The following is a 105268-nucleotide window of genomic DNA, read 5'->3' as shown; positions in this document are numbered from 1 at the left end:
ACGGCGATCCCATCGGCGAAACCACCGCCGATGGCAGCGGCAACTGGGGCTTCACTCCTGGAGCGCCGCTGCCCGACGGCACCGTGATCAACGCGGTGGCGCAGGATCTCGCAGGCAATAGCAGCGGCCCGGCCACCACCACGGTGGACGCGGTGGCGCCGCCGGCACCGGTGATCGATCCGAGCAACGGCAGCGTCATCACTGGCACGGCCGAAGCGGGTGCCACGGTGATCCTCACCGATGGCAACGGCGATCCGATCGGGCAGGCTATCGCCGATGGCAGCGGCAACTGGAGCTTCACCCCTGGAGCGCCGCTGCCCGACGGCACCGTGATCAACGCGGTGGCACAGGATCCCGCAGGCAATACCAGCGGCCCGGCCACCACCACGGTGGATGCGGTGGCGCCGCCGGCACCGGTGATCGATCCGAGCAACGGCAGCGTCATCACTGGCACCGCTGAAGCCGGTGCAACAGTGATCCTGACCGATGGCAACGGCGATCCCATCGGCGAAACCACCGCCGATGGCAGCGGCAACTGGAGCTTCACCCCTGGAGCGCCGCTGCCCGATGGCACCGTGATCAACGCGGTGGCACAAGATCCCGCAGGCAATACCAGCGGCCCTGCCACCACCACGGTGGACGCGGTGGCGCCGCCGGCACCGGTGATCGACCCGAGCAACGGCAGTGTCATCACTGGCACGGCCGAAGCGGGTGCCACGGTGATCCTCACCGATGGCAACGGCGATCCGATCGGCGAAACCACCGCCGATGGCAGCGGCAACTGGAGCTTCACCCCTGGAGCGCCGCTGCCCGATGGCACCGTGATCAACGCGGTGGCCCAGGATGCGGCGGGCAACAACAGCGGCCCGGCCACCACCACGGTGGACGCCGTGGCGCCGCCGGCGCCGCTGCTCAGCGTGAGTGCTGACGGTACGCTGCTGAGCGGCACGGCCGAGCCCAACAGCCAGGTCCGGATTGTGGTCAATGGAGACACCGCGAATCCGATCACCGTCAATGTGGATGGCAGCGGCAACTTCAGCCTGCCGTTCGCACCACCGTTGATTGCCGGCGAGCTGATCTCTGCGGTCGCGATCGATCTGGCGGGCAATACCAGCGGTCCGGCGACGATCAATGCCCCCGATCTTGCGCCACCGGACATCAGCGTGCCGGAGGCCGCCGACACGTGGATCAATGCTGCGGAAATCGGCGACGGCATCCAGGTCGACGTGACCGTTCGCCCGACGATGCAGGTCGGGCAGGTCATCACCGTCAGGTTCGCGGGCCAGAACGGCTACGAGGCCGATGCCAGCCACACCCTGACCGCTGCGGACATCGCGGCCGGTTCGGTGACCGTGACCTTGACGCCGCCCGCTGGCATGGGGCCGTTCCCGGAAGGCGCATCGACCATCACCGCCGAAGTCGCCGGTGGCACCGCATCGGCGCCGGAAGCCTTCACCATCGATACGGTTCCACCCGCAACCCCGGTGCTGTCGCTGGTCGGCAATCTGCTGACCATTTCCGCCGAACCCGGCACCGAGTTGACGGTCACGCTGACGGTAGGAGGTGTGACGGCCACGGCGACGGTCACCGCCGACAACAGTGGCCTGGCGTCGCTGAACCTGCTCACCGATCTGGATATCGACTTCACCTGGGACCAGCTGCTCAACGCACAGGTGTCGGTCGTGGGCAGTGATCCGGCTGGCAATCCGAGCAACGTGGCCAGCATCGGCATCGGCACCAGCATCGAACAGCCGGTCACCATCGGCAACTTCGGGGTGGACGTCAGCCTCAATCCTCTCAGTCCGCGCTTTGGCTTCAGTGGCACCACCGAGCCGGATTCGAGCGTTGTGATCCGGGTGATCACGCCCGCGCTGAACGTCGAGCTGCTGCCGATCCAGGCCGATTCCTCCGGCAACTTCTCGCTGAACCTGCTCAGTCCGACCATCCTCAGCCAGCTCGGGTTGAACATCACCGATATCCTCAACCTTGGGTCGCAGATATCCTTCAATCTGGTATCTACCGATTCCAACGGCAACGACAGCGCTGCTTACGGCGTCACGCTGAGTCCGAACGGCCTGTCGTTGAACATCGGTCAGATCGATGTCAACGGTACATCCGGGAATGACGTACTTTCCGGCGCCAACGGCAGTTCCGAGCACATCAACGGCGGCGATGGCAGCGATCTGATCTTCAACGTCGGCAGCGGCGATCACGTGGTCGCCGGCAACGGCGACGACGCGATCCAGATCACCGCCACCAACTTCGTCAGCATCAATGGGGGGGCTGGATTCGACACCCTGATCCTGGCCAATGGCATCGACCTGGACTACAACTCGGCCGGTGTGGGCACGCTCAGCAACATCGAGCGCATCGATCTGGGCACGGGAGATTCGGGCAGCGTGCTCACCCTCACTGCGGCGGAGGTGGCGGCGATCACCGATGGCAACGACACGCTGCAGATCACCGGCGAGAGCAACGATGTGCTGAACGTCATCGGTGCGGTCAACACCGGAACCACCCAGTTGATCAATGGTGTGACCTACGACGTGTACACCTTTGGCAGCACCACGCTGCTGGTGGAGGACAACTCGGTGCAGGTGGTGGCCTGATGCCGCAACGGCGGAGCCGAAGGCGGTGGGCAGGAGGAGCGTTCGCGCTCCTCCTGCTGTGCGGCCTGCCGGCGGGGGCCAGTGCGATGAGTGTGGAGCAGGCTGTGCAGACCGGACTGGCGATCCATCCCCGGGTGCGTGCGGCGCTGAGCGAAGCGGAACGGGCAGGCACCGACGTGAAAATCGCACGGGGGGGCTACTTTCCCGCACTGCAGGTCTCCGGCGGACCGCAGGCCGGACACATGTCCGAGATGGTGTACGACGTCACGCTGTCGCAGATGCTGTTCGACTGGGGCCGGACGCGCAGCCAGGTCGAGGCCGCCAGTGCGACCCAGCGCCGCTATCTGGCAGCGCTGGAGGTCGCCCGGGACGACGCAGCGCTGGATATCATCGAGACCTACCTGGACGTGCTGGTCGCCCGCGAAAGAGTGGTAGCCGTGCGTGACTTCCTGCAGCGGATCGAGGGCGTCCGCGGCATGGCCCGCGACCGCAGCGGCAGCGGCTACGCCGACCGCACCGAGTTGGATCGCGCGCAGCTGGAGTTCGCGCGCGGCCAGGACCAGCTGGCGTTCGAGGAAGGCGCGTTGCGCGATGCCAACAACCAGCTGGCCCTGCTGCTGGGCCGGGATCCTGGCCCGCTGCAGGCGCCGGACCTGCCTGCCGGACAGCGGGCGTGGCAGCGTGACGGCCTGGATGCAGCAATCGAGGCCGCGCCGCTGCTGCGGGAATCGCGCGAGGATGCCGCGGCAGCCGAGGCGGAGCTGGCTGAATCGCGCGCGGCATTGAAGCCACAGCTCAACGTGGAGGCATCGGCGCTGCGCCGCGAGATCGGCGGGCAGATGGAGAACGATTCGGTGGTTTCGCTGCGCCTGCGCATGGATGTCCTGCGCGGCTTCAGCAATTTCCAGCGGCCGGCGGCGGCCCGGCAGCGACTGGAGGCGGCGCAGTGGAGTGCCGACGCCACCCGCCGTGATCTGCGGCGCAAGATGCGCACCTTGTTCGACAACGCCGATGCGCTGGTACTGCGTGAGCAGGCGCTGCAGCAACAGGTGGAGGAGTCCACGCACGTCGGCGGCCTGTATCACGACCAGTTCCAGGTCGGACGCCGCGACATCATCGATCTGCTCAGCGTGCAGCGCGAGCGGATGGAGGCCGAACGCCAGCTGGCAACTCTGCGCATGGAGCGGGTCCGTATCGATTATCGCGCTGCCGCCCAGATCGGGCAGCTGGGTGAGTTGCTTGGAGGGAGGACGCATGCAGACGCCGCGCATTGAATCGACTACCACCGGCAGCGGCAACACGCCGCGCGACCCGCTGCAGGATGGCCTGCTGCTGCTGTGCGAGCGGCTGGGCCGGCCACTGGGTGCTGCCGAGCTGGTTGACGGCATTGCTCTGGAGCAGGGGCGGCTGCCATTGCAGCGGGTGCCACGCGCGCTGCGGCGGGCGGACCTGAACGCGCGCGTGGAGGCCTTCGAGCTGACCGACATCGACGCCTATCTGCTGCCGGTCCTGCTGCTGCTGAACAATGGGAACACGCTGTTGTTGACGGCGATCAGCGATGACCAGGCGCAGGTGGAGGTGCCACAGGCCGAGGGTGGCACACAGGCCATGCCGCTGCAGGCACTGCAGGCGCTGTACAGTGGTACGGCAGTGTTCGCCAAACCGCGCTTCCGCTCGGATGGCCGGGTCGGCGATTTCGCCGCGGGCCGGGGCGAGCACTGGTTCTACGGGCCACTGCGTCAGCTGTGGCGCTCCTATGTCGAGGTCGGGGCCGCCGCATTCGTGGCCAACCTGCTGGCCATCGCGACGGCGATCTTCGCCATGCAGGTCTATGACCGGGTGGTGCCGGTGGCAGCGTTCGACACGCTGTGGGTGCTGGCCAGTGGCGTTGCCCTGGCGGTCATCATCGAAGGGGTGCTGCGCGTCCTGCGCGGGCAGCTGCTGCATGTGCTCGGCAAGCGCATGGACCTGCAGCTGGGAACGCTGCTGTTCGCCCGCGTGCTCGGTACCCGGATCAACGCCAAGCCGGCGTCGATGGGGGCATTCAGTACGCAGGTGCGCGAGTTTGAGGGCGTGCGTGATTTCTTCACCTCGTCCACCGCTGCGCTGCTCAGCGACCTGCCGTTCGTGTTCGTGTTCCTGCTGCTGATCGCGCTGATCGGTGGGCATGTGGTCTGGGTGCCGGTGGTGGCCTGTGTCCTGATGGTGCTGCCGGGCGTGCTCGCGCAGCGCCGGCTGGGTGAGCTGTCGCGGCAGAATCTGCGCGAAGGGGCGATGAAGAACAGCGTGCTGCTGGAGGCCTTTGAACACCTGGAATCAGTGAAGGCCACCCGTGCCGAAGGCCGCAGCCTGAAGCACTGGGAAAGCCTGACGGCGCAGCTGGCGGGAACGGCGTTGAAGACGAGTACGCTCACCGCCAGCCTCAGCCATGGCGCGGCCGTGGTGCAGCAGCTTGCGTATGTGGGTGTGGTCGCCTTCGGTGTCTACCGCATCAATGACGGTGCGATGACCGTGGGCGCACTGGTGGCGTGCTCGATCCTGTCATCGCGGGCGATCGCGCCGCTGGCGCAGGTTGCAGCGGTGCTGGGGCGCTGGCAGCACACCCGCGTCGCCATGGAGGGGCTGGACCAGTTGATGGGCGCCGAGCAGGAGCGCCCACAGGGCGCCCGCTTCGTGCACCGGCCGCGCCTGCAGGGTGCCTACCAGCTGCACGATGTCCGCCTGGCGCTGGGCGAAGGGCCGTGGGTGGTCGACGTGCATGCGCTGTCCATCGCACCTGGGCAGCGGGTGGCGCTGCTGGGCGGCAACGGTGCGGGCAAGTCCAGCCTGCTGCGCGTGCTGTCCGGACTGGTGACGCCGCAGCAGGGACGCCTGTTGCTGGACGACGTGGCGCTGGCACAGATCGATCCCGGTGACCGCGCACGGAACATTGGTTATCTGCCGCAGGACGTGGCGCTGTTCCATGGCAGCCTGCGCGACAACCTCAATCTGGAAGGTGCCGCCTGGCGGGATGAGGAGCTGCTGGAGGCGCTGGACGCGGTGGGCATGGGGCCTTTCGTGCGCGGCAATCCGTTGGGGCTGGACCAGCTGGTGATGGGCAACGGCAGCCTGTCCGGTGGCCAGCGCCAGGCCATCGGCCTGGCCCGGGTGATCCTGCAGGATCCGCCTGTCGTGCTGCTGGATGAGCCCACCGCCGCCTTCGACCAGCAGAGCGAGACCCATGTCATCCAGTTCCTGCAGCGTTGGCTCGGCCAGCGCACGCTGGTACTGACCACCCACAAGCGCAGCATGCTGGCCCTCGTCGAGCGTGCCGTGGTGATGCGCAACGGCAGGATCATCATGGACGGCCCATTGGAGCAGGTGGTGCAGGGCAACCAGGTGCAGCCGATCGCCGCGGTCGCAGGAGGACATCATGGTTGAGCGGCAGAAGCGTTCGCAGCGACTGCGGCGCGAGCTTGCGGATCCACTGCTGGCGTCCACGCATCCCGTGTACCGACCGCTGTTGTGGGTGCTGCTGGCGACGGTGGCCATCGCCGTGGGCTGGGCCGCGCTTGCGCAGCTGGACCAGGTGACCCGTGGCGAGGGCAGGGTGGTGCCGTACAGCCGCATGCAGAAGATCCAGAGCCTGGAAGGCGGCATCCTCGATCGCCTGCTGGTGAAGGAGGGAGACCTGGTCGAAGTGGGCCAGCCGCTGGTGCGGCTGGAGGAAACCCACTTCCGCACCAACTACGAGGAATCGGCCAACCAGTCGCAGGTGCTGCGGGCCGCAATCGCGCGACTGGATGCGGAGGTGCTGGGCAAAGGTGCCATCGAGTTCCCGGACGACATTCCAGCCGGGAGCGCGCTGGCACGTTCGGAGAGGGAGCTGTACCAGTCCCGCCGTGCGACATTGCAGCAGAGTTCGGCAGCCATCGGCCAGCAGCTGTCGATCGCGCGCGACCAGCTGCGGATCGTGCGGCCGCTGGTCGCGCGCAACGCCGTCAGCCAGATGGAAGAGTTGAAGCTGACCCAGGAAATCGCCACGTTGACCGGCAAGCTCAGCGAGTTGCGCAACACCTATTTCCAGGAAGCCTATACCGAACGCTCCAAGCTGAAGGCGGAGTTGTCCGCACTGGAGCCGATCGTGCACCAGCGGCAGGACCAGCTGCGGCGCACCGAGATCCTGTCGCCCGTGCGTGGGCGGGTCAACACGGTGCTGATCAATACCCGCGGTGGCGTGATTCCTCCCGGCGAGCCGATCATGGAGGTGATTCCGGTGGAGGAACGGCTGCTGGTGGAAGCCCGCGTCAAGCCGCGCGACGTCGCGTTCCTGGTGCCGGGCATGCCGGCCAAGGTCAAGATCACCGCCTATGACTACACCATCTACGGCGAACTCAGCGGCACCGTCGAGCAGATCAGTGCCGATACCATCGAGGAGGATACGCCGCGGGGCAAGGAATCGTTCTACCAGGTGCTGATCCGCACCGATGGCAGCCAACTGCGGCGGCACGGCGAGGCCCTGCCGATCATTCCCGGCATGGTGGCGGATGTGGACATCCTGACCGGCAAGCGCAGCGTCCTGAACTACCTGCTGCGACCGTTGATCAAGGCGCGGTTGAACTGAGACCGGGAGTCGGCCGCATGCCATGCAGCTGCGGCAGGGCGGCCTTCATCGCATCGATGAAGGCGCGCAGCCGCGCCGGCTGCTGGCGCGCGGCAGGAAACACCACATGCACCGGCAGGGGCGGCGCTTCCCAGCCCGGCAACAACTGGACCAGACGGCCGTGCGCCAGATCCTCGGCGACCAGCCAGGCCGATACCACCGCCGCACCCAGGCCCGCACGCGCCGCCTGCTGGACCACGAACAGGTTGTCACTGAGCAGGCGCGGCGTGATCGACAGTGTGTGCGGACGCCCGCGTGCGTCGTACAGCAGCAGGCGTTCGCGGTAGTAGGTGACGAGGGAGATCCAGGGCAATGCCTGCGCCTGTGCAGCGGTGGTCACCGCATCGGGATCGACCAGCGAAGGCGCGGCGACCACGATGCGTGGGACTTCGGCCAGCGGCAGCGCGACCATGCGTGGCTCGTCCACCGGGCCGACCCGCACCGCACAGTCGACGCCCTCGGCAATGAAGTCCGGGCGCCGGTCTTCGAGGATCCACTCCAGGCTCAACTGTGGATGCCGGGCGAGGAAGGCGAGCATGGTCGGCAGCAGCTGTGCCTGTCCAAACGCATGCGGCACCATCACACGCAGGCGCCCACGCAGCACGTCGGGTTGTCCCTGCAGTTCGGCCTGGAGCGTTTCCCATTCTTCCACCACCCGCTGCGCGTGCCGCTGGCAGCGCATGCCCTCCTCGGTCAGCTGCAGACCATGCGTGGACCGGTGCAGCAGTCGCAGGCCCAGTTGCCGTTCCAGTGCCTGCAGGCGGCGGCTCACGGTGGGCTGGGTGGTACCCAGCTGCACGGCGGCGGCAGACAGGCTGCCGGCGTCGACGATGCGCAGGAAGGTGCGCAGCAGGTCGAGCCGGTCGGCGCCCGGGGCCATGTCCATCATACGCACCCTGTATGAAAAGTATTCATTTGATCCTACTACAGACGTGAGGCGAATAGGCGCAGGCTACCTCCCGTTCCCTGACTGGAGTTGCTGATGTCCACCCCCATGCTTTCCGTGACCGCCCCGCCGGTCGTGGCTCCTTCCACCTCCCTGGTACTGGCGATGGCGGCCGGTGCCGGGTTTTCGGTGGCATCGCTCTATTACAGCCAGCCGATGCTGGGACTGATCGCCCAGGACCTGTCCGCGGGCGAGCGCGCGGCAGGTCTGGTGCCGACCCTGACCCAGCTCGGCTATGCGCTGGGCATCCTGCTGCTGGCGCCCTTGGGGGATCGTTTCGACCGCCGGTCGCTGATCCTGCTGAAGTCCGCGCTGCTGTCGGTTGCACTTGCCGCAGCGGCCGGGGCGGGGCACCTGCCGGGCCTGCTGATGGCCAGCCTGCTGGTCGGGTTGATGGCAACGCTGGCCCAGGACATCGTGCCTGCCGCTGCGGCGCTGGCACCGGATGCGCAACGCGGGCAGGTGGTCGGACGGGTGATGACCGGTCTGCTGCTGGGCATCCTGCTGTCGCGCGTGGTCAGCGGGATGGTGGCCGAGGCCTGGGGCTGGCGCACCCAGTTCGTGCTGGCGGCCGTGTCCGTGGCGGCGATGGGGGTGGTGATGGCGCGTGCACTGCCCCGCTTCGCACCCACCAGCACCCTGCGCTATCCGGCGCTGCTGGGCTCGTTGCTGTCGCTGTGGCGGGAGCAGCCGCAGCTGCGCCGGGCGGTGGCGAGCCAGTCGTTGCTGGCGGTGGGTTTCAGCGCGTTCTGGTCAACCCTGGCGCTGATGCTGCATGCGCGTCTGGGACTGGGCAGTGCTGCCGCCGGCGCCTTCGGTATTGCCGGTGCGGCGGGCGCGCTGGCGGCGCCGTTCGCCGGTCGCTTCGCCGACAGGCTGGGCAGCCCCGCAGTGGCACGCCTGGCGATCATGGTGGCATTGCTTGGCTTTGCACTGCTGCTCGCCGAATCGTGGCTGCCCGCAGCGGCACTGCTGCCGCTGCTGGTGGCCAGCGCACTGCTGTTCGATTTCGGCTTCCAGTCGGCTTTGGTGGCCCACCAGACACTGGTGTATGGCCTGGCGCCCGCCGCACGCAGCCGTCTCAATGCAGTGCTGTTCACCGGCATGTTCATCGGCATGGCGGCCGGAGGGGCACTTGGCAGCCTGGCATTGGCGCAGTGGGGGTGGCATGGGGTGGCATGGCTGGCGACGCTCTGTGCCGGTGGCAGCCTGCTGATCCGCCTGCGCTGAGCGCTGCGCGCGCAGCCGCGCGTCAATCGTGGCCGCTGTCGTCCAGGCTGATGATGCCGCGGCGCAGGGCCTGGGTGACCGCATGGGTGCGGTCGCCGACGCCCAGCTTGTCCATCAGGCTCTTCATGTGCGCTTTTACCGTCTGCTCCGAGATCTGCATGCGTTCGCCGATGCGCTTGTTCGAGAGTCCGCCGGCAACATGCCGCAGCACCTCGGTTTCGCGCGGCGACAGCCGGTCCTCCACCACGTGCGCGGCGATGCTGGCGGCCACCGCGGGTGGAATAGGCGCACGGCGACCACCGGCCACCATGCGGATGGTATCGATCAGTTCATGGCGCAGCATGTCCTTGAGCAGGTAGGCGCTGGCACCGGCCTGCAGGGCGCGCACCGCGCGCACGTCGCCGCGGTAGGTGGTCAGCACGATGATGCGGGCACGCGGGTCGAGCGCGCGGATCCGCATGATGGCCTCGACACCGTCCAGCCGGGGCATCTGCAGGTCCATCAGCACCACGTCCGGTTGCAGATGCTGGTACTGCGCGATGGCTTCTTCACCGTCGGCAGCTTCGCCCAGCAGCCTCAGGTCCGGCTGGGCGCCGAGCAGGGCCGCCAGGCCGTCGCGCAGCAGCGGGTGGTCATCGACCACCAGCACGCCGATGGGAGGGGAGAGCTCAGTCATGGTCAGGTCTGCTCCAGGGCCAGCGCCAGCGCGACGGCCTTCGGTGATAGAGGCGGCGCGCGGGGACCGACAGCGCCACTTCAGTGCCCAGGCCGGGCCGCGTCCACAGCTTCAGCGCCGCGCCCAGCCGCTGCGCGCGCTCGCGCATGCCCTGCAGCCCCCAGTGGCCGGCACCGGCATGGTCGTCGGCAATGCCAACGCCGTCATCGCGGACATGCAGCAGGAAGCAGCGGGCACCGTAGGACAGCTCGACCTCGATGGCGCTGGCCTGCGCATGCCGCAATGCATTGCGGATCGCCTCGCGGCCGATCAGGAACACCTCCTCGGCAGCATCCGGCTGCAGGCGGGGCGGGGTGCCTTCCACGGTCAGGCGCAGTGGGTTGGTGCCCTGGCCGGCGTACTCAGCGTGCACATCGGCCAGGGCCGAGGCCAGATCACGACCCGCGAAGGGACCGTCGCGCAGGGCGTTGACCCGTTCGCGGCCCTCGGCCAGATTGCGTTCGGCCAGCTGCATCGCCGATTCCAGCTGGCTGCGCACGGTTTCCGGTGTCTGTGGTGACTGGCTGATCGCGTGCAGGCGCAGGATCAGGCCCTGGCTGCCCTGCAGCAGCGTGTCATGCAGGTCACGTGCGATGCGCTCGCGTTCGCCGTTGCGCTCCTGCAGCCGGGCCCGGAACAGCGCGGCCAGCTGTCCGCTGCGGATCCGTACGGCCATCACCAGCACCGCCAGCACCAGCAGCGCGCACAGCAGCTTGAACCAGACCGTCTGCATGAAGGTCGGTGCGATGCGGAAGCTGCGATGCGCCGGCACCCGGCTCCAGATGCCGTCTTCGTTGGCGGCCTCCACCTCGAAGCGGTAGCTGCCGGGGGCCAGGTTGGTGTAGTAGGCGCGGGTGCTGCTGCCGGCGTCCTGCCAGTCCTCGTCGACACCCGACAGTCGATAGCGGTAGCGGTTGCGTTCGGGCCGGGCCAGTGAAAGGGCCACATATTCGATCTGCAGCTGGGTGGTACCAGCGGGCAGGCGCATATTGTCACGCAGTGGTTCGTGCACGTTGCCGTACAGCACATCGCCGATGCGGACGCTCGGCGCCATGCTGTTGACGTGCGCGTGGGTCGTGTCCAGCCATGCCAGGCCCTGGTTGGTGGCCAGCCAGAGCAGCCCGTCACCGGCCAGCACCGCCGTGGAGATCGGACCGCTCTGCAGGGCGACGCCCGGCATGCCGTCCACGGCATCGAACAGGCGCGGCGTCACCGGCAGGCCGGCGCGCAGCGCGTGCCGCAGATGCGCGCTGTCCAGACGCACCAGGCCGCGGCTGCCGTTGAGCCAGAGCCGGCCCTGTGCATCGGCCACCATGCCGGTGATGCCTTCGAGCACGCCCGCAAGGTCGGTGCGTACCGGCATGAAACGTCCGCCGCCCAGGCGTGCGGCCAGGCCCGATTCGCCGGCGACCAGCAACAGATCGCGCTGCCGCAGCAGGGCAGTCACCGGCCCCACTGACAGCCCCTGCGCGGCACCGAAGGTCTCGATCGTGCTATCACCCAGATGACGCAGGCGTCCATCGGCATACCCCAGCAGCAGCTGGCCGTTGTCGTCCATTGCCAGGGAGGAACAGGCCTGCTGGGGCAGGCGCGTTTCGCGCTGCCAACGGCCTTGCGCGTAATGCAGCACGCCGCGCTCGCCGGCACAGACCCAGGCCTGCTCGTCATCGGGAAACAGCAGCGCGTGCAGTGGCTGGCCGGTGAACGGCGCCGGCAGTGCGATCCGTGCGGTCCGGCCGTTACGCGTGCGCGCGAGATTGACCCAGTCGAATTGCCAGATCGGCGTCGGCGCGCCGCGCGCAGCGGCTTTCAGTTGCGCGCCACTGCCGTCGAGCAGCTCCCGGCGCAGGTCATAAGGTGCCAGATCCTCGCCGTAGCCATACACGCGGCCATCGCTGGCACGGACCAGCGAGCGATACGGATCGGCAGGACCGGCCGACAGCGTTTTCACGCTGCGCGCGCGGAAGCGGTTGAGGCCGAGATTGGTGCCGACCCAGATATTGCCTTCGCGGTCGGCCATGATCGGCACGGCCGACGTTGCGGTCAGGCCATCCGGTGAATCGAAACGTTCCATGCGCACGGCGCGCCTGCCATCGAACGTGACCCTGGCGACCCCACCGTGCGGGCTCATCGTCGCCCACAGCGCGCCATCAGCGGTGAACTGCAGCCGCGCAGCGACCAGCTCCGGCAGGCGGCGTGCTTCGCGCTCGTGCTGTGGCAGCACACCCTCCGCGTTGGCCAGCGGCGAGGTGCCGCGCACGCGGTCGGCCAGCCACACCTCGCCCAGCGGGCTCTCCACCAACGTGGCCATCTGCGAGACAGCGATGCCGGTGTCCTCGAAGCGGACGGCACCCGGCGCGCGTTTCCAGATCTTCAGGTCGGCCAGCACCCAGAAGGTATTGCGGCTGTCCTGCAGGACCCACTGCACGCGCCGCTCGGGCAGGCCTGCGCTGGCCGGTGGCGGCCGCCAGCGCTTGCCGTCGAACCAGCGCAGCCCGCCGTTGATGGCGGCCCAGCGGCGCCCCTGCTGGTCGCGGCTGAAGCGCGGCACCACGCCGACCGGAACCCCCTCCGCGCGCCCGAAGTTGCGCAGCTGGCCATTGGCGAACTGGCTGATGCCCGCCTGGAAATAGCCGATCCACAGCGCATCGCCATCGCCGGGCACCAGGGTGACCATGTTGGTGGAGGGAAATCGGCTGCCGGGCGGTGCGGGCTGCCGCTCGAAGCGACGCCCGTCGAAGCGGTACAGCCCGGAGCCGGTGGCCAGCCAGAGCAGGCCGTCGCGATCCTGGGCGATGTCCCAGATATCGCCGGGTGCGCCCTGTCCCACCCGCCAGGCGGTGTGCTCGTAGCCGGGCAGCCCGCTGCTCACTGCCGGGCGCTGCACGGCGTGGGCGGGCAGGGCGATGCACAGCAGCAGGCACATCAGCAACGCCGTCAGGCGACGCAGGGAAGGGAAGGGGCAGCCATGCATGCAGCGCATTCTCGCAGGTGCGGGGCAGGGCGGGGTGACCCGAACGGGGTAGGCGCCTGCCGCGGCACTCGGCTATCACGCCGGCATGGACCACAGAGACTCTCCATGCAGCGCCTGTTCGTGATGTTTCCTGACCGCGGTCCCGGCGCCGGCCTGTTGTGGCTGCGGCTGTGCATGGTCGCAGCGCTGTGCGTGCGCCCGTCCGACGCGGGCTGGCTGACGGCTGCCTGCCTGCTGGTCGCCCTGTCGCTGCTGCTGGGGGTGCTGACGCCGCTGTCGGCGCTGTTGGCCGTGCCGTGCCTGTTCTGGCAGTCCGTGCCGTGGGCCCTGGCGTTGCTGCCGTTGGCCCTGCTGGCACTTGGGCCGGGTGCCTACTCGCTGGACGCGCGGCTGTTCGGACGACGTGTGCTGGAGCGACGGTCTCCCCCATTCGGGTAGGTGCTGCCCTCGTCCGTCGGGGGTAGGGCATCGTGCCGGCGCCCCGCACCATGGGGCACCCCGTCGTGGCACCCCTCCATGGCTACCGTATCCCGCCCTGTTCCGACCGTCGCGGCGCTGCCGCCCCGGCAGGCTGCCGCTCTGCAGCGTGCGCTGCATTACATCGATGAACACCTGTCACAGCCGATGCGGGTCACCGAGCTGGCTGACGCGGCCTGCGTGAGCCGCTTCCATCTGGTGCGGCTGTTCCGCACCGGAACCGGCGCGAGCCCACTGCGCTACGTGCGCCGCCGCCGTATCGAGCGTGCCCGCCAGCTGCTGCCCGTCGTGCAACTGCCGATGTCCTGCCTGGCGCAGCAGCTGGGCTTCTTCGACCAGAGCCATTTCGTCCGCAGCTTCCGCGCGGAGACCGGCTGCAGCCCCGGCCAGTACCTGGCGGGAGATGCAGCCCTGTCCCTTCCCCCTGCCCTTGTTCGCAACGGAGTCCATCCATGAGCCTCGCTACCGCAGTTCCTGCCAAAGGCCTGCTATCGCCCACCGATCACGCACTGGTCCTGATCGATTTCCAGTCGCAGATGGCATTTGCAACCCACACGATCGACATCTCGGCGCTGCGCAACAACGTCGCGCTGATCAGCAAGGGCGCGCAGGGTTTCAATGTGCCTGTGGTGCTGACCACGGTCGCGGAGACCTCGTTCTCCGGCCCGATGTTTCCGGAGCTGCCGGTGATCTTCCCCGGGCAGAAGGTGTTCGATCGTACCTCCATGAACACCTGGGAAGACCAGCCGGTGATCGATGAGATCAATCGCATCGGCAGGCGTCGCCTGGTGATGGCCGGGCTGTGGACCAGCGTGTGCATCGTGGGGCCTGCGCTGTCAGCGCTGGAGCAGGGTTTCCAGGTGTACGTGATCACCGACGCCTGCGGCGATGTCAGCGTGGAAGCACATGAGCGGGCGATCGCCCGCATGGTGCAGGCCGGTGCGGTGCCGATGACCAGCGTGCAGTACCTGCTGGAGCTGCAGCGCGACTGGGCGCGCGGCGAGACCTATGGCCTGACCACCGGCATCGCCCGTGATCACGCGGGCGGTTACGGCATCGGCATCCAGTACGCCAAGACCATGTTCGGCGCCCAGGAAGGCGGGCACTGACCATGGATCCGGGGCTCGACCTGGCGCTGCTGATCCTGCGCGTGGCGGCGGGCGGCTTCCTGCTGCCCCACGCGCTGGGCAAGCTGTTCGGCTGGTTCGGTGGCCCTGGCCTGAGCGGTTTCGCGGCCGAACTGCGTGGCTTCGGCCTGCCGTCGGCGGCGCCTCTGCCATTGCTGCTGGCCGGGCTGCAGGTGCTGTCCGGAATGGCCGTACTGCTGGGCTGGCAGACACGCATCGCTGCGCTGGCCGCAGCGGCGTTCATCGGCTTCACCGTGCTGCTGGCCGTGCCCAAGGGCTGGTTCTGGATGCGCGCCGGCGCCGAGTACCCCCTGATGTGGACCCTCGTCCTGCTGGCCATCGCGCTGGCCGGGCCGGGAGCCTGGGCGCTGGACAGCCCCGTATTTCCCGGAGACATCGCATGAACCATGAGCCACTCGATCCCGGCCGCCGCAGCGTCGTACTGGGCACCGGCGCTGCCGTGGCGCTGGGCCTTGCCGGACAGGCCGGCGCCGCCCTCGATTCCGCCCCCAAGGAGCGCCGCATGCACACACTGGTCATCCGCAACGCCCGCATCACCACGCTCGATCCACACCGTCCGCATGCACAGGCGCTGGCCGTACAGGAAGGGCGCATCATCGCCGTAGGCAGCGATGAAGAGATCATGCGTGGTTGGGGAGCCGAAGCCACGCTCATCGACGCGCAGGGCAGGCGACTGGTGCCCGGCCTCAACGACAGTCACACCCACCTCATCCGTGGTGGCCTGAACTACAACCTGGAGCTGCGCTGGGACGGGCTGCGTTCGCTGGCCGATGCAATGGCCATGCTCAAGGCACAGGTCGATCGCACCCCGGCGCCGCAATGGGTGCGCGTGGTGGGGGGCTTCACCGCCGCGCAGTTCCACGAGAAGCGCCTGCCGACCCTGCAGGAGCTCAACCAGATCGCACCGGATACGCCGGTGTTCCTGCTGCACCTGTATGACCGCGCGCTGCTCAACGGGGCGGCGCTGCGTGCATGCGGCTACACCGGCGAAACGCCGGACCCGCCCGGTGGCCAGATCGTGCGCGATTCGCTGGGCAACCCCACCGGCCTGCTGCTGGCCAAGCCCAATGCGTTGATTCTGTATGCGACGCTGGCCAAGGGGCCACGCCTGCCGGTCGAATACCAGGCCAACTCCACCCGTCACTTCATGCGCGAGTTGAACCGGCTCGGCATCACCTCGGTGATCGATGCCGGGGGAGGCTTCCAGAACTATCCCGAGGACTACCAGGTCATCGAGCAGCTGCACCGCGACGACCAGCTGACCGTGCGTATCGCCTACAACCTGTTCACGCAGAACAAAGGCAAGGAAGTGGATGACTTCCGTGGCTGGAGTGAGATCCTGCAGCCCCGCCAGGGCGATGATCTGCTGCGCCACAACGGCGCCGGCGAGATGCTGGTGTTCTCGGCAGCGGACTTCGAGCTGTTCAGCGAACCACGCCCCGAGCTGCCGCCGGAACTGGAGCCGGAGCTGCATGATGTGGTGAAGCTGCTGGTGCAGAAGCGCTGGCCGTTCCGCATCCACGCGACCTATGACGAGAGCATCGGCCGCATCCTCGATGTCTATGAGCAGGTCAACCGCGAAGTACCGTTCGATGGACTGCACTGGTTCATCGATCACGCCGAGACCATCACCCCGCGCAACATCGAGCGGATCCGGGCACTGGGTGGAGGCATTGCGGTACAGCACCGCATGGCCTACCAGGGCGAAGCGTTCGTCGAACGCTATGGCGTGCAGGCGGCACGGTACACGCCGCCGGTGAAGCGCATGCTGGCCGAAGGCGTGCCGGTCGGCGCCGGCACCGACGCCACCCGCGTGGCCAGCTACAACCCCTGGGTCGCGCTGTCGTGGCTGGTCACCGGGCGCACCGTCGGCGGCCTGGCGCTGTATGGGGAGGAGAACCTGCTGGAGCGCGAGCAGGCCTTGCGCCTGTGGACGCAGGGCAGCGCATGGTTCTCCGGCGATGAAGCGGTGAAGGGCACCTTGAGGGAAGGCCAGTTGGCCGATTTCATCCTGCTCTCGGCCGATTTCTTCCGCGTCGAAGATGCCCGCATCGCCGACATCACCAGCGTGCTTACCGTGGTCGGTGGCCGCATCGTGCATGCCGGCGAAGACTATGCCGGACTGGCGCCGCAGCTGCCGCCGGCGATGCCGGACTGGTCGCCGGTCAACCGGTTCGGGGGGTATCACGTGGGCGGCGCGGCCACCGGCCTGGCGATGGCGCATCACCATCACCATGGTGCGGCCTGCAGGACCCACGGTGCACACGACCATGCCGCGCGCCACGCAGCACCCAGCAATGATCTGACCGCATTCTGGGGTGCGATGGGATGCTCGTGCTTCGCATTCTGAGCCTCGCCCTGCTGGCCGCGCCGTCCCTTGCGCTCGCCTGCGAGGGGGGCTACTGCAGCGATGCCGCTGATGGCACGTTGCAGTGGGATGCCTCGATGCGTCTGCGCGGCATGTACTACGACCCGACCCGCTTCGGTATCGGCGGCGGCGAGGATGGCTACGGCCTGCTTCGCGCATTGGCGTCGGCCACCTACGGTGAACGCGACTGGAAGGCGATGCTGCAGCTGGGCGTGCACGGCGAGCGTGGGAGGGCCGGTGGACCTGGCAGGACCGATCGGGGTGCGCTGGACGTGCAGCAGGCGTACTGGCGCTGGCAGCACGGCGGCCTGCATGTGCAGCTCGGGCGGCAGGAGGCGGGCCATGGCAGCTCGCGCCTGCTGTCGGTGCGCGACGGGCCGAATATCCGCCTGGCCTTCGATGGTGCCAGGGTCGGATGGCAGGGCGGACTGGGCGTGCTGGAACTGATGGCACTGCGTCCGGTGGAGAACCGGCCGGGTGCGTTCGATGACCGTGGCGAACGCGGTGCGCATCTGTGGGGTGCCTATGCAACCACGGCGCCAGGCCAGGGTCCGGGCCAGTGGGACCTCTATCTGCTGGACTATCGCCGGGAGGACGCCCGCTTCGCGGCAGGCGCCGGCATCGAGCGCCGGCAGACTCTCGGGGCGCGCTGGTTCGGCCAGGCCCGATCGTTGGACTGGAACAGCGAGCTGGTCGTGCAGGGCGGTGAGCTGCGGACCACCAGCGAGCAGCTTGATATCCGCGCGTGGACGCTGGCCACCGATACCGGTTGGCGTTGGCCGCAACTGCCCTTGCAGCCACGGCTGGGACTGAAGGCCGACATCGCCAGTGGTGATGGCCGCCCGAACGACGCCCGGCTGGGCACCTTCAATGCCCTGTTCCCGAAATCGGCCTACTTCAGCGAAGCCAGCCTGCTGGCGCCGGCGAACCTGATGGACGTGCAGCCAACCCTCACACTGCGGTTGCACGAATCCGTCACCACTGAACTGGGCATGCAGATGGCCTGGAAGCACCGCCGCGCCGATGCGGTGTACACCACGCCCGCACCGCTGGTGGCGTTGCCCGGCAGCGCAGGCGGCGCGCGCAGGATCGGCCGCCAGTACAAATCCGAAACCCGCTGGCAGGCCAGTGCACACTGGCAGTGGCAGCTGCAGCTGGCCTGGGTCGATGCCGGTCCTGCGCTGACGCAGGCCGGTGGCCAGGACACGTTGTTCGCCTCGATCGTTGGAGCATGGCAATGGTGAATGCACGCACATCGCAACCTCCCGCACCGGCCGCAGGTGCCTGGTCCCCGCTGAAGATCCGCATGTTCCGCTCGATCTGGCTGGCGATCCTGGCCAGCAACATCGGTACGTGGGTCAATGACGTGGCCGCGGCCTGGGTGATGGCCGAACGCACAGGGTCACCGTTGATGGTGGCCCTGGTGCAGTCAGCCACAACCGTACCGATCGTGCTGCTGGCACTGGCCGCAGGAACCCTGGCCGACATCGTCGATCGCCGCACGTACCTGCTGGCCACCCAGGGATGGATGCTGGCAGTGGCGGCCTTGATGGCGGTGCTGACCTCGCTCGGCATGCTGACGCCGCAGCTGCTGGTGCTGCTCACGTTCTGCATGGGATGTGGCGCGGCGATGGCGATGCCGGCGCAGGCAGCGATCGTCTCCGAGCTGGTTCCGCAGTCGATGCTGCCGTCGGCAGTGGCGCTGAATTCGATCGGCATCAACATCGCCCGTTCGATCGGGCCTGCTGTCGGTGGCCTCATCGTCGCCCAGCTGGGAGCCGTGTGGGCCTTTGGCTTCAATGCCATCACCTTCGCTGCGATGCTGTTCGTGGTCTGGGGCTGGAAGCGTGACCCGAAGGCATCGAGCCTGCCGCCGGAAGGCTTCGGTGCCGGACTGAAGGCCGGACTGCGCTATGCCAGCCGCGCCGGGCGTCTGCAGGCGGTGCTGATCAAATCGGTCGGCTTTTTCTTCTTCGCTGCGGCGATGAACGCATTGTTGCCGGTGGTGGTGCGAGGGCAGATGCATGGCGGTGCAGGGCAGTACGGCATGCTGCTGGGCTGCATCGGCATCGGCGCGGTTGCCGGGGCGCTGCTGCTGCCTAGATTGCGCGCACAGCTGGACCGCGATCTGCTGGTGTTGCTGGCGACGCTGGCGCTGGCACTGAGCCTGGTTGGACTGGCGCTGACCCGCACCTGGTACCTGCTGCCGGTGGTGATGCTGGTGAACGGTTTTGCCTGGATCACGGTGCTGTCCTCGTTGCAGATCGCCGCACAGACGGCGGTTCCGGCGTGGGTGAGGGCACGAGCGCTGGCGCTGTACATCATGGTGTTCTCGGCAGGCATGGCCGCCGGTGGCCTATGCTGGGGCGCGCTGGCGCAGCGAACATCGCCGGAACTGGCGCTGCTGGTTGCGGCAGCAGGCGCGGTCATCGGCGGGCTGCTGGTGTGGAGGGTGCGAATCGCTGGCACCGAAGATCTCAACCTGCGCCCTGCGGGTCATTGGCCGGCGCCGGAACTGTCGGTGCCGGTCTCCAACGATCGCGGGCCGGTGCTGGTGACGATCGAATACCGCATCGATGCCGCCGACCGTGCATCGTTCCAGGCGCAGATGCGCGCGCTGGGCACGGTCCGGCGCCGCGACGGTGCGGTGGTGTGGGGCGTGGTCGAAGATGTGGCCAGCCCGGGCATCCATCTGGAGTATTTCGTGACCCCGTCCTGGCTGGAGCACCTGCGCCAGCACGAACGCATCACGGCCGACGACAAGGCGATCCAGGAAGTGCTGCGTGCTCTGCACCGTGGTGAACGCGCGCCGGTGGTACGTCATTTCGTCGGCGGGCATGACCCGTTGCCCACGGCGGTACCGCACCATCACAGCGATATCTGACAGGTAGCGCCGGGCCATGCCCGGCGGATGCTGGATACGTTCGCTGGGCAATACCCGTCGCTACCCCGCAGGAGCGGCGGCGCAGTGGGGCGCCGCCGCGGGACATCATTTGCGGGCGAACGCCAGCAGGTCGGCGTTGAAGCGATCGGCATGGGTGACGGTCAGGCCGTGCGGCGCGCCGGGGTAGACCGTCAGTTCGGCGTCCTTGATGATCTGCGAGGACAGCTTGGCCGACGCATCGAAGGGGACGATCTGGTCGTCGTCACCGTGCACGACCCATGCCGGCACGTCGATCTTCTGCAGATCTGCGGTGTAGTCGACTTCCGAGAATTCATGGATGCAGTCGTACTGGCCCTTCACACCGCCCAGCATGCCCTGCAGCCAGAACGAATCGCGCATGCCCTGGGTGACCGTGTTGCCGTCACGGTTGGCGCCGAAGAAGGGCGTGGCCAGGTCCTGGAAGAACTGCGAACGATCACCGCCGGTGCCCTTGCGGATGCCGTCGAAGACCTCCAGTGGCGTTCCGGCCGGGTTGCCCGCGGTCTTCAGCATCAGTGGCGGTACCGCACCGACCAGCACCACCTTCGCCACGCGCGCGCTGCCATGGCGGCCGATGTAGTGGGCCACCTCGCCACCACCGGTGGAGTGGCCGACCAGGATGGCGTCCTTCAGGTCCAATGCGTCGATCACCGCGGCCAGGTCGTCGGCGTAGGTGTCCATGTCGTTGCCGTCCCAGGTCTGGCTGGAACGACCGTGGCTGCGCCGGTCGTGGGCGATCACGCGGAAGCCGTTCTGGCCCATGAACAGCATCTGCGGGTCCCAGGCGTCTGAGGACAGTGGCCAGCCGTGCGCGAAAACGACCGGTTGCCCGGTGCCCCAGTCCTTGTAGAAGATGCGGGCGCCGTCGTTGACGGTGATGTAGTTGCTCATTGCGGTTTCCTTGGCGGAAGGGAAGGACGGCGGCGGCGAAGGTGGCCGTCGCCTGTGGCAGTACAGCGCAGAGGTGATGCAGTGGCTTGCACGGCTGTGCTGGATGAGCACGGATGTGACGCGGATCGCTCTGGCGCGCGGCGCTCGTCGTACCGACCATGAGTGCTGGTCGTGGGAGGGGGTGAAGATGAGGACTCTGCCGGGATGGGGGCTGCTGGCCATGCTGCTGGCGACATCCGCAGCGGCGCAGACCCAGGTCTACAAGTGCTCGGACGGCGGGCGTGCGCTGTACCAGCAGACGCCTTGCCAGGGGCAGGCGGAGTGGCGCTGGGAAGTGCCCGCCGAGCAGTCGCTGCCGCGCGGCAGTGCGCCGCTCACCGCCGAGGCGACCCCCACGGGTAACGGTGGACGCAGGCCGACGCGGCGATCGGGCCGTGCACAGGGGGCGTTGATTCCGATCAGTGCGGATGCTGCGGCCTGTGCACGGGCGCGCAGGATGCGCACGGAGGCGCTGGCCAGAACGCGCCGGGCGGATTTCGTCCAGCGCAGGCAGTGGGACGATGCCGTGTTCGAGGCCTGCCGCTGAAACGGGTCGCAATCAGGCCAAAAACGACAACGGCGCCGTTCGGCGCCGCTGTCGGGTTCTGTCGGGGGATTCAGCGAACGTCGCTGGCCGCTGCCGGCGCGGGTGTGCTGTCCGGCTTCGGCAGGCTCAATTCGGGGTTGCCCTGTTCGGCCTGCAGGATCTGGATGCGGCGCTGCAGGGCGTCCAGCTGGCTGTTGGTGCTCTGCACATCGGTGCTCAGGCTGACGGCCTGCTGCTGGGCCTGCTGCAGTGACGCGCTGACCTGGGCCGACTGCGCCTGCTGCTGCTCCATTTCCTGCTGCAGGGTACGCAGGCGCTCTTCGTTGTAGGCCACCAGGCGCTCGGTATAGCGCTTGCCGGCTTCCAGGCGGGTGGTATCGATGTAGACCTGCGCGAGCTGTTCGGTCTGCTGCACGAACGTGCGATAGACCCGCTCGGCGTTGTCGACGGCATCGGTCTTGATGACGCGCCAGAAGTTCTTTTCCTGGAACAGGGCGACGTAGTAGGTCAGGGTACTGGCATTGAAAAGCAGGCTGGCGCCGTAGTTGCCGTTGTACGTGGTACGCAGTTCGGTCAGCTGGCGTGCGTCCATCAACTGCTTGAGCTCGTCCACCGTGTTGCGTACCACGGGTGCGCTGCTGCGTACCGGTTCGGCTGCGGCTTCGCGGCTGCTGCGCGCCGCCAGTGCGGACGGTGCCGCCAGCAGCATGGCCACGGCCAGCAGTGCCGCGCCGCGCGCGTGGCGGGCGAAGACGGTGCCCCCTGAAGTTTCTCGCATGTCTGGACCATCCACGGATGAGTGTGGGTTGAGATGGAAGTGTTCCCCGCCCGGGAGTCTAGCATGCGCGGCGGCGGCGCCAAGGGCGCCGGCCCGGCTCAGAACACAAGCTGTGCGCCATTGCACTGGATGGACTGGACGTTGACATCGGTGCGGCCCAGCTCCAGCCCCAGCAGGCTGGCCAGGGTCGTGCTCAGCAGGGAGCCGACGGTGTTGAGTACCGGCTTGAGCGCGGCCAGCACCGGGTTCAGCACGGTGCACAGCACACCGCTGCAGGACACGTTGTTGCCGGGCGCGGTGACACCGCCGCCGGCCGCCGCGTCGAGGAAGCCGTCCGGGGCGGTCTGGATGTACGAGGCCAGATTGGTGCGGACGCAGCCGTTGTAGTCGATCAGACTGCCCAGCAGGCTGTCGCAGCGGTTGATGAGCAGCCCGCCGACCAGTGAGCCGAGCAGCCCGTCGAGCAGACCCAGGCCCTGTCCCGTCACGGTGGCGCGGTAGCCTGCCCAGACCGAGCCATCTTCCCAGCAGGTGCCCAGCCCGATCAGGCAGGGTTTGGGCACGCCCTTCTTGACCGTCCAGTTGCCCAGCGGTGCCAGGTTGCGCGACGGGTCGCCGTCGCGCAGCAGGGGAATGAGCTGGTCGACGTTGTAGCGGCCGCCCGAGGGGAACGCTGCCTGCAGGTAGCGGTCGGCCAGTGCCTTGGCCGTGTCGTTGGCATTCATGCCCTGTGCCGGCGAGCTCAGCATGCCCGACAGGACACGCAGCAGCTCGTTGACCAGGTGCGAGACCGCGTCACCGACGGCCAGGGGATTGATCCGGGTGGTGCCGGTCTGGCCGGCGGCCAGGGTCAGGCTCTGCGTGCCGGTCAGCGCCGGCAGGGTGATCTTGTCGTTGATCAGCGGCCGTCCCAGCAGTGTCAGCAGTTGTTCGTTCTGCAAGGTGGCGTCGCAGACATTGCTCTTGGAGAAACGGTCGGCGGCATTGACCTTGCCGACGCACGCGCGCAGTACCGAGGAGTCCACCTGGATGGTGGCGGTGGGCGGTGCCGCGCTGCACTGGATGCTGGTCAGTGTTCCCATCGCGTTGGCCACGTCCACATGCAATGGCAGGTGCAGGCGCGTGCCCAGCAGGTTGAGCAGTGGCCCCACCCCGAACAGGCGGTCGCTGTCGACGTCGACCATCAGCCGGACCTGTGCGTTGTAGGCCCGCGAACCGACACCGCCGATGGCGATCGACGGCGGTTCGACAACACCTGCCTTGATATCCATGCCGAGCAGGTTGAGGTTCGGCACCGCCACGCCGTTGCCGTCGTTGGCGATGGAGATGGCTGCATTGACCAGGTCAAGCACGTTGATCTGCGACTGCAGCGCACTGCCCACCGTGCCGTCGGGAGAGATCACCTCGGCGAACAGTCCGCCGCCGCCGTTCTGGCTGCCCAGCGCGATATTGACCCGATTGATGTCAAGGCGGGTGGCCACCAGGTCGGACAGCGCACGCAGCTGCACGCCCGCGGTGGTGCTGCGGCCGACCACCGTGGCGGTGGCGTCCACCAGCCGTGCCAGTGAAACCTGGTTCAACGACAGCAGGCGATTGAAGTCGGCCACGCTGAGATTGGCGGTGACCGGAATGCCGAGCGCATTGAGCAGGCCTGACGGTGTGATGTTGGCCTGTGCCAGTCCGTCGTACGACAGCACCGTGGCGTTGGTGACGTCCAGCCCCACCAGGCGCAGGGTGCCCATCAAGGGCGAGTTGCCGTTCGTGCGCAGCAGCTGCGAACCCACCGCGAACACCGCCGTCGGTTCCGAGCGGCGTGCCACGGCCTGCACGGTGATGGTCGGCAGGCTCCCGTTCTGGCCGAAGAACGGCAGCACGCTGCGGGTCGCAACCACCCGCACCGCATTGCGCGGATTGCTGGCGTCGACCGTCTCGCTGAAGCGGTTGCCTCCGCGTGCGGCGCTCCAGTTGCCGCAGCGGACCTGCACCGTGCCCGGGAACTGGTTCTGCGTGAGTGCGCTCTGCCGCGCGGCGCTGTTGTCGCCGTTGTTCGATGTACACAGCTCAAGTCGCTGCGCACCTGCCAGCGCCGCCAGGTCCACGACCTTCTGCGCATCGCGCTTGGCCCAGAACAGGAAACCGACCTCGATCAGACCCAGCATGGCCACCAGTGCCAGCATTACCAGCATCATGGTGACGGACATGCCGCCGCGCGGGCGGTGGAAACGGGGCTGGCGAGAGCGGTTCATGGCATGCCTCAGCGTCCGGAGTTGGAGGTGCTCTTGGAACTGCCGACATCCGTGTCGAAGAAGGCGGGGATGTCCTGCTCGAAACTCTTCAGGTAGCGCGCGTAGCTGGCGGTTGCCTGGTCGCCGAGGATCGGCAGCCGCGCGCCCGCCTGTTGCCCGGACGCCTGCAGCTGGAACAGCTGGCGCGTGGCATCACCGACCTCGTTGCGCCGTGGCGCAGCCGGTGCGGCGGCCACCGGAGCAGGAGGCGCGGTTGGCATCGCCGGGGGCGGCGCAGGCGCCGCCAGGTCGACGGTTGCCAGTGCTTCGGCCTGCTGTGGGGCGACGGCCGGGCCGGCGGCCGGGCCGCCTCCCAGCATCTGGCCGGTCAGCGGCGCCTGTGGCGCCTGTGCGTGGGCTCCCGTGGCAAGCAGGCAGCAGGTGACCGCAGGCAGCAGGCGTCGGATCAGGGTCATGGCGGTCATGGCGTGTTCTCGGTCGGGTGGTCGGACGTGCCGAAGCGCTCCAGCATCGACGGCGGCAGACGGGAGGGATCGCGATCGCGGGCGTCACGGCGTGTTTCGGCCGCCAGCCGGCTGCCGGCCGGGGCGGGGGCGCGGGATGGCACAGTGGCGATCCGTGCCGTGCTGCTGGCCGCCGATGCCTGGGCTTGGCGCTGCTGCAGCCGGCTGCGGATCTGCTGGGCCTGCTGCTGGATGCTGCGCCGGGTGTCTTCGTTGAGGTTGGCCTGCGCAGCCAGGCGTTCGGCCGTGGCGTTGTCGCCGCGCAGGACCGCCCACAGCGCCAGGTTGGCGGTCGCCTTGGCGTTGCCCGGTGATAGTTCCAGTGCTTTGGCCAGCGGCTCGCGGGCCTGATCGAAGCGGCCGGCACGCAGACGCGCATACCCCAGGTCACCCAGGTAATCGGTATTCAACGGCTGCAGCTGGGTGGCGCGGGCCAGCGACAGTTCGCTGCCGGCCTCGTCATCGCGATGCGCGGCGATCAGGCCCAGGCCATGTGCCGCGGCGGCGGCCTGCGGCCCGCTGCTGAGTTCGCGGTACAGCGCGGCCGCGGCGTCGGTCTGGCCGGTCTCGCGCAGTGCATTGGCCTGCAGCAGGCGCAGCGCCGGAGGATCGCCGTAGCGCTGGCGGAATGCATCCACATGCGCCAGCGAGGCGTACCAGGCCCCTTGCAGCTGCATGCGCTCGATCAGCTCAAGGTAGGCATTGCGGCTGTCCTGCGGCGCGGGCCCGGGCTCGGCCAGGGTAGGCGCGCGCAGGTACTTCGGGGTGGACGAGGCGCATCCCGCGACGGCAGTGGCAAGAGCAAACAACAGACAGGCGTGGCGCAGAGCAGGCATGACGGTCATCCCATGTTCGACAGGGTTTTGGCCAGCGCGACCAGCGCAGGCCCGGCCAGCACCAGCATCAGTGCAGGCAGCAGGGTCAGCATCATCACCACGGTCATCTTCACCGAGAGCTTGCCGACCTTCTCTTTCAGAGCATTGCGGCGCTGTTCGCGCAGCCGGATGCTGAACTGGCGCAGCGGCTCCTGCACCGCGCCGCCGTGGGCGTGCACCTGCAGGATCAACTGCACCAGGCTGGACAGGTCGTCATCGCCGTAGACATCGCTGAGCCGGCGCAGCGACTGGGCGCGAGTGCGTCCATGGGTGTAGGCGACGTTCGCCTCCTGGATCTCGCCACCGAGCACCGGCAGTGCGTCGCGCAGCTTGTCGCCCAGGGTCTGCAGGCTCTGATCCATGCTGAAGCCAACCCCCTGCAGCAGGCGCAGCAGGTCGATCAGCAGCGGCAACTCGTTGTTGACGGCGCGTCGCCGCCGTTTGACCCACGCGGCCAGCACGAACTTGGGCAGCAGCAGGCCGGCGGCGAGCGCGCCGACGATCACCATGATCCGGGCCAGGCCGGTGGCATCGCTCACGGCCAGGGTCAGCGCCAGCACCAGTACTGCCAGCAGAAGGCGCAGGCCCAGATAGATCGCCGTGCCGCGACGGGTGTTCCAGCCGGCCAGATCAAGCAGCAGGCGATCCTCGCCTGCCAGCAGTGCGGCTTCCAGGCGCCCGCCGCTGAGCGTCCGTCCGAAGCGCTCCAGCCAGCCCAGTGAATCCCTGCGGGCCGCGTCCTCGTCGGCGATCGGATCTCGTGGCTGCAATGCGGTCTTCAGCGTTGCCGCACTGCGGTCCTCGCGATGGCTGCGGACCCAGCCGCCCACACCGAGCAGGGCGACGCCGGCGGCCAGGACCAGCAGGGCAAGTGCGAACCAGGCAGTTGCGCTCATCGGGAACCTCCGCTGCGGATGCTCATAGCGACTTGGCCAGGCGATACAGCAGGAAACCACCGAGCAGTTCCAGGCCCAGGGCGATCAGCAGGATCTTGTGACCGAGCGGATCGTGCAGCACGGGCTGGAAGAACTCGGGGCTGGAGATCGCCATCAGTACGGCGCTGGCGGGCGGAAGCAGTCCCAGCACCCAGGCCGACATGCGGGTCTCGGACGTGGTGGCTGACAGCTCCTGCTGGGCCTGCTCCAGGTCGCGCATGAAATCGCCCATGCGCTGCAGGATCTGATCGGCGCGGCCGCCGATGCGGACGCTGACGCCCATCACCACGGCCAGCACCTTCAGCACCTCCATCCGATAGGGCTGCGCGGCGAGGTTCAGTGCGCGGTCCAGGTCCATGCCGCCCCGTGCGTATCGCACCGTGGTGTCCAGCAGCTCACGCAGCGGCGGCGTCGCCTGCTGCGACGCGACCTGGAAGGCCGACTGCAGGCTGTTGCCGAGCGCGGTCAGGCGGACCAGGTTGTCGAGGAAGTCCGGCAGCTGATGCAGCAGCTTGGCCTGCAACCTGGCGGTGCGGCGCATGATCCACAACCAGCAGCCCAGCAGGTACAGCAGCAGCGTCAGCGGCAGCATCCATGCCGTTCCCAGCCGCAGCATCGCGAACAGCGAGAGGGCCAGGCCGGGCACCAGCAGCATCAGCGGCACCTTCCAGCCGGTGGCGAGGCCCGCGCGTTGCAGCAGGCCATTCCAGGGCAGCGCGCGACGGCCAGCTGCTGCCGGCAGCGGCCGCGATCCATCGTTGGCCGCAGCCGCGTTGCTGCCCGGGCCCGCGCTGCCACGTGCCAGCTGCTGTTCGGCATGCTGCAGGGATGCCTGCCGCTGTTCGCGGCTGTTGGCGGTGCCCCACAGCAATACCGCCAGCGCCAGCAGCACCGACACGATGCTCAATACGCCCAGCAGCAGGCCGGTTCCCATGTTCAGTAGTCTCCGTAGAGGGATTCGCGCAACAGTTGGCGGAACGGCTCGAGCTTGTGCGAGTGCGGCTGGAAGCCCAGCCCGATCCAGCGGTCGGTCTCCTTGCCACTGCCGTCGATCTGCACTTCGTGGCGGAACATCTCCTGGGTGGTGATCAGGTTGTCGCTGACGCCGGTGATCTCGGTGATCGATACCAGCACGCGCCGGCCACTGCCGAGGCGCGAGATCTGCACGATGAAATCGATCGCGCTGGCGATCTGCCGGCGCAGGCTGTCTTCGCTGCCCTGGAACCCGGCGAAGCCGGCCAGCATCTCGATGCGATAGAGACAGTCGCGTGGCGAGTTGGCATGGATGGTGGCCATCGAGCCGTCGTGGCCGGTGTTCATCGCCTGCAGCATCTCCAGCACTTCCGCGCCGCGCACCTCGCCGACCACGATGCGGTCGGGGCGCATGCGCAGGCTGTTGCGCACCAGGTCACGGATGCTGACGGCGCCCTGTCCCTCCGCACCACCGATGCGGCTCTCCAGGCGCACCACGTGCGGATGGTTGAGCGAGAGCTCGGCGGTGTCCTCGACGGTGATCACGCGCTCGGTGGGTGGCACGTAGCTGGCCAGGGCGTTCAGCAGCGAGGTCTTGCCCGAGCTGGTGCCGCCGGAGACGAGGATGTTGCAGCGACCCAGCACCATCGCCTTCAGCAGCGCCTGCATCGGCGCATCGAAGGTGCCCTTGGCCAGCAGTTCATCGGGCGTGAACGGGTCCTTGCGGAACTTGCGGATGGAGACCATCGGGCCGTCCACCGCCAGCGGCGAGATGATCGCATTGAGGCGGCCGCCGTTGGGCAGGCGCGCATCCACCATCGGGTTGGAGTCATCCAGGCGCCGGCCAAGTGGCGCGAGGATGCGGCGCAGGATGCGCAGCAGATGGGTGTCGTCGGTGAAGCGCTGGGTTGCGCGCTTGAGCTGTCCGCCCTGCGAGACATGCACATCCTTGAAGCCATTGATCAGGATGTCTTCGATGGTGGGATCATGCAGCAGGTCGTCCAGCGGGCCGAAGCCGGTCAGCTCCTTGACCAGGCCCTCGGCCACCACCTGCATCTCCTCTTCATTGATCGGGATGCGCCACTCCTGGATGAAACCCACGGTCTGCACCTGCACCCAGCGCGCGATCGTGTCCGGAGCCCAGGAATCGATATCGATGCGCTCGTCCTCGATGCTGTTGAGCAGGTGCTCATGCGCCGCGGACAGCACCTTCTGGTACTGCTCGGTCTCTGCGAATGGCAGATTGCCCGCAACGTGGTCAGGAACGGTGTGGCGGGCGACGGCGTGCGGAAACGGGGTTACTTTGTCTTCCATTGCGATCCACCCAGGGCAAGGGCAAGTCTTTCCCGCAGGCCGTGCGTCTGGACCGGGCATGCAGCCGGATCCAGGCGTTGGACGAGCGGGGCGAGGGCACGCAGGTACGGATCACGCGGCGCGTCCTGCAGCAGCAGGTGGCCGTGGCTGGCGGAGGCACGTACGCGTGGTCGTTCGGGGAGCGTGGCCAGCAGTGGAAGCTCGAACCGTCGGGCGATCTGCTCCGGGCTCATGCCGCTGCTGTCGTCATGGCGGTTGATCACCAGTTGCAGGCGCTTCTCCCGTTCGCGCTGGCCGGACAGATGCTTGAGCGCATGGTCAAGCGAGACCAGAGTGGCGATCGAAGCGTCCGCGACCAGCCAGATCTCGTCGGCCTGGTCCAGCAGCAGCGGTGGCAGTTGACGCAGCGGGCAGCCGCCGGCGTCGCACAGCACGCTGGCAAACACGCCGCGCAGCCGCTGCAGCAGGGCGCCCGGATCGGACGGCGGAAGCGCATCGCTGCCGCTGGCGCGGTCGAGCAGGACCAGTCCGCTGTCATGGCGCGCCATCGCAGTGCGCGCCAGGGTGGCGTCGATGCGGCTGGCATTGCGCAGTGCGTCTTCGTAGTGGAAGCGGCTGTCCAGATTGAGGTAGAGCGCCAGGTCGCCCGCCGGCTGCGCCAGTTCCAGCAGCAGACCGTCCTGGGTGCTGGCCTCGCCCTGCGCCAACGCATGGGTCTGTTGTGCAAGCACGGCCAGATGCGCGGCCAGTGTGCTGGTGCCGACCCCGGCACGTACGCCCAGCAGCAGGATCAACCGCGCCTTGTGCGGCTGGTGTGCGGCAGCGGCGGGCCGGGGCGAGAGCGCGCGGCGCAGCGCGGCCTCGATGCCGGTGTTGTCGCTGTCCAGGTCGAGCACATCGCGCAGGCCGGCGCGCAGCGCCATCACCACGCCTTCGACCTGCCCGGCACTGGTGGCGCCAACGGCGACCAGCGCAAGGTCCGGCTGGGTCTGCTGCAGCTGCTGCGCCAGCACGGTCGAGGCGGCGGCGTGCTCGGGGCGGAAGTCGAGCAGTACCAGATTCTGCGGACCGCGTTGCAGGTCCTGCGCGGATGTCGGCTCACCGCTGTCCTGCCAGTGCAGGGTGGTGGCAGGCGGCAGCTTGGCCGCCAGCCGCGGCAGCAGTTCGCGATCCATCCCGTACAGGACCAGGTTCATCGGCGGTCCTTGCGGATGCAGCGGCTGGGCAGTGGCGTAGGGCATGGGCGTGGTATCGCAGGCATCATGGATTCAACGTGAGAAACCGGGCACCGGGTCCTGGCTGACCGGACCCAGCAGCCAGGAACCCCACTCAGGCAGGTTGGGCCGGGCCTCACGCTCGCCTGGCAGTGCCAGCTCGGCATTGCGGGCGAGGGGCTGCACCAGCCGTGGCGTGACGATGATCACCAGTTCCTTGTCCTGGCGCTTGTAGTCGAAATCGCGGAAGAACGAGCCGATGATCGGCAGGTCGCCCAGCAGCGGGATCTTGTTCACCGTGGAGGCGACCGTCGAGCTGACGAGACCGCCGATCACGAAGCTCTCGCCATCGCCCAGTTCCACCGTGGTATCGGCACGGCGGGTGCTGATCGACGGAATCTGCACACCGTTGAGGGAAATGGCGTTGGTGTAGTCGAGGTCGCTGGCTTCCGGCGCCACCTTCAGGGCGATGCGGTTGGGCGCGAGCACGGTCGGGGTGACGGTCAGGCCGATGCCGAACGGCTTGTAGGTGATGGTGGTGGTCCCCAGGCCCTGGGGTTCGAGGATCGGCAGTTCACCACCGGCGAGGAAGCTGGCGCTCTGGCCGGACAGCGCGACCAGGGTCGGCTCGGCCAGCACCCGGGCCATGCCATTGGACTGCAGCAGATCGAGGTCCGCATTCCACAGGCCCTTCGTCGAGCCGAACACCAGGCGGAAGGCCGACGAGATGGGCGATTCCGATTCGTTGCTGGAATTGCCCTCCTGCATGCCGGGCAGCACGCCGGTGTTGCCCGGCAGGATGCCGCCCGGACGAGCGAAGCCATAGGCAAAACCGCCGTTGCGGTTCTGGAAGCTGATGCCGACCTGTTTCAGCGCGGTCTTGTTGAACTCGACCACCTTCACCTCGACCTGGACCACACCGCCGCTGGCGATGGTGGAGGCATCGGCCAGCTGGCCATCCTTGCCCAACGCCATCGCGGCCGCCTTCTGTTCCTGCATGTGCGAGAGCGCGCTGTCGGTGCTTCCCTGCAGCAGGCCCTGCTGGTCCTGCTGGGTGAACACCAAGCCGCTGGAACCCGCATCGGCCGCCCCCTGCACCGCGCTCTGCACGCGGACCTGCACGCGCTGTGGCTCCGACTGCTTGCGGTGCCACAGCAGCAGGGTGGTGGTGCCGGGGGCCTTGCCGACCAGCAGCGCCTGGCGCTGGCCACGCAGCATCACGATATCGGCGACGCCCGGATCGGCGATGGCTACCCGTTCCAGGTCCGCGGGCAGCGTCCAGGGCCGCTGTTCGCGGGCCTGCAGCACCAGGTCGTCGGCAGCCACGCTGGTCGCAGGCGCCAGCAGCACCAGCAGCAGAGCGAGCCAGCGCTGGCGGGAGGAGGGGCGTGGACTCTGGCGACGTTCGGTCATGGAAGCTCTCGGTGCAGGTCAAAGGGAGCCGCGAGGCGCAGAACCATCGCCGCGGATGATCTCGATTCCGGATGCGCGCGGTGCGCTGCGGCGGGCGGCGGGGGGCTGTGCCGGGGCGTCGTTCACCGTGCGTGCGCGTGCGTTGCTGCGACCGGCCAGGGCATCGCCATCGATGCCGGCGAAGGCGTGGTTCTCGGGGCGCTGCAACGCCAGCTGCTGTTCCGCGTCCAGGCCACGCAGCGGGTCGATCACACCCCGCGCCTGCGGGAACAGGGCCAGGTCGGGCTGGCCGGCGTCGGCGGGATTGCGCAGCGCGAGGTAGAGCTTGCCCTGCTGCGCGCCCAGCAGCAGCCGGTTGGCATCGGCCACCGGCACCGCCAGCACGGCGCTGCGGGCCGGCTGGGCTGCGTCACCGCTACTGCCGCCACCGCTGCTGGCGTTGCTGGTGATATCTGCCGCGCGCGGGTCTGCACGGTTGCTGGTATCGGCGCTGGCATTCGTGCTGCCCGTGTTCGGGGCGATGTCCTGCTGGCCATAACTGAGCACGCGCAGGCGCGACAGCAGAAGGCGGGTCTGTGCGGCGTCGGGTGCCGCGTTGTAGCTGGCAGGTTCGCTGCGCAGGTTGAGGAACACATCGACGAAATCGCCCGGCAGGATACGGTTGCCGGCACCGACCAGTTCATCCACCGGCACCGCCAGTGCACGCTCGCCGGGCCGCAGCTGCAGCGAGAAGCCCTGGGCCAGCACTGCGTCGCTGATGGTGCTGCCTTCGGCGATGTCCTGCACCGGCACCTTGCCGACCACGGCGGCCAGGTCGGCGGCGGCACCCGGCACGGCTGCGCTTCGACGGGCCAGGCGCACGCCATTGGCTGTGATCGGTTCACCGGCCGGCAGCCGGGCGATGGCCTCGACCACCGTAATGGCCTGTGCGTCGGCGTGAACGACCGGAGCCGCGCTTTCCGTCGAAGGGGCGGGCCTGCGGCCGATCACGAATGCGATCAGCGCCAGCAGCACCGCGAGTGCGATCAGAGCGATGGCGGCGATGCGGGTCAACTTGAGCATGGAACCGTCTCCTGTACCGTCAGTTGCCGGAGCCGAGGTCGAGCTGGGCGACCGCGACGCTGCGGATGGGGGCCCGCATCACCCAGCCGTAAAGCGTGGCGGTGCCGGGGAAGAAAGGGTGGGCGGCGTAGTCGTAGCGGACGGTGACCGTCATGCACTGCGCGGTCGCCATGCCCGCGCAGGGTGCCTGCGCCGAGACCTGGATCGGACCGGTGCCGCCGGCGCTGCAGTCAGGGTTCTGCCTGGAGAACTGCAGCAGCCATTGCATCGACTGGCGTGCTGCGACGCACGCGGCGGTGCGTCGTTCGTTGGCGGTTCCGAAGCGCAGCGATGCGCGCGCGCCTTCGGCAGCAGCCGTTGCAAGCGTCTGCTGGGCAGCCATGATCAGCACGCCGGAAAAAGTGAACAGCAGCAGCGGCACCAGGCCGAGGATCATCATCAGTGCGTATTCGACGGCAACCACGCCACGCTGGCGCCGCGGACCGAGGGTGTTCATGCGAGACCTCCGTAGGTCGTGGCCAGGAGCCAGCCGATCGCCGCCAATGCGAGGTAGGCCGCATAGGGAATGCCGCGGCGCCCCTGGCGGGCAGCCTCCATTCCGCGCAATGCGGGGTGTGTCTGCCATTGCTCGCTGGCGCGCGATACCTGCAGCTGCACGCGCATCGGCAGGTGCATGCCCAGCTGACGCCCGAGCAGGATCGCCACTGCGTGGGCGCCGGCGGCAAGGTTGGCCACTACCCATATCGGCAGCAAGGCATGCCATCCCAACAGCAGGCCGAGCACGGCAAAGAATTTCACGTCGCCTGCGCCCATCCAGCGTAGTGCGTAGAAGGGCAGGAGCGCGAGCAGGCCGGCAACGGCACCGAGCAGGTGCGCCGGCCATGGCAGTCGTGGCTCACCAAACTGCCCGACGACCAGCAGAGGTATCGCGAGCGCGCACGCGGCCAGCAGCCAGGCATTGGGCACCCGGCGGGCATACAGATCGCTGATCGCGATCCGCAGGCACACACCGATGGCCAATAGTCCCAGCAGTGTCATCGCACTCCCCTTCGTCCGTCACTGGACCGTCTGCAACCGCATCCCGGCCTGCGGCCACCGTGGTCGCGGATGGCGCGACCAGCGGTGGTGCGTCCGCAGGTCGCTCAGGTGGTTGCTTCGGTGGCGATTGCCGAAAGGCGGGTGAACAGCGTGGTGAAGAATTCCGTGATCTGGGTGCGGCCCACGGCAATCAGGATGCCGGCGATCACAGCGGCCAGCAGCCCGTATTCGAGTGCGGTCACGCCATCTTCTTCTTTCAGGAACTTGCGGATGGAAGCGTTCATGACGGTTGTCTCCCTCTACCTGTCAATGGCAACAAGACACCTGCATCGGCCGGTTGCCCGACTCCGTCGGGACCGTCCATGGACCTCTGCCATCCTGGCGGAGGTGGCAATGCGGGACTGTCCCGCATCGCTAAAGCAGGGTGATCTCCGCCAGGGAGTGCAGCGACCGCGCATGTGCGACCGCGCGGCACCAGGCCGGTGGTCGCAACGTCATCGAGCAGCGCGTGCATCGTCATGCTGTCCCCTGGGTGTGACCGCATCGGAGCGGTTCGATCACCGTGATACCGACTTTGCCTGAATGGCGGCCGGGTGCAACCGGAACCTATATGCAAATTCGGCAGGAATCTCTTATTCCTGATAATCGGTTGCTTATTCTGTGATGAAGCGCCGTTCCCAGGCGTAACGATTCATCGTGATGTTAATAATGTGACCCGGGTTAACGCATGCGAGAATCGTGCCACTGGCGCCCACATTTCCTTCACGCCGGGCGCGGGTTGCTGTATTCCCGTGCGACCTGTTTACCTGCGTGGATTATCGGGCATACTCGTATTCAAGGTTTGGTACTTTCAAGGTGGAGCCGGCCAGTGGCCGCATCCATCACGGCAACGGATGATGCTCTTGGAAACCGCGCGCACCTGTAGGGCAGTGGGGGTTGCGGCGGGCAGCTGACCAACGGGGGACGACACTGTCATGGTTGATGGTGGGGTGGTTGACAGCGACGACGGCGAGCTCCGGTCGATCGACCTGGCCACGCTGAGCGGTGTGCTTCGCGTATGCGATGTGGAACTGTTGCTGCTCGACGGCAATGGCCCGCGCGCGGCGTTCGCTTCGCGCGTGCATGAGGAAGCCCTGTTCTGCAGCATCAGCTGCGGATTCCATTGCCGTGGCCGCTTCATGCTGCCGCCGGACTGGGCGATGCTGGGGTATCTGCAGGCCACCGACGAGGCGGTGAGCTGGTGCCATGGCGTACCGCTGGCGGCCGGGATGGCGTTGACCGTGCTTCCCGAAGGCATCAGTGAATTCACCCTCAGCCCCGGTACCCGCTTGACCCTGATGCTGGTGCCGGTATCCCGCGTGCAGCGCAAGCTGACCGAACTGAGCCTGCGCAGCACCCCGCCGGCGGGACAGGCGCTCTCGCTGTTCAATCTGTCCGGTGATGATGCCCCGCTGGCGCTGCATTACCAGCAGCTGCACCAGCAGCTGGGGCAGGGTGCCAGCCTGCAGCCGGAGGAAACCGAGCGGCTGCTGCATGAGCACATCCAGGCCCTGCTGGGTGCCGGTGCCGTCGATCGCCCGGGGTGCAGCCGCGCACGGCGTACGCATTACCTGATCGCCCAGCGCGCCGAGAATTTCATGCGGCTCAACCTGCGTCGCAATATATACATGAATGAAATCTGCGACGCCGCCGGTGTCAGCGAGCGTGGCCTGCGCTATGCATTTGAAGATCTGTTCGGTACGTCGCCCAACCGTTATCTGTCCATGCTGCGCCTGTGTGCAGCCTGCCGCAGCCTATCGATGGCCGACTCCAGCAGGCGTTCTGTCAAGGCGATCGCGCTGAGCTGTGGCCTGTGGGATCTCTCCCGCTTTGCCGACAATTACCGGAAGGTGTTCGGTGAACTTCCGCGGGATACCCTGATGCGTGCACCCGCGCAGTTGGGCCAACCGGCCTGAGTCTTGCCCCACAGGGGCTTTCACGGCATTGCTGCCGGTTTTGCATATCCGGCTGCCGAATCCGGCCGTGGATTTGCCGGATTGCGCGATTGCCCTGCCGGATTGAAGTGCGCCACGCCTCCGCGAACCGTTGAAATGTCAGTCACCTGCCTAGCGGCAAGTCCACTGTCATTCAAGTTGTTCGCCTACGGGGGAAATGCTCATGAACCGCATCTACCGGCGTGTATGGAACCGCCAGCTCAATGCTCTGGTTGTGGCCTCGGAACTGGCCACCGGCGATAGCGGCGGCACCGCATCACGCGATCCGCGCACCTCCCTGCTGACGCCCAGCGCCCTTGCGCTTGCACTGCTGTGCGTGCTGGCCAGCGGGCCGGCATCCGCAACCGAATCCAACCAGTCGCTGCGCGATCTGCAGGCGCTGGCGGCCAAGTACACCCAGACGTTGCCGGTGAAGGTCGATGCCGAAGTCGCCCTGGCTGCAGCCGCGCGACAGGCGCAGGCCACGCCTGCGATCAGTGCCGATACGCGTGTGGGCCTGCAGCTGAGCACGGCCTCGCTGCCGCTGGTGCACGAGGTCCTGCCGGCCGCCGTGCAGGTGAAGCTGGGGGCGAACGCATCGCCGCAGCATGTGCCCACGCCAGCGCTGGCCGCTGATGTGCGGGCCCAGCTCGGCATCGGAGCAGGTACCCAGGTGGATACCTCACTGGCAGCGAACGTTTCCTCCGGCTCCGCTTCGCCGCTGGGGCTGACGGCCGATGCGAAGGCAAAGGCCAGGGTCGGCATCGCGGGTGCCCCGGTGGCATCGGTGGGTGCCGGCGCCAAGGCGGCAGCGGGTATCACGACGTCCTCGCAGGGATTGTCCGGGTTGAAGGCCGGCATCGACGGCAACGCCGACTCGCATCTGGCCATCGCCGGACATCGAATCGAGGGCCAGGGCAAGGCCTCCGCAACCGCAGCGGTGAGCTTGCCCGCCAAGGAAGAACTGCCGGGCGAGACCGATGATCGCGCGATCACGGCGGCGTTCGATGCAGGCGTCGCCGGCAAGGTGCGCGTGCAGGGCCCGGGTGGCCAGGACGTGGTGGCCGATCGCAACCTGAAGCTCGCGGGCCGGACCGTCGTGAGTGCGCAGGCCAGCACGCTCGGTCTCGGAGGCCTGCATCACGGCGCCCTGGGCGATCTTGGCGGTGCGGTGGGTGGCGTAGTGCACGGCGTAGTCGGCACGGTGGGCAGCGCAGCAGGCGAGACGCTGCACGAAACCGTCGGCACCGTAGGTAGCGCAGTGGGCGGCACGCTGCACAACACCGTGGGCGCAGTAGGTGGCACGCTTCACGGAGCTGCCGGCACGGTCGGCGGTGCTGTGGGTGGCGTAGTGCACGACGTGGTCGGCACGGTGGGCAGCGCAGCAGGCGGAACGCTACACGAAACCGTCGGCGCCGTCGGCGGTGCGGTGAGCGGTGTACTGAACGGCACTGTCGGCACCGTGGGTGGCGCAGTGGGCGGCACGCTGCACAACACCGTGGGCGCAGTAGGCGGCACGCTCCACGGTGCTGTCGGTACGGTCGGCAGTGCGGTGGGCGGTGTACTGAACGGCACCGTCGGCAACGTCGGTGGTTCCCTGGGCGACACGTTGAACAACACCGTAGGTGCTGTAGGTGGCGTCCTCGATGGAACCGTCGGCACCGTCGGTGGTGCTGTGGGTGGCGCGCTCAACGGCACGGTCGGCACGATCGGCAGCGCCGTAGGCGGCGCTTTGAACGGCACCGTGGGTGCGGTTGGCGGTGTCCTCGATGGAACCGTCGGCACCGTCGGTGGTGCTGTGGGTGGCGCGCTCAACGGCACGGTCGGCACGGTCGACAGCGCCGTAGGCGGCGCGTTGAACGGCACCGTGGGTGCGGTTGGCGGTGTCCTCGATGGAACCGTCGGCACCGTCGGTGGTGCGGTGGGTGGCGCGCTCAACGGCACAGTCGGCACGATCGGCAGCGCCGTAGGCGGCGCGTTGAACGGCACCGTGGGTGCGGTTGGCGGCGTCCTCGATGGAACCATCGGCACGGTCGGTAGCGCCGTAGGCGGCGCTTTGAATGGCACGGTGGGTGCAGTCGGCGGCGTCCTCGATGGAACCGTCGGCACCGTCGGTGGTGCGGTGGGTGGCGCGCTCAACGGCACGGTCGGCACGGTCGGTAGCGCCGTAGGCAGCGCTTTGAACGGTACCGTGGGTGCCGTAGGTGGCGTCCTCGATGGAACCTCCGGCACTGTCGGTGGTGCAGTCGGTGGCGCGCTCAACGGCACCGTAGGTGCAGTCGGCGGTGTCCTGGATGGAACTGTCGGCACCGTTGGCGGTGCGCTCAACGGCACCGTCGGCACGGTTGGCAGTGCCGTGGGTGGCGCTCTGAACGGCACCGTAGGTGCGGTCGGCGGCGTCCTGGATGGAACCGTCGGCACCGTTGGCGGTGCGCTCAACGGCACGGTTGGCACGGTCGGCAGCGCCGTAGGCGGCGCTCTGAACGGCACCGTAGGTGCAGTCGGCGGTGTCCTGGATGGAACTGTCGGCACCGTTGGCGGTGCGCTCAACGGCACGGTTGGCACGGTTGGCAGTGCCGTGGGTGGCGCTCTGAACGGCACCGTAGGTGCGGTCGGCGGCGTCCTGGATGGAACTGTCGGCACGGTCGGCGGTGCAGTCGGCGGTGCGCTGAACGGCACGGTCGGCACGGTCGGCAGCGCGGTAGGCGGCGCGTTGAACGGTACGGTAGGTGCAGTCGGTGGCGTCCTGGATGGAACTGTCGGCGCGGTCGGCGGTGCAGTCGGCGGTGCGCTGAACGGCACCGTTGGCACAGTCGGCAGCGCCGTAGGCGGTGCTTTGAACGGCGCCGTGGGCGCGGTCGGCGGTGCAGTCGGAGGCGTGCTCAACGGCACGGTCGGCGCAGTCGGTGGTGCGGTGGGTGGTGTGCTCAACGGCACCGTCGGCACCATCGGAGGTGCCGTGGGCGGTGCACTCAACAATACGGTCGGCTCGGTCGGCAGCGTTGTCGGTGGCCTGCTAGGGGGTGGCAGCACCACGCCGGGCAGCGGGCTGGACGGCGTACTCACCGGCACGCTCGGCAACGTCGGCGGTGCGGTGGGCAACCTGCTGGAGGGCAACCTCAACGGTACCGTCAACAATCTCGGCGGCGCAGTCGGCGGGTTGGTGGGCGGCACGCTGGGTGGCCTGGGCCTGACCCAGCCCTCGGCGATTCCGCCGGACAGCCCGAAGGCACCCGCTCCGGCTGATCCGAATGCGGGACTCATCATCGGTACCGGTGGCCTGGTCGGCAACGTCGGCCAGCTGATCGGCCCGACGACCAGCAGCCTGTTCGGCGGTGACGGCTATCTGCACAACGGCAATCTCAAGCTCAGCAACGCGAACGTGATGCAGGCCTACTCCACGGTCAACGTGCTCGGCCTGCCGGTCGTGAACCTGTCACCGGTCGGCAGCACCCTCAATGGCCTGGGCGGCGCGGTGACCGGTGGCAGCTCGCACCTGACCCTGATCGGTGGCGTCACCTCCGACAGTTACATCTACAACATCAACAACGGCAACCCCGGTGGCCTGCTGGGCCTGCTGCTGCCGACGGATTCGCCGGCATGGGCCGCCAAGTGCCTGGATATCGCGTTGGCCGACATCTCCTGCTGGGCGGTCAACGCCGCACAGGATTACCAGGTGCTGATGGGTGACGGTGCCTTCGCCAACGGCTCCAAGGAAGTGGTGATCGGCGCCAATGCCCGCCATGAGCTGCCGAAGGTGGATGCCAACGTGGCGTTCCCGGGAGCCGGTCCCAACGATCCCACCAATCCAACCGGCGTGCCGACTGCGGACTACGCCGCGCGCATGGGCCACTCGGTGATCGTCGGCGACAGCGCGGTGGGTACTGCCAACGGCCAGACCCTGCTGGGTGCGGAGGCGACCTCCAACCAGGCCAATTCGGTGGCGCTGGGCTACCGTTCCGCAGCGCTGCGCGGCGCACAGGCCAGCTACAGCGCCTATGGTCTGACTGCCGCCCAGGTCTCTGCCGGTGAAGTTTCGGTGGGTACCGCCAACGGTGGCGAGCGCCAGATCACCAACCTGGCTGCGGGTAGCGCCAACACCGATGCGGTCAACGTCGCCCAGTTGAAGGGTGCGATCAGCCTCATCGACGATGTTTCGGCCGGCGCGGTGATGTACGACGTCGATGGCGCAGGCAATCCAGACTATCGCCGCGTCACGCTCGGCAACGGCACCGGTACCACCACCATCGGCAACCTCGCCGCGGGTGCGGTCACCGCCGGCAGCCTGGAAGCCGTCAACGGCGGCCAGCTGGCCACCACCAACGCCGCCATCGCCGGCTTCTTCGGTGGCATCACCGCCTTCGATCCGGTCAGTGGCGCCTTCACCGCGCCGCTGTTCGAGATCAGCACGATCTCCACCGATGGCGCCATTGCGCAGGGCCTGTACAACAATGCGACCGATGCCTTCGACGCCGTCGACGGCTCGCTGGTCAATCTCAACACGCAGATCAACGATATCCGCAACGGCGGCACCAAGTACCTGCGGGTGAACTCCACGGGCGTGGAGGCAGTGGCCACCGGTGCCGACTCCATCGCGGTCGGTACCAACGCCCGCGCCACGGCGGCCAACGCGATCGCGGTCGGTGCCGGCAGCCTGGCTGACCGTGCGAACAGCGTGTCGATCGGTGCAGCGGGTGCCGAACGCCAGGTGACGAATCTGGCCGCCGGTACGGCTGCCACCGATGCGGTGAACCTGGGCCAGCTGCAGGCCTCGGAGGAAGGCGCGCTGCGCTACGACCTCAATGGCGATGGCAGCGTCAACTACGCCAGCGCCACGCTGGGTCAGGGCGGCACGGCGACCACGCTGCGCAACCTCGGCCCGGGCCAGGTGAGCGCCACGAGCACCGAAGCCATCAATGGTGCCCAGCTGTTCGCTGCCAACCAGGCTGTCGCCACCCATCTCGGGGGCGGCGCGGCGGTCAATGCGGCCGGTGTGCTGACCGCGCCGACCTACACGATCAACAACATCGCCGCCAATGGCACCATCAGCCAGGGCAGCTACAACGACGTCGGCACCGCCTTCGACGCGGTCAGCAATTCGCTGGCCAATGTCGCCGACCAGACCGACGATATCGACAAGCGCGCGGTGAAGTACGATGTCGATGGCAGTGGCAACGTCGTGAACACGGTCACCCTGAGCGGTACCGGCACGGGTGCGGTGAAGGTGACCAACGTGGCGGCCGGCAGCATCCTTGCAGGCAGCAGCGACGCCATCACCGGCGACCAGCTGTTCAGCACGAACTCGACCATCGCCAGCTACTTCGGTGGCAGCACGGCCTTCGACGGCACCACCAATCTGTGGACCGCGCCGTCGTTCAGCATCTCCAGCATCGCCACCGACGGCACCCTGACCGCCAACGACTACAGCAACGTCACCGCGGCGTTCTCCGCGGTGGACGGTTCGCTGAGGGTGCTCAACCAGCGCATCACCAACGGTGGCGGCAGCCCGTACCTGGCAGTGAACTCCAGCGCCGCGGCGGCCGCTGCGGCAGGTGCGGAGGCGCTGGCGGTGGGTCCGCAGGCCAGTGCGGCAGGTGCTTCGGCCGTGGCAGTCGGCAACGGTGCCAACGCCAGCGCGGACAACAGCGTGGCACTGGGTGCCGGCTCGGTGGCCAGCGTCGGCGCGCAGAGCGGCTATACCGGTGCCTATGGTCAGACGGGTGCCAGCAATTCGGCAGGCGAAGTGTCGGTCGGCAGCAGCGGCAGTGAACGCAAGATCACCCACGTTGCCGACGGCTCGGACGATCACGACGCGACGAATGTCGGCCAGCTGAAGAATGGCGTGAACTATGCCATCGATCAGTCCAAGGCCTACACCGACCAGAAGATCCAGAACATCACCAACGTCGCCGGCAGCTTCCGCGCCAACAACAGCAACAACCTGGCCGATCCGGCCGCGACGGGCGCCAATTCCGCAGCCGGTGGTGCAGGGTCGACGGCCGCCGGTGCCAACTCGACGGCCCTGGGCAACGGCTCGCAGGCACAGGCCGACAACTCGGTGGCCCTGGGCGCAGGGTCGGTGGCCAACCGTGCCAACACGGTTTCGGTGGGGGCCAGCGGCGCCGAACGGCAGGTGGTCAATGTGGCAGACGGCACCCAGGCCACCGATGCGGTCAACGTGCGGCAGCTGCAGGCCTCGCAGCAGGGCACCATCCGCTACGACACCACCGTCAACGGAGCCACCAACTTCAACAGTGTCACTCTCGGCAGCAGCACCAGCGGCCCGACGACGGTCCGCAACGTTGCCGCCGGTACGGCAGGCACCGACGCGGTCAATGTCGACCAGCTGAAGTCCGGCATGGCGCAGACCCTGGACTGGTCGAAGGCCTATACCGACGAGCGCATGGGCGGCTTCGAGCGCGACCTGCGCAGGACCGACAACCGCGCTTCGGCCGGCATCGCTTCGGCCATGGCCACGGCCTCGCTGCCGCAGCCGAGCGAAGCGGGTCGCAGCATGGCCTCGTTCGCCGCCGGCAGCTACAACGGCGAATCGGGCGTGGCGGTGGGCCTGTCCGGTGTCTCGGAAGGAGGCCGCTGGATCTACAAGTTCAGCGGCTCCACCAACAGCCGTGGCGAGGCCGGTGTGGCCGTCGGTGCCGGCATCCAGTGGTAACGCCGTAGCCGGGCCGCGATCGCGGCCCGGTTGCCGCGCAAACGTCTACAGGGGGAATGACATGAATCAGCATCGCATCGCCCGCGCCGGCCGCATCGCCGCGTCGCTGGGCCTGATCCTCGCCGCCGGCCTGCTGGCCGCCTGCCGCAGCCACGCGCCCGCCGGTGAGGGTCCGGCGGAGGCCACTGCAGTGGCCTTCCCGGAAGTCTCCAAGGCGTCGCTGAAGGAGGGTACCTATCCCGACATCGCCGACCTGCGCCGCTTCGCGCCCGGGATGAGCAAGCGGCAGCTGTACAGCCTGCTGGGTACGCCCCACTTCAACGAAGGCATGTGGGGCGTGCGCGAGTGGAACTATCTGTTCAACTTCCGCACCGCACAGGGCGCCGAGTACTTCACCTGCCAGTTCCAGGTGCGCTTCGACAACAAGGGCATCGCCCAGGCCGGCTACTGGAAGCCCGAATCCTGCGCCGCCGTGCTCGACCCGCCGCGGCCACCGCCGCCGCCGCCGGCACCCGCGCCACTGCCCGAACAGCCGCTGCGCCTGGCCGCCGATGCACTGTTCGGTTTCGACAGCGCGGTACTCAGCGCCGAAGGCCAGCAGGCGGTGCAGGGCATCCTGGCGCAGGTCCGTGAGGCCAGCAAGGTGCAGTCGATCCAGGTCGTCGGCTACACCGACCGTATCGGTGCGGCCAGCTACAACCAGCAACTCTCGCAGAAGCGGGCCGAAGCGGTGCGCACGGCCCTGGTGCAGGGCGGAGTGCCGCCGGGCAGCATCAGTGCCGAAGGGCGCGGCGCGGCTGAACCGATCGTGCAGTGCGCACAGCGCAACCGTCGCGAACTGATCGCGTGCCTTGCGCCGAATCGCCGGGTGCAGATCGTCGGGATCGCGCACCCGCGCTGAAGTCTCCCGCGCCGTGGTCATGCCCCGGCATCCCGAGTCCCCCCTGACCACCGGCAGGACGTGGCCACGTCTCCCCCGTCGTCCACCCCTGCCGGTGGCTCAGGTTTTCATACGGTGCACGCGATGAACGCCCAATTCCTGCCTCTGTCCATGAAGACGGAAACCACCCTCAGCGTGTATGGCCAGCTCGGCAATCATGCGGTCGTGCGCATCCCCGGGCGGCGCCTGCCGGGCCTGATCCTGCAGGCCGATACCGTGGCCGGGTTCCTGGCCCAGCTGCAGGAAACCCAGGCCTGCCTGCGCAGTGGCCGGGCGCAGCGTGCCGATGCAGAGCTGGACATGCTGATCGACATGCTGGAGCAATGGTACGCGTTGATCGAGTCGCGGCTGGCCGATGCCGGCGAAGCGCTGTAGCAGCGGGGCGGGCGATCAATCGGCGTCTTCGACACGCTCGCCCATCAGTTCGCGCTGGCGCTTGTCCAGTTCCTCGGCGTAGCGCCTGCGCACGAAGGCCTCGGAAACAATGCCCAGCAGCTGGCCATCGGCGGCAACCACGGCCAGTTCGTCGGCCTGCGTGCGGTCGAAGCACTGCATCACGCTGACCACATCCGCGCCGGGCAACAGTGACACCTCGCGGTTCTCGGCCAGGTCGCCAACGGGTGTCTCCGGCTTCACGCCGTCGGCGTAGACGCGCGGAATCTGCACGATGCCGGCGTAGTGGCCTTCACTGTCGATCAGGACCACGCGACTGCCGGAGCCCAGCGGGAAACGCTGGCGGAACGCAGCGGCATCCAGCCCGGCCGGAGTGGTGGCAACGCCCTTGCGCATCATCCGCCCGGCGTTGAGGGTGTGGATCCAGCCGACGTCGCGTGCGCTGCGGATGGTTTCGCCGCGCAGATGCATGCGCCATGTCGAGAACGAGTAACCGAACCACTGGCGGACCAGTGTGCTGGAGACCAGTACCGCGCTCATCACCACGCTGGTCAGCAGGAAGTCGTGGGTGCCTTCCAGCACCAGCATGGCCATGGTCATCGGCGCGCCGACCACTGCGGCGGCCAACGCGGCCATGCCCGCAAGCGCCGCGGACGTGGCGTCGACCACGGGCACGCCAGTGGCCATCGCCAGCAGGCCGGCAAACAGGGTGCCGACCAGGGTGCCCATGAACAGCGACGCAAAGAACAGGCCACCGCGGAAGCCGAAGCCCAGCGAAATGCCCGAGGCCAGAAGCTTCAGGGCGAGCAGGCCGCCGATCCAGATCAGTGGCAGCTGCGTGGTCAGGTCCAGGTGCAGCGCACCGTGACCGGAGGAAAGCACCTGCGGGCTGGCCATGGCCAGTGGAATCAGCAGGAGGCCGCCGACCACCGGGCGCCCCCACAGGGGCAGTGGACTGCGCTTGACCACGCCTTCGATGGAGGCGATCAGTCGCATCACGCCGATCCCCACCATGGCGCAGCAGCAACCGAGCAGGCCGTAGATCGCGTAGTCGGCGGCGCGCACATCGATGGTCGAGGCTGCGGGCAGCAGGTACGCCTCGATGCCGGCCTGGTCGGCGACGAATGCACCCGCCAGTGCGGCCAGGGCCACAGGCGCGAGAGCGGCGGGCGTGTAGGCGCCGATGACGATCTCGAACGCGTAGAAGGCGCCGGCCAGCGGAGCCCCGAAGGCCGCGGCGATGGCGCCGGCGGCACCGGCACCGACCAGGATGCGCACATCATTGCGGCGCAGGCGCATGACACGGCCCAGCTGCGAGCCGCTGCCCGCACCCATCTGGGTATACGAAGCCTCAAGACCGACGGACGCACCGCAGCCGTTCGACAGCAGGGTCTGGGTGAGCACGATCAGATTGTCGCGCATCGACATGCGACCGCCATGCAGGGCATTGGCCTCGACCGCGTCGAGCAGCGGGCGCTTGCGCCGCGCGGCCGCCAGGCTGACCAGCCCAACCAGCAGGCCGCCCAGCGGCAGCACCAGCAGGGCGGTCCAGCTGAGCGTGGGCAGGGAGCTGAGGCGCATGCCGGGTTCCAGCCCGTACAGCGCACTCTGCAGCCCGCGCGCGATGTCCGACTGCAGCAGCGTCAGGCCACCGGCGATCAGGCCGACCAGCAACGCCAGTGCGATGAACCACAGGTCGCTGCCACGCAGGCGCAGTCGCAGGCCCTGGAAGGCCAGATGCAGGCGCGATGGTGGAACCGTGGAGGCCATGGTGGCGGCATGATACGCCGCCATCGTGATCGCCACCGTCACCGCATCGGGCATTTACCGCATCAGAAGCGGTAGCGTCCCTGCAGGTAGAAGGTGCGTGGCGCGGCCACCATGCGCCCGGCATTGCCGTCGACATTGCGGGTGTACCAGCGCTTGTCGGCCAGGTTGTTCACGCCGGCCGTGATCTCGCTGTCGCCCAGCCCCGGAACCTGCCAGGCCACCTGCGCATTCCACAGCCGCACCCCCGGCACGCGGCCCACGCGTGCATCGGCGCTTTCCTGCCAGGTGTTGGCAGCGTCGGAGAACTGGCCGCTCTGGTGCGTGCTGGAGACATTGAAGGTCCAGGCCGACAGCGCATAGCGGGCGCCGATGCTGTCGGTGTCGCGCGAGTAGAAGGGCACGTCCCGGCCGCGGTTGGCACCGGACTGCTGGATCGCCTTGGTCCAGGTGTAGTTGGCGTACAGCTCCAGTCCGGCCAGCACGCTGTCTTCGGCGAAGCGGTATTCGAGCGCGCTTTCCACACCCTTGTGGTCGGTCGCACCGATGTTCTGGAAGGTGGGAGGAGTGATTCCCGGCACCTGCAGGATCTGGTTGTCGAAGCGCATCCTGAACACCGTGACCTCGGCGCGCAGCGCGCCGTCCTGCCAGCGGGCGCCCAGCTCGGTGGTCCTGGCCACCTCCGGATTCAGCGGATTGCTGGCGGTCTGCGAGTTCAGCTGGATGTTCTGCACCGGCCCGAACGAGGTGGTGTAGTTGCCGAACACGGTCAGCTGCGGGGTCAACAGGTAGGCGACGTTGAGCGAGGGCAGGGCTTTGTCGTTGCGGCTGCTGAAGGTGGTGCCGCCATCGGCCTGGCGGCGGTCCATGTCGATCCATTCCATGCGCACCCCCGGCGTGATCCGCCACTGGCCGATGGCGATGCGGTCGTCGAGATAGAAGGCGTGGGCGTCGGTGGCATTGTCGAAGCGGTTGATGGGGCTTGCGGCGCCGGTGCGGCGGGTCACCGTGTAGCTGCGGTCGTTGCCGCGCTCGCGCAGGAAGCGGTAGCCCGCGGTGACGTCGTGCACGCTTGCCCCCCAGTGCAGGCGCTGGGTGTAGCGCGGTTCGATGCCGAGCACGCGGTAGTCGCGCGGCTGCACGCTCACCTGGGTGTTGGCAGCGTTGATCAGCGAGCTGGCACGGGTGCTCTCGTTGTAATAGGCCAGTACCTCGAACTCGCTGGTGTCGGACAACGTGTGGGTGTAGCCCAGATCGATGCCCGTGCGGTGGCCCTTCCAGAAGTCATCGGGACGCGTGTTCTGGAACGGATCCGCCTCGTACTGCGCGCGGGTCAGGCCGCCTGGCGTCAGCGAGCGGACGTCGTAGTAGGACAGCTTGGCACGCAGCGTCTGCTGGTCGTCGATGGCGTAGGCGAACTTCAGTGCCAGATCGTTGAAACGGTCGTCGCTGCCTTCGCGCCAGCCGCGACCGTCCTGGCCGGAATAGAGCAGGGCGACGCCCAGGCCGTTGTCGCTGGTGCCGCCGAGGAAGGTGTTGTACTGGGTGCTGTCGCCGCCGCCATGGTCATGGGCGTTGTAGCGGATCCCGACCTCGCCGTGCAGGCCGCTCTGCTGCGGGATGGCGCGGGTGCTGAAGTTGATGATGCCGCCCACGTTCTGCGGCCCGTAACGCACGGCTCCGCCGCCGCGCACGACGTCGATCGATTCGATGTTGGACAGGCTGGCCGGCGCGAACGACAGCTGGGGCTGGCCGTAGGGTGCGACGGCCAGCGGCACGCCATCCAGCAGCACCGTCGAGCGGGGTGAGTAGCGGCCGGTGAGGCCGCGCACGCCGATGTTCAGCGACACCGAACTGCCGGCGGTGCCGGAGTTGTCGGTGACCTGCACGCCGGGGATGCGGCGCATGGCGTCGCCGATGCTGGTCGCGCCACTGGCCTCGATGCGCTGGCGATCGACCACCGTACGTGCCCCGGCGAAGCTCTTGACGCTGTCATGCAGGCCGGTGCCCAGCCAACTGCCGGAGACCTGGATGCTGTCGAGCGTGGTCGGGGCGTCCTGGGCGAGGGCCGAAGCAAGGGGCATCAGGCACAGGGCGAGGGCTGCCACCAAGGGCAGCTGGGCCGGTTTCGGGGTGCGGAGGGGCATCTGGACGGCACAGGGGAGGTGGTAAATGAGAATTATTGCTGATTCCATTCGTGAATGGAATCGAGGGCAGATGGCCTCCGGGGTCGGGTGGTAAAGTGAATGATTGCCTCCTGACTCACCGAGATCCGTCATGCCTGCAGCTGTCTTCTATCCCGTCGGAACCCCTGGCCAGCCGTGGGGAGCGGCGGAACGGGAGCAGTGGCGTGCGCGCCAGCAGCGCCTGCGCCGCTACGACGAGGAAGTACTGCCGCGCATCGAGGCACTGGCAGCGCGCTTCGACAAGGTGGCCTACGGCCAGCTCGACTACGCGGGAGAGACCTATACCCTGTTCGCCCTGCGCAGCCGCGACTGGAACCCGGCGCTGCCGGCGGCGCTGGTCACCGGCGGCGTGCACGGCTACGAGACCAGTGGTGTGATGGGTGCCCTGGAGTTCCTTGAAAAGCACGCAGCCGATTACGCGGGCAAGGCCAACCTGCTGGTGGCACCGTGCGTCAACCCGTGGGGTTTCGAGCGCATCAACCGCTGGAACTTCGACGCGATCGATCCGAACCGCAACTTCCGTGCCGGTGGTCCGGCTCGCGAATCTACCGCGCTGATCGAGCTGATCGAACCCCTCAAGGGCCAGTTCGTGCTGCACATCGATCTGCATGAGACCACCGACAGCGATGAAAGCGAGTTCCGCCCTGCGCTGGCGGCGCGCGACGGCAAGCCGTTCGAACCGGGCCTGATTCCTGATGGCTTCTACCTGGTGGACGACAGCGCCAATCCGCAGCCGGCGTTCCAGCAGGCCGTGATCGCGGCGGTGGAAAAGGTGACCCACATTGCACCGGCCGACGACAAGGGCGAGATCATCGGCTCTCCGGTGGTGGCCCATGGCGTGATCGAGTACCCGCTGGTGGAACTGGCCCTCTGTGCCGGCATCACCGGTGCGCCGTACACCACCACCACCGAAGTCTACCCGGACAGCCCGCGCGCCACGCCGCAGCAGTGCAACGACGCGCAGGTGGCCGCGGTCTGCTCCGCGCTGGACTACGCACTGGCGCATCGCTGAGGGGGAGTGCCGAGCCCATGCGCGGCTGCGGTTGCAACAACCTTGATACATCCCGGGCCGATACGGCCCGGCGCTACCGCAGCGCGTCGGCCCACCACAGTGCGGCCGGCCCGGGCGGCGTGTCGCGTCGCCATACCAGGTCGCTGTGGATGCGCCGCGGCCAACCGGGCAGGGCCAGTTCCACCAGGTGTCCGCGGTCGTAGCGCTGCACCAGCGCTCTCGGGAGTTCGGCCCAGCCGATGCCTTCCTCGGCCATTTCCATCACCATCAGGTAGTCCGATGCGGTCCAGGCCGGGCCGGCGACGGCACGCGCGTGATCGACCTGTGCGCTCAAGCGAATCTGCCGATGGCGGGCAAGCTGCGGTGCGGCGCGCGCACCGGCCGCGGCCAGTGCGTGTCCGTGCGCGACATACACCGCCAGCTCGCTGTGATGGGCCAGGGGCTGTGCGATCACTGCATCCGGATAGCGCTCCTGGCGAGGCAGCAGGCCCAGTCCGGCGCGGCCGCTGCCGACCAGTTCCAGCACATCGTGCCCTTCAGCGTCGAGCCACTCCAGTTCGATTTCGGGAAAGGCTTCAGCGAAACGCTGCAGCACCTGTTGCGCCGGGTCCAGCTGGTAAACATCGGAGAACACCACCGTCAGCCGGGGTTCGACAGGTGCAGCCAGGCGCACGCTCAGCTGCTGCAGGCGCGCATCGGCAGCCAGGATCTCCTGGGCATGGCCCAGCACCTGCCGCCCCGGGTCGGTAAGCTGCGGATAGCGCCCGCTGCGGTCGAACAGGGAGACGCCCAGATCGGCTTCCAGATGGGCGATGGCGGTGCTGACCGTCGATTGCGTCTTGCGCAGGCGCCGCGCGGCAGCCGAGAAGGAGCCCAGTGCGGCAGCCTCGACGAACGCCTGCAGGGATTCAGGAGAGTAGGGCATCGATCCATCGCTCATATCGATGGATTCCATTTTTGATCCATCGTAAATGGCGATGATACTGGACGCCATCGCCCCTGTCAGCGGGCGCTGTGAATCCTGCTGGAGTTTTCCCATGACCCGTCGTGTTCCCGCCCCAGGCCCCCTGATTGCCTGGGCCTGCCTGACCGTGGCGATCGTCGCCGAAGTGGTCGGCACGTCCTTCATGGCCCATGCCGCCCGCGCCGGTGGCTGGACCGGCTACCTGGTGATGGCCGGGGCGCTGGCGTTGTCCTATTACTTCCTGGCGCTGTCGGTACGGCGCATCGCGGTCGGCGTTGCGTACGCGGTGTGGGAGGGGCTGGGGCTGACCCTGCTGACCCTGGTCGGCATTGCGGTGTTCGGCGAGAGCCTGTCGATGCAGCAGCTGGCCGGCCTGCTGCTGGCGGTGGCCGGCATTGTCTGCGTCACCCTTGGGGAGGCGCACTGATGAACACAACGGCACTGTTCTTCGTGATCTGTTCCGCACTGATCGACGTCGCGGCAAACATGATGGTGGCCAAGTCCGAAGGCTTCCGCCGCTGGCACTGGGGTGTCGGTGCCGTTGTCATGGTCTGGATCGCCTTCGCGCTGCTGGGCCAGGCAGTGCGCTACCTGGACCTGGCCACGGCCTATGCGCTGTGGGGTGCCATCGGCGTGATCGGCACCGCTACCTGCGGGCGCCTGCTGTTCGGCAATCGCCTGCGGCCCATCGGCTGGATCGGCATTGCACTGGTGACGGGGGCGGTGCTTCTGCTCAGTACCGCATGAGCGGCGACGATTGCAGACCGGAGCGCGCTGTCCGACACTGCGGTTTTTCCGCAACGGAGTGCCGCCATGTTCAGCCACATCACCGTCGGTTCCAATGATCTTGCGGTCTCGCGCCGCTTCTACGACGCACTGTTCGCAGCCATCGGCGGCCGACCGGGCATGACCGATGAAGATGGAAAACTGGTCTACGTCAAGGACGGGCGGATGTTCATCGTGACCCCGCCCATCGATGGCCAGCCGGCGTGCCACGCCAATGGCGGCACGATTGGTTTCGCGCTGGAGACTCCGCAGGCAGTTCACGCCTGGCAGGACGCAGGCATCGCCCACGGCGGCAGCGCCATCGAAGATCCGCCGGGCGTACGCCACAAGGCCGGGCGGCAGCTGTACCTGGCCTACCTGCGCGATCCCGACGGCAACAAGTTGTGCGCCGTGCACGTGATGCGCTGAACTTCGCGGCGCGCGCGTGATACCACGCGCGTGCTGTCCCTGTGCTGTCATCGCGCGACAGCACTTCATCCTGCGTCCACCGCCGTTCAGCCAGAATCCGCCGGCTCACTCTTTGATCGACCGGAGAACGCCGCCCCGTGGAAGCCCTGGAGCCGCAACAATCCCCGGTGCGCACCCTGCGGCCTGTATTCGCCTTCGCGGCGATCATCGTCGTGGCGTTCGCGCTGTTCGTCAGCCTCTATCCGATCGGTGCCGGTCGCCTGCTGCTCAGCGCACAGGACTGGGCGGCACTCAACGTTGGCTGGTACTACCTGCTGGCGATGACCCTCTATCTGGTGTTCGTGGTCGGCGTGGCGCTGTCCAAGTATGGTGGCATCAAGCTCGGTGCCGACCATGACGAGCCCGAGTTCAGCTATCTCTCCTGGGCGGGCATGCTGTTCGCCGCGGGTATCAGCATCACCCTGTTCTTCTTCTGTGTCTCCGAGCCGCTGACCCATTACCTGCAGCCGCCGCAGGGCGCTCCCGCCGCCGGTGAGGCCGGCGCGCGCCAGGCCATGCAGCTGCTGTTCCTGCACTGGGGCCTGCATGGCTGGGGCGTGTTCGCGCTGGCGGCAATGGCCATGGCCTACTTCGCCTATCGCCACAACCTGCCGTTGGCGCTGCGCTCGGCGCTGTATCCGCTGATCGGCAAGCGCATCAACGGACCGATCGGCTACACCGTGGACGCGCTGGGCATCGTCGCCACCGTGTTCGGCATCGGCGCCGACATGGGCTTCGGTGTCCTGCACCTCAACGCCGGGTTGTCGCACCTGTTCGACATCCCGCACTCGAACTTCGTGCAGATCGCCCTGGTCGCCAGCATGATGGGGGCGGCGGTGGCCGTGGCAGTGTCCGGCGTGGAGAAGGGGGTCCGCTGGATGGCCAACATCAACATGCTGCTGGCGATCGCGCTGGTGCTGTTCATGCTGTTCGCCGGGCCCACCCAATACCTGTTCGGCACGTTGATGCAGAACCTGGGCGACTATCTGGGCAGCGTGGTCGGCAAGAGCTTTGACGTGTACGCCTATGGTGGACGGCCGGCATGGTTGGGCGGCTGGACGGTGTTCTACTGGGCCTGGTGGATCGGCTGGGCGCCGTTCGTCGGCCTGTTCATCGCCCGCATCTCGCGCGGACGTACCATTCGCGAATTCGTGTTCGGCGTGCTGCTGATTCCGCTCGGCTTCACCCTGGCCTGGTTGTCGATCTTCGGCAACAGCGCGCTGGACCAGGTGCTGCACCATGGCCAGCAGCAGCTGGCACAGCTGGCCGTGGATGACCCACCGACCGTGCTGTACGCATTGCTTGATGGTTATCCGTGGAGCCGCACGGTGATCGCGGTGACCGTGCTGGTCAGCTTCATCTTTTTCGTGACATCGGCCGATTCGGGCGCGGTGGTGCTGTCCACGCTGTCGTCGCACGGCGGCGCTCCGGAAGACGATGGCCCGCGCTGGCTGCGCGTGTTCTGGGGCACGGTGATCGCCGTGCTCACCGCAGGCCTGCTGCTGGCGGGCAGCATCGATGCGTTGAAGTCGGCGGTGGTGCTGGCGTCACTGCCATTCTCGGCGGTGCTGCTGCTGATGATGTGGGGCCTCACCCGAGCCTTCAGTGACGAATCGCACCGCAAGCGCGCGCTGCAGTACCGGCCATCGCCGCTGATCGGCGACGATCGCCACCACCAGGGCTGGCGCCAGCGCCTGAGCCAGGCGATGCACTTCCCGGTGCGCGACCAGGTCTACCGCTTCATGGATGACACGGTGAAACCGGCGATGGAAGCCGTGGCCGAGCAGCTGCGCGGGCAGGGCTGGGATGTGCATACCCGCATCGAAGCCGGCGACATGGAACTTTCGGTCAACCATGGCGAGCAGCAGGACTTCCTGTATCGGGTGATCCTCCGCGGCTACCTGACGCCGTCGTTCGCCGCACAGCAACTGCGCAACCAGCGCTACTACCGCGCCGAGGTGCATCTGTTCGAAGGCAGCCAGGATTACGACCTGGTCGGATACAGCCGCAAGCAGATCATCAACGACATCATCAGCCAGTACGAGCGGCACCTGCAGTTCCTGCACCTGAGCCGGTGATGCACGACCGCTGCGATGGGTGCGGACCGTTGGTCCGCACACTCCGTGGAGCCGAGCCCACGCTCGGCTCCATCAAGCCGGTAGAGCAGCCGAGCATGGGCTCGGCGCTACATGTGCAGTTTCCGCATCAGAACCGGTAGCGTGCCCCCACCGTGACGAACTGGCCGCGCAGGTTGTACTGGCTGATGTCGAAGCCGTTGGAGCCGCCCGCGGGGTCGAACGGCGGGTCCCGGTCGGTCAGGTTCAACACGGACAGCGAAAGCGTGGTGTTGGCCAGGCCCTCGTACGCCACGTACAGGTCCAGCTGGTGATAGGGCTTGACGCGATCGCGCAGGCCCGGGTTGCTGGTGGCCGTCGCGACCCGCTGGTCGTAGCCGCTGACATATTGCAGGCTCAGCGTGCTGTTCCAGTCGCCCACCGCCCAGTTCAGTGACGTGGTGCCACGGGTGCGCGGCAGCGCGCCGTGGCGGTTGTTGCCCGCGCCGTCATAGGGCGCCTGACCGGCTACCAGGGGCTGCTTGAAGCTGAGCAGATGGGTCCAGCTGCCGGCGAGGGTGAGGTTGCCCCAGCCGTCGGTGCGGAAGGTGCGGCTGGCCTCCAGGTCGAGACCGGACGTGGTCAGCTCCCCCTGGTTGGCGTACTGGTTGGTGATGAACTGGATGCGACCCTGCGCATCGCGCTGGACCCGGCCCGGAAACAGGGCGGGATTGTCGACGATGAACTGTGCGCTGTCGGGCTTGACCAGGTTGTCCTGCTCGATGCGGTACCAGTCCAGGCCGATGCTGCTGTCAGTGTCCGGCGACCACACCGCGCCAACGTTGAGATTGCGCGAGCGTTCGGCCTTCAGGTCGGGATTGCCGGTGCGGATGTTGGTGACACCGCGGCTGCCACCGGGCTGCAACGGGTCGAGCGGGTCGATCACCGATCCGTAGCTGACCGTCTGCCCGGGTGCGATTTCCGGCAGCGAGGGAGCGCGGAAACCGCGCGAGAACGAACCGCGCAGCAGCAGGCTGTCCAGCGGCTGCCAGCGCAGCGCGAACTTCGGCGAGAACGCCTTGCCGAAGTCGTCGTAGCGGTCGCCGCGTCCGGCGACCTGCAGTTCCAATGTGCGATGCAACGGTACGCTGAACTCGGCGTAGGCGGCGCTGACCTGCCGCTCGCCATCGACCACGTTGATCGCGGGCCGCAGCTCCGTTCCGGACAGCACCTGCGCACTTGTCCGTGCATCCAGCGATTCCTTGCGGAACTCCGCGCCCCAGGCGAAGCCGACCGCGCCGGCCGGCAGCTCCCACAGCGACGTCGATGCCTTGAGGTTCAGAGAGTGCAGCTGGTACCAGCCCGGGCGCTTGGTCTGCAGGCGCAGCGCGTCAAGCGCGGCCGGCGTGCTGGCCGGGTCGAGGAAGTTGTAGCTGCCATCGCGCAGGATCTGCTCGAATGCGTAGCGGTTGATGAAGTTGTCCACGTACTCGCGCTGCTCGCTCTGCGAGGTCAGCGCGGCGACCTCCCAGTCCCAGCGCTCGCCCTGGCCACGCACGCCGGCCAATGCACGGTAGAACACCTGCGTGTTGTCCTTCAGGCGCGGGCCGAGATCGAAGAACGTGTACTCGAAGGGCAGGGGAGCGCTGCCCGGGTTGTTCGGATGCCCGACCGGCAGCACTGCCGGAATGTCGAGCAGGGTGCCGGTGGCGGGGTTGTAGGCGCGCAGGCCCGGGCCGACGGTCAGTGGCGCGCTGAAGATCTGGTCGGCCGTGTTGTGGCTGTAGAGCACGTCGGCGAAGGCTTCGACGTTGTCGCTGAAGCGGTAGGTCGCGCTCAGCGAGGCCTGCAGGCGTTCGGCACCGGGCTGCAGGGTCTTGAACGGCTGCGCATTGAACGCGCAGGCCTGGCCGGGCAGGCTGCTGCCGAAGTCGCTGTAGGGCCGCAGCTGGCTGCCCTCGGGGCAGGGCGAGAATGGCTGCGGCGCGCGCGGGTTCGCCAGCCAGTTGCCACCGGCAGTGGACCAGCCGGCCAGGCGACCACCGGGCTTGTCGCGGAAATCGCCGCTGCGGGTATAGGCGCGCTGGTCGGCGTCGAGCCGATCGCGCTTGAGCAGGTCCAGCCCGAACAGCACGTTCCAGCCCTGCTGTTCGAGGTCGCCGAAACCGGCCAGCAGATTGGCCTTGCGTTCGTCGAGGCCGCCCTGGGTGGCCGTACCGAAGCCGCCGCCCACTTCCACGCCCTGGAAGTTCCTGCGCAGGATGATGTTGATGACACCGGCGATGGCATCGGAGCCATACACCGCCGAGGCGCCGTCCTTCAGTACTTCAATGCGCTCGACCGCGCTGATCGGCAGCGCATTGAGATCGACGAAGGTGTCCTGGGTATTGAGGGCGAAACCAAAGTTGGCCACCCGATAGCCGTTGACCAGCACCAGGGTGTTCTTCGGCGACAGCCCGCGCAGGCCGATCGACGCCGAGCCCGCCGCGAAGCTGCCGGTGTACTGCTCGTCGAAGCTGTTGCCGGCATTGGCCGACAGGTTGCGCAGCACGTCGGTCAACGTGCTGCGACCGGTCTGTTCGATCTGTTCACGGCTGACGATCTGCACCGGGTTGGGGCCGGCGGTGTCGCTGCGCTTGATGTTGGATCCGGTCACCAGCACGGTGCCGAGCGTGGTGCTGTCCTTGCCGGTATCGGTGGTTTCAGCAGCGCCGGCAGCGCCGGCGGTAAGTCCCAGCGCGATGGCGCCGGCAAGCAGGTTCAGGGTGGTGCGGTACATGGAAGCGACAACGCCGGACAGAAGAGGAGCCGCCAGTACCGCATGCGCTCGCCTGCGCCTTCCAATGACGAAAGCGCATTCAGTTATACATCACAGGTTCTTAACGAGTGACTGGCCCTGTTATCGACCGGTGCTGCGCATTCCTCTCAGGGGTCAGATCCCTTTCCAACGGAAAGGGATCTGACCCCGGTTGGCCGACCGTCAAGGCCGCAAGAGCACCTTGCCGTTGCGGCCGGAACCTGCGCCGGCTTTGACCGCCGCAGCGATATCGTCGAGTGCGAACACCTGTTCCACCGGCAGCGTCAGTTCGCCGCCGGCTGCACGCTGCAGCAGTTCGCCCACCAGCCGTCGCTTGTCGTCCACCGCCATCGCCTGGCTGACCTTGCTGCCCCAGAAGCCTTTCACGGTGGCTTCCTTGTAGATCAGGCCTCCGGCGGGGATGCGCATGGGCTCGCCGCTCATCACGCCGAAGGACACCAGCGTGCCGTGGTGGCCGAGCAGGTCGACCAGGTCACCGCTGGCGTCGCCGCCGATGGAATCCACGGCGGCCGCCGCCTGCGCTTCACCGGTCACTGCACGCACGCGGTCCTTCCAGCCGTCCACCGAGGTATCGAATACATGATCGATGCCGAGCGCCTGCAGCTGCGCGACTGCATCGGCGTTGCGCACCAGGTTGGCCACATGGACACCACGTGCCCGCGCCAGCATCGCCAGCGACTTGCCGACCGCGCCATTGGCGGTGTTCTGCACGATCCATTGGCCTGGCTCGACATGCAGGAATTCCAGCAGCATCAGCGCACTGAGCGGCATGGCAATCAGCTGCGCAGCGGTCTCATCGGGGATCGATTCCGGCATCGGAATCACCATCCGTGCCGGCGCGATGAACGCTTCGGCCCAGGTGCCGTGCACCGAGGCGGCAGCGACACGCTGACCGACCCGAAGGCCGTCGACGCCGTCGCCAACCGCGTCGACCACGCCCAGTGCCTCGCTGCCACCGATCGCCGGCAGCGTCGGCTTGTAGCCATACAGGCCGCGTACGGTCAGCAGATCGTGGTTGTGGATGGAGGCCAGCACGGTACGGATGCGCACCTCGCCAGGACCAGGTTCAGGCAGGGCGGCCTCGGCGACGGCAAGGACGTCGGACGGGTCACCGAAGGAGGAGTACTGGGCAGCGCGCATGGGGGATGTTCCGCGGAAAGTGGAGGTTGTATCGAAGTGGGGATGCGTGCGGCGTCGACAAGGCGGCGCAGACGCAACACGGCATCCTGCGACGGTTCGTCGCGGAGGGCGCTATTTACTGCATCTTGTGTTGACGATATCGATTATCCCCACTATGTTGGGGCTGTCACTCCCGGTCAGCCGCCGCCGCCGGACGATGCAAGACACGTCCCGCGGCCCGCCCCTGAAGGCTTGCCGTGTCGACGCGGCCGCCCTCGTGCGGACTCAGGTCGCCCCCACGGCCCGGATACCGGCCGCAGGCGCAGGCACTTGCCGACGATCTGGTGTTCCCGCGCTTTGGCATCCCACCCGATCGCCCCGTGCGCCGGTATCGCGTGCAGGGCCGCCATGGCATCGGCGCAATCGTGCGTGCGAGCCTGGAGACGCAGGACCATGACCGAATACACCTACCGCGCGGCCGATCCGGCCGGCGCCGGCGACGCCTTGCGCGCCGGTGGCGAGCGCGTGCCGACCTGGATCACCAAGGAGGCCGGCAACCGACGCCTGCCGTTCGACGCCGGGCGCCTGGAGCGCAGCATCGACGCCATCCATGCCGAGTTCCCGCAGCTGGACGTAGCCGACTACCGCCGCGTGGTACAGGCGATGGTTGAGCGCAAGCCCAGCATCAGTGCCGACGACCTGGTGGACCTGCTGATCCGCGAGGCGGAATCCCGTGTGGACCTGGTCGCGCCGGACTGGGAGCGGTTCGCCGCCCGCATCTACCTGCGCCGCCTGTACAAGCGCGCCAGCCGCAACCGCTTCTACGATGTCAGCCTGAAGTACGGCTCGTACGTAGGCCTGCAGGAGAGCCTGGCCGACCGTGGCGTCTACAGCAATGACATCCTGCGCTGCTACTCGAAGGAGGAGCTGCAGCAGGCCGGAGAGATGATCGATCCCGACCGCGACCGTCTGTTCGCGTACAACGGCCTGTACCTGCTGGCGACGCGCTACCTGGCCAGCGACCGCAGCCGCGAGGTGTATGAGTTGCCGCAGGAGCGCTGGCTGACCATCGCCCTGTACCTCATGCAGGAGGAGAAGCCGCGTGAGCGGCGGATGCAGCTGGTCGGCGAGGCCTACTGGGCGCTGTCGAACCTGTACATGACGGTGGCCACGCCGACGCTGGCCAACGCCGGCAAGGTCGGTGGACAGCTGTCCAGCTGCTTCATCGATACAGTGGACGACAGCCTGCAGGGCATCTATGACTCCAATACGGACATTGCCCGCGTGTCCAAGCACGGCGGGGGTGTCGGCGCCTACCTGGGCTACGTGCGCAGCAGCGGTGCACCGATCCGTGGTGTGCCCAACTCGTCCGGCGGCGTAGTGCCCTGGATCAAGCAGCTCAACAACACCGCGGTATCGGTCGATCAGCTCGGCCAGCGCAAAGGCGCGGTGGCGGTATACCTGGACATCTGGCACCGCGACATCGAGGCCTTCCTCGATCTGCGCCTGAACAACGGCGACCAGCGCCTGCGCGCGCATGATGTGTTCACGTCGGTCTGCGTCCCCGATCTGTTCATGGAGGCGGTCGAGCGTCGGGCCGACTGGTACCTGTTCGACCCGCATGAAGTGAAGCAGGCCAAGGGCTGGTACCTGCAGGACTTCTACGATGAGACGCGCGGTGCGGGCAGCTTCCGCGACCGCTACGCGGAGCTGGTGGCCGACGAGCGCATCAGCCGGCGCACCGTGCGCGCGATCGATCTGTTCAAGCGCATCATGCTCAGCCAGCTGGAGACCGGAAATCCATTCCTGTTCTACCGCGATGAAGTCAATCGCAGGAACCCGAACAAGCACGCGGGCATGGTCTATTCCAGCAACCTGTGCACGGAGATCCTGCAGAACATGAGCCCGACGCGGATGATCCAGGAGATCGTCAGCGGCGACCAGATCGTCACCACCCGCCGCGCCGGCGATTTCGTGGTGTGCAACCTGTCCTCGATCAATCTTGGACGGGCGGTCACCGCGCCGGACGATCTGCTGGCGAAGGACGTGCTGGAACGGCTGATCCCGATCCAGGTGCGCATGCTGGACAATGTGATCGATCTCAATGCCTTGCCGGTGCCGCAGGCCACGATCACCAACCGCAAGTACCGGGCCATCGGCCTGGGCACGTTCGGCTGGCATCACCTGCTGGCGCAGCAGGCGATCCCGTGGGAATCGCCGGAGGCCGAGGCGCTGGCCGACCGCCTGTACGAACGCATCAACTTCCTGACCATCCAGGCCAGTGCCGAACTGGCGAAAGAGAAGGGCCACTATCCGATGTTCGCCGGCAGCGACTGGCACACCGGCCGCTACTTCAGCGACCGCGATTACCGTGATGCGGCCTGGCAGGGCCTGGCGCGTGAGGTGGCCCGCCATGGTCTGCGCAATGGCTGGCTGCTGGCGGTCGCGCCGAACATGAGCACCGCCCAGATCGCCGGTTCCACTGCCTCGATCGATCCCATCTACAGCGCGTTCTACTACGAGGAGAAGAAGGACTTCCGACGGCCGGTCGCGGCCCCCGGGCTGTCGCTGGAGACCTGGCCGTACTACGAGAAGGGCGCCTACAAGGTGGACCAGTTCGCCAGCGTCCGGCAGAACGCCCGGCGCCAGCGCCATGTGGACCAGTCGATCAGCTTCAACCTGTATGTGCCCAGCACCATCCGTGCGAGCACGTTGCTGGAGCTGCACCTGAGCGCATGGCGCGCGGGACTGAAGACCACCTACTACGTGCGCTCCAACGACATCGACATCAGCGAATGCGAGTGGTGCTCGAGCTGATCGCTGCGCCCCAGCCGCGGTAGCGCCGGGCCATGCCCGGCGAGCGCACCGCGCGGCCACCGTACATTCCGCCGGGCACGGCCCGGCGCCATCCTCAGCAGGTAACACCATGGCAACGCCGCTTGACCGCATCAAGATCCTTGAACCACGCCATCCCAACCGCAGCACCGGCATCATCAACGGCCGCACCAGCGGCATACTGAACTGGAACGACATTCCGTACCCCTCGTTCTATCGGGCGTACAAGGAACTGTCGACCAACTTCTGGATCCCCGACGAAGTGGACATGAAGCTGGACGCACGCCAGTACGGTGAACTGTCCGGACGCGAGAAGAACGCCTACGACTCGATCATCGGCCTGCTGGCCACGCTCGATTCGCCGCAGACCCGGTTCATCTACAACGTCGCCGAGTACATCACCGATCCGGCCGCGCATGCCAATGCGGCGATCATCGGCCAGCAGGAAGTGATACATAACGAAAGCTACAGCTATGTGCTCGCGTCGATCACCGATCTGCCCAACCAGAACCGGGTGTTCGAACTGGCCCGCACGCATCCGACCATCATCAGCCGCAACGCGCCGATCATGCAGGCGTACGACGACTTCATGCGCGACAAGACTGCGGAGACGCTGCTGAAGTCGCTGATCCAGTCGTCGATCCTGGAGGGCATCAACTTCTATTCCGGCTTCGCCTACTTCTACAACCTGGTGCGGCAGAACCGCATGACCGGCACCGGCAAGATCATCAGTTTCATCAACCGCGACGAGCTGGCCCATACCAAGTTCATCAGCGAGGTGATCCGCGCCATCGTCGGCGAGAATCCGGAACTGCAGACCAACGAGCTGACGGCTTACGTACACAGCGCCTTCGAGCATGCCATCACGCTGGAGACGCAATGGTCGTCGGAAGTGCTGGATGGCATCGACGGCATCGATGTGGACGAGATGGTGCGCTACGTGAAGTACCGCGCCAACAAGATGGCCGGCATGCTGGGTATCGAGCGGCTGTACAGCGATACGACCGACAATGTGATGCCGTGGATCAAGGCCTACGCCGACAACTTCACCGAAACCAAGACCGACTTCTTCGAGATGCGCAATGCAAGTTACAAGAAGACCAACGTCGACAACGGCTTCGACGATCTCTGAGCGGGGGCCGGCGCTGGGCATCCTGATCGTGGTCGCCTCGCTCAGTGGCAATACCCGGGAGCTGGGACGGCAGATCGCCGAGCGGTGTCGCGCGGCGGGTCACGCGGTGCATTGGCAGGAGGCCGACGACCTGCGCCAGCCGGCTCCGCTGGCGGCCGATGGAGCCGACCTCGTGCTGCTGGGCAGCTGGACCGACAACGCCGGGCGCACACCGGCGGAGATGAAGGCGTGGGTGGCCGGCATTGCCGGGCAGGGTCAGTGGCCGCGACAGGTGGCGGTGTTCGGCACCGGTGAGACACAGTGGGGCCAGGAGTACTACTGCGGCGCCGTGCACCGCCTGATCCGCTACTTCCACAGCAGCTACCCGCCGCTGGAGATTGAACAGATGCCGCACGGCGAGCGCCACGCCGCAGCCATCGACGCCTGGACCGACGCGGTCCTGGCCCATTATCGGAGTACCACCGATGCAGATCATCGACGCCACCACGCCTGAGCAGCTCCAGCAGCTGCTGGCCGAACATCCCCGGGTCCTGGTGGATTTCCACAAGGACCAGTGCCCGGGCTGCCGGATGCTGGAGATGTCCCTGCAGCGTGTCGCCAGCAGCGGCGCGGGGCAGGGCATGACCCTGCTGCGGGTGCAGCTGGAAGTGCTGGGTGAAACCTTCTTCAGGGAGCTGGGGCTGCGCCAGACACCAACGCTTGCGCTGTTCCGTGACGGCAACGAACGCATCCGCCTGGCCGGATTCCAGTCGCCACAGCAGATCGAGGCTGCCATCGCCCTGCATCTGTAGAGCGGGGCCACGCTCTACAGCGCTGCACGCGTGCGTCGAGCATGGCCCGGTGGCGGCCCTCGGCCGTCAGGCGGCGGCGAAGGTGTCGACCAGCAGCTTCACATTCAATGCCACGATCACCAGCGCGATCAACCAGGCGATCGTACCCAGCCACCGCGGCGCCACCAGTGCGCCCATGGTCACCTTGTCGGTCACGATCCGCACCAGGGGAATGATCGCGAACGGCAGCTGCATCGACAGCACCACCTGGCTCAGCACCAGCAGCTTCACCGCGCCCTGGTCGCCGAACAGCACGATCACCACCACCACCGGAATGATCGCCAGCGCCCGGGTCAGCAGCCGCCGCAGCCAGGGCGGCAGGCGAAGGCGCAGGAAGCCCTCCATCACGATCTGCCCGGCCAGCGTCGCGGTCACCGTGGAATTCAGGCCCGATGCCAGCAGTGCCACCGCGAACAGCGTCGCCGCGGCGCCCACGCCCAGCATCGGTGCCAGCAGCTGATGCGCCTGCTCGATGTCTTCCACGTCGAAGCGACCGTTGGCATGGAATACGGCTGCGGCCAGGATCAGGATGCTGGCATTGATGAACAGTGCCAGCGTCAGGGCCAGCGTGCTGTCGGTCACCGCCCAGCGCAGCGCGCTGCGGCGACCCTCGTCGGTACGCGGGTACGCTCGGGTCTGCACGATGGACGAGTGGAGGTACAGGTTGTGCGGCATGACCGTGGCGCCGATGATGCCGATCGCGATGTACAGGGCGTGCGGATCGGTGACCACCTGTGCGCGTGGAATGAAGCCGCCAAGCACCGCCATGACAGGCGGCGCGGCCATCGCGATCTGGACCACGAAGCAGGCGAAGATCACCATCAGCAGCGCGATGACGAAGGCCTCCAGCGCGCGGAAGCCGCGGTTCATCAGCAGCAGCACCAGCAGCGTGTCCAGCGCGGTGATCACTGCACCCCACAGCAGCGGCAGGTCGAACAGCAGTTTCAGTGCGATGGCGGTGCCGATCACCTCGGCCAGGTCGCAGGCGATGATGGCTGCCTCGCACAGCGCCCACAGGGCCAGGTTGACCGGCTTCGGGTAGCGCGCGCGACAGGCCTGGGCCAGGTCCAGCCCGGTGGCGATACCCAGCCGCGCCGAGAGCGCCTGCAGGATCACCGCCATCAGATTGGACACGAGGATGACCGACAGCAGGAGGTAGCCGAAGCGTGAGCCGCCGGCCAGGTCGGTGGCCCAGTTGCCAGGGTCCATGTAGCCGACCGAGATCATGTAGCCCGGGCCGAGGAACGCCAGCAGGCGGAACCACCAGTGGCCCTTGTCGGGTACCGCCACCGAGGCATTGAGTGCACCCAGGCTGGCCGGGGCAGGGGCCGAAGGGTCATCGGGCGCCAGGGTGTTCATGTGCTTAATATAGCCACTGCTATATCCAATAGCAATGTGAAACAATCGTCTTTATCGCGTCACTGGTCCAGAATTCAGCTTCATTCCCGGACGACTTCGGCAGGACAGGCGCACGCGTGGGCAAGAGCGACGATTCGACATCGCCAAAGAATCCCCCCTTGATCGAGGCCGAGCGCCAGGTCGAGAGCTTCCGGCAGGTGCGCGAGGCGCACCGGATGGAACTGGTGGAGGACTATGTCGAGCTGATCTCGGACCTGCTGGCCGATGGCGGCGAGGCCCGCCAGGTCGACATCGCCACCCGCCTGGGGGTGGCGCAGCCGACGGTGGCGAAGATGCTGCGGCGGCTGGCCCGCGACGGCTGGGTCGTGCAGCGGCCCTATCGTGGTGTCTTCCTGACCGCCGAGGGCGAGGCGCTGGCCCATGCCAGTCGCCAGCGGCACCAGACGGTGGAGCGCTTCCTGTTGGCGTTGGGCGTGGATGCCGATACCGCCCGGCGCGATGCCGAAGGCATCGAGCATCATGTCAGCGAGCAGACGCTGGCGCTGTTCGAAGCATTCGTGCGCAAGGCCGAGGGCGGGTAGGGCCGGTGCCCGCGATCTGAAGGGTGGCGGTAGCGCCGGGCCATGCCCGGCGGCTGCATACGCTCGGAAGGAGGGGTAGCGCCGGGCCATGCCCGGCGGCCGTGGAAGGAGCCGCAGATCACTCAAGCGGCGGGCAGCGCGCCTGTTCCTGCGCGCATGCCCGTGCCTGCCACTGCTTCAGCACAGGCTGCAGACCCTCATAGCGCCGTCCATGCCACCCCTTCGCCAGCACGCGACCTTCCGCGTCGATCAGCACCAGATTGGGCGGCGCGGTGCCGGCCAGGGCCTGCAGCATCGGCATGCGCGCGGCCCTGCGCGGGTCCAGCACCGGCCACGGCATGTCCTGGCGGCGCATGTAGCGGCGCAGCGCGGCCTCGCTCTCATCCTGGCTGACGTACACCACCTCGGTGTCCGCACCGGCCTCGCGCAGTGCGTCACGCACGCTGCGCAGGGTCGGCACGAAGGCATGGCAGGGCGCGCACCAGTCCGCACCGAAGTACAGCGCGATCAATCGCGGCGGCGGCGACCACTGCATCGGGCGCAGCGATCGCGCCTCTGGTCGCATCAGCGACGCCGAGACCTGCGCGTGCAGATTCTCTGCCGCGACCGGCGCGGCCAGCAGCGCGCTGCCGGCGCACAGCAGAACGCGCAGTGCTTCAGAACGCATAGCGCAGGCTGACATACCACGAGCGCGCGAAGCGGGGCCCGTAGACGTAGTCGCTGTCGCGCAGCGCGCCGGCTTCAAGATCCTTCTGCCGCTGGTCGAACACGTTCTTGACTCCGGCTGCCACGGACACCTCCTGTTCGGCGCCCACCCCGAGGTGGCGATGCCAGCGGGCACCCAGGTCGGTCACCCAGAAGGCACGGGTGCGGTGCAGTTCACCCAACCGGTTGTTCAGCACCGGCATTGAACCGGTGTGGCGCAGCGCGATGAAGGTCTCCCACGGTTCTGAAGGCAACCAGCCGAGCTGGGCCAGCCCGGTCCAGCGAGGGGTCTTGAGGTAGTCGCGGCTGTCGATCACGGTGTCGCCGCCCTCGCCGGTGTCATCGAAGATGCGCTGGGGTTCGCGGAAGCGCGAGCGGTACCACGATGCGCCCGCGGTAAGACGCCATTGCGGCGAGGGTTGCCAGCCCAGATTGGTTTCCATGCCCAGTACGTCCGAGCCCGAGGCGTTGTAGCGCAGCTGGCCGAGCCGGCCGTCGGCGCCGCGCAGGATCTCGCCCAGCGCGAAGGTGTCACGGATGCGCGCGTAGGAGGCGGTGGCGTCCCACGTCCACACCGGCTCGGCCGGATCCGAACGCCAGTCGAAGCCGAGCAGGGTGGTCAGCGCACGTTCCTCCCTCAGGCCCTCGGCATTGCGCACGCGCACCTGCTCGCCACCGAGCGTGTCCACATGCACATCCTCGACGAAGATTTCCGGTGCGCGGAATCCGCTGGCAATGCCCGCCCGCCACTTCACGTTCTCCGTGGCCTGCCAGGCCAAGGCGACACGCGGTGAGAGCACCGCGTTGTCCAGTTCGGAACTCTTGTCCACGCGCGCGCCGATCACCAGGTCGATGTCCTCGCGCAGGCTCCATTCGTCCTGCACGAAGGCGCCCAGGTTGTGGAAGCTGGCGTCCTCCAGCACGGCCAGGCGCTGGCCGTCACCGGTCCGGTTGTCGTCGCGCAGGCGCTCGTGCTTGTACTGCACGCCGAACGCCAGGGCATGCGCGCCCAGCCGCCAGTTCAACTGGCTGTCGAGGTAATGCAGCGGATTGTGCGTGCGTCCGTATTGCCGCCAGGAGCGCGAGGCGGCGCTGCCGGCCACGGTGGGGTCCAGCTCGGAGGGATCGTATCCGGCTGCCGACGGGTCGGTGACCACATCGCCGAGACCGCCATAGAAGCTGTCGCGATCGATGTCGGCGAAGGCATAGGCGAGGCGGAAGTCGATGTCCGGGCTTACGTCCTGGTCCCAGGACACGCTGCCACGCCGGTACGTGGTGTCGAGCGATTCTGCGATGTTGGCCAGATACTCCGGCTGGTCAAGGCGGTTGCCGCCGCGCCGGGTTTCATCGGTGACCTGCACGTCCACGCGCAGCCGTGTTCCCGGTGTGGGCGCATACCACGCCTGCAGTCCACCGACCTTGAGATCCTTGCGCGTGATCTCGGTGTAGTCATCACCGTTGTAGTCGATGCCACTGTTCCAGTTGCGCTGGGCGATCACAGACAGCCCGGCATCGACCTGCGCGGCGACCAGATCCAGCCGGGCATCTGCATTCTTCTGCGGCGTGCCACGCAGCACATCCACGCCGGCCTGCACATGGCCACCACTGCGCGAGGGCAGGGGCGGAACCAGGTTGATCACGCCGGCCACCGCGCCGGGTCCATACAGCGCCGAGCCACCGCCCTTGACCACTTCGATGCGATCGACGAAGCCGGCGGGAATCTGCTCCAGGCCGTACACGCTGCCCAGCGTGGACAGCAGCGGGATGCCGTCGAACAGCAGCTGGTTGTAGGCACCCGGCAGGCCCAGCAGCTGCACTTCGCTGGTGTTGCAGTTCTGGCAGTTGCTTTCCACGCGCAGGCCATTGATCAGTTCGACCGCACGGGAGAAATCGGTGGCCGCACGCAGCGCGATGTCCTCCCTGCGCAGCACTTCGGTACGGATCGGCACATCGGCAAGCAGGCGCTCGCTGCGCGTGGCGGTACTGACCTTGACCTGCACCCGGTCCAGCTGCGTGGGCGAGGGCGTGCCGGCTAGTACCGGGGTCGACAGGGCAAAGAAGATGGCGGTGGCCAGCGGAAGGTGGCACGGCGGCACGGCGTGGGGCATGGAGGCGTCGTCCTTGGGGAAGAGAGCGGCGAGGGCGACCTGGCTGGTGCACATGAAAGCAAATGCTCATAGATATAGCAATGGCTATATCAAGCGCGACGCTGCTTTCATGGGCACGGCGCAGGGCGCCTCATCAGGAACGACGGTGTTATAACATTACAATAGACGACGTCACCCCTGCCGGATGTCATATCCGGCAGGGGTGTTCAGGCGCGGGTTCCGGGCGGGACGCCGGGTGTCACCAGGCGGCGCGCAGGCCGACCTGTGCACCGTGGTTGCGATAGCCGCTGTCGCCGCGCTGCACGCGCAGGTCGCCCCAGGCACTCCAGCGTTGCCCCAGCTGCAGCTGCGCGCCCGCCTGCATTTCGTAGCGGCTGTCGGGCGTCTTCGCGCTCAACAGCTCTTCGTTGAAGCGCATCGAGGGATCTCGCTGGCCGCGCAGCCAGTTGACCGCCAGGAAGGGTTGTACGCGATTGCCGCGCAGGGTGCTCTGTCCAAACAGACGCACACCCAGCCGACTGTTCAGCCCGATGCTGCGGCCATCCTCGACCCGCGTTCCGTTGTCCTCAACCAGGCTGTCACTGTCGTAGTCGGTCCAGGTCAGCTGTGCCTGCGGCTGCAGGTACAGAGTGCTGGCCTCGCGGGTGCGGATCGCCCAGGCGTAGCCGAGCTCCAGCGACGCGCTGCGGACGTCCGCATCGTAGGTTTCCGCCGCAATGCCCTCGCCCTGCACATCATTGTCGAAGCGGGCAGCCTGCACCCAGCCGTCCACGTACAGACCGCCGCTGCTCTGTGCATCCTGTACCCAGCCCAGGTACACGCCTGCCGATTTGCCCTTGATCCTGCCGCGGGTGCCATAGCCGGACAGCATGGAGACTGCGCGGGTGGTGGCGTCGCCGGTGCCGAGCATCACGCCCACCTGGCCGCGCCCGTCGCTCCAGCGCCACAGATCGCTGCCCAGCTGCAGGACGTTGAGATGCGTGCGAGCATCGACCTGGCCGGCAATGCTGGCCCGCAGCTGGTCGCGACCCGCGCGGACCCAGGTTCCGATGCGCGCACGATCAAAGCCCGGTTCGCCGCGATCGTGGCGGCGTACCTGGAACATCTGCTCGGCCGCGATCTGGTTGGCCAGATAGGCACCGGGCTCCGGGCGCAGCACGGGATCGGGGTCAGGATCGGGAGGAGGAATCACCGGATCCTCCGGATCGCACTCCGGCAGGGAAGGATTGATATCGCACGGATTGCCCGTGTAGGCCGAGGTCAGGTACCAGTTGCCGTTGGCCGTCGTGGCCGAGCCTTTGTGCAGGAAGTACTCGTACATGCCGCCGATGGCGCGGCCCTGCAGCGCGAAGCTGCCGTTGCTGGCGCCATCGACCTGGACCATCAGGATGCCGTCGACCGTCTGCGCGCCAGCGCCAGCGACGTTGTTGACAATGACGTTGGTGGCGCCGCTGGTGGCGCCGGTCACATGCAGGCGCGAACTGGCGGCGTCGTCGCCGGCCAGCACGGTGTTGAAATGGAGGGTGCCGCCGTTGCCGGTGTAATCGCCATTGACGGTCAACTGCGGATACGCCGCCTGACCTTCCGCGCCGAGCAGGATGTGGCTGCCCGCGCCGAGGGTGAGGTTGCCGGTGCTGCTGTCGCCGGACAGCGTCCAGCGTCCGCCCTGGTCGACGATCACCTCAGCCGGGCCGGTGATCTGTCCGGTCAGCACCAGCCCATCGAGGAAGCGCAGGGTCGTGCTGGCGGTATCGGCGATGACGAAGTTGCCGTTGAGGGTGGACGTGCGGGCGGTGAAATCGAGTGCCAGATCGGGGTCGACTTCCACCAGATTGCCGTTGCCACCGATGAGCGTTGCGCCGTTCTGGACGGTGAGGCGTGAAAGTTCGGACAGACGGCTGAAAGTCTGTACCACCTTTACGGCTGGGCCACTGGCTCCTTCGACACGCGAGCCGTCGATCAGCACATGCCAGTCGGCCGGATCTGCATAGCTCGGCTGGCCTGCGGTGGAATAGTCCAGGCGCAAACCGATGTCGCTGCCGATTGCGCGGGAACCTTCCGTCAGTTCAAACGAGCCGGCGATCATGCGGATTCCGGTTCCGCCGGAGAAGCTGGTTGCACGGGCGATGATGGTACCGCCAGCCGCCACCTGGCCGCCGACATCACCAGCGGACACCGAACTGTCGCTGATCTGCACCCGGCTCAACGGCTGAGGGGAGGCACTGATGAGGCCCGCAAGCGCCAATCCGACACCATTGGCGTCCTGATTGACGATGGTCGAGCCCGTGATGGTGCCTTCCGCATTGGTGAACGAGAAGCCGAATCGTGCATTGCTGGTAAAGAGGGTGTCGCTGGCGTTGACAACAGCACCAGGGCCCTGGCGTGTCTCCACGCTACCCACTCTGACGCCATTGAGGTTCAATGTTCCGCGGACGGAAAAATCACGGCCCTCATAAGGGCTTCCCGGATCCACCGTCAGCGTGGTGCCGGCCGGGACCGAAACTGACTGGGCATGACCTGTCAGCGGCACGCCGACGCAGGCCGCCAGGGCCAGCGCAAGCGGAGCGACCTGCGCGGGCAGGGCGCGTGAAGCGGACTTCATCGTGTACATGGGATCTCTCCAATGCGTTGGATGGGGCCCGTCCCCACAGGCCAAAGGCAACACTCTGCGGGGCGACAGCCTGCAGAGCCATGCAACTTTTCCAGAAGCTGCGGCGGCGTCCATCCAGCTGTGGAGGGCCTATTCAGCTGCGGAGCTCGCGCATGCTGGATAGTCCTGCGGAAGTGAAAACGGCATGAAGCCCCTGTCGAAGCGAGGCGAACCCCGTTTCACCGATCTAAATCGTGATGCAAGTCACAGACTGGCGAGGTCGTGGCGCCCAGCAATGCTGCATTGCGGCATTCCGGCGCAAAGCGGCAACGGTCTGGAGCCTGGCGATCAGCCGCGGCGGAAGGCGGCCGGGGTGCGGGCGCCGACGATGATCATGCGGATCATCGTGGAGATCTGTTCGACCAGTTCCGGATCCTTCTCCGGCGGCAGGTCCATCGCGGTGGCACCCATCGCGAACACCAGGCGGGTGATCGCCTTGGCCACCAGTTCCGGTGCATGCAGCACCGCGCCGTCGAGGGCCGCCAGGCGCACCAGGTCGTGCTGCAGCTCTTCCTCGAAGTAATGCAGCTCGCGCTCGACAGCGTGCTTGAAGTCATCCGAGCCGACCGCACCTTCGCGCAGCAGGACGTGCAGCAGCTTGTCGTCTGCGCGCAGCTGCTCCATGAAGGTCTCCACTGATACCCGCACCACGCTGGTGGCGGAGGAGGTCGCGCGCTGCCGCGCCTCGCCGATGATGGTGCGCAGCGAGCGGCCGGCCACATCGATGAGGGCCACGGCAAGTTCGTCCATGTCGCGGAACTGCCGGTAGAAGCTGTTCGGCGCGATGCCTGCCTCACGCGCGACCTCGCGCAGGCTGAGGGTGGACAGGCTGCGGTGCGGGCCGATCAGCTTCAGGGCTGCGGCCAGCAGATCTTCGCGGCTCACCGTACGGCGGGCCGGGCTCTGCGCATCTTCGGGTATCGACAGGACGGTGGCAGCGGCCATGAGGGTTCCGGTGGGGCAAGGCTGAATCATACCCAATCCGGTTCAATATACACGTGTATACACAGGTGTATGTGCGCCCGTATAGTGGCTGCCATGAGCGCTGTCGTCCGTCCGTCCCCGTTTTCCCTGCACCGCTGGCTGTCGCCCACGCTGTTCGATTTCTGGGCCGGCCAGCTCAATCCGTTGTGGACGCTGCGCGAGCCCTTGGCACGCCTGGTCCGACGCGAACCAGCGGGCGAGGGCGCGGCCACCCTGGTCCTGCGTTGCAACCGGCACTGGGCCGGCATGCGCGCCGGCCAGCACGTCACCCTCGGCGTCGAGCTTGAGGGGCGGGTATGGCAGCGCAGCTACAGCCCGACCCGGCTGAGTGGCCGCGAACTGGCCATTACCGTCAAGGCCGTGGAAGGGGGGCGGGTCAGCCAGCACCTGGTGAACCAGGCGCGGCCGGGAGACCTGTTCCGTATCGATGCCGCCTTCGGTGACTTCCATATGCCGGCCGCCGCGCCGGTGCTGCTGCTGGCGGCGGGCAGCGGCATCACGCCGATGCGCAGCCTGCTGCGCGAGGCCTGCCAGCGACCGCTGGGCGCGCCGGTGGACCTGTTCTACTGGGAACGCACGGAAGCCTCCATCCAGTTCCGTGACGAACTGCATACGCTGGCGGCAGCGACGCCGGGCCTGCGCGTGCACCTGCTGACCACCCGCGAGGGCGAGGTGCCGGCCGCGCGCATCGATACCCACGCCCTGCAGATTCCCGGCGATGACACTCCGCTGGCACAGCGCCATGTACTGGCCTGTGGCCCGGACGGCTTCGTTGCCGCCGCGCGCCGCCGCCTTGCGCATCAGGTGGCCGGTTTCCAGGCGGAGGCCTTTACGCCGCCCGCGCCGCTGCTGGATGCCGCCGGAGAAGGCGAGGTGTCGCTGACCCTGGCACGCAGTGGGCGCCAGCTGCGCGTGCCGCGTGGCCGCTCCCTGCTGGAGAGCCTGGAAGCGCAGGGCATCAAGCCCCGGCACGGCTGCCGCATGGGCATCTGCAACAGCTGCAGTTGTGAACGCGTCAGTGGCGCTACCCGCCATCTGCGCACCGGCGATACGCATTCCGAAGCGGCGCAGCCCGTACGGATCTGCGTGAGTGCGCCGACCACCGACCTGACCCTGGATCTCTGAGGAACCGTTGCCATGACCCGCGCTACCGACCGTGCCCTGAGTCCTGCCGAAATGAACGCCTTCGGCCAGGAACTCGACGCGATCCGCGACCGTGTGATCGGCAGTCTCGGCGCGTCCGATACGCGCTATATCCGGCGCGTGGCCGCGGCCGTGCGCTGGTTCGGCGTCGGCGGCCGCAGCCTGCTGTTCCTGGCGGCGTTCTCGCCGCTGCTGTGGGCACCGCTGCTGTGGCCGGCCGCCATCGCTGGCACGCTCATGCTGGCGCTGTCGAAGATCCTGGAGAACATGGAGCTGGGCCACAACGTGATGCACGGCCAGTTCGACTGGACCGGCGACCCGAAGTTGAACGGCAACACCTACGAGTGGGACATCGTTGCCACCGCCGACAACTGGCGCAAGACCCACAATTTCCGCCACCACACCTATACCAACGTGCGTGGCATGGACGATGACATCGGTTATGGCCTGCTGCGGATCTTCCCGGAACAGCGCTGGAAGCCGTTCTATCTGCTGCAGCCGATCATCGCACCGATCTTCGCGCTGCTGTTCCAGTGGGGCGTGGCTGCCCAGGACCTGCGCCTGGGGCGCTGGCTGAAGGGCCGCATCAGCAGCCGCGCGATGTGGCTGCAGACCCGTCCGGTGGCGCGCAAGATGCTGCGCCAGGTGCTGAAGGATTACGTGCTGTTCCCGCTGCTGGCCGGCCCGTTCTTCCTGACCGTGATGCTGGGCAACCTGGTCGCCAACGGCCTGCGCAACATCTGGACCTACGTGATCATCTTCTGCGGCCACTTCACCGCTGAATCGGAGACGTTCCCCAAGGAGTGCCTGCGCAACGAATCACGTGGCCACTGGTACCTGCGCCAGCTGCGTGGCTCGTCGAACATCAGCGGTGGTTTCCTGATCAACGTGTTGTCGGGCAACCTCAGCCACCAGATCGAGCACCACTTCTATCCGGATCTGCCGGCCAACCGCTATGCGGCCATCGCCAAGGAAGTGAAGGAGATCTGCCTTCGCTACGGTCAGCACTACAACAACGGTTCGCTGCCACGGCAGTTCGGCCAGGTGGTCTGGCGCATCCTGCGGCATGCCTTCCCGAGCAAGCCGCGCCGCCTGCCGATGCCGGACATCATGACGGCGCCGGCACCGGCCAACGCAGGCTGATCGATACGGCCGGCCTGTGCGGCCGGCTCAGCCCGCGCTCTCCTGCGGCGCCGGCTGTTCGCGCTGCAGCCGCCGCAGAAACACCTGCATTTCCTTCCGAGCCTGCTCATCGCCCTGGTGGCTGGCCACGCTCAGGCCCCGTTGCCATGCCTCGCGCGCCGCCTGCGGCTGGCCACCCGCCAGCCAGGCCTTGCCCAGCAGTTTCCACGCCGCCGAGTAATGCGGATCGAGTGCCACGCAGCGGCCCAGATGGGTCGCCGCGCGCGCCGGATCGCCGGCGTCGAGCCAACCCTTGCCCAGCCCGAAGCGCAGCAGCGCGCTGTCGTGGCCGTTGGCGAGCAGGTCCTCCAGTGCCTCGATGGTCATGTCTGTACCTCCCGCAGGGTGTCCAGCGGCCCCGGCAGGAAGCGGCCACGGTGGAACATCAGCGGCGCACCGCCGGTCTCATTGATCTCGATGATGCGGCCGGCCAGCAGCAGGTGATCACCCACCGGCCATTGCGCATGACGGGTGCAGGTCAGGTGCGCGACCGCGCCGGCGATGCGCGGCGGCGCGTCGTCTTCGTCTGGAAGCAGGGGTACGCCGTCGAAACGATTGCGCACCTGGGGATCGGCGAACGTGCGCGCCAGTGCTTCCTGGTCCGCGCCCAGCACGCTGATCGCGAAGCGCGTGGCGCGCTGGAAGGCCTGCAGGCTCTGTGCGTGCAGGGCCAGGTTCCACAGTACCAGCGGCGGCTGCAGCGACACCGGCACGAAGGAATTGATGGTCAGGCCCAGCGGTGTGCCCCGTGCGTCGCGGGTGCAGACGATGGCCACGCCGGTAGGGAAGTGGCCGAGCAGCCGCCGCAATGCACGCGGCGGCAGACTGACCGAGGGTACCGGAGCCGGGGCGGGGAACACCCCTGCCCACGGCCCGGCGTAATGGGGAGTGCCGGCGCTCATGCGCCGCCCGCCTGGCGGTAGCGGCGACCGACTTCGGCCCAGTCGATGATGTTGAAGAACGCCCCGATGTAGTCCGGACGGCGGTTCTGGTAATGCAGGTAATACGCGTGCTCCCACACATCCAGGCCGAGGATCGGCGTGTTGCCGGACAGGCCGGCGGCCGCGCCCATCAGCGGGTTGTCCTGGTTGGCGCTGCTTTCAACCCGCAGGCGACCGTCGCGATCGCTGGTCAGCCAGGCCCAGCCGCTGCCGAAGCGGGTGAGCGCCACCTTGCTGAAGGCATCCTTGAAGGCATCGAAGCCGCCGAGGTCACGGTCGATGGCCGCCGCCAGCACCTCATCCGGCGTGCCGCCGTGTGCGCTGAGCACGGTCCAGAACAGGCTGTGGTTGGCGTGGCCGCCACCGTTGTTCCGGACCGCGCCGCGCTGGGCCTCCGGCACGGCATCGAGGCGGGCGATCAGCGCCTCGACCGGCTGTTCGGAAAGGCCGGCCTGCTCGACCGCGGCATTGAGGTTGCTGACGTAGGTCTGGTGGTGCCTGCTGTGGTGGATCTCCATCGTCCGCGCATCGAAATGCGGTTCGAGGGCATCGTAGGCATAGGGGAGCGGGGGAAGCGAGTACGACATCGAAGCAGTCTCCGTAGCGAAGGCCAGGGGCTGGCCGTGGGGAGACTGTTATCGCACCTCAACATTGGTTGAGGTCAACCCGCCTGCTCCTTCATCCACTCAACCCAGCCAATCCCTGCACGCCCCATCCACCTGATTGCCGCACGCCTGCTGCATCCGCTGCTGCAGCCGCGCCAGCGTCTGCGCGCCCTGGTGCTTGCCACTCCATGCCTTCAGCTGCCCGGCCAGGCGTTCGAAGCGCTGGCGGGTGCGCTGGTGGTAGCCCGACGGCTGTGCCTCCAGTTCGGCGATCAACGAGGCGGTCGCCTGCTCGATGCGCGGCGCATCGTCCGGCGCAAGCTTCAGCAGGCCTTCCACATACAGCACACCCCACTGCACGCGGGTCGCCGGGCCCTGTGCACCATCGTAGGCACGTTTGAGCCACTCCAGCGCACCGGCGGTGTCGCCGCGCTGCTCGGCCAGTTCGGCCAGCTCAGGCATGTAGTAGTACGGCTGCTCGCTGCGCTTCAGTTCGGCCAGCAGCAGCGACTCCGCGCCGGCGTCGTCGCCGACTTGGCGCAGTGCGTAGACCGCGCTGCTGATCGTGGCCTGGCGTGCATGCGCATCGGTGGCGGCGGCATCGGCGGCGGCCACGCGCTGCTTGACCCGATCAACCAGAGTGGCGGGCAGTGCGCCCTTGGGCTGTTGCTGGCGGGCCAGCGTCACTTCGGTCAGCGCACGCGACAACGCGTCGTCGGCGCGGTCGCCACGCTCGGCGTCTGCGCGCTCCAGTGCGACCAGCAGCTGCTGCCCCAGGGTGTTGCTGGTGGCCGGCCCGGTACTGGCCTGCTTGACCAGCTGTACGCCCGCATGGCCCAGCAGCTCGCGGTTGCGTCGTACCTCCGCGGGGTGCGCCAGCACAGCCTGCAGCAGCTCGCGCACTTCGGTGGGCGAGGCATCGGGCTTTTCGGCTGTCGCCAAGGCAAGCAGAGCGAAACGGCGCTGCAGGGCGGCCTCCGGTGCGGCCTTGGACAGCTGGCGCAGCACGTCCTGGCTGTTGCGTTCGCCGGCGAGGCGGTTGGCGTCGACTTCCCAACCGTAGTCGCCCAACACCTGCCAGTCTTCGGCGGCCAGTTGCTCCGGCGTCGTCAATGCGGTGGCCAGGGTGGCGGCAACGGCACTGCGGCGGCCTGCGGCCACGGTCAGTGCCCGGGTCAGTTCGGCGGCATCGTTGCCGCCGGCCACGCGGGTGATTTCGTTGCGCTGTGGGTCCAGCACGATCAGGGTCGGATAGCCGCGCACGCCGAAGCGCTCGCCCCAGGCCTGCGCACCTTCCTCGTCGCCATCCAGGTAGACGGGAACGAATTTGCTGGTCAGCGCGATGAAGGCCGGGTCCTTGAACAGACCCGCCTTGAGCTGGTTGCACGGTGGGCACCAGACCGCACCCCAGTACAGCAGCACCGGCTTGCCGCTGTCGGCGGCTTCGGCGAAGGCGTCGTCGACGTCGCCCTGGCGCCAGGCGATGGCGGACGCCGGTGCGGGGGCCTCGGCGGAGTTGGCGGTGGAAACCGGGGCCGGGGTGCAGGCGCTCAGCGCCGAAGCCAGCAGCAACACGGAAAGCGCGACGCGCATCGGCAGCATCTCGAAGGGCAGGGTGACAGGCCATTGTAGGAATGACCGCAGAGGCTGCTGATTCAGTTTGCTCATGAAGGGTGCGCTGCAGTGCATGACGTGCGCCGGCCGCACCCTCTGCCGATACACCACCCCATTGAACCCACCGGCTTGGCACGCACCTGCGGCAGGGCTCCACGCTAAGCTGGCAGCATGAGCGATTTCAATCCTGCCTACGCTGCGCTGTTTGCAGAACAGGGCCTGAGCCTGGGACTGATGACGCCGGTGGCGGCGCACGGGTTGGCCGATCCGCATGAGGCGCGGCGTATCGCCCGGTTGGCCGATGACCTCGGCTTTGCCGCGCTGTGGACGCGCGACGTGCCCTTGATGGTGCCGCAGGGACCGGAGGCGACGGCGAGCGCGCTGGATGATCCCTTCCTGTGGCTGGGCATGCTGGCCGCGGCGACAGAGCGCATCGTGGTTGGCAGTGCAGCCATCGTGCTGCCATTGCGCCAGCCGCTGCAGGTGGCGAAGTCGGCCTTGAGCCTGGACCGGATCAGCGGCGGGCGTTTCGTGCTGGGCCTGGGTTCGGGTGATCGCCCGGAGGAATTCGCCGCGTTCGGCGAGGATCTGGAGGGCAGGGCCGCGACGTTCCGTGAGCGCTGGTCGTTGCTGCGGGCGGCGCTGTCGCCGCAGGCACACGAGCGGGCCGCCGTGCTGCGGGTGACCGGAGGCTTCGACGTGCTGCCTGCGCCGGCCGCGCGCATTCCGATGCTGGTGGTGGGGACCGCCAGGCAGAGCCTGCAGTGGATCGCCCGGGAGTCTGAAGGCTGGGCCACCTATCACCGCGAGGAGGCTGCCCAGGAGGGACGCATCGGTCTGTGGCAGCAGGCGTTGGCGCAACAGGGCGCGGCGGGCAGACCGTTCGTGCAGTCGATGCTGCTGGACCTGCAGGCGGATCCGCAGGCACCCGCCGAGCCGTTGCCGCTTGGCCTGAAGGTCGGCCGCGATGGCCTGCGTGACTATCTGCTGCGCGTGCATGCGCAGGGCGTGGCGCATGTGATGTTCAATCTGGTCGACAACGGCCGGCCGGTGGAGGCCGTGCTGCGCGAGATCGGGGAGCGGGTGCTGCCGCATATCCCCCGGTAGCTGTGCTGCGCCCGCCGGGCATGGCCCGGCGCTACCGATGTGGGCGGGTGTGACCCGACGGTGTCCTGAATGTTCGCATCTGCGTATCATTCGCATCTTCTGTCCCTGCAGGAGCGCGATGTGACCCCGGGCAATCCCATGCACCCCGTCGGACGGCTGTTCGCCGTGGTTGCCTTCATCGAGGCCATCACCTGGGCCGGCCTGCTGGTGGGCATGTGGCTGAAGTACGGCCCGCAGGCCAACGTCGCCTTGGTCAAGCTGTTCGGGCCGCTGCATGGCGTGGCGTTCCTGGTGTACGTGGCCGTGACCCTGTTCTCCGCAGTGCGCCTGCGCTGGCCATGGTGGGCCAGCGCGCTGGCCCTGCTTGCTGCCATCCCCCCGCTGGTCACGCTGCCGCTGGAGTGGTGGTTCCGCCGTCGCGGCCTGCTGTCGCCGCGTGTGACGCGCTGACACGGCTGTTGCGGGTCCATTCAATTGAATGGGTATCAAATGCAAATACGAGCCGTTATCATTTAAGGATGGTGCCGCTGCGTGACGTGGCGGCATCGGGCGGAGCGTCGTGCTGGCGTTCTGCCGTCCTTCCCTGTCACGGCTGGTGTTCCATGCACGCACGTCCCGTCGTTCCCGGTTTGCCGGCCCTGGTGTTGGCGGCCCTGATCGGCACCATGGCCATGATGTCTTTCGTCGCCGTGATCGGCCCGGTGGTCCGGCTGCTGGGCCTGTCCGAATGGCACGCGGGCCTGTCGGTGACGGCCGCCGGCGTGCTGTGGATGCTGGCGGCTCGCCGCTGGGGCCAACTCAGCGACCGCATCGGTCGCAAGCGCGTGCTGCTGCTGGCGATGGGCGCGTACACCGGCGTCTACCTCGCGCTCGCCATGTTCATCGATGTGGCCCTGCAGGTCACGCCGCCGGTGGTTGTGTCGGTGCTGGTGCTGGTGGGCGCGCGCGGGCTGATCGGGCTGTTCTATGCCGCGGTGCCACCGACGGCCGCAGCCTTGATCGCCGACCAGGCGCCGGCCGGCCAGCGCACGCAGTTTCTCGCCCGTCTGGGCAGTGCCAATGCACTGGGGATGGTGCTGGGCCCGGCGGCAGCAGGCTGGCTGGCCTACACGCATCTTTCGCTGGCGCTGTATGTGGCCGCGCTGTTGCCGCTGCTGGCGCTGGCACTGCTGGCGTGGCGTCTGCCTTCGACAGCGCCGGCAGCGGCGGCATCGTCAGCACGACGGACGCCCCTGCGCCGTCTGGACCGGCGCCTTCGGCTGCCCCAACTGGCCGCGTTCCTAGGAATGGTGTCGGTGACCATCGCGCAGGTGACGGTCGGCTTCTTCGCGATCGATCGCCTCGGCCTGGCAGCGGCTGAAGGCGCGCGCATGGCCGGCATCGCACTGACCGCTGTGGGCGTCGGGCTGATCCTGGCGCAGGCACTGGTGATGAAGCTGGAGGTGCCACCGCGGCGCTGGATCGTGCTGGGTGCATTGATCGCCGGTATCGGCTTCGCCTCGGTAGCCGCCGTGCAGCAGTCCTGGCAGCTGCCGGCGGCTTATGCGCTGGCGGCATTCGGCATGGGCTTCGTGTTCCCGTCGTTCCAGGCGCTGGCCGCCGATGCGGTGCAGGCACACGAACAGGGTGCCGCCGCCGGAACGGTCGCTGCGGCACAGGGGCTGGGCATGGTGGTCGGGCCGATGCTCGGCACGCTGTTGTATCGGGGCGGGCCGAGCCTGCCGTATCTGCTGGTCGGTGTGCTGCTGCTGTTGCTGTGCGTGCTGGCGGCAACGCACCGGATGAAGGAGGCGACATGAACGATTCGCTCAGGGACGATGCATGGCAGGAGACGGCGCCGTTGCCGTTGCCGGCTGCGGATGACCCCACGCTGTTCCTGCTGCAGCATGCAGGGCAGCATGTGCATGCGCGTGGCTGTCGTGCGGCGCTTGCGTCCGGTCCGCTGGTGACGCTGGCCGGGCGCGTGGCTGCGTTCTTCGCGCAGCAGCGGGGCGGGCCGGGCCTGCTGGTCGGAGCGATTCCGTTCGAACCACGTGCCGACGATGCGCTGTACCAGCCCGAACGCGTGCTGCCTGCGTTGCCGGTGCAGCCGCAGGCTGCGCCTGCGCTGGAGGGTGTCGTGCAGGCCGAACCTTCGGCGGACGACTACGCCGCAGCGGTGGATAGGGCAGTGCAGGCCCTGCGTGATCCCCGACAGGACCTGCACAAGGTGGTACTGGCGCGCAGCCTGTTGGCACACACACGCCACGCCCTGACGCCCGATGTGCTGCTGGCGAGACTGGGAGCCGATCCGTCGGTGGCGACCTACGCGGTGCCACTGCCGGTGGAGCTGGGCCAGGCCCCGGCATGGCTGGTCGGGGCGACGCCCGAGCTGCTGCTGCGCAAGCGCGGCGCGCAGGTGCTGTCGCATCCGCTGGCCGGCTCAGCCCGGCGCAGTGCGGATCCGGTGCAGGACGAGCGTGCCGCGCAGACCCTGCTGGCGTCGGCCAAGGATCACGACGAGCACCGTCATGTGGTCGAGGCCATCGTTGATGGCCTCTCTCCCTATTGCAGCCATATCGATGCGCAGGCGCGGCCGGTGCTGCATGCCACGGCCACCATGTGGCACCTGGGAACCCGCATCCATGCCACGTTGAAGGATCCACGGGTGCCGGCCGCCGCCCTGCTGGCGCAGCTGCATCCCACGCCCGCCGTATGCGGCACGCCGCAGCAGGCGGCGCTGCAGCGCATCCGCGAACTGGAGCCGGTTCCACGCGGCTTCTACGCCGGTGCCGTGGGGTGGCTGGACGAGCAGGGCGACGGCGACTGGTACGTCGCCATCCGCTGCGCACGACTGCAGGGCACGCAGCTGCGCCTGTATGCGGGCGCCGGCATCGTCGCCGGGTCGCAGCCGCAGGCCGAAGTGGCCGAAACCGCAGCGAAGTTTGCTGCCCTGTTGAACGCGCTGGGCGTCAGTGAGCCCGCGCCCCCGACCGAGCCCCTCGCATGAGCCGATCTCCTTCCCGCCTGCCATTGCAGCAGGTATGGCCCGAAGACCGGGTCGCCCACTATCGCCGGATGGGGCATTGGCGCGGGGAGACCTTCCCGGCCTTCCTGCGCGAGCGCGCCGAACGCTACGCCGATGACATCGCGGTGGTGGCAGGTGATGTCCGACTGAGCTATGCGCAGCTGTGGCACGAGGCCGGGCGCATCGGCAGCGGCCTGCTGGCGCTGGGCCTGCAGCCCGGTGAACGGGTGCTGGTGCAGCTGGGCAACAGCGCTGGCTTCATCGCCACCGTCTGCGGCCTGTTCCGCGCCGGCCTGGTACCGGTGTACGCGTTGCCCGCGCACCGCATCACCGAGCTGGTGCACTTCGCCACGAAGGCCGAGGCCAGTGCCTTTGTCACCGCCGATGTGCACGAGGGTTTCGATCATCGCGGGCTGGCACGGGCACTGCAGGCGGAGGTGCAGGCCCTGCGCCACGTGGTGATCGACGGCGATGCGGAGGAGTTCGTCGGGCTGGCGAACCTGCAGGGCGACCGCAGCCAGCTGCCGGCCGACCCGGATCCGCAGTCGGTGGCGTTCCTGCAGCTGTCAGGTGGCAGCACCGGCCTGTCCAAGCTGATTCCGCGCACGCACGACGACTACATCTATTCGTTCCGTGCCAGCAACGCGATCTGCGGGATCGACCGCGACAGCGTGTATCTGGTCGCATTGCCGGCCGCGCATAATTTTCCGATGAGCTCGCCGGGCTTCTTCGGTGCGCTGTATGCCGGTGCCCGCGTGGTGCTCAGTCCGGGGCCGGGCCCGGATGTCGCGTTCCCGCTGATTGCACGCGAGAAGGTGACCTGCTGTGGGCTGGTGCCGCCGCTGGCCCTGCTGTGGGCGCAGGCAGCGGCATCGACGAAGCACGATCTGTCCAGCCTGCGGGTGCTGCAGGTGGGCGGCGCAAAACTGGTGCCGGAGGCCGCGCGGCGCGTCATCGATGGCCTGGGCTGCACGCTGCAGCAGGTGTTCGGCATGGCCGAAGGCCTGGTGAACTACACCCGCCTCGACGATCCCGAGGAACTGGTGGTGGCCTGCCAGGGACGTCCGATCAGCCCTGACGACGAAGTCCGTGTGGTCGACGACCACGACCAGCCGGTTGCCGAGGGCGAGATCGGACATCTGTTGACCCGCGGCCCGTACACCATCCGTGGGTACCACAACGATGCCGCGGCCAACGCGCGCTCGTTCACCGACGACGGCTTCTACCGCACCGGCGACCGCGTGCAGCAGCTGCCCGGGGGATATCTGGTGGTGCAGGGGCGTGCCGGGGACCACATCAACCGTGCCGGCGAGAAGATCTCCGCCGAGGAGATCGAAGACCATCTGCTGGCCCATCCGGGTGTGTTCGATGCGGCGGTGGTGTCCATTCCCGATGAGTACCTGGGCGAGCGCAGCTGTGCCTTCGTCATCCGCCAGGGCGAGCCGATCACGGCGCCGGCACTGAAGGCCTGGATGCGCAGGCGCGGGCTGGCGGCGTTCAAGGTGCCGGACCAGGTGGTGTTCGTGGACAGCTTCGATACAACGGCGGTCGGCAAGATCAGCCGCCGCGAACTGCGTGCGCAGCTGCGTGCGCGTCATCTGCAACAGACAGGAGGAACGCGCTGATGGCGCTGCCCCGCATTGCTTCATATTCCCTGCCGACCGCCAGCGAGTTACCACAGCCGCGCGGCCCCTGGCACCCGCAGCGCGAGCGGATCGCGTTGCTGGTGCACGACATGCAACGCTACTTCCTGGCAGCGTTCGACGCGGACAGCGAGCCGCTGCGCCCCGCCGTGGACAACGTCGCGCGCCTGCTGGCGCATTGCCGGGCGCAGGGAATTCCGGTGTTCTATACCGCCCAGCATGGCGATCAGGACCGGCGCGACCGCGGCCTGCAGGCCGACCTGTGGGGGCCCGGCATGCGCCGGAGTGAGGAACATGAGCCGATCATCACCGCGCTGGCCCCGCAGCCGGGCGAGCACGTACTGGTCAAGCATCGCTACAGCGCGTTCCAGCGCAGCAACCTGGAGACGCTGATGCGCGCGCGCGGGCGCGACCAGCTGCTGGTGACCGGTGTGTATGCGCATATCGGCTGCACCGCGACCGTGGTCGAAGCCTTCCAGCGTGATATCGAGGCATTCATCGCCGCTGATGCGGTCGCCGACTTCTCGCGCGCCGATCATGAGCAGGCGCTGCACTGGATCGCACGGACCTGTGGCGTACCGATGACCACCGGCCAGCTGCTGGAGACACTGTGATGGAGAGGACGGGCGATGTGCTTGACCTGGAACGGATGCGCGCGGACGTGGCGCGCGTGCTTGAATGCGAGCCGGCCGACATCGGCGATGACGACAACCTGATCGATCTCGACCTGGATTCGATGCGCATGCTCGGCCTCGTTCTTGCGTGGAGCAACACCGGCCTTCCGCTGGAGTTCTCGCAGCTGGCCGAGCACACCACGCTGCGCCAGTGGTGGCAGGTGGTGCAACGGCTGCAGGCCGCACAAGGCGCATGAACGGTGCAGCGCCAGCCTCACCGGTGACATTGACCGAGGCCCAGGCGGGGCTGTGGTATGCCCAGCGCCTGGCTCCCGACAACCCTGCATTCAACACGGCCCATGCCGTATGGATCGACGGCGCGCTGGACGTGGCGGCGTTCACGGCCGCCGCCAACCAGGCGGCGGCAGAGGCGCAGGGGCTCGCACTGCGATTCACGGAAGGCAGTGATGGCCAGCCGCTGCAATGGCATGAGCCGGCGCATGTACCGCTGCTGGCAGTCCATGATCTTTCCAGCGCTGCCGATCCGGTGGCCGACGCCAACGCCGCGATGCGGGCCGACCGGCTGAGCCCGGTCGATCCCACCCGCGACCGGATCAGCCAGCAGGTGCTCTACGCACTGGGAGGCCAGCGCTGGGTCTGGTACCTGCGCGTTCATCATCTCGCCGCTGATGGCTATGGCATGGCACTGTTCAGCGATCGTGTCTGCGCGCTGTACGCCGGGCGCGGCGGCGATGCGCTGCCGCCCCTGGCCGGTGTACTGGCCGACGATGCGGCATACCGCATCGATCCGCGTCGCGAGATGGCCGGTGCCTGGTGGCGCGACCACCTGCGGGACGCGCCGGCCGCCGCTGGTCTGGCCGGCGTCGCCGCCGCCAGTGATGACGCGCTGCGCTGGGTGCAGCCGCTGGATGCCGCCTTCCGTGAAGAGCTGCTGCAGGCATCGGTGCGCTGGCTGCAGCCGTGGCCGGATGTGCTGGCCGCACTTGCGGCCGAGTACCTGCGGCGGATGAGTGCGGCCGAGGAAGTGGTGTTGGGGGTGCCCTACATGGGGCGCCTGGGAAACGCGTCGGCGCGCGTGCCCGCGATGGTGATGAACGTGCTGCCGCTGCGCGTGGCCGCTGCCGAGGGCAGTGTCGAAAGCTACACCCGTGGCATCGGCCGGCAGTTGAGCCAGAGCCGCAGGCATGGCCGGTATCGCGGCGAACAGCTGCGGCGCGATCTGGGCCTGGTCGGTGCGCAGCAGCGCCTGCATGGCCCGCTGGTGAACATACAGCCGTTCTACAGGCCGCTGGCGCTGCCCGGCGTGCAGGCCACGCTGCAGGTGCTGTGCACCGGGCCGGTGGAGGATCTGGTGCTGGGCTTCCGCGGTGATGGCCAGGCGCTGCTGGATCTGGAGATCGAGGCGAACCCCGCCCTGTACAGCGACGCCGACGTGCAGGCGCATGCGCAACGGCTGCTGCATTTCGTGTCGGCGGCGCTGGATGCCGACGACATTGCCAGCGTGCCACTGGCCACCGCGGCAGAGGTCACGCAGGTGGTTCACCGCTTCAACGCGACCACCCATCCATTGCCTGAAACCACACTGGTGGAACTGTTGCAGCAGGGCATGGATCGCGACCCTCAGGCAACGGCGCTGGTCTGCGGCGACGCCACGCTTGAGCATGCCGCGCTGGAGGCACGCAGCTTCGCACTGGCGGCACAGCTGCGCGCGCTGGGGGTGGGGCCGGGCAGTGTGGTGGCGGTCGCGCTGCCGCGTTCGATGGAGCTGGTCATCGCCCTGGTGGCCGCGCTGCGTGCCGGCGCCGCCTATCTTCCGCTGGATCCTGCACATCCCGACGAGCGCCTGGCGCGCATCCTGCGCTCGGCGCGTCCGGCCTGCGTGCTGGCCGACAGCACGATGGCGCACCGGGCCGCAGGCGTGCCGGTGCTGCCGCCCGATCAATGGATGGCACAGGGGGCTGCCGCGCCCTGGCCGGACCCGGCGCCGGATGATGCGGCCTATGTGATCTACACCTCAGGCTCGACCGGCGAACCCAAGGGCGTGGTCATCGAGCATCGCGCCATCGTCAACCGCCTGCTGTGGATGCGCGAGCACTACGGCTTCGGCGCAGACGACCGTGTGCTGCAGAAGACGCCCGCCACGTTCGACGTGTCGGTCTGGGAGTTCTTCCTGCCGCTGCTGTGCGGTGCAACGCTGGTTCTCGCCGGTCCGGATGCGCATCGTGATCCCACCGAGCTGGGCCGGCTGATCCGCGCGCAGGGCATCACCACCGCCCACTTCGTCCCGTCGATGCTGGACGCCTTCCTCGCGGCGCCCGCCTCGCAGGGCCTGCAGCTGCGTCGGGTGTTCACCAGCGGCGAAGCGCTCGATGCCTCGCTGCGCGACCGCTTCCATGCCCGCATCGACGCGCAGCTGCACAACCTGTATGGGCCTACCGAAGCCGCGGTGGACGTCAGTTACTGGCCGGCCCCGGCAGGCGATCGCTCACGCCCGGTCCCGATCGGCTTCCCGGTCTGGAACACCCGCCTGTATGTGCTCGATGCACGCATGCGGCCCCTGCCGGTGGGCGTGCCGGGCGAGCTCTACCTGGGCGGCGTGCAGCTTGCACGGGGCTACCTGGGCCGCGACGATCTCACCGCTGGACGTTTCCTGGCCGATCCCTTCCTGGCGGGCGAGCGCATCTACCGCACGGGGGACGTTGCACGTTGGCGCAGCGACGGAGCGGTCGAGTATCTGGGCCGCAGCGACCATCAGGTGAAGCTGCGCGGTCTGCGCATCGAGCTGGGGGAGATCGAGGCGGCGCTGCGGGAACTGCCCGGCATGGAGCGCGTGGAAGTGCTGCTGCGCCACGACCTTCCCGGTGACCCACGGCTGGTCGCCTATGTGCCGGTGGCAATGGCCGACGCCGCTGCCCTGCGCGCGCACCTGGCGGCGCGCGTGCCGGACTACATGGTGCCGTCGGCGTTTGTCGGGGTCGATCACTGGCCGGTGACCACCAACGGAAAGCTGGATCGCAGCGCGCTTCCGAAACCTCCGCAGGTCGGGATGACCGGTGTCGCACCGCGCACGCCACTGGAACATGCGCTGGCCGCCTTGTTCGCACAGGCACTGGGTCTTGAGCAGGCCGTTGCGGTGGATGCGGACTTCTTCAGCCTTGGGGGCGACTCGCTTTCGGCCGTGCACCTGCTGCTGGCCATCGAGCAGCGCTGGCGCTGCGAGCTGGGCCTCGGCGTTCTGTTCGCGGAGCCGACGGTGGCGGCGCTGGCCCGGCGTATCGCCGAACCCCCGATGCTGGCCGATCATGCCTTGGGCCCGGTCATCGCGTTGGCCACGACCGATGGGACTGAACCCCCGCCGCTGTTCGTGCTGCACCCGGCAGGCGGCATCGCCTGGAATTACCGCGCGCTGGCGCGTGCGCTGCAACCGGCGCGGGCCGTGTACGGGCTGCAGTCGCCGGCGCTGGACGCCGCGCAGCCGCTGCCGGCCAGCATCGAGGCGATGGCCAACGAGTACGTGCAGCGTGTAGTGACCTTGCAGCCGCGCGGGCCGGTGCACCTGCTTGGCTGGTCGGTGGGGGGGATCATCGCCCAGGCGATGGCCGTGCGCCTGCACGAGATCGGTCGCGAGGTCGGCGAGCTGGTGCTGCTCGACGCCTATCCCAGTGAATGCTGGCGGGCCGAGCCGGAGCCGGATCCGATCGCTGCGCTGCGGGCGTTGCTGGCCATCGCCGGCCACGATCCGGACGCACACCCGGAACTGGACAGCCGCGAGCGCATCCTGGCCTTCCTGCGTCGAGGTGGCAGTGCGCTGGGCAGCCTGCCCGACGTAGTGCTGGACGGCGTGGTGCGCGCGGTCACCGGAACCAACCGCCTGATCCGCGAGCACCACCACCGGCCATTCGACGGCACCCTGGTGCATGTGCGCGCAGGGCGAGACCACCAGGCACGACCGCAGCTGCAGTCGGCGCTGTGGAAGGCGCACGCGCGCACGGTGCAGGCGCTGGAACTGCCGTTCCTGCATGCCGAACTGACCGGCCGTGATGCGGTGGCGCAACTCGCGCCATGGCTGTCGGCGCGACTGCGGCATCGGGATGAACAACAGGAGATCGCAACATGCAGTTGACCGGTTTTGAGGGTCGCGTGGCGCTGGTGACCGGCGCAGCCGGGGGGATCGGCACCGCGCTGGTGAAGCTGCTGGTCGCCGCCGGCTGCCAGGTGGTGGCCACCGACCGCGAGTCGCCCGCGATCGTGGGCGAGCGCGTCCATGCCTGTGCGCTGGATGTCAGCGACAGCGCAGCGGTCGATGCGCTCATCGACCAGGTAGAGGCGAAGATCGGACCGATCGCCCTGGCGGCCAGTGTGGCCGGCGTGCTGAAGGTCGGCGCGGTGACGGATACCTGTGATGCCGATTGGCGCCGTGTTTTCTCGGTCAACGCTGACGGTGTGTTCCATCTCGGCCGCGCACTGGCGCGGGTGATGTCACCGCGCAGACAGGGCGCCATCGTCACCGTCAGCTCGAACGCCGCAGGCGTGCCGCGTCACGGCATGGCGGCCTACGCTGCCTCGAAGGCGGCAGCGACCATGTTCACCCGTTGCCTGGGCCTGGAGCTGGCGCCACTGGGCATCCGCTGCAACATCGTCGCACCCGGTTCGACGCTGACCGCCATGCAGACCGGCATGTGGGAAGACGCGTACGGTGCCGAGCGGGTGATTGCCGGCAACCTCGACACCTACAAGGCCGGCATTCCCCTGCGCAAGCTGGCTACGCCGGAGGACGTTGCCCAGTCGGTGATGTTCCTGCTGTCCGAGCAGGCCGGGCATGTGGCGATGAGTGACCTGTACGTCGACGGCGGCGCCACGCTGCGCGGCTGACCCCCTGATGCAGGGCCGGGCCTCAACCGGGGTTGCGGGGCTTGCGCGCGCGCTTCGGTTTCGCCGCATCACCGCCGCTGGCCGCACCGTCCTGCAGCGCCTGCAACCACGACAGGGTATCGACGTAATCGATGAAGTGGCGCAGATAGCCGGGGCTGGCGGCCTGCATCGAATCGAGCATGCGCTGCACCAGTACCGCGGAGTTCAGCGGGCCGCCGTCGGCGGGGGCCTCGGTGCGCAGCGAACGGCGCACCTGCAGTTCACTGCGCAGCTCCGACCACTCGTGCTGCACCTGCTGCAGCATCGGCACCTGCGGGTAGTCCGCCAGCGAGCGCGACCCCGCATCGAGATCGCGCACCAGTGCACGCAGCCCCTCCAGCGCTGGCAGCTTACCTGCCATCCGGTGCCCTGGGCCTGGGAATCGGCGCGATCTCCACGCGGCGGTTGCGCGCGCGGCCATCCTCGCTGGCATTGGAGCTGACCGGCTGCTCGCTGCCGAAGGCGGCGGCGAATACCGCATCGGCCGGTACGCCATCGGCGATCAGGGTACGGGTCACCGTCAGCGAACGCTGCGCGGACAGTTCCCAGTTGTCGGCGAAACGACGGTTGCCTTCGCGCACCGGCGCATCATCGGTGAAGCCGCTGACCATCAGGATCTCTTCGCGGCTGCCCAGGTAGGCAGCCAGCGGTGCGGCCAGGCTGCGCAGCAGCTCCTGGCCCTCCGGCTGCAGCTGGTCTGAATTGAGGGCGAACAGCACATTGCCGCTGATGCCGATGCGGCCATCGACCAGCGTCACCCGGCCCGCCGCCAGCGGGCCGGCCAGTGCCTGCTCCAGCGTCTGCAGGCGCTTGGCTTCGGCCTGGCGCTGCCTGACTTCATCCTCCAGCCGCTGCGAGAGTTCCAGCTGGACCGCTACCACGCCGACCAGGATCAGCACGAACGCGCCGAGCAGTACCGACATCAGGTCGCCGAATGCCGCCCAGATCGGCGCGTGCGAACCGCCGTCGACCTCCAGCTCGTCGCTCATGCGGTGCCGGCCTTGCCGCGGCGCGCGGCCAACTGTTGCAGCTCCTCCATCACCTGTTTCTGCGACAGCAGGCTCAGGTCGACCACCTCACGCGCCTGCGCCACGTAATAGGCCAACTGCTCGTCGCTGCGGGCCAGCGAGGCATCCAGCGCGCCACCGATCTGTTCCAGCCGGCCCGACAGCTCGGCCGATGCGGCGCCGAACTGGGCCACGGCGTCGCCGAAGGCGCCGGCGAGGTGGCCGACTTCAGTGGCGCTGCCATCGAGCAGTGCAGCGATGCCGTCGAGCTTGCCGGTTTCGGCCGCGATGTGGTCGGTGAAGCGGTTGCCGACGCGCTCCAGCAGTTCCGCCGAGCCGCCCACCAGTGCATCGACCGCGCTGCGTTGTTCATGCGAGGCATGGTTGATCGCATCCAGCAGGGTCTGCACCGTCGCCAGCAGGCGGCCGCGCTCCTCCAGCATCGCGTTGTCGCGCACCAGACTCTCGGAGAGCGTGCTGCGCAGCTCGTTGATGACGTCGGCAGCGGCCTTCGGTGCGGCGGCAGCCGTCTGCAGCAGGGTCGAGACTTCCGCGAGCGTGGCGCTGGCCTGGGCACGGCCGTTCTCGCCGATCTGCTGCGCGGTCTCCGCCAGCGTGTCGCAGATCTGCTGCTGCTGCGCAGCCAGGCGTTCTCCATTGGCGTGCAGGCGTTCGGCCAGATCGTTCGACAGGGTGTGCAGCGCGTCGCTCCAGCGTTGCAGGCGCTGTTCGTCACCGGCCTGCAGTTGTGCCTGCAGCGCGGCGTGGGCCTGTTGCAGATGGGTGCTGGCGGCCTCCCAGCGCGCCTGGCGCTGCTGCTCGTGGTCCTGCAGCAGCGACTGGCTGGCTGCATGACGTTCTTCAAGCGCGTGAAGCAGCGACTGGGCCCGTTCGTCCAGATGCTGACTGACCGCCTCCAGTGCCTGCTGCTGGCGCTCGACCAGCGTGGTGTTGAGCGCATGCTGCTGGTCGGCCGCAGTGCGCCACGCGTCGGTCTGGCGGTCGGCATCCGCCTGCAGCCGTTCGCCGATGCGTGCCACCACTGCTTCGCCGTGTGCACCCTGGGCATCGCTGAAGGCCTGCAGATGCTGGCGAAGGTCGGTCACCAGCGCCTGCTGTGCCTGGGCCTGTTCGGCCATCACCCGCGTCCAGCTGGCTTCAGTCGATACGCGGCTGCGCTCGAAGCCGTCCGCCAGCCCGGCCAGCTGCTGCTGCACCGCCTGTTCAACGCGCGCATGCAGGGCCTGGCCGTGGCTGGCCAGGCCAGCCAGCGTGGTTTCCGCCATCGGCTGCAGGGCACCGCCGATGGCCGCTGCGCTGGCTTCGGCGCCTTCGCGCAGCGATTGCTGGAGGGAGGCCGCCAGGCGCTCCTGCAGCGCCTGGCTCTGGCTGAGGAACTCGGCCTGGCCGGCCAGCAGCCGTTCGTTGGCCGCCAGGCTGTGCTGCTCGAAGGCACCGGTCATCGCCTGCAGGCGGTCGACCAGGGCCGGCAGCGCTGCGGACTGCGCCTGCAGCAGTCGCAGGGATTCGGCGCGTTGCCACGCCTGCGAATACGGGTGCAGCGGGCCGGAGATGGCACGGTCGAGCTGCTGCACGGCCTGCAGGCGATCCCGGCGCAACAGCGCCGAAAGCAGCCCCAGCATGGCCGAACTGGCGACACCGGCAATCGACGTACCGAAGGCGACGGCCAGGCCCTGTACCGGGGATGCCAGCGAGCCGCGGATGGCGGCCATGTCGGTGGCGCTCTGCAGGGCGAGGCCAGTGCCGCGCAGGGTGTCCATCATGCCCAGCAGGGTGCCGAGCATGCCCAGCAGCACCAGCAGGCCGACCAGGTACGGTGTCAGGACCGGGCCGGGCAGGGCGGTGCGCTCACCTTCCACGCGCAGGCGCACGGCATTGCGCAGGCTTGCCGGCACGCGCTCCAGCCAGGGTGCCAGGCGCTCCTCGGCGGCGGACAGATCGCCCAGGGCATCGCGCAGGCCCGCGCTGGCCTGGCGATAGCGGTACAGCTCCACACCACCGGCGATGTAGCAGGCGGCAATGACCGCCGCGACCGCTGCACCCAACGGGTGCACCGAAACGTAGCCGATGCCGATCCAGCACACGGCCAGCAGGCCGACAAGGAAGACAACGACAGGGAAAGCAGTTCTGGACATGGTGTTCCGGGTCAGTGGGAGCGCAGGGCTGCCAGCAGCCCCTCGATCGGGTGGAAGCGCAGCTGCAGCTCGGCAAGCAGCAGCGAGCGCATGTCATGGCGGAATGCGGTGCGCCAGCCAGGCTGGCCATGCACGCGGTCGAAGCGGGTGCCCAGCACTGCCGGGGCGATGGCCAGCAGGCTGTGCTCGCGCGGGCTGAGGGTCTGCTCCATCACGGCGTCGATCTCGGCCAGCCGCGCCAAATCGGGCGAGGCCCGCAGCAACTGGTCACGGAGGCGTCCGCGCAGGCGTCCGGTCGCGGTCTGGATGGCCTGCTGCAGCACCCGGTAGCGCTGCCGCAACGAGGCAAAGGTGGGTGTGGCGGCCGCCTCGGCCAGATCGAGCAGGCGCTCGGCTTCGGCGTCGTCACGAATCGACGCCAGCAGGCTGGCATGGGCCTGCTCGCAGTCGGCCAGCAGGTCGTCCATCGCCTCGCCCGCGTCCGCCGCTGCAGGCACGCGTCCGCCCAGTGCCGTCGACAGCGCGACAGCACGGCTCCAGTCCACCCACTGACCGAGGCGATCGGTCAGGACGGGACTGGTGGCCGGCATCGCGCCGTCGCTGAGACGGGCGAGCAGGCGAAGGAAATCCGGTCCACCCAGGACCGTCTGCGCTGCGTTCGCCATCAAGGGGTGAGGGGCCAAAAACCGTTGATTTTACAGCCAGATGAGCCTGGCTGGATGAAGGGCGGGACGGGTGGGCGGGCCCGCAGGCGCCACAAGGCTTAGAATGACCGGCTGCACTCACCACGTTCGACCTCTGGAGCACCCATGACTGTTGCGCAGTTCTACCCGATCGGCACCCCCGGACAGCCCTGGGGCGATCCGGAACGCGCGCAGTGGCGGGCCCGCCAGCAACGCCAGCGCAGCTACCATGACGATGTGGTGGCGGCGCTGGAACGCCTGGACGAGCGTTTCGACGTGATCCAGTACGGGCAGCTCGATTACGCGCCGGACCACTATCCCCTGTTCGCCGTGGTCAACCACGACTGGAACCCGGCACTGCCGACGGCGCTGGTTACCGGCGGCGTGCATGGATATGAGACCAGCGGCGTACACGGTGCCCTGCAGTTCCTGGAGCAGCAGGCCGAGCGCTACCTGGGGCGTCTGAACCTGATCGTGGCCCCCTGCGTGAGTCCGTGGGGCTATGAGCGCATCCAGCGCTGGAACCCCGCTGCCCTGGACCCGAACCGCAGCTTCCGCGACGGCGGCCTGATCGAGGAAGCCGCCTCGCTGATGCGCTGGGTGGCCGGGCGCAAGGCCGACATCCGGGTGCACCTGGACCTGCACGAAACCACCGACAGCGACCTGCACGAGTTCGACCCGGCCCGGTGCGCCCGTGATGGCAAGCCCTTCGAGCGGGACACCATTCCCGATGGCTTCTACGTGATCGGCAACAGCGAAGACCCGCAACCGGCATTCCAGCGGGCGCTGATCGCTGCCGTGGCGCCGATCACCCATATCGCCCCGGCCGATGCCGAAGGCAACCTGGTCGGCCTGCCGTTGCAGTCACCGGGCGTGGTATGGGGTGAATCGCGCTCGATCGGGGCCTGCGCCGGATTCACCGATGCGCGTTTTGCCACCACCACGGAGGTCTACCCGGACAGTCCGCGTACCCACCCGCAGGAGTGCAACGACGCGCAGGTCGCGGCGGTCTGTGCGGGCCTGGATTTCGCCCTGGCGCACTGATCCGGATCGGGACCGCGACCGACCGGGATGACGCTGCTACGCGGCCATTACTCGGCGAAACTGGCGGTGTCCTTGCCTTGCCGCTTGGCGTGGTAGAGGGCTCGGTCGGCCAGTGCCAGCCAGTCCTCGACACTGCCGTGTCGCGGGCTCGCAGCGACTCCCATGCTGACACTGAAATCGCTCGCCGGTCCTGTCCGGCGTGCGTTCTCGTGCAGGCGTTGCCGGATGCGTGCCGCCATCTGCATGGCGTCTGACGCGGCGCAGTCGCGCAGCAGCACGACGAACTCATCCCCCCCGAGCCGTGCAGCTGTATCGGCCGGGCTGGCGAATTCGCGCAGTGTCGTGGCGATATGCCGCAGGACCTGATCGCCGGCGCGATGCCCCTGCGAGTCGTTGATGCGCTTGAAGTCATCCACATCCAGCATCAACAGGCACGCCATGCCACCGTGGCGCTGGGATTTGTCCAGCGCCTGCTGGGCACGGTGGATCAGGAAGCCCCGGTTGGCCAGCTCCACCAGCGGATCCATCCGGCTCAGCCGCCGCAGCTGCCGGTTCTGTGATTTGACCCGGCGCGCGAGTTGCCAGCTCAGGATGCTGAGGCCGATGCCGTACACGAACAGGAACGGCATGCTCAGCATGATGCTGCGTTGCGAGGTGGTCGGCTGGTAGGGGAAGCCCAGCGCGAACCAGACGAGTCCAAAACCCAGCACCAGCGCCAGTGTCGCCCGCAGCGCCAGCCGCACTCCCCCTGCTGCGATCTTGTCGGCCACCAGCAGGGCGGTGAACAGTGCGCTGGGCACGATGCTGAGGGCGATGAACGCGATCCACGCGCCGCCAAGGAAGGAATCGAGCACCATGCAGCGGAACTGGGTGGCGGCCGGCTCGGGGGAACGCCGGGTGAGGACCAGAGCGATCGTCGGCCATGCCAGCGCGTTGAGCAGCAGCAGCGTCCATGGCCACACGCCATCCTGGCGTTCGAGCAGGATGGAGGCCAGGGGGAGGGCCGCCAGGCTGCTGCCGACGAACCGCATCCAACCGATGCGCCGCGCCGCGCCGATACCCTCGACGGCCACCTCGGTCGAATCAGTGAAGTAGGGCATTGCCGATCCCCCCAAGATCGCACGACCAACGGCGCTCCACGGTGGAGCGCGCTCCAGCAGTCTGGCATTGCGACGTCAACGGCCCGTGCATGCTGCGGTCGCCGACGTCAGCGCCGGATGGCAACACGGGGCCGCGGGCGCCGGTTTGCTTCGGTCCGGAATCATCGAGGGCAGCGCGGCAGGCGTCTAAACCTTCTGCACCCCTGCCGCATCCAAGGCAGGCGGCAATCTGCCGTTGCCCTCCACTGGAAGCCATCAATGCGCCAGTCCATACGTTCGTGGTACGTCGCCCTGGTTGCGGGGCTGCTTGTTCTTCCGCAGTCCCGCGCCGCGGCCGGGACGATCACCCTTCCTTTCGAGCAGGACAAGGATCACCGGATCTATGTGGAAGGGCGGATCAACCAGTCAGGACCGCTGCGCTTTCTTGTCGACACCGGCGCTGACGGACTGGCAGTCACGGTTGCCACCCGCAAGGCGGCGTCGATGCAGGTCGATGACCGCTCCGAGAACACCGGCTCCGACGGCGTGAGTTTCGTGGACTACAGTACCCACAACACGGTCGTCGTGGGAGACATGCGCCGGACGATGGGGGCGGCCGTGATCGACTACGGCAAGCGTCCGTTCGACGCCGTGCTTGGCTGGACATTCTTCGCGGGGCGCATCATCGAGATCGACTACGACCGCAAGCTGCTGCGCGTGCACGACCGGTTGCCGGATCTGCACGGATACACCCGCGCGAACGTCCGCTGGATCGACAATACGCCCGCCATCGAAGTGCTTCTGCGTGAGGGTGGCTCGACACTTGCGGCCTGGCTGTTCGTGGACACCGGCAGCAACGGCGCCATCGATCTGGGCCATGCGTACAGCTCGCGCCACCGACTGCAGGAGGTGTTCACCCGCACGATCGGTACCTCACAGTTCAGCGGCTCGGCGGGCAGGAAGATCCGGGCCGTCGATGCACGGATCGCATCGGTCGATGTGGGCGGGCTGCGACTGGAACAGCCCAAGGTGTCGTTCACCATCGATGAGGATGGATCCAATGCCGACGGCACGCTGGGCAGTGAAGCACTGCGCAACTTCAACATCCTGCTGGATACCAGAAACGGGCAGGTCCATCTGCGGCCAAACGCGAACGCACGCGCCCTGCCGAACTAGCCCTTCAGCGCCCACCGCTGGACGCAGCAGCGGCAGGCAGCGCAGGAAGGGCTGACCCATCGCGCGTCTGCGCCCGATGGGTCAGCCAGGGCTGCGTTCACCGACGCAGCGCGTCGACGATCACGCCGGTGGCGATTTCAACAAGCAGATACTCGGTGTCGCTCTGGCGGACCCAGCGCTGGCCGCGGCCGGGATCACGCAGCCTGTAGCGTGCGTAGTCATCCACCCAGTAGCGACGATCCACTTCCGCCCACGGCAGATGATCACCGCGCCGCCATGCCTTCTTCTGCCATCCTGGCGGCGGTGCGTCGCGATTGTGCGGCCCGCCTGCGTGCGGTGGGGGACCGTTTCCGCGGGCGTGGTGCGGCGGATCCGCCCAGGCCGGTGCGACGGCGAGCAGTGCCACCATCAGAGCAGGTACGACGTGTCGGGTCCTCATGGCATCCTCCTGTCAGTGGCCGGTCCTGGCGGCCTGGTGAGGTGGACCATAGGCCAACGCCCGTGAACGGAATCATGCTGTCTGTTCCCCTGCCGAGGGGGCGGCGCCTGTTGGCGGCAGTGTCGAATCGAGGATGTCCAGCAGGGCACGCAGACGGTCCATGTGGCGCAGATCCTGGTGATAGCCCACCCAGATGCCCCGCGAAGGAGGCGTCCCGTGTGATTCGATGCGCTGCAGTCCGGCCACCGCGTCACCCAATGCACGGGGCAGCACGGCGATGCCGGTACCGTGCAGGCACATCTGCGCCTGGACACTGCGACTGGTACTGGTGAATGCGCGCGGCGAACGCGGAAACCGCTGCAGCAACCATTCCACGTCGGGGAAGTGCGACTGCGCGGTGTTCATCAGGATGAGCCCGACCGAATCGGGGTCGTCCTGCAGCCGGGCGATGGTCGAGACCGAACCATACAGGCCGTAGGGCAGGGTCATCACGAGGCGCTGGACGATGTCCGGCTCACTGAACGGCACGATGCGGAACGCGACGTCGGCATCGCGGCGCGACAGGTCAAGCAGTCGATAGCTGGCGATCAGTTCCGGAACCACCGCCGGATGCCGGCGTACCAGTTCGGCGAGCACGGGCGTCAGCACGTGGCAGGCAAACCAGTCCGCGCTCGAAATGCGCAGAATGCCTTCCAGCCGGCCCGGGCTGCCTTCCAGGCGGCGCTCCATGGCCAGGGCGGAGTTCTCCATGGCCTCGGCCAGGGCCAGCACTGCATCACCGGCATCGGTCGTGACCAGCCCGTCCCGCGTCCGCCGCAGCAGGGGCTGCCGGGCATGCTGTTCAAGGGCCTTCAACCGGCGGCCTACCGTGGGATGGCTGACACCAAGGCGCCGGGCCGCCTCACCCAGAGACCCGCCCCGCACGATCGCCAGGAAGACACGGACATCACCCCATTCCATCATCATGCCCGTTCAAAAATGTACGGCAAATGTGCATCAGTGTCAGTCCACATACAAGTTTGAAAGGTCCAGCATGGGCCCCGGTCGCACTGACCGCCTCCCCCTGGAACTGGATCCGCTTGATATGAACACGCTGAAAGACAAGGTCGCGCTGGTCACCGGCGCTTCGAAGGGCATTGGCGCTGCGGTTGCCCGCCGCCTGGCGGCCGACGGCGCCAGCGTCGTCGTCAACTACGCCTCGAGCCGGGAGGGCGCCGAACGGGTCGTTGCCGATATCGAAGCCGCCGGTGGTCGGGCGCTGGCGGTGCGCGCCGACGTGCGTGACGCACGCGAGGTCGATGCACTGGTGGCCACGGCCCTGGATGCGTTCGGCAGGCTGGATGTGGTGGTGAACAACTCGGGCGTGTACCGGTTCGCGAAGATCGAGGACACCACGGAGGCGCTCTATCGCCACCAGTTCGACATCAATGTGCTGGGCCCGCTGCTGGTCACTGCCGCCACCGTTCCCCATCTGCGGCCCGGTGCAAGCATCATCAACATCAGTTCATTCGTGACCCGCATCCTGCCGGTGGACAGCGCCATCTACACCGGTTCGAAGGGCGCGATGGACGCCATCACCGGCGTGTTGTCCAGGGAGCTTGGTCCGCGCGGTATCCGTGTCAATGCGGTCAATCCCGGCCTGATCGAGACCGAGGGCACACATGCTGCGGGTGTCGTCGATTCCGGGTTCCAGGCCTGGAATCTGGCGCAGACACCACTGGGCCGGACAGGCCAGGTACTGGACGTGGCGCCGATCGTTGCGTTTCTCGCCTCCGATGATGCGCGATGGATGAGCGGCGACACCCTGCTTGCCTCAGGCGGCATGCGCTGAGTGGGGGGACGACATGAATCTACCGGCTGACGCTGCGGGCCCCGTGTCGCCCGATCCGCGCCGTTGGATGGCATTGGCTGTACTGCTGACAGGCACGCTGCTGCCGCCGCTCGACTTCTTCATCGTCAATGTCGCGTTGCCGGCCATCCGTGTCGATCTGCACGCGCCGCCGGATGTCTCGCAGCTGGTCATCTCGGTCTACGCCACGGCCTACGCGGTGACCCTGATCCTGGGAGGCCGGCTCGGCGACATCTACGGCAGGAAACGGGTGTTCATCGCAGGCATGCTGGGGTTTGGCCTGGCATCGGCGCTGTGCGGCCTGGCGCCTGCGGCTGAAGTGCTGGTGGCCGGACGGCTGCTGCAGGGGATGTCGGCCGCGCTGATGGCCCCGCAGTCATTGGCATCGATCCATGCCCTGTTCCCGGACAGCGAGAAGCGCCGTGCACTTGGCCTGTATGGCGCCACCTTCGGCCTCGCATCGGTGGGCGGGCAGCTGCTGGGAGGGGTGCTTGTGACAGCCGATCTGTGGGGGACAGGGTGGAGGAGCGTGTTCCTCATCAATCTTCCCATCATCGCAGCCGCGGTGCCGGCTGCATTCGTGCTGCTGCGTGAGTCGCACGCCCGCCAGGGAGCACGGCTGGACGCTGTCGGAGCGGTGGCGCTGGCGGCGTCGTTGCTGGCGCTGGTGGTACCGATCATCGAGGGCCGCCAGCGCCAGTGGCCGTGGTGGTGCGTAGGACTGCTGCTGGCAAGCGGCCCCCTGCTGCTGTTGTTCTGGAAGCATGAGCAGCGATGCGTGGGGCGTGGGCAGATGCCGCTGGTATTGCCATCGCTGCTGCAGATGCGCGGGTTGAGGCGCAGTCTGTCAGCGACATTCTTCTTCTACGCGCTGGCTGCGTTCTTTCTCGTCTTCGCGGTGTATCAGCAGTCCGCGCTGGGGCGCAGCAGCGCGTCGGCGGGGTTGGCGATCCTGCCGTTGGGGCTGGGTTTCCTTCTCGGGCCGCTGTGTGGTTCGGCGTTCCGGCGGCTGGCCGCACAGGGAGCATCGCATGGGATGGTGATGGAGGTTGCGGGCCTGCTGGCGGTCGCAACGCTCGCGCTGCTGGACATGCCGTCGTGGCTGCCGCTTCCGCTGTTTCTGATCGGCGCAGGACAGGGCATCGCGCTTCCGGCGCTGGTGAAGCAGAGCGTGGACCATGTGGATGCCCGCCACGCCGGGCTGGCCGCAGGCATCGTGAGTGCGACACTGCAGATCAGTGCGGCGCTGTCGGTGGCGTTGGTGGGCGGTGTGTTCTTCGCCGTCGCGCCTGACACGGCAACGCCCGCGGAGGTGCGCACCGCGTTCGTGGTGGCCTCGCTGGTGATCGCGGCATCCTTGGCGATTGCCGCCGGACTGGCTTGGCGACGCGGTTGAGACGGGGTCTTCACGCGACGTCCACGTCTTCCACCTGCAGCTGAAAGCCAATCGGAGAGTGTGCCGAAACGCCGCTATATTCCAGACACCCCAGACGAAGGAGGGAGTGGAATGATTCTTACCAATCAGCACCTGATGATGGCACGTACGCTCGGTGTGGCGATTGTCGCCACCGTAGGCCTTGGGGCCTGCGCCACCTACAAGGACGATTTCGCAACGATCAACTCGCGGCTCGACCAGCTTGATGTGAAGGTGCAGGGTGCGGCGCAGAGCGCCGAGTCGGCCAATCAGTCGGCGCAGCAGGCCAACCAGCGTCTGGATCAGATCGAAGGGCGCGTCCAGCAGCTTGAACGGGCACCTCGCCGCACCCCGCGCGGCTGACCGCCTGTAGCCTGCACATCCGAGTCAGGGGCCCAGTGGCCGCAGCGGCCACTGGTGTCCTCCCGTAACACAGCTTTCGAGGAATGCTCCCATCCATACCCACTCCTCCCTTGCGCGCCGTGCCCATCGCGCTGCTCTGGCAGTGGCGTTGGCGTTCCTGGTGGTTGGTGTCGTCAATGCGGAAGATGCCGTCGCGCCGCCGTCGGCCGCCGTTGATGAACTGCCACCCGGCCAGGATGTCTCCGAAACCGTGATCGAACTGGCGGGCTGGGTCGTGGCGTCCAAGGACAGCCAGGGCTATCCGTTCGCAGTCATGGACAAGGCTGCCGCGCAGATCCTGGTGTTCGGTGGCGACGGCCGGCTGCGCGGCGCGGCCCCTGCATTGTTCGGTTCAGCGACCGGCGACCACACCGCGCCCGGCGTTGCGGGTCTCGCCCTGCGTGCCATTCCGGGACGGGACCGCACCACGCCTGCAGGTCGCTTCGTGGGCGGCTACGGCCCTTCGATCGATGCAGGGCGGGTGCTGTGGGTGGACTACGAGTCCGCAGTCTCCATCCATCCGACCGCAACCGGCGTTCCAGCAGAGAGGCGTGTCGAGCGCCTGGCATCGCCGTCGCCGGACGACAACCGCGTCACCCACGGCTGCATCAACGTCTCGCCGGAGTTCTACGAACGCATCATCCGTTCCACCTTCGAGCGGGGCGGGGTGTTCTACATCCTGCCGGACGTGGACCCGATCGAGCAGACCTTCCCCGAGTTCGCACAGAGCCGCGCGGCTGCGCAGCACAACGGCGGCAAGCGCACACGATCTGCCCGCAGGTAGACGCTCCACCGCCGGCCCGGTGGGCGGCGCGGTCAGCCTGGCGCGCATCCATCCGGACACTGGCTGCGGCTCTTCCTGTTGCCCGGCAGCGTGCACCCGCTGCCGGAAATCGTTCATGATGGGCCCAGTCACACTCCCGTGGCAGCGCAGGCCGCATGCTGTGATGCGCCGACATCACGCGGCAACAGGCAGGACGGTGGAGCAAGAAGGTGGACCAGCCATGAGCCAACTCACCGACGGTTTCGGACGCAGCTTTCCGTACCTACGCCTGTCGTTGACCGAAGCCTGCAACTTCCGTTGTGGCTATTGCCTGCCGGAGGGGTACCAGGCCGATGGCCGCCCGCGCTTCCTGCAGGTCGAGGAGATCAGCCGCCTGGTCCGCGCCTTCGCGGCGCTGGGCATGAGCAAGATCCGGCTGACCGGTGGCGAGCCCAGCCTGCGCAAGGATCTTGATGACATCATTGCGGCGGTGGCGGCGGTGCCGGGTATCGGCAAAGTGGCCATCACCACCAACGGCACGCAGTTGCCGCGTCGCCTGCCGGGTTGGCACCGCGCCGGCCTGACGGCGCTGAACGTCAGCGTGGACAGTCTGCGGCGCGAACGCTTTGCTGCGATCACCGGGCATGACCGCCTGCCGGAGATCGAGCAGGGCCTGGCCCTGGCGCAGGCGCTGGGGCTGCCGTCGATCAAGCTCAACGCGGTGCTGCTGCGCGGCCTCAACGACGATGAGCTGCCGCAGTGGATGGCGTACCTGCGCGACCGTCCCTTCAGCGTGCGCTTCATCGAACTGATGCGCACCGGCGACAACGAAGCCTATTTCCAGCAGCATCACCTGCGTGCCGACGGGGTGATCGATCAGTTGCTGGCTGCCGGCTGGCGCGAGCGTGCACGGGCGGCCGATGCCGGCCCGGCGCGCGAGTTCGGCCACCCGGACCATCGCGGCAGCATCGGCATCATCGCGCCGTACTCGCGCGATTTCTGCAAGGGCTGCAACCGCTTGCGGGTAACAGCCAGGGGAGACCTGCGGCTGTGCCTGTTCGGCGACTTCGGCGTGCCGCTGCGCGCGCTGCTGCAGCACGATGACGACCATGACGCGCTGCTGGCGCGCATCACCACCCAGCTTGGCCTGAAAGCGGCCGGGCATGGCCTGCACCAGGGCCGGACCGGGCTGACCCCGCACCTGGCTTCCATCGGAGGATGAGCAGCACGATGAGTGGGGAACTGAACGCGGCATTCCATATGGCCGATGTCCGCAACAAGCGCATCAGTCGCCGGCGGGCGGTGGCGGTGGGCGAACTGCATGCCGGTCCGCTGGCGTACCCGTTGATCGTCGAGCGCCGCCTGCCGAAGGGCGATGCGCTGGTCATGGCCGAGATCGCCGGCCTGCAGGGGGCGAAGATGGCGTCGATGCTGATGCCACTGTGCCATCCGCTGCCGCTGGAGCTGGTGCAGGTGTTCTGCGCGCCGGTGCCGGAACGGCACGCCATCCGGGTCTGGTGCGAGTGTGCCAGCGAGGCGCGTACCGGTGTGGAAATGGAAGCGCTGGCCGGCGTCAACGCGGCGCTGCTGACCCTGTACGACCTGAGCAAGCCGGTGGAACCGGCGCTGCGCATCGAAGGTATCCGCCTGCTGTTCAAGGAAGGTGGCAAGCGCGGCCTGTGGCTGCATCCTGATGGCATGGATGATGCCGAGCGCGCGCGCTTCAGACCGCGTGCGCCGAAGGGCCTGGAAGGCGCGGCCTGCGCGGTGATCACCCTGAGCGACCGTGCCAGCGCAGGTACTTATGAGGATGTTTCTGGCCCGACCCTGGTGGCCGGCCTGAACAGGCTGGGCGGCGAGGTGGTGGCTGCCGACGTGCTGCCCGATGGCATCGAGCCGTTGGCGGATCGCCTTCAGGCATTGGCCGCCGATGGCGTGCGCCTGTGCCTGTGCACTGGCGGTACCGGTCTGGGCCCGCGTGACCTCACCCCGGAGGCGCTGCGTTCGTTGAACGCGCGGCCGGTGCATGGGCTGGCGCAGATGGTCCGGGCGCTGAGCGCGCAGCACACGCCGATGGCCTGGCTGAGCCGCGCCGAGGTGGTGCAACTGGGCAGCATGCTGGTGTTCGCGCTGCCCGGCAGCCCGAAGGCGGCAGCGCAGTGCCTGGACATCCTGGCGCCGGTGCTGGGCCACGCCCTGGCGATGGTCGACGGTGGTGACCACGCGTGATTCTCTACAGTGAAGCACTGCAGCACCTGCTGGAGGCGGCCACGCCGCTTCCCGCCGAGCGTCTGCCCCTGCAGGAGGCCGCAGGCCGCACCCTGGCCAGTGACATCCACAGCGCGCAGGCATTGCCGCCGTTCGACAATTCGGCAATGGACGGTTTTGCGCTGCGCGCCAACGGGGTGGCGTTCGAGTCGGGTACCGAATTCACGGTGCAGGGCTGGCAGGCGGCGGGTGATGGCGATGCCGAAGGCGGCGAGGGCGCCTGGGAGATCATGACCGGCGCGCGCATGCCGGGCGGCCTGGACACGGTGGTACCGATCGAGAACGTGCAGATCCTCGCCAGCGAAGCGGGCCGTCCGACCCGGATCGCGCTGAAGAGCGTGGTCAGGCCGGGCCAGAACGTACGCCTGCGGGGCGAGGACGTAGCCGAAGGCGAATGCGTGCTGCGGGCGGGACAGAGGGTGGATATCAACGCACGGACCCTGCTGCACGCCCTTGGCGTTGGCGAGGTGGTGGTGATGTCGCGACCGGCGGTGGCGGTGATTGCCACCGGCAAGGAGCTGGTGAGCGAGGCGACGCAGGCGCTGGAGTCCGGGCAGATCCGTGACAGCAACCGCCCCTACCTGGTCGGGCGGCTGCACGCGGCCGGAGCTGAGGTGGTGTGGCAGGGCACCGTCGGTGATGATGTGGCCGCGTTCGATGCAGCGCTGGACCAGGCACTGGCGGCCGGTGCGCGGGTACTGGTCAGTACCGGTGCGGTCTCTGCGGGCCGTTACGACTTCGTGCCCGACGCACTGCGCGCGCGCGGGGCGCGAATCGTGTTCCACAAAGTGGCGATCCGTCCGGGAAAGCCGCTGCTGTTTGCGGTACTGCCCGACGGTGCGCTGTATTTCGGCCTGCCGGGCAACCCGGTGTCGGCGGCAGTGGGGCAGCGGTTCTTTGTCGAGCCTGTACTGCGCCGGCTGCTGGGGTTGGCGCAGGAACCGGTGCTGCGGCTTCCCCTGCAGGCGATGGTGCGCAAGCCGCCCGGCCTGCGCGTCCACGCCCGTGCGCGGGTGGAGCTGGACGAGCAGGGCCAGCTGAGTGCGCGGGTGCTGTCCGGACAGGAATCGTTCCGTCTGATGTCCATGGTGCAGGCCAACGCCTGGGTGGTACTGGAGGACGAGGGCGATCTGGTTCCGGCCGGCAGCGCGGTGCGCGTACAGGGCTGGGGCCACGCCGACCCGGTGCAGCTGACGGGCAGGGAGTGGGAATGAAACAGGTGACGTTGCAGTTGTTCGGTGCGTTCTCCGATCTGGATGAGCGTCGGGAGATCACGCTGGAGGTGTCGGGTGCGACCGTGGCCGACCTGCGCCAGGCGCTGCGCGAGCTGCTGCCGGTGCGTTGGCCCGGTTTCCGTGCTGGCCTGCTGGACTATTCGGCCTTCGCCGACCAGCAGCGCGTGCTGCGCGATCACGATGTGCTGCCGGAGGATGGCCGCGTGGCCATCCTGCCGCCGGTGAGCGGGGGCTGAGCGATGGACGCGAAGCCGATTGCGAAGGTGGTGGACCGGGCGCACGGGGCGATCGACCCGGCAGAAGGGATCGCCGCGGTGTCCGACCCGGGTTTCGGCGGTATCGACGTGTTCATCGGCAAGGTACGTGACGTGAACGTCGGTCGGGTGGTCACGGGCATCACCTACGATCTGTTCGAGCCGCTGGTGCTGAACGAAATCCAGCGCCTGGCGGCCGAGGTGGAGGCGGCGTTCGGGCCGCGCCTGAAGCTGTATGTGGCGCATGCCAGGGGGCGGCTGGGCATCGGCGATGTGGCCGTGGTGGTGGCCGCCGGCAGCCCGCACCGGGACGAAGCATTCCGCGCGTGCCGGCAGCTGATCGAGGCAGTGAAGCACCAGTGCCCGATCTGGAAGCAGGAACACTACGAGGATGGCGACAGCGCCTGGAGCGAGGGCTGCAGCCTGTGCCATGCGGACAGCACGCCCGCACATGGCCATGACCACGAGCACGGCCATTGACGGCATCGTGCTGGCTGGAGGCCTGTCCAGCCGCATGGGCCGCGATAAGGCGCTGCTGCCCTGGCGCGGGCGCACCCTGCTTGAGCACATGCGTGACGTGTTGATCGCGGCCGGTGCGCAGCGGGTGTGGGTGAGCGGTGACTATCCGGCCTTCGATGGCATTCCCGACCAGGTCGCGCGCTGCGGCCCGCTGGGCGGGCTTTACAGCGTGTCCCTGGCCATGCCCGATACCGTTGCGTGGGTGGTGCCGGTGGACATGCCCAGCTTGACCGGCGCCCTGCTGCATCGGCTGCACGGGGTGCCTTCCGCCTGCAGCGTGTTCTCCGGCGAGCCATTGCCGATGTGTCTGCAGATCAATGATCATTGCCGGCGGGCCCTGCGGACCTTGATCGAAGATCCACAGGCGCGGCGTTCGCTGCGTGCCCTGCAGGAGCGGCTGGCGGCGACGGCGTTGCCGCTGCCTGAGAATGAGCGTGCCTTGCTGTTCAACTGCAATACCGGGGCCGACTGGGAGTCCATCGCAACATGAAAGTCCAGCTGCAGCGGCAATCCATGCGCCTGCGTGTCGATGAAGAGGAACTGGCAGCACTGCTGGCCGGCGACTCGCTGGAGAACCTGACCCGGTTTGGTGGCACGGGCGGGTGGGGAACCGCGTTGTCGCTGCATGGGGGCGACCAGGCGGTGCTGCTGGACGGTGGCACGGTCTGCCGGCTGGTGCTGCCGCGCGATGCAGTGCAGGGGCTGGCAGCACGACTGCCGTCGCGTGATGGTCTGGAATTTTCCATCGCGCTGGATGATGACAGTTCGTTGCAGCTTCAGTTCGACGTGGATGTGCGCGACAGCATGCGCCAGCGCGGTCATCAGCGGCGGGGGCAGCGTCCGCCGCCGTGAGACCGGCCGTGGCACGCCTGCCGTATGATGAAGGCCTTCATCCAGGCATTCCGTGATGTTCTCCACTCCGTCCCCACAGGTTCGCCAGGGCGCGGCGACGCCGAACCCCGCCGCTGCCGATGACGGCGACGCGCTGCACTTCTGCAGTACCTGTGCATTCTCCGATGCCTGCATGTCGCAGGGGTATGACAAGGCCGCGCTGGGCGAACTGCATGTGCTGGTCGACCATGTCGGCCCGTTCCACGCGGGCGACTACATCTTCCGCGCCGGCGAGCCGTTCGATTCGATCGCGGCGGTGCGTGCCGGCATGGTCAAGACGTTTGTCGATGACAGCCAGGGCAACGAGCAGGTGCTCGGTTTCAGTCTGCCCGGTGAGGTGATCGGCCTGAACGCGATCCACGAGGCACGCTTTCCCTGCAATGCCGTGGCGCTGGATACCGTGTACCTGTGCCGGATCTCATTCCCCAGGCTGAGCCTGCTGGCCACCCGCATGCCGGGCCTGCAGGCGCGGCTGTTCAGCCTGCTCAGTGCGGAGATCGGCAAGGTTGCCCTGCTGGCGGCCAACCATCGCACCGAAGAGCGGATGGCCGCGTTCCTGCTGGACATGTCCGAGCGCTACGCACGCCGCGGGTTCTCCGCCACCCGGTTCAACCTGACGATGGCACGCACCGAGATCGCCAATTACCTGCGGATGGCACCGGAAACCGCCAGCCGCGTGCTGCGCCGGCTGAGCGATGATGGGATCATCGCGGTCAGGCAGCGGGAAATCCTGTTGTTGCAGCCCGAGCGCCTGGCATTGCTGGCATCGGCCGATGAATCCGATCCGAACTGAATCTGGCCGGGAGCCGAAGATGATGCGAGCGGGACTGATGTTGCTGGGGATGCTGGCGTCGCTGCCGGCGTACGCAGCCGGGCTGACGGTATCGGCGGCGTCGAGCCTGACCGAGAGCTTCCGTGAACTCGGTGCCGCCTATGAGAAGGCCCACCCCGGCGCCCGGGTCGATTTCAACTTCGCCGCCTCCGGCGTGCTGCTGCAGCAGATCAGCCGGGGCGCACCGGTCGATGTGTTTGCTTCGGCTGACGAAGTCACCATGGATCAGGCACAGCAGCAGGGCCTGCTGGCTGCCGGTACCCGCGAGGTGTTCGCGGTGAACGCGCTGTGGGT

At 67.8% G+C, this 105268-nt stretch carries 91 protein-coding genes (1 of these 91 running past the window's edge); 53 read left to right on the top strand and 38 right to left on the bottom strand.

Going from position 1 to position 105268, the window contains the following annotated elements:
* The 4 genes from AC06FB_RS01940 to AC06FB_RS01925 form a co-directional block, all read left to right on the top strand.
* A partial coding sequence (locus AC06FB_RS01940; protein WP_478053316.1) for an Ig-like domain-containing protein occupies nt 1-2609 on the top strand: 2609 nt, incomplete at its 5' end.
* Nucleotides 2610-2713: 104 nt separating this feature from the next.
* Nucleotides 2714-3883: a TolC family protein gene (locus AC06FB_RS01935; RefSeq protein WP_231108680.1), complete on the top strand. Its 1170-nt coding sequence runs from the start codon at nt 2714-2716 to the stop codon at nt 3881-3883.
* Complete coding sequence (locus AC06FB_RS01930) at nt 3864-6029, top strand: type I secretion system permease/ATPase (RefSeq protein ID WP_164152513.1); 2166 nt, start codon at nt 3864-3866, stop codon at nt 6027-6029. Before AC06FB_RS01935 ends, AC06FB_RS01930 begins: the two co-directional genes overlap by 20 nt.
* Nucleotides 6022-7212, top strand: coding sequence for a beta-barrel domain-containing protein (locus AC06FB_RS01925; protein ID WP_005414746.1), 1191 nt, complete (start codon nt 6022-6024; stop codon nt 7210-7212). Before AC06FB_RS01930 ends, AC06FB_RS01925 begins: the two co-directional genes overlap by 8 nt.
* Here the strand turns inward: AC06FB_RS01925 and AC06FB_RS01920 are convergent.
* Nucleotides 7193-8140 (bottom strand): LysR family transcriptional regulator, encoded by a 948-nt coding sequence (locus AC06FB_RS01920; protein WP_065182966.1) that lies wholly within the window; start codon nt 8138-8140, stop codon nt 7193-7195. The two genes, AC06FB_RS01925 and AC06FB_RS01920, sit on opposite strands and share 20 nt — an antisense overlap.
* 93 nt (nt 8141-8233) lie before the next feature.
* On the opposite strand from AC06FB_RS01920, the gene AC06FB_RS01915 reads away from it, so the two are divergent.
* Nucleotides 8234-9427: an MFS transporter gene (locus AC06FB_RS01915; RefSeq protein WP_478053315.1), complete on the top strand. Its 1194-nt coding sequence runs from the start codon at nt 8234-8236 to the stop codon at nt 9425-9427.
* Between the two features lie 22 nt (nt 9428-9449).
* On the opposite strand, the gene AC06FB_RS01910 is transcribed toward AC06FB_RS01915, so the two are convergent.
* Nucleotides 9450-10103, bottom strand: coding sequence for a response regulator (locus tag AC06FB_RS01910; protein WP_065175264.1), 654 nt, complete (start codon nt 10101-10103; stop codon nt 9450-9452).
* Nucleotides 10096-13125 (bottom strand): sensor histidine kinase, encoded by a 3030-nt coding sequence (locus AC06FB_RS01905; protein WP_478053314.1) that lies wholly within the window; start codon nt 13123-13125, stop codon nt 10096-10098. Before AC06FB_RS01905 ends, AC06FB_RS01910 begins: the two co-directional genes overlap by 8 nt.
* Before the next feature lie 96 nt (nt 13126-13221).
* Here AC06FB_RS01905 and AC06FB_RS01900 point away from each other — a divergent pair, with 96 nt between their 5' ends.
* The 7 genes from AC06FB_RS01900 to AC06FB_RS01870 all read left to right on the top strand — a co-directional run bounded on the left by AC06FB_RS01900 (nt 13222) and on the right by AC06FB_RS01870 (nt 19993).
* The gene (locus AC06FB_RS01900; protein ID WP_279941610.1) at nt 13222-13554 is read left to right on the top strand and encodes a hypothetical protein; all 333 of its coding nucleotides are present in this window, start codon (nt 13222-13224) and stop codon (nt 13552-13554) included.
* Between the two features lie 78 nt (nt 13555-13632).
* Nucleotides 13633-14049 carry a helix-turn-helix transcriptional regulator gene (locus tag AC06FB_RS01895; RefSeq protein WP_065175261.1) on the top strand — a complete coding sequence of 139 codons (417 nt, stop codon included), beginning with the start codon at nt 13633-13635 and terminating at the stop codon, nt 14047-14049.
* Nucleotides 14046-14702 carry a hydrolase gene (locus AC06FB_RS01890; protein ID WP_111185935.1) on the top strand — a complete coding sequence of 219 codons (657 nt, stop codon included), beginning with the start codon at nt 14046-14048 and terminating at the stop codon, nt 14700-14702. Before AC06FB_RS01895 ends, AC06FB_RS01890 begins: the two co-directional genes overlap by 4 nt.
* 2 nt (nt 14703-14704) lie before the next feature.
* Nucleotides 14705-15124 carry a DoxX family protein gene (locus AC06FB_RS01885; protein ID WP_065182957.1) on the top strand — a complete coding sequence of 140 codons (420 nt, stop codon included), beginning with the start codon at nt 14705-14707 and terminating at the stop codon, nt 15122-15124.
* A gap of 119 nt (nt 15125-15243) precedes the next feature.
* A complete protein-coding gene (locus AC06FB_RS01880; RefSeq protein WP_478053327.1) occupies nt 15244-17091 on the top strand; it encodes an amidohydrolase in 1848 nt (615 codons plus the stop codon).
* Nucleotides 17070-18353, top strand: a complete 1284-nt coding sequence (locus AC06FB_RS01875; RefSeq protein ID WP_478053313.1) for an alginate export family protein — start codon at nt 17070-17072, stop codon at nt 18351-18353. Before AC06FB_RS01880 ends, AC06FB_RS01875 begins: the two co-directional genes overlap by 22 nt.
* A complete protein-coding gene (locus tag AC06FB_RS01870) occupies nt 18347-19993 on the top strand; it encodes an MFS transporter (RefSeq protein ID WP_478053326.1) in 1647 nt (548 codons plus the stop codon). The genes AC06FB_RS01875 and AC06FB_RS01870 overlap by 7 nt, the downstream gene beginning before the upstream one ends.
* A 105-nt stretch (nt 19994-20098) precedes the next feature.
* On the opposite strand, the gene AC06FB_RS01865 is transcribed toward AC06FB_RS01870, so the two are convergent.
* Nucleotides 20099-20923, bottom strand: coding sequence for an alpha/beta fold hydrolase (locus AC06FB_RS01865; protein ID WP_065175255.1), 825 nt, complete (start codon nt 20921-20923; stop codon nt 20099-20101).
* A gap of 187 nt (nt 20924-21110) precedes the next feature.
* Here AC06FB_RS01865 and AC06FB_RS01860 point away from each other — a divergent pair, with 187 nt between their 5' ends.
* On the top strand, nt 21111-21509 hold the full coding sequence (locus tag AC06FB_RS01860; RefSeq protein ID WP_478053325.1) for a DUF4124 domain-containing protein: 399 nt from the start codon (nt 21111-21113) through the stop codon (nt 21507-21509).
* A gap of 70 nt (nt 21510-21579) precedes the next feature.
* Here AC06FB_RS01860 and AC06FB_RS01855 read toward each other — a convergent pair whose 3' ends face one another.
* The 13 genes from AC06FB_RS01855 to AC06FB_RS01795 form a co-directional block, all read right to left on the bottom strand.
* Nucleotides 21580-22287, bottom strand: coding sequence for a DUF2968 domain-containing protein (locus AC06FB_RS01855; RefSeq protein ID WP_065175254.1), 708 nt, complete (start codon nt 22285-22287; stop codon nt 21580-21582).
* 98 nt (nt 22288-22385) lie between these two features.
* Nucleotides 22386-24533: a TadG family pilus assembly protein gene (locus AC06FB_RS01850; protein WP_262218296.1), complete on the bottom strand. Its 2148-nt coding sequence runs from the start codon at nt 24531-24533 to the stop codon at nt 22386-22388.
* Nucleotides 24534-24541: 8 nt separating this feature from the next.
* Nucleotides 24542-24997 carry a DUF3613 domain-containing protein gene (locus tag AC06FB_RS01845; RefSeq protein WP_263174585.1) on the bottom strand — a complete coding sequence of 152 codons (456 nt, stop codon included), beginning with the start codon at nt 24995-24997 and terminating at the stop codon, nt 24542-24544.
* Complete coding sequence (locus tag AC06FB_RS01840) at nt 24994-25872, bottom strand: tetratricopeptide repeat protein (RefSeq protein WP_065175332.1); 879 nt, start codon at nt 25870-25872, stop codon at nt 24994-24996. Before AC06FB_RS01840 ends, AC06FB_RS01845 begins: the two co-directional genes overlap by 4 nt.
* A gap of 5 nt (nt 25873-25877) precedes the next feature.
* Nucleotides 25878-26807, bottom strand: a complete 930-nt coding sequence (locus tag AC06FB_RS01835) for a type II secretion system F family protein (RefSeq protein WP_065182948.1) — start codon at nt 26805-26807, stop codon at nt 25878-25880.
* Between the two features lie 22 nt (nt 26808-26829).
* Nucleotides 26830-27780 carry a type II secretion system F family protein gene (locus AC06FB_RS01830; RefSeq protein WP_478053312.1) on the bottom strand — a complete coding sequence of 317 codons (951 nt, stop codon included), beginning with the start codon at nt 27778-27780 and terminating at the stop codon, nt 26830-26832.
* A gap of 2 nt (nt 27781-27782) precedes the next feature.
* Complete coding sequence (locus AC06FB_RS01825) at nt 27783-29132, bottom strand: TadA family conjugal transfer-associated ATPase (RefSeq protein WP_065182946.1); 1350 nt, start codon at nt 29130-29132, stop codon at nt 27783-27785.
* Nucleotides 29117-30373, bottom strand: coding sequence for a CpaE/TadZ family protein (locus AC06FB_RS01820; RefSeq protein ID WP_065175248.1), 1257 nt, complete (start codon nt 30371-30373; stop codon nt 29117-29119). Before AC06FB_RS01820 ends, AC06FB_RS01825 begins: the two co-directional genes overlap by 16 nt.
* Before the next feature lie 27 nt (nt 30374-30400).
* Entirely contained in the window at nt 30401-31759 is a 1359-nt protein-coding gene (locus AC06FB_RS01815) for a type II and III secretion system protein family protein (RefSeq protein WP_111185926.1), read from the bottom strand.
* Between the two features lie 18 nt (nt 31760-31777).
* The gene (gene cpaB / locus AC06FB_RS01810; RefSeq protein WP_164152538.1) at nt 31778-32821 is read right to left on the bottom strand and encodes a Flp pilus assembly protein CpaB; all 1044 of its coding nucleotides are present in this window, start codon (nt 32819-32821) and stop codon (nt 31778-31780) included.
* A gap of 19 nt (nt 32822-32840) precedes the next feature.
* Nucleotides 32841-33317 carry a TadE/TadG family type IV pilus assembly protein gene (locus AC06FB_RS01805; RefSeq protein WP_111185924.1) on the bottom strand — a complete coding sequence of 159 codons (477 nt, stop codon included), beginning with the start codon at nt 33315-33317 and terminating at the stop codon, nt 32841-32843.
* Nucleotides 33314-33859, bottom strand: a complete 546-nt coding sequence (locus AC06FB_RS01800) for an A24 family peptidase (protein WP_478053311.1) — start codon at nt 33857-33859, stop codon at nt 33314-33316. Before AC06FB_RS01800 ends, AC06FB_RS01805 begins: the two co-directional genes overlap by 4 nt.
* A 104-nt stretch (nt 33860-33963) precedes the next feature.
* Entirely contained in the window at nt 33964-34143 is a 180-nt protein-coding gene (locus AC06FB_RS01795) for a Flp family type IVb pilin (protein ID WP_065175243.1), read from the bottom strand.
* Between the two features lie 690 nt (nt 34144-34833).
* Between AC06FB_RS01795 and AC06FB_RS01790 the strand changes: the two genes are divergently transcribed.
* The 4 genes from AC06FB_RS01790 to AC06FB_RS01775 all read left to right on the top strand — a co-directional run bounded on the left by AC06FB_RS01790 (nt 34834) and on the right by AC06FB_RS01775 (nt 43820).
* Nucleotides 34834-35814 (top strand): AraC family transcriptional regulator, encoded by a 981-nt coding sequence (locus tag AC06FB_RS01790; protein ID WP_065175242.1) that lies wholly within the window; start codon nt 34834-34836, stop codon nt 35812-35814.
* Nucleotides 35815-36016: 202 nt separating this feature from the next.
* Nucleotides 36017-42505 (top strand): ESPR-type extended signal peptide-containing protein, encoded by a 6489-nt coding sequence (locus tag AC06FB_RS01785; RefSeq protein WP_478053310.1) that lies wholly within the window; start codon nt 36017-36019, stop codon nt 42503-42505.
* A gap of 61 nt (nt 42506-42566) precedes the next feature.
* Nucleotides 42567-43406 carry an OmpA family protein gene (locus tag AC06FB_RS01780; RefSeq protein WP_053517837.1) on the top strand — a complete coding sequence of 280 codons (840 nt, stop codon included), beginning with the start codon at nt 42567-42569 and terminating at the stop codon, nt 43404-43406.
* Nucleotides 43407-43529: 123 nt separating this feature from the next.
* Complete coding sequence (locus AC06FB_RS01775; protein WP_053517836.1) at nt 43530-43820, top strand: DUF6959 family protein; 291 nt, start codon at nt 43530-43532, stop codon at nt 43818-43820.
* A gap of 15 nt (nt 43821-43835) precedes the next feature.
* On the opposite strand, the gene AC06FB_RS01770 is transcribed toward AC06FB_RS01775, so the two are convergent.
* Both AC06FB_RS01770 and AC06FB_RS01765 read right to left on the bottom strand, forming a co-directional pair.
* Nucleotides 43836-45632: a chloride channel protein gene (locus AC06FB_RS01770; protein ID WP_478053324.1), complete on the bottom strand. Its 1797-nt coding sequence runs from the start codon at nt 45630-45632 to the stop codon at nt 43836-43838.
* 38 nt (nt 45633-45670) lie between these two features.
* Entirely contained in the window at nt 45671-47752 is a 2082-nt protein-coding gene (locus tag AC06FB_RS01765) for a TonB-dependent receptor family protein (protein ID WP_478053309.1), read from the bottom strand.
* 130 nt (nt 47753-47882) lie between these two features.
* Here AC06FB_RS01765 and AC06FB_RS01760 point away from each other — a divergent pair, with 130 nt between their 5' ends.
* Complete coding sequence (locus AC06FB_RS01760) at nt 47883-48803, top strand: M14 family metallopeptidase (RefSeq protein ID WP_111185920.1); 921 nt, start codon at nt 47883-47885, stop codon at nt 48801-48803.
* 73 nt (nt 48804-48876) lie between these two features.
* Here AC06FB_RS01760 and AC06FB_RS01755 read toward each other — a convergent pair whose 3' ends face one another.
* Nucleotides 48877-49728: a LysR family transcriptional regulator gene (locus tag AC06FB_RS01755; RefSeq protein ID WP_065175330.1), complete on the bottom strand. Its 852-nt coding sequence runs from the start codon at nt 49726-49728 to the stop codon at nt 48877-48879.
* Between the two features lie 112 nt (nt 49729-49840).
* Between AC06FB_RS01755 and AC06FB_RS01750 the strand changes: the two genes are divergently transcribed.
* The 4 genes from AC06FB_RS01750 (at nt 49841) to betT (ending at nt 53078) form a co-directional block, all read left to right on the top strand.
* The gene (locus AC06FB_RS01750; protein ID WP_053517832.1) at nt 49841-50194 is read left to right on the top strand and encodes an SMR family transporter; all 354 of its coding nucleotides are present in this window, start codon (nt 49841-49843) and stop codon (nt 50192-50194) included.
* A complete protein-coding gene (locus tag AC06FB_RS01745; RefSeq protein WP_263174559.1) occupies nt 50194-50514 on the top strand; it encodes a DMT family transporter in 321 nt (106 codons plus the stop codon). Before AC06FB_RS01750 ends, AC06FB_RS01745 begins: the two co-directional genes overlap by 1 nt.
* Nucleotides 50515-50580: 66 nt before the next feature.
* Nucleotides 50581-50961, top strand: a complete 381-nt coding sequence (locus AC06FB_RS01740; protein ID WP_065175235.1) for a VOC family protein — start codon at nt 50581-50583, stop codon at nt 50959-50961.
* Between the two features lie 137 nt (nt 50962-51098).
* Nucleotides 51099-53078 (top strand): choline BCCT transporter BetT, encoded by a 1980-nt coding sequence (betT, locus tag AC06FB_RS01735; RefSeq protein ID WP_253118568.1) that lies wholly within the window; start codon nt 51099-51101, stop codon nt 53076-53078.
* Between the two features lie 127 nt (nt 53079-53205).
* Here the strand turns inward: betT and AC06FB_RS01730 are convergent, their stop codons facing one another.
* Nucleotides 53206-55833 carry a TonB-dependent receptor gene (locus AC06FB_RS01730; protein ID WP_478053308.1) on the bottom strand — a complete coding sequence of 876 codons (2628 nt, stop codon included), beginning with the start codon at nt 55831-55833 and terminating at the stop codon, nt 53206-53208.
* Nucleotides 55834-56034: 201 nt separating this feature from the next.
* A complete protein-coding gene (locus AC06FB_RS01725; RefSeq protein ID WP_065175232.1) occupies nt 56035-57012 on the bottom strand; it encodes a zinc-binding dehydrogenase in 978 nt (325 codons plus the stop codon).
* 432 nt (nt 57013-57444) lie between these two features.
* Here AC06FB_RS01725 and AC06FB_RS01720 point away from each other — a divergent pair, with 432 nt between their 5' ends.
* The 4 genes from AC06FB_RS01720 to AC06FB_RS01705 all read left to right on the top strand — a co-directional run bounded on the left by AC06FB_RS01720 (nt 57445) and on the right by AC06FB_RS01705 (nt 61749).
* Nucleotides 57445-59808, top strand: a complete 2364-nt coding sequence (locus AC06FB_RS01720; RefSeq protein WP_478053307.1) for a ribonucleoside-diphosphate reductase subunit alpha — start codon at nt 57445-57447, stop codon at nt 59806-59808.
* Between the two features lie 109 nt (nt 59809-59917).
* Entirely contained in the window at nt 59918-60958 is a 1041-nt protein-coding gene (locus AC06FB_RS01715) for a ribonucleotide-diphosphate reductase subunit beta (protein WP_053517822.1), read from the top strand.
* Nucleotides 60959-60971: 13 nt separating this feature from the next.
* The gene (locus AC06FB_RS01710) at nt 60972-61451 is read left to right on the top strand and encodes a flavodoxin (protein WP_478053323.1); all 480 of its coding nucleotides are present in this window, start codon (nt 60972-60974) and stop codon (nt 61449-61451) included.
* Nucleotides 61423-61749, top strand: coding sequence for a thioredoxin family protein (locus AC06FB_RS01705; protein ID WP_053517820.1), 327 nt, complete (start codon nt 61423-61425; stop codon nt 61747-61749). The genes AC06FB_RS01710 and AC06FB_RS01705 overlap by 29 nt, the downstream gene beginning before the upstream one ends.
* 66 nt (nt 61750-61815) lie before the next feature.
* Here AC06FB_RS01705 and AC06FB_RS01700 read toward each other — a convergent pair whose 3' ends face one another.
* Nucleotides 61816-63147 carry an Nramp family divalent metal transporter gene (locus tag AC06FB_RS01700; RefSeq protein WP_053517819.1) on the bottom strand — a complete coding sequence of 444 codons (1332 nt, stop codon included), beginning with the start codon at nt 63145-63147 and terminating at the stop codon, nt 61816-61818.
* Between the two features lie 116 nt (nt 63148-63263).
* On the opposite strand from AC06FB_RS01700, the gene mntR reads away from it, so the two are divergent.
* Nucleotides 63264-63728 carry a manganese-binding transcriptional regulator MntR gene (mntR, locus tag AC06FB_RS01695; RefSeq protein ID WP_053517818.1) on the top strand — a complete coding sequence of 155 codons (465 nt, stop codon included), beginning with the start codon at nt 63264-63266 and terminating at the stop codon, nt 63726-63728.
* A 118-nt stretch (nt 63729-63846) separates the two neighbouring features.
* On the opposite strand, the gene AC06FB_RS01690 is transcribed toward mntR, so the two are convergent.
* From AC06FB_RS01690 to fabR, 4 genes are all read right to left on the bottom strand, one after another.
* A complete protein-coding gene (locus AC06FB_RS01690; protein ID WP_478053306.1) occupies nt 63847-64395 on the bottom strand; it encodes a thioredoxin-like domain-containing protein in 549 nt (182 codons plus the stop codon).
* On the bottom strand, nt 64385-66541 hold the full coding sequence (locus AC06FB_RS01685) for a TonB-dependent receptor plug domain-containing protein (RefSeq protein WP_478053305.1): 2157 nt from the start codon (nt 66539-66541) through the stop codon (nt 64385-64387). Before AC06FB_RS01685 ends, AC06FB_RS01690 begins: the two co-directional genes overlap by 11 nt.
* A gap of 238 nt (nt 66542-66779) precedes the next feature.
* A complete protein-coding gene (locus AC06FB_RS01680; protein WP_478053304.1) occupies nt 66780-69152 on the bottom strand; it encodes an autotransporter family protein in 2373 nt (790 codons plus the stop codon).
* 327 nt (nt 69153-69479) lie between these two features.
* Nucleotides 69480-70136, bottom strand: coding sequence for an HTH-type transcriptional repressor FabR (gene fabR, locus AC06FB_RS01675; protein WP_053517811.1), 657 nt, complete (start codon nt 70134-70136; stop codon nt 69480-69482).
* A 93-nt stretch (nt 70137-70229) separates the two neighbouring features.
* On the opposite strand from fabR, the gene AC06FB_RS01670 reads away from it, so the two are divergent.
* Together AC06FB_RS01670 and AC06FB_RS01665 are read left to right on the top strand one after the other, a co-directional pair.
* Complete coding sequence (locus AC06FB_RS01670; protein WP_478053303.1) at nt 70230-71300, top strand: ferredoxin reductase; 1071 nt, start codon at nt 70230-70232, stop codon at nt 71298-71300.
* Between the two features lie 12 nt (nt 71301-71312).
* Nucleotides 71313-72461, top strand: a complete 1149-nt coding sequence (locus tag AC06FB_RS01665) for a fatty acid desaturase family protein (RefSeq protein WP_053517809.1) — start codon at nt 71313-71315, stop codon at nt 72459-72461.
* Nucleotides 72462-72488: 27 nt separating this feature from the next.
* Here AC06FB_RS01665 and AC06FB_RS01660 read toward each other — a convergent pair whose 3' ends face one another.
* From AC06FB_RS01660 to AC06FB_RS01645, 4 genes are all read right to left on the bottom strand, one after another.
* Nucleotides 72489-72827 carry a tetratricopeptide repeat protein gene (locus AC06FB_RS01660; RefSeq protein ID WP_053517807.1) on the bottom strand — a complete coding sequence of 113 codons (339 nt, stop codon included), beginning with the start codon at nt 72825-72827 and terminating at the stop codon, nt 72489-72491.
* Nucleotides 72824-73402: a flavin reductase family protein gene (locus AC06FB_RS01655; RefSeq protein WP_053517806.1), complete on the bottom strand. Its 579-nt coding sequence runs from the start codon at nt 73400-73402 to the stop codon at nt 72824-72826. Before AC06FB_RS01655 ends, AC06FB_RS01660 begins: the two co-directional genes overlap by 4 nt.
* Entirely contained in the window at nt 73399-74028 is a 630-nt protein-coding gene (locus tag AC06FB_RS01650) for a superoxide dismutase (protein WP_478053302.1), read from the bottom strand. Before AC06FB_RS01650 ends, AC06FB_RS01655 begins: the two co-directional genes overlap by 4 nt.
* A 99-nt stretch (nt 74029-74127) precedes the next feature.
* A complete protein-coding gene (locus AC06FB_RS01645; protein ID WP_478053322.1) occupies nt 74128-75648 on the bottom strand; it encodes a thioredoxin family protein in 1521 nt (506 codons plus the stop codon).
* Between the two features lie 183 nt (nt 75649-75831).
* Here AC06FB_RS01645 and AC06FB_RS01640 point away from each other — a divergent pair, with 183 nt between their 5' ends.
* From AC06FB_RS01640 to AC06FB_RS01600, 9 genes are all read left to right on the top strand, one after another.
* Nucleotides 75832-76767 (top strand): TIGR03571 family LLM class oxidoreductase, encoded by a 936-nt coding sequence (locus AC06FB_RS01640; RefSeq protein ID WP_461289327.1) that lies wholly within the window; start codon nt 75832-75834, stop codon nt 76765-76767.
* Nucleotides 76768-76905: 138 nt separating this feature from the next.
* Entirely contained in the window at nt 76906-77217 is a 312-nt protein-coding gene (locus tag AC06FB_RS01635; protein ID WP_197600074.1) for a DUF3817 domain-containing protein, read from the top strand.
* A gap of 152 nt (nt 77218-77369) precedes the next feature.
* Nucleotides 77370-78566 carry an MFS transporter gene (locus AC06FB_RS01630; protein ID WP_478053301.1) on the top strand — a complete coding sequence of 399 codons (1197 nt, stop codon included), beginning with the start codon at nt 77370-77372 and terminating at the stop codon, nt 78564-78566.
* Nucleotides 78563-79756: an isochorismate synthase gene (locus tag AC06FB_RS01625; protein ID WP_478053300.1), complete on the top strand. Its 1194-nt coding sequence runs from the start codon at nt 78563-78565 to the stop codon at nt 79754-79756. Before AC06FB_RS01630 ends, AC06FB_RS01625 begins: the two co-directional genes overlap by 4 nt.
* Nucleotides 79753-81399, top strand: coding sequence for a (2,3-dihydroxybenzoyl)adenylate synthase (locus tag AC06FB_RS01620; protein WP_478053299.1), 1647 nt, complete (start codon nt 79753-79755; stop codon nt 81397-81399). Before AC06FB_RS01625 ends, AC06FB_RS01620 begins: the two co-directional genes overlap by 4 nt.
* On the top strand, nt 81399-82031 hold the full coding sequence (locus AC06FB_RS01615; RefSeq protein WP_053517796.1) for an isochorismatase family protein: 633 nt from the start codon (nt 81399-81401) through the stop codon (nt 82029-82031). Before AC06FB_RS01620 ends, AC06FB_RS01615 begins: the two co-directional genes overlap by 1 nt.
* A complete protein-coding gene (locus AC06FB_RS01610; RefSeq protein WP_478053298.1) occupies nt 82031-82288 on the top strand; it encodes a phosphopantetheine-binding protein in 258 nt (85 codons plus the stop codon). The genes AC06FB_RS01615 and AC06FB_RS01610 overlap by 1 nt, the downstream gene beginning before the upstream one ends.
* On the top strand, nt 82285-86175 hold the full coding sequence (locus AC06FB_RS01605) for an amino acid adenylation domain-containing protein (RefSeq protein WP_478053297.1): 3891 nt from the start codon (nt 82285-82287) through the stop codon (nt 86173-86175). The genes AC06FB_RS01610 and AC06FB_RS01605 overlap by 4 nt, the downstream gene beginning before the upstream one ends.
* Nucleotides 86166-86924 (top strand): 2,3-dihydro-2,3-dihydroxybenzoate dehydrogenase, encoded by a 759-nt coding sequence (locus tag AC06FB_RS01600; protein ID WP_346480200.1) that lies wholly within the window; start codon nt 86166-86168, stop codon nt 86922-86924. Before AC06FB_RS01605 ends, AC06FB_RS01600 begins: the two co-directional genes overlap by 10 nt.
* A 22-nt stretch (nt 86925-86946) precedes the next feature.
* Here the strand turns inward: AC06FB_RS01600 and AC06FB_RS01595 are convergent, their stop codons facing one another.
* The 4 genes from AC06FB_RS01595 to AC06FB_RS01580 are packed head-to-tail and all read right to left on the bottom strand — an operon-like array spanning nt 86947 to nt 90791.
* A complete protein-coding gene (locus tag AC06FB_RS01595) occupies nt 86947-87324 on the bottom strand; it encodes a DUF2894 domain-containing protein (RefSeq protein ID WP_263174524.1) in 378 nt (125 codons plus the stop codon).
* On the bottom strand, nt 87314-87952 hold the full coding sequence (locus AC06FB_RS01590; RefSeq protein ID WP_263174521.1) for an OmpA family protein: 639 nt from the start codon (nt 87950-87952) through the stop codon (nt 87314-87316). Before AC06FB_RS01590 ends, AC06FB_RS01595 begins: the two co-directional genes overlap by 11 nt.
* Nucleotides 87949-90126, bottom strand: coding sequence for a DUF802 domain-containing protein (locus tag AC06FB_RS01585; protein WP_053517789.1), 2178 nt, complete (start codon nt 90124-90126; stop codon nt 87949-87951). Before AC06FB_RS01585 ends, AC06FB_RS01590 begins: the two co-directional genes overlap by 4 nt.
* 11 nt (nt 90127-90137) lie before the next feature.
* Nucleotides 90138-90791 (bottom strand): DUF3348 family protein, encoded by a 654-nt coding sequence (locus AC06FB_RS01580; protein ID WP_065175212.1) that lies wholly within the window; start codon nt 90789-90791, stop codon nt 90138-90140.
* A 144-nt stretch (nt 90792-90935) separates the two neighbouring features.
* Here AC06FB_RS01580 and AC06FB_RS01575 point away from each other — a divergent pair, with 144 nt between their 5' ends.
* Complete coding sequence (locus AC06FB_RS01575; protein WP_065176143.1) at nt 90936-91853, top strand: M14 family metallopeptidase; 918 nt, start codon at nt 90936-90938, stop codon at nt 91851-91853.
* A gap of 47 nt (nt 91854-91900) precedes the next feature.
* Here the strand turns inward: AC06FB_RS01575 and AC06FB_RS01570 are convergent, their stop codons facing one another.
* Nucleotides 91901-92953: a sensor domain-containing diguanylate cyclase gene (locus AC06FB_RS01570; protein WP_128988296.1), complete on the bottom strand. Its 1053-nt coding sequence runs from the start codon at nt 92951-92953 to the stop codon at nt 91901-91903.
* A 258-nt stretch (nt 92954-93211) separates the two neighbouring features.
* Between AC06FB_RS01570 and AC06FB_RS01565 the strand changes: the two genes are divergently transcribed.
* The gene (locus tag AC06FB_RS01565) at nt 93212-94108 is read left to right on the top strand and encodes a retropepsin-like aspartic protease (RefSeq protein WP_262218253.1); all 897 of its coding nucleotides are present in this window, start codon (nt 93212-93214) and stop codon (nt 94106-94108) included.
* A gap of 97 nt (nt 94109-94205) precedes the next feature.
* Here AC06FB_RS01565 and AC06FB_RS01560 read toward each other — a convergent pair whose 3' ends face one another.
* Nucleotides 94206-94547 carry an RcnB family protein gene (locus tag AC06FB_RS01560; RefSeq protein ID WP_053519774.1) on the bottom strand — a complete coding sequence of 114 codons (342 nt, stop codon included), beginning with the start codon at nt 94545-94547 and terminating at the stop codon, nt 94206-94208.
* Between the two features lie 72 nt (nt 94548-94619).
* The gene (locus AC06FB_RS01555; protein ID WP_478053321.1) at nt 94620-95507 is read right to left on the bottom strand and encodes a LysR family transcriptional regulator; all 888 of its coding nucleotides are present in this window, start codon (nt 95505-95507) and stop codon (nt 94620-94622) included.
* Nucleotides 95508-95631: 124 nt separating this feature from the next.
* On the opposite strand from AC06FB_RS01555, the gene AC06FB_RS01550 reads away from it, so the two are divergent.
* From AC06FB_RS01550 to modA, 13 genes are all read left to right on the top strand, one after another.
* Nucleotides 95632-96378, top strand: coding sequence for a glucose 1-dehydrogenase (locus tag AC06FB_RS01550; RefSeq protein ID WP_065183016.1), 747 nt, complete (start codon nt 95632-95634; stop codon nt 96376-96378).
* A gap of 67 nt (nt 96379-96445) precedes the next feature.
* The gene (locus AC06FB_RS01545; RefSeq protein WP_346475113.1) at nt 96446-97792 is read left to right on the top strand and encodes an MFS transporter; all 1347 of its coding nucleotides are present in this window, start codon (nt 96446-96448) and stop codon (nt 97790-97792) included.
* A gap of 111 nt (nt 97793-97903) precedes the next feature.
* The gene (locus tag AC06FB_RS01540; RefSeq protein WP_197571129.1) at nt 97904-98173 is read left to right on the top strand and encodes a hypothetical protein; all 270 of its coding nucleotides are present in this window, start codon (nt 97904-97906) and stop codon (nt 98171-98173) included.
* 142 nt (nt 98174-98315) lie between these two features.
* A complete protein-coding gene (locus AC06FB_RS01535) occupies nt 98316-98996 on the top strand; it encodes a L,D-transpeptidase (RefSeq protein ID WP_263174503.1) in 681 nt (226 codons plus the stop codon).
* A gap of 220 nt (nt 98997-99216) precedes the next feature.
* On the top strand, nt 99217-100197 hold the full coding sequence (gene moaA, locus AC06FB_RS01530) for a GTP 3',8-cyclase MoaA (protein ID WP_128988285.1): 981 nt from the start codon (nt 99217-99219) through the stop codon (nt 100195-100197).
* A gap of 8 nt (nt 100198-100205) precedes the next feature.
* Nucleotides 100206-101204, top strand: coding sequence for a bifunctional molybdenum cofactor biosynthesis protein MoaC/MoaB (gene moaCB / locus AC06FB_RS01525; protein ID WP_065176136.1), 999 nt, complete (start codon nt 100206-100208; stop codon nt 101202-101204).
* Complete coding sequence (locus tag AC06FB_RS01520) at nt 101201-102457, top strand: molybdopterin molybdotransferase MoeA (protein ID WP_128988281.1); 1257 nt, start codon at nt 101201-101203, stop codon at nt 102455-102457. Before moaCB ends, AC06FB_RS01520 begins: the two co-directional genes overlap by 4 nt.
* Nucleotides 102454-102714, top strand: coding sequence for a MoaD/ThiS family protein (locus AC06FB_RS01515; protein WP_164152877.1), 261 nt, complete (start codon nt 102454-102456; stop codon nt 102712-102714). Before AC06FB_RS01520 ends, AC06FB_RS01515 begins: the two co-directional genes overlap by 4 nt.
* Before the next feature lie 3 nt (nt 102715-102717).
* Nucleotides 102718-103212: a molybdenum cofactor biosynthesis protein MoaE gene (locus AC06FB_RS01510; RefSeq protein ID WP_065183010.1), complete on the top strand. Its 495-nt coding sequence runs from the start codon at nt 102718-102720 to the stop codon at nt 103210-103212.
* Nucleotides 103184-103741 carry a molybdenum cofactor guanylyltransferase gene (gene mobA / locus AC06FB_RS01505; protein ID WP_053519763.1) on the top strand — a complete coding sequence of 186 codons (558 nt, stop codon included), beginning with the start codon at nt 103184-103186 and terminating at the stop codon, nt 103739-103741. Before AC06FB_RS01510 ends, mobA begins: the two co-directional genes overlap by 29 nt.
* Complete coding sequence (locus AC06FB_RS01500; RefSeq protein ID WP_053519762.1) at nt 103738-104103, top strand: hypothetical protein; 366 nt, start codon at nt 103738-103740, stop codon at nt 104101-104103. Before mobA ends, AC06FB_RS01500 begins: the two co-directional genes overlap by 4 nt.
* Before the next feature lie 55 nt (nt 104104-104158).
* Nucleotides 104159-104935, top strand: coding sequence for a helix-turn-helix domain-containing protein (locus AC06FB_RS01495; protein WP_111186845.1), 777 nt, complete (start codon nt 104159-104161; stop codon nt 104933-104935).
* A gap of 19 nt (nt 104936-104954) precedes the next feature.
* Nucleotides 104955-105268, top strand: partial view of a molybdate ABC transporter substrate-binding protein gene (modA, locus tag AC06FB_RS01490; RefSeq protein WP_111186846.1) — the start only. It continues 430 nt past the right edge of the window; only the first 314 of its 744 coding nucleotides appear in the window; the start codon lies at nt 104955-104957; the stop codon falls past the right edge of the window.

It is taken from the genome of Stenotrophomonas sp. Steno-C15 (assembly GCF_056393265.1).
Note: the sequence above shows the minus strand (reverse complement) of the source record. Positions and strands in the feature narration are given on the sequence as shown.

What these genes read in the sequence shown, in the direction of transcription:
- AC06FB_RS01930 (WP_164152513.1), top strand. Translation starts at nt 3,864, where the DNA reads ATGCAGACGCCGCGCATTGAATCGACTACCACCGGCAGCGGCAACACG.
- AC06FB_RS01925 (WP_005414746.1), top strand. Translation starts at nt 6,022, where the DNA reads ATGGTTGAGCGGCAGAAGCGTTCGCAGCGACTGCGGCGCGAGCTTGCG.
- AC06FB_RS01920 (WP_065182966.1), bottom strand. Translation starts at nt 8,140, where the DNA reads ATGATGGACATGGCCCCGGGCGCCGACCGGCTCGACCTGCTGCGCACC.
- AC06FB_RS01915 (WP_478053315.1), top strand. Translation starts at nt 8,234, where the DNA reads ATGTCCACCCCCATGCTTTCCGTGACCGCCCCGCCGGTCGTGGCTCCT.
- AC06FB_RS01910 (WP_065175264.1), bottom strand. Translation starts at nt 10,103, where the DNA reads ATGACTGAGCTCTCCCCTCCCATCGGCGTGCTGGTGGTCGATGACCAC.
- AC06FB_RS01905 (WP_478053314.1), bottom strand. Translation starts at nt 13,125, where the DNA reads ATGCGCTGCATGCATGGCTGCCCCTTCCCTTCCCTGCGTCGCCTGACG.
- AC06FB_RS01900 (WP_279941610.1), top strand. Translation starts at nt 13,222, where the DNA reads ATGCAGCGCCTGTTCGTGATGTTTCCTGACCGCGGTCCCGGCGCCGGC.
- AC06FB_RS01895 (WP_065175261.1), top strand. Translation starts at nt 13,633, where the DNA reads ATGGCTACCGTATCCCGCCCTGTTCCGACCGTCGCGGCGCTGCCGCCC.
- AC06FB_RS01890 (WP_111185935.1), top strand. Translation starts at nt 14,046, where the DNA reads ATGAGCCTCGCTACCGCAGTTCCTGCCAAAGGCCTGCTATCGCCCACC.
- AC06FB_RS01885 (WP_065182957.1), top strand. Translation starts at nt 14,705, where the DNA reads ATGGATCCGGGGCTCGACCTGGCGCTGCTGATCCTGCGCGTGGCGGCG.
- AC06FB_RS01880 (WP_478053327.1), top strand. Translation starts at nt 15,244, where the DNA reads ATGCACACACTGGTCATCCGCAACGCCCGCATCACCACGCTCGATCCA.
- AC06FB_RS01875 (WP_478053313.1), top strand. Translation starts at nt 17,070, where the DNA reads ATGCTCGTGCTTCGCATTCTGAGCCTCGCCCTGCTGGCCGCGCCGTCC.
- AC06FB_RS01870 (WP_478053326.1), top strand. Translation starts at nt 18,347, where the DNA reads ATGGTGAATGCACGCACATCGCAACCTCCCGCACCGGCCGCAGGTGCC.
- AC06FB_RS01865 (WP_065175255.1), bottom strand. Translation starts at nt 20,923, where the DNA reads ATGAGCAACTACATCACCGTCAACGACGGCGCCCGCATCTTCTACAAG.
- AC06FB_RS01860 (WP_478053325.1), top strand. Translation starts at nt 21,111, where the DNA reads ATGAGGACTCTGCCGGGATGGGGGCTGCTGGCCATGCTGCTGGCGACA.
- AC06FB_RS01855 (WP_065175254.1), bottom strand. Translation starts at nt 22,287, where the DNA reads ATGCGAGAAACTTCAGGGGGCACCGTCTTCGCCCGCCACGCGCGCGGC.
- AC06FB_RS01850 (WP_262218296.1), bottom strand. Translation starts at nt 24,533, where the DNA reads ATGAACCGCTCTCGCCAGCCCCGTTTCCACCGCCCGCGCGGCGGCATG.
- AC06FB_RS01845 (WP_263174585.1), bottom strand. Translation starts at nt 24,997, where the DNA reads ATGACCGCCATGACCCTGATCCGACGCCTGCTGCCTGCGGTCACCTGC.
- AC06FB_RS01840 (WP_065175332.1), bottom strand. Translation starts at nt 25,872, where the DNA reads ATGCCTGCTCTGCGCCACGCCTGTCTGTTGTTTGCTCTTGCCACTGCC.
- AC06FB_RS01835 (WP_065182948.1), bottom strand. Translation starts at nt 26,807, where the DNA reads ATGAGCGCAACTGCCTGGTTCGCACTTGCCCTGCTGGTCCTGGCCGCC.
- AC06FB_RS01830 (WP_478053312.1), bottom strand. Translation starts at nt 27,780, where the DNA reads ATGGGAACCGGCCTGCTGCTGGGCGTATTGAGCATCGTGTCGGTGCTG.
- AC06FB_RS01825 (WP_065182946.1), bottom strand. Translation starts at nt 29,132, where the DNA reads ATGGAAGACAAAGTAACCCCGTTTCCGCACGCCGTCGCCCGCCACACC.
- AC06FB_RS01820 (WP_065175248.1), bottom strand. Translation starts at nt 30,373, where the DNA reads ATGCCCTACGCCACTGCCCAGCCGCTGCATCCGCAAGGACCGCCGATG.
- AC06FB_RS01815 (WP_111185926.1), bottom strand. Translation starts at nt 31,759, where the DNA reads ATGACCGAACGTCGCCAGAGTCCACGCCCCTCCTCCCGCCAGCGCTGG.
- cpaB (WP_164152538.1), bottom strand. Translation starts at nt 32,821, where the DNA reads ATGCTCAAGTTGACCCGCATCGCCGCCATCGCTCTGATCGCACTCGCG.
- AC06FB_RS01805 (WP_111185924.1), bottom strand. Translation starts at nt 33,317, where the DNA reads ATGAACACCCTCGGTCCGCGGCGCCAGCGTGGCGTGGTTGCCGTCGAA.
- AC06FB_RS01800 (WP_478053311.1), bottom strand. Translation starts at nt 33,859, where the DNA reads ATGACACTGCTGGGACTATTGGCCATCGGTGTGTGCCTGCGGATCGCG.
- AC06FB_RS01795 (WP_065175243.1), bottom strand. Translation starts at nt 34,143, where the DNA reads ATGAACGCTTCCATCCGCAAGTTCCTGAAAGAAGAAGATGGCGTGACC.
- AC06FB_RS01790 (WP_065175242.1), top strand. Translation starts at nt 34,834, where the DNA reads ATGGTTGATGGTGGGGTGGTTGACAGCGACGACGGCGAGCTCCGGTCG.
- AC06FB_RS01785 (WP_478053310.1), top strand. Translation starts at nt 36,017, where the DNA reads ATGAACCGCATCTACCGGCGTGTATGGAACCGCCAGCTCAATGCTCTG.
- AC06FB_RS01780 (WP_053517837.1), top strand. Translation starts at nt 42,567, where the DNA reads ATGAATCAGCATCGCATCGCCCGCGCCGGCCGCATCGCCGCGTCGCTG.
- AC06FB_RS01775 (WP_053517836.1), top strand. Translation starts at nt 43,530, where the DNA reads ATGAACGCCCAATTCCTGCCTCTGTCCATGAAGACGGAAACCACCCTC.
- AC06FB_RS01770 (WP_478053324.1), bottom strand. Translation starts at nt 45,632, where the DNA reads ATGGCGGCGTATCATGCCGCCACCATGGCCTCCACGGTTCCACCATCG.
- AC06FB_RS01765 (WP_478053309.1), bottom strand. Translation starts at nt 47,752, where the DNA reads ATGCCCCTCCGCACCCCGAAACCGGCCCAGCTGCCCTTGGTGGCAGCC.
- AC06FB_RS01760 (WP_111185920.1), top strand. Translation starts at nt 47,883, where the DNA reads ATGCCTGCAGCTGTCTTCTATCCCGTCGGAACCCCTGGCCAGCCGTGG.
- AC06FB_RS01755 (WP_065175330.1), bottom strand. Translation starts at nt 49,728, where the DNA reads ATGCCCTACTCTCCTGAATCCCTGCAGGCGTTCGTCGAGGCTGCCGCA.
- AC06FB_RS01750 (WP_053517832.1), top strand. Translation starts at nt 49,841, where the DNA reads ATGACCCGTCGTGTTCCCGCCCCAGGCCCCCTGATTGCCTGGGCCTGC.
- AC06FB_RS01745 (WP_263174559.1), top strand. Translation starts at nt 50,194, where the DNA reads ATGAACACAACGGCACTGTTCTTCGTGATCTGTTCCGCACTGATCGAC.
- AC06FB_RS01740 (WP_065175235.1), top strand. Translation starts at nt 50,581, where the DNA reads ATGTTCAGCCACATCACCGTCGGTTCCAATGATCTTGCGGTCTCGCGC.
- AC06FB_RS01730 (WP_478053308.1), bottom strand. Translation starts at nt 55,833, where the DNA reads ATGTACCGCACCACCCTGAACCTGCTTGCCGGCGCCATCGCGCTGGGA.
- AC06FB_RS01725 (WP_065175232.1), bottom strand. Translation starts at nt 57,012, where the DNA reads ATGCGCGCTGCCCAGTACTCCTCCTTCGGTGACCCGTCCGACGTCCTT.
- AC06FB_RS01720 (WP_478053307.1), top strand. Translation starts at nt 57,445, where the DNA reads ATGACCGAATACACCTACCGCGCGGCCGATCCGGCCGGCGCCGGCGAC.
- AC06FB_RS01715 (WP_053517822.1), top strand. Translation starts at nt 59,918, where the DNA reads ATGGCAACGCCGCTTGACCGCATCAAGATCCTTGAACCACGCCATCCC.
- AC06FB_RS01705 (WP_053517820.1), top strand. Translation starts at nt 61,423, where the DNA reads ATGCAGATCATCGACGCCACCACGCCTGAGCAGCTCCAGCAGCTGCTG.
- AC06FB_RS01700 (WP_053517819.1), bottom strand. Translation starts at nt 63,147, where the DNA reads ATGAACACCCTGGCGCCCGATGACCCTTCGGCCCCTGCCCCGGCCAGC.
- AC06FB_RS01690 (WP_478053306.1), bottom strand. Translation starts at nt 64,395, where the DNA reads ATGCGTTCTGAAGCACTGCGCGTTCTGCTGTGCGCCGGCAGCGCGCTG.
- AC06FB_RS01685 (WP_478053305.1), bottom strand. Translation starts at nt 66,541, where the DNA reads ATGCCCCACGCCGTGCCGCCGTGCCACCTTCCGCTGGCCACCGCCATC.
- AC06FB_RS01680 (WP_478053304.1), bottom strand. Translation starts at nt 69,152, where the DNA reads ATGTACACGATGAAGTCCGCTTCACGCGCCCTGCCCGCGCAGGTCGCT.
- fabR (WP_053517811.1), bottom strand. Translation starts at nt 70,136, where the DNA reads ATGGCCGCTGCCACCGTCCTGTCGATACCCGAAGATGCGCAGAGCCCG.
- AC06FB_RS01670 (WP_478053303.1), top strand. Translation starts at nt 70,230, where the DNA reads ATGAGCGCTGTCGTCCGTCCGTCCCCGTTTTCCCTGCACCGCTGGCTG.
- AC06FB_RS01665 (WP_053517809.1), top strand. Translation starts at nt 71,313, where the DNA reads ATGACCCGCGCTACCGACCGTGCCCTGAGTCCTGCCGAAATGAACGCC.
- AC06FB_RS01660 (WP_053517807.1), bottom strand. Translation starts at nt 72,827, where the DNA reads ATGACCATCGAGGCACTGGAGGACCTGCTCGCCAACGGCCACGACAGC.
- AC06FB_RS01655 (WP_053517806.1), bottom strand. Translation starts at nt 73,402, where the DNA reads ATGAGCGCCGGCACTCCCCATTACGCCGGGCCGTGGGCAGGGGTGTTC.
- AC06FB_RS01650 (WP_478053302.1), bottom strand. Translation starts at nt 74,028, where the DNA reads ATGTCGTACTCGCTTCCCCCGCTCCCCTATGCCTACGATGCCCTCGAA.
- AC06FB_RS01645 (WP_478053322.1), bottom strand. Translation starts at nt 75,648, where the DNA reads ATGCTGCCGATGCGCGTCGCGCTTTCCGTGTTGCTGCTGGCTTCGGCG.
- AC06FB_RS01640 (WP_461289327.1), top strand. Translation starts at nt 75,832, where the DNA reads ATGAGCGATTTCAATCCTGCCTACGCTGCGCTGTTTGCAGAACAGGGC.
- AC06FB_RS01635 (WP_197600074.1), top strand. Translation starts at nt 76,906, where the DNA reads ATGCACCCCGTCGGACGGCTGTTCGCCGTGGTTGCCTTCATCGAGGCC.
- AC06FB_RS01630 (WP_478053301.1), top strand. Translation starts at nt 77,370, where the DNA reads ATGCACGCACGTCCCGTCGTTCCCGGTTTGCCGGCCCTGGTGTTGGCG.
- AC06FB_RS01625 (WP_478053300.1), top strand. Translation starts at nt 78,563, where the DNA reads ATGAACGATTCGCTCAGGGACGATGCATGGCAGGAGACGGCGCCGTTG.
- AC06FB_RS01620 (WP_478053299.1), top strand. Translation starts at nt 79,753, where the DNA reads ATGAGCCGATCTCCTTCCCGCCTGCCATTGCAGCAGGTATGGCCCGAA.
- AC06FB_RS01615 (WP_053517796.1), top strand. Translation starts at nt 81,399, where the DNA reads ATGGCGCTGCCCCGCATTGCTTCATATTCCCTGCCGACCGCCAGCGAG.
- AC06FB_RS01610 (WP_478053298.1), top strand. Translation starts at nt 82,031, where the DNA reads ATGGAGAGGACGGGCGATGTGCTTGACCTGGAACGGATGCGCGCGGAC.
- AC06FB_RS01605 (WP_478053297.1), top strand. Translation starts at nt 82,285, where the DNA reads ATGAACGGTGCAGCGCCAGCCTCACCGGTGACATTGACCGAGGCCCAG.
- AC06FB_RS01600 (WP_346480200.1), top strand. Translation starts at nt 86,166, where the DNA reads ATGCAGTTGACCGGTTTTGAGGGTCGCGTGGCGCTGGTGACCGGCGCA.
- AC06FB_RS01595 (WP_263174524.1), bottom strand. Translation starts at nt 87,324, where the DNA reads ATGGCAGGTAAGCTGCCAGCGCTGGAGGGGCTGCGTGCACTGGTGCGC.
- AC06FB_RS01590 (WP_263174521.1), bottom strand. Translation starts at nt 87,952, where the DNA reads ATGAGCGACGAGCTGGAGGTCGACGGCGGTTCGCACGCGCCGATCTGG.
- AC06FB_RS01585 (WP_053517789.1), bottom strand. Translation starts at nt 90,126, where the DNA reads ATGTCCAGAACTGCTTTCCCTGTCGTTGTCTTCCTTGTCGGCCTGCTG.
- AC06FB_RS01580 (WP_065175212.1), bottom strand. Translation starts at nt 90,791, where the DNA reads ATGGCGAACGCAGCGCAGACGGTCCTGGGTGGACCGGATTTCCTTCGC.
- AC06FB_RS01575 (WP_065176143.1), top strand. Translation starts at nt 90,936, where the DNA reads ATGACTGTTGCGCAGTTCTACCCGATCGGCACCCCCGGACAGCCCTGG.
- AC06FB_RS01570 (WP_128988296.1), bottom strand. Translation starts at nt 92,953, where the DNA reads ATGCCCTACTTCACTGATTCGACCGAGGTGGCCGTCGAGGGTATCGGC.
- AC06FB_RS01565 (WP_262218253.1), top strand. Translation starts at nt 93,212, where the DNA reads ATGCGCCAGTCCATACGTTCGTGGTACGTCGCCCTGGTTGCGGGGCTG.
- AC06FB_RS01560 (WP_053519774.1), bottom strand. Translation starts at nt 94,547, where the DNA reads ATGAGGACCCGACACGTCGTACCTGCTCTGATGGTGGCACTGCTCGCC.
- AC06FB_RS01555 (WP_478053321.1), bottom strand. Translation starts at nt 95,507, where the DNA reads ATGGAATGGGGTGATGTCCGTGTCTTCCTGGCGATCGTGCGGGGCGGG.
- AC06FB_RS01550 (WP_065183016.1), top strand. Translation starts at nt 95,632, where the DNA reads ATGAACACGCTGAAAGACAAGGTCGCGCTGGTCACCGGCGCTTCGAAG.
- AC06FB_RS01545 (WP_346475113.1), top strand. Translation starts at nt 96,446, where the DNA reads ATGGCATTGGCTGTACTGCTGACAGGCACGCTGCTGCCGCCGCTCGAC.
- AC06FB_RS01540 (WP_197571129.1), top strand. Translation starts at nt 97,904, where the DNA reads ATGATTCTTACCAATCAGCACCTGATGATGGCACGTACGCTCGGTGTG.
- moaA (WP_128988285.1), top strand. Translation starts at nt 99,217, where the DNA reads ATGAGCCAACTCACCGACGGTTTCGGACGCAGCTTTCCGTACCTACGC.
- moaCB (WP_065176136.1), top strand. Translation starts at nt 100,206, where the DNA reads ATGAGTGGGGAACTGAACGCGGCATTCCATATGGCCGATGTCCGCAAC.
- AC06FB_RS01515 (WP_164152877.1), top strand. Translation starts at nt 102,454, where the DNA reads ATGAAACAGGTGACGTTGCAGTTGTTCGGTGCGTTCTCCGATCTGGAT.
- AC06FB_RS01510 (WP_065183010.1), top strand. Translation starts at nt 102,718, where the DNA reads ATGGACGCGAAGCCGATTGCGAAGGTGGTGGACCGGGCGCACGGGGCG.
- mobA (WP_053519763.1), top strand. Translation starts at nt 103,184, where the DNA reads ATGGCCATGACCACGAGCACGGCCATTGACGGCATCGTGCTGGCTGGA.
- AC06FB_RS01500 (WP_053519762.1), top strand. Translation starts at nt 103,738, where the DNA reads ATGAAAGTCCAGCTGCAGCGGCAATCCATGCGCCTGCGTGTCGATGAA.
- AC06FB_RS01495 (WP_111186845.1), top strand. Translation starts at nt 104,159, where the DNA reads ATGTTCTCCACTCCGTCCCCACAGGTTCGCCAGGGCGCGGCGACGCCG.